This is a genomic window from Aestuariivivens sediminicola (genome assembly GCF_022662015.1).
GTDB classification, from domain to species: Bacteria; Bacteroidota; Bacteroidia; order Flavobacteriales; family Flavobacteriaceae; genus Aestuariivivens; species Aestuariivivens sediminicola.
The window spans coordinates 230,687-334,459 of sequence record NZ_JAKMCM010000005.1 but is presented as its reverse complement, the minus strand read 5'-3'; the positions used below and the strand labels follow the sequence as shown (position 1 = coordinate 334,459).

76 protein-coding genes (1 of these 76 running past the window's edge) are annotated in these 103,773 nt (G+C 42.7%); 36 read left to right on the top strand and 40 right to left on the bottom strand.

Features of this window, described 5'->3' with window-relative positions; all coding sequences use genetic code 11:
- Positions 1–373: 373 nt before the first annotated feature.
- The 4 genes from MR041_RS12905 to MR041_RS12890 all read right to left on the bottom strand — a co-directional run bounded on the left by MR041_RS12905 (position 374) and on the right by MR041_RS12890 (position 6,295).
- Positions 374–1,759 carry a CehA/McbA family metallohydrolase domain-containing protein gene (locus MR041_RS12905; RefSeq protein WP_242094573.1) on the bottom strand — a complete coding sequence of 462 codons (1,386 nt, stop codon included), beginning with the start codon at positions 1,757–1,759 and terminating at the stop codon, positions 374–376.
- 233 nt (positions 1,760–1,992) lie between these two features.
- The gene (locus MR041_RS12900; protein ID WP_242094571.1) at positions 1,993–4,164 is read right to left on the bottom strand and encodes a xanthine dehydrogenase family protein molybdopterin-binding subunit; all 2,172 of its coding nucleotides are present in this window, start codon (positions 4,162–4,164) and stop codon (positions 1,993–1,995) included.
- Positions 4,165–4,166: 2 nt separating this feature from the next.
- The gene (locus tag MR041_RS12895; RefSeq protein WP_242094569.1) at positions 4,167–4,625 is read right to left on the bottom strand and encodes a (2Fe-2S)-binding protein; all 459 of its coding nucleotides are present in this window, start codon (positions 4,623–4,625) and stop codon (positions 4,167–4,169) included.
- A gap of 845 nt (positions 4,626–5,470) precedes the next feature.
- Positions 5,471–6,295, bottom strand: a complete 825-nt coding sequence (locus MR041_RS12890) for a hypothetical protein (RefSeq protein ID WP_242094567.1) — start codon at positions 6,293–6,295, stop codon at positions 5,471–5,473.
- Positions 6,296–6,701: 406 nt separating this feature from the next.
- Between MR041_RS12890 and MR041_RS12885 the strand changes: the two genes are divergently transcribed.
- Positions 6,702–7,682: a family 43 glycosylhydrolase gene (locus MR041_RS12885; RefSeq protein WP_242094565.1), complete on the top strand. Its 981-nt coding sequence runs from the start codon at positions 6,702–6,704 to the stop codon at positions 7,680–7,682.
- 227 nt (positions 7,683–7,909) lie between these two features.
- Here MR041_RS12885 and MR041_RS12880 read toward each other — a convergent pair whose 3' ends face one another.
- Together MR041_RS12880 and MR041_RS12875 are read right to left on the bottom strand one after the other, a co-directional pair.
- Complete coding sequence (locus MR041_RS12880) at positions 7,910–8,176, bottom strand: hypothetical protein (RefSeq protein ID WP_242094563.1); 267 nt, start codon at positions 8,174–8,176, stop codon at positions 7,910–7,912.
- 6 nt (positions 8,177–8,182) lie between these two features.
- Positions 8,183–8,959: a DUF1295 domain-containing protein gene (locus tag MR041_RS12875; protein ID WP_242094561.1), complete on the bottom strand. Its 777-nt coding sequence runs from the start codon at positions 8,957–8,959 to the stop codon at positions 8,183–8,185.
- Positions 8,960–9,179: 220 nt separating this feature from the next.
- On the opposite strand from MR041_RS12875, the gene MR041_RS12870 reads away from it, so the two are divergent.
- Positions 9,180–10,343 carry an alpha/beta hydrolase family protein gene (locus tag MR041_RS12870; protein ID WP_242094559.1) on the top strand — a complete coding sequence of 388 codons (1,164 nt, stop codon included), beginning with the start codon at positions 9,180–9,182 and terminating at the stop codon, positions 10,341–10,343.
- A gap of 226 nt (positions 10,344–10,569) precedes the next feature.
- On the opposite strand, the gene MR041_RS12865 is transcribed toward MR041_RS12870, so the two are convergent.
- Positions 10,570–11,364, bottom strand: coding sequence for a glycerophosphodiester phosphodiesterase (locus MR041_RS12865; RefSeq protein WP_242094557.1), 795 nt, complete (start codon positions 11,362–11,364; stop codon positions 10,570–10,572).
- Positions 11,365–11,710: 346 nt separating this feature from the next.
- On the opposite strand from MR041_RS12865, the gene MR041_RS12860 reads away from it, so the two are divergent.
- Positions 11,711–12,499: a gluzincin family metallopeptidase gene (locus MR041_RS12860; protein WP_242094555.1), complete on the top strand. Its 789-nt coding sequence runs from the start codon at positions 11,711–11,713 to the stop codon at positions 12,497–12,499.
- 149 nt (positions 12,500–12,648) lie between these two features.
- On the opposite strand, the gene MR041_RS12855 is transcribed toward MR041_RS12860, so the two are convergent.
- Both MR041_RS12855 and MR041_RS12850 read right to left on the bottom strand, forming a co-directional pair.
- Positions 12,649–13,059, bottom strand: coding sequence for a hypothetical protein (locus tag MR041_RS12855; protein ID WP_242094554.1), 411 nt, complete (start codon positions 13,057–13,059; stop codon positions 12,649–12,651).
- A 13-nt stretch (positions 13,060–13,072) separates the two neighbouring features.
- Positions 13,073–13,927, bottom strand: a complete 855-nt coding sequence (locus tag MR041_RS12850) for a universal stress protein (protein WP_242094552.1) — start codon at positions 13,925–13,927, stop codon at positions 13,073–13,075.
- A gap of 229 nt (positions 13,928–14,156) precedes the next feature.
- On the opposite strand from MR041_RS12850, the gene MR041_RS12845 reads away from it, so the two are divergent.
- A complete protein-coding gene (locus tag MR041_RS12845) occupies positions 14,157–15,113 on the top strand; it encodes an alpha/beta hydrolase family protein (protein WP_242094550.1) in 957 nt (318 codons plus the stop codon).
- Between the two features lie 30 nt (positions 15,114–15,143).
- On the opposite strand, the gene MR041_RS12840 is transcribed toward MR041_RS12845, so the two are convergent.
- The 8 genes from MR041_RS12840 to MR041_RS12805 all read right to left on the bottom strand — a co-directional run bounded on the left by MR041_RS12840 (position 15,144) and on the right by MR041_RS12805 (position 26,105).
- A complete protein-coding gene (locus tag MR041_RS12840; RefSeq protein ID WP_242094548.1) occupies positions 15,144–15,683 on the bottom strand; it encodes a hypothetical protein in 540 nt (179 codons plus the stop codon).
- A 183-nt stretch (positions 15,684–15,866) separates the two neighbouring features.
- The gene (locus MR041_RS12835; RefSeq protein ID WP_242094547.1) at positions 15,867–16,763 is read right to left on the bottom strand and encodes an endonuclease/exonuclease/phosphatase family protein; all 897 of its coding nucleotides are present in this window, start codon (positions 16,761–16,763) and stop codon (positions 15,867–15,869) included.
- Between the two features lie 3 nt (positions 16,764–16,766).
- A complete protein-coding gene (locus tag MR041_RS12830; protein WP_242094545.1) occupies positions 16,767–17,219 on the bottom strand; it encodes a nuclear transport factor 2 family protein in 453 nt (150 codons plus the stop codon).
- A gap of 94 nt (positions 17,220–17,313) precedes the next feature.
- A complete protein-coding gene (locus tag MR041_RS12825) occupies positions 17,314–17,871 on the bottom strand; it encodes an SRPBCC family protein (RefSeq protein ID WP_242094543.1) in 558 nt (185 codons plus the stop codon).
- 115 nt (positions 17,872–17,986) lie between these two features.
- Entirely contained in the window at positions 17,987–23,329 is a 5,343-nt protein-coding gene (locus tag MR041_RS12820; RefSeq protein WP_242094542.1) for a BspA family leucine-rich repeat surface protein, read from the bottom strand.
- Between the two features lie 630 nt (positions 23,330–23,959).
- Positions 23,960–24,676: a hypothetical protein gene (locus MR041_RS12815; protein ID WP_242094540.1), complete on the bottom strand. Its 717-nt coding sequence runs from the start codon at positions 24,674–24,676 to the stop codon at positions 23,960–23,962.
- Between the two features lie 148 nt (positions 24,677–24,824).
- Positions 24,825–25,703: a hypothetical protein gene (locus MR041_RS12810; RefSeq protein WP_242094538.1), complete on the bottom strand. Its 879-nt coding sequence runs from the start codon at positions 25,701–25,703 to the stop codon at positions 24,825–24,827.
- Positions 25,704–25,709: 6 nt separating this feature from the next.
- A complete protein-coding gene (locus MR041_RS12805) occupies positions 25,710–26,105 on the bottom strand; it encodes a DUF7670 domain-containing protein (protein WP_242094536.1) in 396 nt (131 codons plus the stop codon).
- A 586-nt stretch (positions 26,106–26,691) separates the two neighbouring features.
- On the opposite strand from MR041_RS12805, the gene MR041_RS12800 reads away from it, so the two are divergent.
- The 6 genes from MR041_RS12800 to MR041_RS12775 all read left to right on the top strand — a co-directional run bounded on the left by MR041_RS12800 (position 26,692) and on the right by MR041_RS12775 (position 38,931).
- Entirely contained in the window at positions 26,692–28,497 is a 1,806-nt protein-coding gene (locus MR041_RS12800; RefSeq protein ID WP_242094534.1) for a M61 family metallopeptidase, read from the top strand.
- A 452-nt stretch (positions 28,498–28,949) separates the two neighbouring features.
- On the top strand, positions 28,950–30,833 hold the full coding sequence (locus MR041_RS12795; RefSeq protein ID WP_242094532.1) for a right-handed parallel beta-helix repeat-containing protein: 1,884 nt from the start codon (positions 28,950–28,952) through the stop codon (positions 30,831–30,833).
- Between the two features lie 37 nt (positions 30,834–30,870).
- The gene (locus MR041_RS12790) at positions 30,871–33,984 is read left to right on the top strand and encodes a SusC/RagA family TonB-linked outer membrane protein (RefSeq protein ID WP_242094530.1); all 3,114 of its coding nucleotides are present in this window, start codon (positions 30,871–30,873) and stop codon (positions 33,982–33,984) included.
- An 11-nt stretch (positions 33,985–33,995) separates the two neighbouring features.
- On the top strand, positions 33,996–35,639 hold the full coding sequence (locus tag MR041_RS12785) for a RagB/SusD family nutrient uptake outer membrane protein (protein ID WP_242094528.1): 1,644 nt from the start codon (positions 33,996–33,998) through the stop codon (positions 35,637–35,639).
- Between the two features lie 148 nt (positions 35,640–35,787).
- Complete coding sequence (locus MR041_RS12780) at positions 35,788–37,074, top strand: sulfatase (RefSeq protein ID WP_242094526.1); 1,287 nt, start codon at positions 35,788–35,790, stop codon at positions 37,072–37,074.
- Positions 37,075–37,143: 69 nt separating this feature from the next.
- Positions 37,144–38,931: a right-handed parallel beta-helix repeat-containing protein gene (locus MR041_RS12775; protein WP_242094524.1), complete on the top strand. Its 1,788-nt coding sequence runs from the start codon at positions 37,144–37,146 to the stop codon at positions 38,929–38,931.
- A gap of 20 nt (positions 38,932–38,951) precedes the next feature.
- Here the strand turns inward: MR041_RS12775 and MR041_RS12770 are convergent, their stop codons facing one another.
- Positions 38,952–42,914 carry a hybrid sensor histidine kinase/response regulator transcription factor gene (locus MR041_RS12770; RefSeq protein WP_242094522.1) on the bottom strand — a complete coding sequence of 1,321 codons (3,963 nt, stop codon included), beginning with the start codon at positions 42,912–42,914 and terminating at the stop codon, positions 38,952–38,954.
- 723 nt (positions 42,915–43,637) lie between these two features.
- Here MR041_RS12770 and MR041_RS12765 point away from each other — a divergent pair.
- The 7 genes from MR041_RS12765 to MR041_RS12735 all read left to right on the top strand — a co-directional run bounded on the left by MR041_RS12765 (position 43,638) and on the right by MR041_RS12735 (position 57,658).
- A complete protein-coding gene (locus MR041_RS12765) occupies positions 43,638–46,640 on the top strand; it encodes a SusC/RagA family TonB-linked outer membrane protein (protein WP_242094520.1) in 3,003 nt (1,000 codons plus the stop codon).
- Positions 46,641–46,658: 18 nt separating this feature from the next.
- Entirely contained in the window at positions 46,659–48,176 is a 1,518-nt protein-coding gene (locus MR041_RS12760) for a RagB/SusD family nutrient uptake outer membrane protein (RefSeq protein ID WP_242094519.1), read from the top strand.
- Between the two features lie 274 nt (positions 48,177–48,450).
- Complete coding sequence (locus MR041_RS12755) at positions 48,451–50,025, top strand: sulfatase family protein (RefSeq protein WP_242094517.1); 1,575 nt, start codon at positions 48,451–48,453, stop codon at positions 50,023–50,025.
- A 207-nt stretch (positions 50,026–50,232) separates the two neighbouring features.
- Entirely contained in the window at positions 50,233–51,543 is a 1,311-nt protein-coding gene (locus tag MR041_RS12750) for a T9SS type A sorting domain-containing protein (RefSeq protein WP_242094515.1), read from the top strand.
- Between the two features lie 18 nt (positions 51,544–51,561).
- A complete protein-coding gene (locus MR041_RS12745; RefSeq protein ID WP_242094513.1) occupies positions 51,562–54,243 on the top strand; it encodes a right-handed parallel beta-helix repeat-containing protein in 2,682 nt (893 codons plus the stop codon).
- Complete coding sequence (locus MR041_RS12740; protein WP_242094511.1) at positions 54,240–55,994, top strand: right-handed parallel beta-helix repeat-containing protein; 1,755 nt, start codon at positions 54,240–54,242, stop codon at positions 55,992–55,994. The genes MR041_RS12745 and MR041_RS12740 overlap by 4 nt, the downstream gene beginning before the upstream one ends.
- A gap of 77 nt (positions 55,995–56,071) precedes the next feature.
- Complete coding sequence (locus tag MR041_RS12735) at positions 56,072–57,658, top strand: sulfatase family protein (protein WP_242094509.1); 1,587 nt, start codon at positions 56,072–56,074, stop codon at positions 57,656–57,658.
- A gap of 119 nt (positions 57,659–57,777) precedes the next feature.
- Here the strand turns inward: MR041_RS12735 and MR041_RS12730 are convergent, their stop codons facing one another.
- Positions 57,778–58,554, bottom strand: a complete 777-nt coding sequence (locus MR041_RS12730) for a hypothetical protein (RefSeq protein ID WP_242094507.1) — start codon at positions 58,552–58,554, stop codon at positions 57,778–57,780.
- Positions 58,555–58,637: 83 nt separating this feature from the next.
- The gene (locus MR041_RS12725; protein WP_242094505.1) at positions 58,638–59,105 is read right to left on the bottom strand and encodes a hypothetical protein; all 468 of its coding nucleotides are present in this window, start codon (positions 59,103–59,105) and stop codon (positions 58,638–58,640) included.
- A gap of 369 nt (positions 59,106–59,474) precedes the next feature.
- On the opposite strand from MR041_RS12725, the gene MR041_RS12720 reads away from it, so the two are divergent.
- The 9 genes from MR041_RS12720 to MR041_RS12680 all read left to right on the top strand — a co-directional run bounded on the left by MR041_RS12720 (position 59,475) and on the right by MR041_RS12680 (position 73,772).
- The gene (locus MR041_RS12720; RefSeq protein WP_242094503.1) at positions 59,475–61,013 is read left to right on the top strand and encodes a sulfatase-like hydrolase/transferase; all 1,539 of its coding nucleotides are present in this window, start codon (positions 59,475–59,477) and stop codon (positions 61,011–61,013) included.
- A gap of 91 nt (positions 61,014–61,104) precedes the next feature.
- Positions 61,105–62,568 carry a sulfatase gene (locus MR041_RS12715; protein WP_242094501.1) on the top strand — a complete coding sequence of 488 codons (1,464 nt, stop codon included), beginning with the start codon at positions 61,105–61,107 and terminating at the stop codon, positions 62,566–62,568.
- A 151-nt stretch (positions 62,569–62,719) separates the two neighbouring features.
- Entirely contained in the window at positions 62,720–64,258 is a 1,539-nt protein-coding gene (locus MR041_RS12710) for a T9SS type A sorting domain-containing protein (protein WP_242094499.1), read from the top strand.
- Positions 64,259–64,288: 30 nt separating this feature from the next.
- Positions 64,289–65,776 (top strand): sulfatase family protein, encoded by a 1,488-nt coding sequence (locus MR041_RS12705; protein WP_242094497.1) that lies wholly within the window; start codon positions 64,289–64,291, stop codon positions 65,774–65,776.
- Between the two features lie 239 nt (positions 65,777–66,015).
- Positions 66,016–67,356 (top strand): glucuronyl esterase domain-containing protein, encoded by a 1,341-nt coding sequence (locus MR041_RS12700; protein ID WP_242094494.1) that lies wholly within the window; start codon positions 66,016–66,018, stop codon positions 67,354–67,356.
- 30 nt (positions 67,357–67,386) lie between these two features.
- Complete coding sequence (locus tag MR041_RS12695) at positions 67,387–68,712, top strand: sulfatase family protein (protein WP_242094492.1); 1,326 nt, start codon at positions 67,387–67,389, stop codon at positions 68,710–68,712.
- Positions 68,713–68,721: 9 nt separating this feature from the next.
- The gene (locus MR041_RS12690; RefSeq protein ID WP_242094491.1) at positions 68,722–70,818 is read left to right on the top strand and encodes a hypothetical protein; all 2,097 of its coding nucleotides are present in this window, start codon (positions 68,722–68,724) and stop codon (positions 70,816–70,818) included.
- Between the two features lie 73 nt (positions 70,819–70,891).
- Positions 70,892–72,298, top strand: a complete 1,407-nt coding sequence (locus MR041_RS12685; RefSeq protein WP_242094489.1) for a sialate O-acetylesterase — start codon at positions 70,892–70,894, stop codon at positions 72,296–72,298.
- A gap of 19 nt (positions 72,299–72,317) precedes the next feature.
- Positions 72,318–73,772, top strand: a complete 1,455-nt coding sequence (locus tag MR041_RS12680) for a sulfatase (protein ID WP_242094487.1) — start codon at positions 72,318–72,320, stop codon at positions 73,770–73,772.
- 53 nt (positions 73,773–73,825) lie between these two features.
- Here the strand turns inward: MR041_RS12680 and MR041_RS12675 are convergent, their stop codons facing one another.
- Positions 73,826–75,073, bottom strand: coding sequence for an NAD(P)/FAD-dependent oxidoreductase (locus MR041_RS12675; RefSeq protein ID WP_242094485.1), 1,248 nt, complete (start codon positions 75,071–75,073; stop codon positions 73,826–73,828).
- Between the two features lie 60 nt (positions 75,074–75,133).
- The gene (locus MR041_RS12670; RefSeq protein WP_242094483.1) at positions 75,134–75,928 is read right to left on the bottom strand and encodes an endonuclease/exonuclease/phosphatase family protein; all 795 of its coding nucleotides are present in this window, start codon (positions 75,926–75,928) and stop codon (positions 75,134–75,136) included.
- A gap of 178 nt (positions 75,929–76,106) precedes the next feature.
- Here MR041_RS12670 and MR041_RS12665 point away from each other — a divergent pair, with 178 nt between their 5' ends.
- From MR041_RS12665 to nadD, 3 genes are read left to right on the top strand one after another with little or no spacing between them, the layout of a single operon-like run.
- Positions 76,107–76,964: a YicC/YloC family endoribonuclease gene (locus MR041_RS12665; protein WP_242094481.1), complete on the top strand. Its 858-nt coding sequence runs from the start codon at positions 76,107–76,109 to the stop codon at positions 76,962–76,964.
- A 35-nt stretch (positions 76,965–76,999) separates the two neighbouring features.
- A complete protein-coding gene (gene gmk / locus MR041_RS12660; RefSeq protein ID WP_242094479.1) occupies positions 77,000–77,587 on the top strand; it encodes a guanylate kinase in 588 nt (195 codons plus the stop codon).
- Between the two features lie 11 nt (positions 77,588–77,598).
- Positions 77,599–78,177, top strand: a complete 579-nt coding sequence (gene nadD / locus MR041_RS12655) for a nicotinate (nicotinamide) nucleotide adenylyltransferase (RefSeq protein WP_242094477.1) — start codon at positions 77,599–77,601, stop codon at positions 78,175–78,177.
- Positions 78,178–78,332: 155 nt separating this feature from the next.
- Here the strand turns inward: nadD and MR041_RS12650 are convergent, their stop codons facing one another.
- Entirely contained in the window at positions 78,333–79,268 is a 936-nt protein-coding gene (locus MR041_RS12650; protein ID WP_242094475.1) for a nicotinic acid mononucleotide adenyltransferase, read from the bottom strand.
- Between the two features lie 133 nt (positions 79,269–79,401).
- Between MR041_RS12650 and MR041_RS12645 the strand changes: the two genes are divergently transcribed.
- Entirely contained in the window at positions 79,402–80,403 is a 1,002-nt protein-coding gene (locus tag MR041_RS12645; protein WP_242094579.1) for an NAD(P)H-dependent glycerol-3-phosphate dehydrogenase, read from the top strand.
- A gap of 56 nt (positions 80,404–80,459) precedes the next feature.
- On the opposite strand, the gene MR041_RS12640 is transcribed toward MR041_RS12645, so the two are convergent.
- Positions 80,460–80,855, bottom strand: coding sequence for a hypothetical protein (locus MR041_RS12640; RefSeq protein ID WP_242094473.1), 396 nt, complete (start codon positions 80,853–80,855; stop codon positions 80,460–80,462).
- 82 nt (positions 80,856–80,937) lie between these two features.
- Between MR041_RS12640 and MR041_RS12635 the strand changes: the two genes are divergently transcribed.
- Entirely contained in the window at positions 80,938–81,936 is a 999-nt protein-coding gene (locus tag MR041_RS12635; protein WP_242094471.1) for a serine/threonine dehydratase, read from the top strand.
- Between the two features lie 6 nt (positions 81,937–81,942).
- Here MR041_RS12635 and pheS read toward each other — a convergent pair whose 3' ends face one another.
- Both pheS and MR041_RS12625 read right to left on the bottom strand, forming a co-directional pair.
- Positions 81,943–82,962, bottom strand: coding sequence for a phenylalanine--tRNA ligase subunit alpha (gene pheS / locus MR041_RS12630; protein ID WP_242094469.1), 1,020 nt, complete (start codon positions 82,960–82,962; stop codon positions 81,943–81,945).
- Positions 82,963–83,102: 140 nt separating this feature from the next.
- Complete coding sequence (locus MR041_RS12625; RefSeq protein WP_242094467.1) at positions 83,103–83,459, bottom strand: hypothetical protein; 357 nt, start codon at positions 83,457–83,459, stop codon at positions 83,103–83,105.
- A gap of 78 nt (positions 83,460–83,537) precedes the next feature.
- Here MR041_RS12625 and MR041_RS12620 point away from each other — a divergent pair, with 78 nt between their 5' ends.
- Complete coding sequence (locus MR041_RS12620; RefSeq protein WP_242094465.1) at positions 83,538–84,056, top strand: CvpA family protein; 519 nt, start codon at positions 83,538–83,540, stop codon at positions 84,054–84,056.
- Here the strand turns inward: MR041_RS12620 and MR041_RS12615 are convergent.
- The 9 genes from MR041_RS12615 to MR041_RS12575 all read right to left on the bottom strand — a co-directional run bounded on the left by MR041_RS12615 (position 84,049) and on the right by MR041_RS12575 (position 94,643).
- The gene (locus MR041_RS12615) at positions 84,049–84,801 is read right to left on the bottom strand and encodes an SH3 domain-containing protein (protein ID WP_242094463.1); all 753 of its coding nucleotides are present in this window, start codon (positions 84,799–84,801) and stop codon (positions 84,049–84,051) included. The genes MR041_RS12620 and MR041_RS12615 overlap by 8 nt on opposite strands.
- Position 84,802: 1 nt before the next feature.
- Positions 84,803–86,575, bottom strand: a complete 1,773-nt coding sequence (locus tag MR041_RS12610) for a BatD family protein (RefSeq protein WP_242094461.1) — start codon at positions 86,573–86,575, stop codon at positions 84,803–84,805.
- Between the two features lie 116 nt (positions 86,576–86,691).
- Positions 86,692–87,570 (bottom strand): tetratricopeptide repeat protein, encoded by an 879-nt coding sequence (locus MR041_RS12605; RefSeq protein ID WP_242094459.1) that lies wholly within the window; start codon positions 87,568–87,570, stop codon positions 86,692–86,694.
- Between the two features lie 98 nt (positions 87,571–87,668).
- Positions 87,669–88,703: a VWA domain-containing protein gene (locus MR041_RS12600; RefSeq protein ID WP_242094457.1), complete on the bottom strand. Its 1,035-nt coding sequence runs from the start codon at positions 88,701–88,703 to the stop codon at positions 87,669–87,671.
- A 48-nt stretch (positions 88,704–88,751) separates the two neighbouring features.
- Complete coding sequence (locus tag MR041_RS12595) at positions 88,752–89,756, bottom strand: vWA domain-containing protein (protein WP_242094455.1); 1,005 nt, start codon at positions 89,754–89,756, stop codon at positions 88,752–88,754.
- Positions 89,756–91,417, bottom strand: coding sequence for a BatD family protein (locus tag MR041_RS12590; protein ID WP_242094453.1), 1,662 nt, complete (start codon positions 91,415–91,417; stop codon positions 89,756–89,758). Before MR041_RS12590 ends, MR041_RS12595 begins: the two co-directional genes overlap by 1 nt.
- 9 nt (positions 91,418–91,426) lie before the next feature.
- Complete coding sequence (locus MR041_RS12585; RefSeq protein ID WP_242094451.1) at positions 91,427–92,293, bottom strand: DUF58 domain-containing protein; 867 nt, start codon at positions 92,291–92,293, stop codon at positions 91,427–91,429.
- A 75-nt stretch (positions 92,294–92,368) separates the two neighbouring features.
- On the bottom strand, positions 92,369–93,370 hold the full coding sequence (locus tag MR041_RS12580; protein WP_394800489.1) for an AAA family ATPase: 1,002 nt from the start codon (positions 93,368–93,370) through the stop codon (positions 92,369–92,371).
- A gap of 184 nt (positions 93,371–93,554) precedes the next feature.
- Positions 93,555–94,643, bottom strand: a complete 1,089-nt coding sequence (locus tag MR041_RS12575) for a DUF4382 domain-containing protein (protein ID WP_242094448.1) — start codon at positions 94,641–94,643, stop codon at positions 93,555–93,557.
- Positions 94,644–94,886: 243 nt separating this feature from the next.
- Between MR041_RS12575 and MR041_RS12570 the strand changes: the two genes are divergently transcribed.
- Positions 94,887–96,020: an ATP-binding protein gene (locus tag MR041_RS12570; RefSeq protein WP_242094446.1), complete on the top strand. Its 1,134-nt coding sequence runs from the start codon at positions 94,887–94,889 to the stop codon at positions 96,018–96,020.
- A 131-nt stretch (positions 96,021–96,151) separates the two neighbouring features.
- On the opposite strand, the gene amaB is transcribed toward MR041_RS12570, so the two are convergent.
- Positions 96,152–97,705 (bottom strand): L-piperidine-6-carboxylate dehydrogenase, encoded by a 1,554-nt coding sequence (gene amaB / locus MR041_RS12565; protein ID WP_242094577.1) that lies wholly within the window; start codon positions 97,703–97,705, stop codon positions 96,152–96,154.
- A gap of 124 nt (positions 97,706–97,829) precedes the next feature.
- On the opposite strand from amaB, the gene MR041_RS12560 reads away from it, so the two are divergent.
- Positions 97,830–98,909, top strand: a complete 1,080-nt coding sequence (locus tag MR041_RS12560) for an isoaspartyl peptidase/L-asparaginase family protein (protein ID WP_242094444.1) — start codon at positions 97,830–97,832, stop codon at positions 98,907–98,909.
- 61 nt (positions 98,910–98,970) lie between these two features.
- Here the strand turns inward: MR041_RS12560 and MR041_RS12555 are convergent, their stop codons facing one another.
- Positions 98,971–100,803 carry a T9SS type B sorting domain-containing protein gene (locus MR041_RS12555; RefSeq protein WP_242094442.1) on the bottom strand — a complete coding sequence of 611 codons (1,833 nt, stop codon included), beginning with the start codon at positions 100,801–100,803 and terminating at the stop codon, positions 98,971–98,973.
- A gap of 102 nt (positions 100,804–100,905) precedes the next feature.
- Here MR041_RS12555 and MR041_RS12550 point away from each other — a divergent pair, with 102 nt between their 5' ends.
- Entirely contained in the window at positions 100,906–101,223 is a 318-nt protein-coding gene (locus MR041_RS12550) for an antibiotic biosynthesis monooxygenase family protein (protein WP_242094440.1), read from the top strand.
- Between the two features lie 22 nt (positions 101,224–101,245).
- Here MR041_RS12550 and MR041_RS12545 read toward each other — a convergent pair whose 3' ends face one another.
- Both MR041_RS12545 and MR041_RS12540 read right to left on the bottom strand, forming a co-directional pair.
- Positions 101,246–101,803 (bottom strand): YciI family protein, encoded by a 558-nt coding sequence (locus MR041_RS12545; protein ID WP_242094438.1) that lies wholly within the window; start codon positions 101,801–101,803, stop codon positions 101,246–101,248.
- Complete coding sequence (locus MR041_RS12540; protein ID WP_242094436.1) at positions 101,794–102,267, bottom strand: CYTH domain-containing protein; 474 nt, start codon at positions 102,265–102,267, stop codon at positions 101,794–101,796. Before MR041_RS12540 ends, MR041_RS12545 begins: the two co-directional genes overlap by 10 nt.
- A 60-nt stretch (positions 102,268–102,327) precedes the next feature.
- Between MR041_RS12540 and dinB the strand changes: the two genes are divergently transcribed.
- On the top strand, positions 102,328–103,425 hold the full coding sequence (dinB, locus tag MR041_RS12535; protein ID WP_242094434.1) for a DNA polymerase IV: 1,098 nt from the start codon (positions 102,328–102,330) through the stop codon (positions 103,423–103,425).
- 49 nt (positions 103,426–103,474) lie between these two features.
- Here the strand turns inward: dinB and pyk are convergent, their stop codons facing one another.
- On the bottom strand, positions 103,475–103,773 hold the final stretch of the coding sequence (gene pyk, locus MR041_RS12530) for a pyruvate kinase (protein ID WP_242094431.1). It continues 1,144 nt past the right edge of the window; only the last 299 of its 1,443 coding nucleotides appear in the window; the start codon falls outside the window, past its right edge; its stop codon occupies positions 103,475–103,477.

The window sequence follows — 103,773 nt, the reverse complement described above, 5'->3', positions numbered from 1 at the left end:
GTTTTATGGCATGAGCGAGGTTTACCTCTGCGAATAGAATAAAATAAAAAAGGCACTGCGTCAGCAGGCTTTTTTCACCACGGGCCGGTGGGAACTGTCAAAGGCAAATCCCACCTTGAGTACAGATCAAAAGCCGGAATGAAACATTTCGGCTTTTTTGTTTTATGGCATGAGCGAGGTTTACCTCTGCGAATAGAATAAAATAAAAAAGGCACTGCGTCAGCAGGCTTTTTTCACCACGGGCCGGTGGGAACTGTCAAAGGCAAATCCCACCTTGAGTACAGATAAAAAGCCGAAATGAATCATTTCGGCTTTTTATTTTAATTTATGTACGATTAAATTTGCTTTACACAATGATATACTCCTGCGTCAATCAGTCTACATCAATAAATATAGGATTAGAGTAGAACCATAATTCATCCCACGGACTTTCGCCGACCTCATCTTCTTGAGGTTCCAGTTCATTACTGTTGGTGCCTCTGATACGGATATAACTGTCTTTAGCCAGATCCGAAATCGTGTATGTGATCTCCTTGTACGCACCATTGACAGTCCAGTCAGACTCTGTAAAACGCCCAATAACCTGTGTGGTAGGATTGCTGTCGCTATCTCGATCGGTAACCGGCCCTCTTAATTCTCCCATGATCAGATCAACACGGGTGACTTCAGGGTTTTGATTCCAAGAATTCAGAGTGTCAGGGTCTTTAAAGCGAATGCTAACCGCTACATCTTCACCTTGGGTCATATGGATTGCACCTCCGATATCAGCAGTATGATGCCCTCCTTCTACACGAACATAAAGCTCTGAGATTAAATCTCCCAGAGTCACAAAAACGCGGCCCTTTCGAATGCCATCTATAATATCGTCATGATTTTTTTTGGCAAAGACATAGGTTTTGGAATATTCGCCGGGCCAGAAATCGCTACCCCCTTCCCGCCAGTGAACATGTGAGTCGGAGTTTGCGGTTATCCACCAACGGCGACCTTCGCCCAACATTGAATCCCAAAAACCGCCCAGTTTAGCCGTCATCTGATCAAACCCTCCCATAGTAGGAAACTGTCCGTATCCTCCCCGGGAACGTTCACGAAAAGTACTGTCCGCATTGATTGTAGCGGCTTGGTGACCGGGTGCTCCTGCCATACCTACGGCAATCTCAGGGGCTGTATCATTCCAGTCCCGAAGTTCGGCGGGATCATCTTTTCCATACACGCCCAAATCTGATGCAGATCGGGACGGGTGATTGGCAATAACCACCGGTTTTGTGGCCATTTTATTCATGAATGCCAATGCTTCAAGCATTCTTGGTTCGGTATCCCAACTCGGATCCGATGGGTAGGGTTCTCTTTTATTGAATTGAGATTCTATACTGTGTAAGTGGGTGGATTCATCGTGCGAATGCGGGATAATTAAACTGGAGTGATCGGCTCCGGGCGTATCGAATTCCATCCCATAAAACTGAATCACTTCGGGTACAGCTTTTCTGGAATACAACAATTCGGGATAAGCCATTTCCAGATTTACTTTACTGTGATTGGGGCCACCATGATCGGTGGTCACCATCCACGAAAGACCATAATACTTAGCCATCAAGGCATTCATGGGGGTTGGATAAATGGCGTCGCCTCCTTTAATTGGGGTAGGAGGATCGACTTCCCAATTCCAGCCTACACTATATCTGGAATGAATATGATGATCTCCCGCCAGCCATGTTCGGCTGGATTCATCTTGTGCCAAAGCTGGATACTGAAACCCAAGCATTAGAAACAGTATGGATAGATAAACAGTGAGTGATTGGAACGGAGTTGAGAATAGATGACGCATGAGGTGAATAAACTAAAAACTTGAATTTATTATGCCCTAAAGATAGTATTTTGTTAACGGTAATACGGTGAACCATCGTATAAATTTCTATGATGAATGTCATCAATTAACAATACTACAAAAACGGTCAATACATATGTTATGGTTTTTTCTTTAAATTATTGTATGATTTAAGCTAATGCAGATTTTACTTTATCAGGTGTAAATGGTATATGCTTCAATCGTTTCCCTGTTAAAGTGGCAAAAGCATTAGCAATAGCACCTCCTATTATGGGAACACCGGACTCTCCAATTCCGGTTGGACGTTCTTCTGAATCAATAATTTTCACTTCCAGAACATCAGGTATTTCATCCGCCCTTAATATTTGATAATCATCGAAATTTGATTGCTCAACCATCCCATCCACGAAGGTGACACGCTCCTTTAAAACACTACTCATTCCCATGAGTATACCACCTTCCATCTGGGCAATGGCATTATCGGGCTGCACGACAATTCCCGCGTCTAATGTTGCCCAAATCTTATGCACAATAATACGTCCATTTGATCTATCAACTGCCAGTTCACACACACATGCGGATAAGGAGCCACTGCGCTCAGCAAAAGCTATTCCTTTAGCCATTCCTGCCGGGCTTGGCGTATTCCAATCTGCCATTTCCGCAACTGTTTTGAGCACTTTTTGTGCTCTGGGAAATTCTTTCATCAGGTTTAATCTGAAATCAAGAGGATCCATACTTAAATCGGTGGCTATTTCATCAATAAAGGATTCTATGGCAAATTTATTCGGACCATGACCAACAGCCCTCCAATGTTTGGTTCGCACACCATGATCAATATTTCTGACCTCTATATGTTGATTTGGTATTGCATAATATGGTGTTGCCGATCCTGTTCCCATTAAGCGGTCGCCTGTTCCGACGATAATATGCTTCCAGCCTATTATATTATTGGAACTATCAACACTTGCTTCCATTCTCTGTAATGATTGTGGTCTGAACATACCATACTTAAGATCGTCCTCCCTTGTCCAAAGCAGTTTTACGGGTTTTCTAATAGCTTTAGCTAAATGAGCAGCTTCTGTGACCCAATCTGAAGTCGCCTTTCTTCCAAAACCTCCACCCACATAAGTTCTGTGAAAGTTTACTTTGGACGCATCAATCCCCAATACATTCGCTATCGCGCTTCTGTTGCTTCCAGGTGCCTGAGTACCAACCCATGCTTCCGCACTTTTACCGTCCTCTGAAAAAGACACTATGGCGTTCATTGGTTCTTGTTGTGCGTGATAAACAAAATCGTTCTTATAATCGCTCTTATATGATTTTACACCTGATTTTAAAGCATTGATCACATCGCCATTTGATATTGGTTTATCTGCTTCCTCCGGATAGGACTCAAAAGCCTTTACACTATTAAAATTATCTGCTGTATTTCCTTTACTCCACTCTATTTGAAGCTTTGGTTGCGTGTTAATCGCAAGTTCAATTGTCTCCGTAATTAAACCTATTCCATGATTTAATTCAACAATGTCAACAACTCCGGGTGTATTCCTAATCTGTGATGCATTGGTAAGCCTTGGCTTAGCCCCGTAAACAGGGGATCTGGCTATAATAGCATAGACCATGTTGGGTACTTGAACATCTAAAGCATACTGGGCACTTCCATCACACTTCGAAGGCACATCGAATCGGTGACCGAACTTTCCGATTAACCTAAAGTCTTTAGGATGCTTCAGTTGCTCCTGAGGAATCTCTGGAACAGTATTCATTGGTTTTACAAGTTTGGCAAGTTCGCCATAACGCATTGCTCTGCCTGATGCTTTATGAATCACCTTATTAGGTTCGGTAGAAAGTTCGTTAACCGGCACACCTAAACGTTCTGCTGCGGTATGCAATAATACAAATCTTGCCTGAGCACCAGCTTGTCTTAAATTAGTATAATAGCTCATCACTGTTCTGCTGCCAACAGTAATCATGCTGCCTCTTCCACGTCCACCCCATCCGACGCCATAAATATCTGGTTCCGCCGGTGATTGCACAACGGTTACTTTCGACCAATCCGCATCCAATTCTTCAGCAATGATTACTGCCAAGGCCGTCATACTGCCCTGTCCCATTTCGGAAGACGGATTGTAAATTGTTATCCAATCGTCTTCATGTATCTGGACCCATACAGAAACGTTTTGACCTTCAAAATCCGAACCTGTTTTTACGGGTGTTCCCTGGTGGTCTGAAAACAGGTCTGGTGCAAGTTTCCAAGCTCCAACAACAAAAATAACGCCACCTCCAATAGTTCCAATGAATCTTCTACGTGATAATCCTTTGAATTTGCCTTGATTTCCCATAACTATGATTCTTTAGCTGCTATTTCCACTGCCTTAATAATGCGCATATAAGCAGCACATCTACAAAGGTTGCCACTCATATAGGACTTAATCTCTTCTCTGTTGGGGTTTGCATTGTTCCTTAACAAGGAAACCGCACTCATAATCTGCCCTGATTGGCAGTACCCGCACTGTGGAACCTGAGCTTCTATCCAAGCCTTTTGCACGGGGTGATCACAATTCTCCGATAGGCCTTCAATAGTTGTGATTTCTCCGCCTATACATGCTGAAACCGGTGTAACACATGCTCTAATTGGAGTTCCATTTAAGTGAATCGTACAGCTACCACAAATAGCCTTACCACAGCCATACTTCGTACCTGTAAGTCCTAAATACACTCTTAGCACCCATAGCACAGGTGTCATAGGGTCAACATTTACAGTCTTACGCTGCCCATTAACATTAATTGTTACACTACGCATGATTTCATTTTTTAAAATTAAACACCTGAATTTCTGCTTACTTCTTTACAACAGGTTTCACCAATGGGAATTCTGGTGTCATCTGTATGTCTTCAACACAAGTTGAACTTTTTAGAAAAAAAAGTACGTGAACTAACAAATTTAGATAATTTATCTCGTACTGTTTTTTCTGTCTCCCAAGGTTGAGTTCTTAATCCATTTTCTTTATTTCAATTTCTTTGTCCAGTTCCATAATACCCTTGTGTAAGTGTTAAGTTGTTCAGGGACATGTCTTTCCTGTTTTACGCTTCAACTCGTATATCAATGAACCGGTGTCTTGTTGTTATCCTCATCGTTTAGATTTTAAAGGTTACTAAATATATTAAAACGCTATATTCGATTTAACCCTTTAAAAGTTCGGTTTTTGTTGACACCAAACATTTTAAATACTCCAGAGATAACTTAGAACTTTTCAATATTAAAAGAACACATGATCTCTTTGCAGCTATGACACGTGTAAACCAATAAATTCCGTATCTTATGTGGAAATCATCAGATCACCGTGATAATACTCCGATTATTAAATAGTTATCTCCAGTTACCACCGGGTACGCGAAACCCGGACGACAATAAACCATTGGACTTTACAGATCCCTTTAATGTCATTATGTATATTGTCCTGCCAATCGTTGCGGTGGTTTTCTATTTTGTTTGGCGAAAACAAAAGAATAAGGATAGGGCGTCCTGAAATAATCTCATTTTAAGAGACCCTGGAAATCGAACCATCTACCAGGAACATGTCTTTCTTCAAAACCCTGACGTGTTTTCCCTAAAAGGTTTGAGCCTTAAAATTCGTAAACCCAGGCTTAATAATAGTCTATTTCTCTTTCTACAAGAAGAACCGCATTAGGCGATACATCGCTGTTCTCCTCAATCAAATGTCCAAGTTCATTATAGGTATTTTGCGAGCCATTTGAAAACATGATCTTCTTGATCCAGTTACCAGTGTCATTAGCTTCAAATTCATATGTAAAACTATATACCGGATCAATAACCTTGCCCTCTTCATCATAACTTTTAGCTTCAATCATATGGTTGTCTTCATCGTATCTCTGCGTAAATTTAGTATCAAGATTGCCCTTCGAATCATATAATATCCCTTCTGTATTATTGCCCTTATCATCATACTTATAAGTGGATTTTGATTGTAAATAGTCATCAGAACCATAGGTACTCTCTTCAATCATAAGACCCATATCGTCATAGGTATAGACAACTTTTCCCTTTAAGTCGCCATAACGATACATATGCTTTTCACTTTTATTCCCCTTGGCGTCATAGGTATACCTGTTCTCCTCTTTTAGATCACCCCGCTCATTATACTTTTGATCCGCTACCAGATGACCCATGGCGTCATATGCATACTTGATTTCAAAGTAAAAATTACCGCCACTGTAGAATTTCATATCAATCTGATTGCCATTTTCATCAAATGAACTTATAAATGATTGGTTTGGCGTTTCACTTGCTCTTGTAATGGTTCCGGATTCTACAACCGGATCATACCAAAACTCTTTTAATGTTTTTACATCGCCTTTCAGATTCAGTTCTTCAAGGCTGTTTTTCTTATCTGTTCCGGGCGCACAAATAAAGACCAGGGCAATTAAGGATAAAATAATTTTTAAATTCATAAGCTGTTAATAATGAGAATGTCAAGGTGATGCGTTCTTTACAAACTTAAGGGTTTTTGAGACTTACCCTGATCTAAATTTAGAAAATAATTCATTAAGCCATTGAAACACCAGTATTAAGTTGAATTTTTATTGATATAAAGTTCCAACTCAATGCATTCAAAAAAGGATTGCTCAAATAAATTAATACGGGTTCATACAGGGGATACGGAGCTTCGCATCAGCGGCACGGTGTTTTATGAGTCTTCATTGAAAATACCATAAACCTATTTATTCTGTTTATTTTCACTCAACATACAAGCGAAATTGTTAACTTAGGTCATTTGGCACTTCATTTCGAACTTACAGCCATTGACCGGGCTTAACGATGAATGTGAATGCACTCTTAGGTTAAATACAATACAGAATGAATCAAAAATCAATTTACAATTTTACTGTGATCCTAATAATGGTGGTCATACTGTTTGGTTGCCAACAAAAAAGGACCACGATCGTCATTAATAATCCAGTTGCAGATGGCCACTTTGCAGATCCATCTATTGTAAAGCATCAAGGTGTGTTTTATATGTATGCAACAAAGGACCCCTGGGGAGGTGAAGATCTGGCGGTCATGCAATCTTCCGATTTTAAAAACTGGGAGCAGGGGCGTATACAATGGCCTACAAAAACATTATGTACGAGTCCAACATCGAATGAGAGCAGGGTTTGGGCTCCATCGGTCATTCAGGCTGCAGATCAGAAATTTTACATGTATGTGTCGGTGGGAAGCGAGATCTGGGTTGGGGTAAGTAAGCATCCTTTGGGGCCATGGAAAAATGCAAAACCAGATAATACGCCTTTAATCAAGGGCAATATGTTTCCTGAATACCACATGATTGATGCCGAAGTGTTTATAGATGACGATGGTCAGGTGTATTTATATTGGGGTTCCGGGTTAAATTGGGTCAATGGTCATTGTTTTGTTGTAAAATTAAAGGAAGACATGATCAGCTTCAACGAAGAAGACATTAGGGACATAACACCGCCTAATTTTTTTGAGGCGCCGTTTATGCTAAAGAAAAACAACCGATATTATCTCATGTATTCTGATGGTAAGTGTACTACCGAAACGTATAAAGTTCGATATGCCATTGGAGAAGGCCCTTATGGCCCATGGGTGGAGGGTGATAACAGTCCCATTTTAACTACCTCAGAGGATAAAACCACAAGAGGACCCGGGCATCACACTGTATTTGAAGAAAACGGCCAATATTATATTTTATACCATCGTATAAAAGATAATACTGCAGCGCTTTACAGGGAATTGGCTGTTGACAGTCTGAATTTCAGTGATGATGGAATGATGAACAAAGTTAAGCCTTCCGGTGTCGTACTATCCTTAAAGTGATGCCATTTCAGGCCAAAGAAGACCAGTCCGATCTGTTACATTCTTAATTTAAAGGAACCCGATTCTAAAGGCCTGCATAAGAATCCTTTTTCTGGTGTCTCAAGGCAATCTAAACAAACCCAACTTAATCGATATCCCAAGAGAGGCCCGGGCTGTTGAAAATGCTCATTTAAAAATTTAAACTCAATTCGTCATGGCTGTTGTGATTTCCTTAAACCTTGGAAATCCTAATCAAAAATGAGATAGGCGATAAACAATAAGGCATATACCGTCAGGTAGAACCGGTAGAAGTTTCTGAACTTTTTGTATTTGTGATTATCAGGAAAGATGTTCCCGAAAAGCCCTTTGAGTTCTTTCCAAAACAGAGGTTTGATGTTTATGAGCCAACTATCGGTCTGATATACGATTTTCCGGAATTTACTTCTGTAGTAGCCTAATGGCAGTCCCCAGGCGACAAAAAGAATAAACCAAATATGCTTAGTTATAAAATCCATCCCAATTTATTTTTTAGGAAACCAGGGAAAAAAGGCATTTGTTTTTTGGATGTAATCGCTGTATTGCGGTTTTGTTTCTTTTAAAGTTCTTTCAAGTAAGCTCACCCCTGATATCTTAATAATCAAATAGGTCATCACAATCGACCCTATGATCAGCCAGTAACTTCCTGCTGCAATGCTCAAAATAGCATAGGCCCACCACACCATGGCGTCACCAAAATAATTCGGATGCCTGGTGTATTTCCAAAAACCCGTATTTAAAACCTTTCCTTTATTTTTCAAATTACGTTTAAAACGCGCCAATTGAAAATCGCCGCCGGCCTCAAAGGCAAACCCAACAAGCCAGACTGAAATCCCTATATAATCCAATACATTAAGGGCTCCGCTGCTTTGACCTGAACTGATGCCTAGAAGGGGTAAGGAGACCACCATAATCAAGGCGCCTTGTAATAAAAAAACCTGGAAAAAGCTAAACCACCAATAGCGTTTGGGGCCATAACTTCTTCTGAATTCCTGATATCTGAAATCCTCGCCTTTGCCGATGTTTCTGTAAGCGAGATAAATGGCAAGCCGAAGTCCCCAAACGGTCACCAGAGTCAGAATCACTATTTTTCTGGCATGCAGTTCGCCAGACATGAATACGTAGAACGCATTCACAACCACAAATCCAAAGCCCCAAAAAATATCTACAATACTTACATTTTTTATAAAAACACTCCATACCCATAACAGGGTCACTAAAATGAAAATAATCAAGGCCGCTTGAGAGAACAGATCTATCATTGGTTAGGGTTTCTTATTCTAAAGCACTACGCTCGAGATGATCGATAAGGCGCTTTATCCCGTATAGAACGAATTTAAAAAATTAAAGCCTATTGTGTAAGCGAAACCCGTTCAAATATTTACAATTTTGCTATCTTGTTTGCAGAACCATAAATTTCCGATGGCTTGTACACCTCAAGGTGTTCGTATCCCCTTGGCAAATTTGTCCTAATAAAATGTAATGCAACTTTTTATACGTATCGTTTTAACCGCATGTTTTAGCATAGGTGTATTCGGTCAGGATGCCATGTTATGCATGGGACATTATTGGACGGAGGATGAAGCCAATGTAATGATGAAAAGGTTTAAATCCGAATGGGATGATCTGCCAACCTGGGAAAAACGAGCGGATCAAATTAAACAGGGCATTATTGAGGGCATGCAACTTTCCAAAATGCCTGAACTGTCCGGCAACTTCAATGCCATTATTCGGGATAAGAAGGTAATGGACGGTTATAGCGTTGAAAATATTGCCATTGAAAGCTTTCCCGGATTCTATATTACCGGTAACATCTACAGACCCACGGATCAAAAGGATAAACACCCGGCCCTGTTATGCCCCCACGGGCATTGGGAGAATGGTCGTATGCGAGAAGATATGCAAATTCGATCTGCGGTTCTTGCGCGAATGGGAGCCATTGTTTTCGCATACGATATGGTTGGATTCGGCGAATCCAAACAGGTAGATCATGATATTCCAATAGCCTTGCTGCTACAGACATGGAATAGTAAAAGGGTGCTCGATTATCTTATCTCCCGTCCGGATGTTGATAACACCAGGATTGGTATTACCGGTGCTTCGGGAGGAGGAACCCAATCCTTTATTTTAACTGCAATCGACGACAGGATCAAGGTGTCTGCGCCAGTCGTTCAGGTATCTGCCCACTTTTTCGGTGGATGCGTCTGTGAAAGCGGCATGCCCATACATCGCAGTGAGGGACACCAAACGAATAATGTGGAAATCGCGGCCCTCTGCGCACCACGACCTTTAATGCTCATCTCCGATGGTGCCGACTGGACAAGGAACACGCCGCAGATTGAATACCCCTATATCAGAAGGGTTTATGAACGCTATCAGGCAGAACATAAGCTGGAGCACGTTCATTTTCCTACGGAACAGCATGATTATGGCTATTCCAAAAGGACAGCGGTATACAATTTCATGGCCCATCACCTAAAATTGAACAGCAAGGCCATCCCGTATGATAAGGGTTATAACGAAGATTTTGTTACCGTACTCCCCCGTGAGGAATTGCTATTATTCAACAGTAGAAATCCAAGACCTGAGAACCTGTGGCAGGGGAACGATGCCGTTATGACCTATCTTGGATTTAATGGCAACTGAAGACCCTGATGGCTTTACTCCATTTGTCGATTTCGAGGGTTTGCATCCATTACTTTGCAAGCCTAAGGCACTATAAAAATGCTAACCATCAGTAAAAATGGTTCTTCCTGTTTGCTTTCGGTTGTTTAATTTAAGTGATGTGTTGTACTCACCATGTTCGTGCCTCTAACACGATAAAGACAGCATTGTTTCAATGGTTTTAGTAAACACTATTCCTACTTAAGATTTACCTCCTGATAGCCTTAGATTTTTTTAATGCCCTATCCGGAAAATCAGTGATTAACCCATCTAATCCAAGATCAATTAATTGTTGCATTTCAAGATCTTCATTGACTGTCCATTTCCACACTTCAATCCCATTAGTATGCGCAAAATCGAGAAACGCTTTTGTAACGGTAGTGTTATTACCAACTCCAATAGCATCTGATTTAATAGTCTTAGCATAATCTATGGTCTTTTCATCTGCCTTATTTATCAGAAAAAGAATGGGAATAGTCTTGTCAAGTTGCCTTACCCTGTCTAATACCTGGTAATAAAAAGAAAATAATATGACCTCATCTTTTACGCCAAGGTCATTTATAATGTTAAGAATCTCCTCTTCAACCCCAAAAACTTTTATTTCAATGCAGACCTTAATTTTACCCTTAGCCAATTGAAGCGCTTCCCTTAAGGTTGGAATCTTTTCATTTTCGTAGGTATTGCCAAATTTCTCACTATAACCAACTTTAACCGTTGCTAAATCGCTATAGTCCATTTTTGCAACGGTACCCGTCCTGTTATTGGAACTGGTTCTGTCAACGGAGGCATCGTGAATGACAACAATGGAATCATTCTTGGTTTTATGAACATCCAACTCAAAGTATTCGGCCTTGCAATCTATCGCCTTTTGAAAAGCAACAAGCGTATTTTCAGGAGCTATACTTGAAAATCCGCGATGCGCAATTATTTTTGTTTGGGCATGAGCTGCTGTAAAACTTAAAACCAATACTGCGGTCAATAGAAATCTGGTTGTTAAATTCATATGTCGTTGTTTAATTCCAAAATAAATATAAGCAAAACGTATTCAAGGACTCCCAATAACAAATCAACTGTTGACCTAAAGTTATTAATACTCTGTTAGCTCAATTTATCCTTGAACACTTTTTTCTCGCAATACCATCATTATGAATTACAGAAATAAAGAACAGTTCCTAAATGATACTAAAGAACAGAGTTGAAATTAAATAAAGGGTAAAAAGATCCCACAAACTCCTAAAGCATTCCAATCAGCTCCTATTCCATTTTTTATTATATTCAACTAACAAATGAATTACGCAAACAACCATACACGAACCGCTAGCCCCGGGCAAAAAAGGACAGAATTGACAATGCACATAAAATTAAAAACCATCTGTATATTATTTTTAGGGCTGTTATTCCTGAGCTGTCACAGTCAGAGGGATATATGGAACACTTATGAGCAGGGTGGATATCATGTGTCTTATACCCTTTTGGACCAACACAATATTAAGGAATATGAAACCTATTTTACCAAGGGAAAAAGGAGGGTTGAGGCGTTTTTCCAGAGTCCATTTAAAGATCATTTTTATATCAATATTCACCCCTCCCGTGTATCATTGGACAGCACGTGGCAGCAGGACTGGGGCATGCCTGATTTTAAGTCTCAATGTTGGATGGTTGCCAGTGGTACTGCCGCAAAACTCGATATCATCTCACCAAAACAATGGGACAGCCTTGCCTGTGAACATTCCTATTCGAATCCTATCCATACCCAAAGACTGATAACCCACGAATTAGTACATGTTTTTCATGGGCAACGAAATGTGAGCCCTGATTTCAGTGACCTAACCGGAATGGATTGGTTTGTGGAGGGCCTGGCTACATATGCTTCCGGTCAATGCGACGCGACCAGAGTTTCCGAAGTAAAAAATGCGCTTTTGAGAAATGAAATTCCAGATACCTTGAGTACATTTTGGTCAGGGAAATTAAGATATGGGCTTTCAGGGACGGTGGTCATGTATCTGGATGCCAGATTCGGAAGGGAAAAATTGTCAAGCCTATTGAGATACAACAACCTTAAAGATCTCCTCCATGCACTGGAAGTGACCGAATCAGAACTACTACGCGATTGGAGGGACTATATAAATGCACTTTAAGGCACCAGCTCATACTGTTCTATAGACGGCTTCCATCACAACGGACCACACCGTGTTCTGTCGTTCCACAGCCCTTTTATATCCATTGGAAAATCAATGCTACCAATAGATTATTCCCGCCTCCAGGCCCATAAATAGCATTGCATGGCCTAATGCCTGTGGCTCTTGAAGAAAGATTTCACCCAGGCTATCATCTGGTTTTCAGTCATACTATCGGCCCTGGCCACCTCAGCAACTTTAGCTGCCAAAAGAGGATGGTTCAATTCCATTTCTTTGTGTAGCTTTTGACCCATTTCTGAAGGACCAAAAATTACAATGGCATCGGCACTTTCGATATCCTGAATAACGGCATCAAAATATCTTTTTGTCTGATGTTTCTCGCGTTCCAGATATTTGCGATCCTGAACAACATCCTGTGGCCCTCCTTTGAGGCGCGTACCGGAACCACCATGTACATTAAAGAATTCTATCTCGGAGCTTATGGTGTTTAATCGTACGTCCTCATGGTTAAGGGACACTATAATGGCTTCTTTCTTATCAATCCAAATTCCTGTTTTCATATGTCTATACTATTTAATTTCTCAAGTCGTGCATTATCAAAAGCGGCACTTTAGTATCGTATCCTATCTCCTTTACCAGTGGATGTGTGAGGATGCTCCCAAAAAAAGCATGCTTTTTGTTAATAAAGGCCACCATATCGCTTGCTCTGCTTTCAACAAAACAATTCGTGGCGGTTGGAACATCGGTATGACTCAGCCTGTGATAGCTATGTGGAATATCTTGAAAGTAGTCTTCCAAAAGCGCTTTGTTGCTTTGTTGTGTATCACTCAAATGATCCGTTTTAGCCATATGTAATATGCGAACTGCGGCATCACATGTCTTGGCTATAGCGATCAAATATTGAAGCTCCCTTCTTTTATAGTGTGTCTTATAACTGGTCGGAAAGACGATTTCCTTCGGCAAAACATGTTTTGCGGTTTCGGGGACTACAAGTACAGGACAGTTTCTTACCTTTTCCATGACATCTATTGAGACGCTCCCCAGGATCTTTGATTTTGATGCAGATGTTCCCTTGCTGCCCATAATTACCATATCGATATCCTTTTCCTCGACAACATTTTTTATGACTTCGACCACGGTGCCAAATCTACAGAGGTACTCAAAATGATGTTTTGGATTGTGATACTCTTTCAATGCGAGCTTATCGGCTAACTTCGCCAAACTGTCCTGAGCCTCCAACTTAGCCGTTTCATAGGCCTCGCTACCCGGCTCCATGGCTATGAGACGCTTTATGGGATCCCCTTTTAAAGAGAATACATGAAGTATATAAAAATCGCAATACGCCTTTTGATATAATTCCAATGCATAAAGTAATGCCTGCCATGCATTTTTTGAAAAATCGGTAGCAAATAACAGTTTACGTCTCATGATACTATGTGCTTATGGTATAAATTTAATTTTAAAAGATTTGGAAGGCAATGATAAATATCAGCACATGCCCATAGTATTGGATCCTATGATGCTGGGGTGCGTTCCATGCATTCAATCCATTTATTCCCGTGTATATACATTTCCTATTTTGAAGGTTTTAGTAATCATCACATTTCGCATTCCAGCTTTTAAAAGATGACATCTAAATTTGTATCTTGAGGTCCTCATGACATTAAAAGCATTGTGTTCCGCAGGTATTTTGGTAGCTGTTCTGAGTTGTTCTGACCATCAGGATGCCCCCAGCCAGGGTATACCGATTGAACCGGAGCCCATTGGGGTGTTTTTAGATGATTGGACCTATAGCGTAAGACCGACTATAGAAGATAATTTCGAGGTTGCGGAGTTCAGATTATGGATTCCGGAAGCGGCAGAAAACCTGAAAGCGCTTTTGGTGGTACTCCGCGGGTCGAATACAAGTTCATTAGGCATTCCCAATGATTCTGAATGGCAGGACTACGCCGTTTCAGAGCGACTTGGTATAGTGGGCATAAATTTCAAGCATTATGGCAATGCCGAAGGGCATTATGCCGATGCGACCAACGGCAGTGGCGACGCCATGCTCAAAGCGATCGATACCATTATGCAGCGCCATCGTTTGAATGCATTGCGGAACTTACCTATGCTCATGACGGGATTTTCCGCCGGAGGCGTCTACTCTTATTATTTTGCGCAGTATAAGCCGGAGCGCGTTATTGGATTCACCAATATCAGAGGGGGCGCCGTTGGTGGTAACAATCAAATATATGTGGACGTCCCCGGGTTAATGCTGATTGGAAATAATGATTTAGAGTCGCGCAAGGAACATATGATCGAGGCCGTTCTAAAGAACAGGGCCTTGAATGGTAACTGGGGCTATGCTATTGAGCCGGAAGCCGATCATTTCTGGTCGCTTGACAACTCCTTCGATTTGACCAGGGCCTATTTTTCAACCCTCATGCCATTGCGACTGCAGGCAGATGGCGTCACGTTGTCAAAACTCAAAATTGAAGACGGCTGGCTTGGCGACAATGACACCAAACTGATCCATGCCTTCTTCGAGTATCCCAAGGATAAGCATACGGCGTCATGGATTGTCAACGCGGATTTCGGCAACTCCTGGAGGGATTATCAATTGACTGACTAGTGCGCTCTTTTTTTTTGTTTACACCTCATTTTATTCATTAGCATTTGACTTCAAGGAATAGCTTTGAATGATTTTCAACCAACGCAGATAATTATTTAAATTACCATTTACAGGAATCAATTCCCTTTTTGTTCCGGTTAAGGCGCCTATTCCCGTACCTAAGGGCACCAATACAATCCCTGCTATTGCGGCTGACTCCTCTCTTGTAAAAAAATTATCGTCATCCGTTGTAGCTCCTATTAACACACTTGCTCCGATACCCGATAGACCGCCTATCAAAGCGCCTTTTCCCACTTTACCCTTTCTTCTAATCTTAATTACATCAATAGTGCCGACATGAATTGCCGTTACATTTGATTCGTCCAAAGTGTTAGCTTTTGATATTTTAAGGAACTCCTCATCGGCCGAATAGAGCATACCTTTTTCTTCCGAACCATCTAACATTGTAATCCAAACTTTATAGGTTTTTATTTTTTTGGTTTTGGTCTGTGCATTCATAACGATGGGGAATAATAGCATCCCCAAAATTATAATTGCCAGTGTTGTGGGAGGTGTTTTAATCGTTTTCATAATAATTGGATTTTAAACTTTCATTAAATTAATGGAAGACTTTTATGATGATTGTCCCAAACTATCTTTTAAAGATAAAACTGGATATATTCTCCGTCTTTTAAGATTTATAACTATGGGTCCAAGTTTTACCTGTATTCATAAATTGTCTTGATCTGTTCATGGACAGGTAGGTGATGCTCTTTATTCTGATGTATTGGCTTTCTCAATTTCAAATACGCCCTCTATAGGATAATGGTCAGAAATAAAATCGGTGGCTTCATAGTTATGTATGGTGACGCCTTTACACTTTAAGCTCATCTCCGGGCTGGTGAGTATGTAATCGATGCGTTCGGGGGTGCGGCCAATGTTCCCCGCGGTGCGCCAGACACCAATGAGAATCGGACTTGGAAATGTTTTTCGATTATACCATGGTACGAAGCGCTCGGTAACATCAATTAAAGGAAAAGAATAGAAAGCAGACATCACACTGTAATCGGGATAATCCCCCGCCAGATTCGGACTGGAATTATGCTGAGCACCCTTCTTATATTTTTCGATTAACTCGGGATGTTGTTTGTACAGTTCGGCATCGAAAGGGGAATGCGCATTGAAATCCCCCAACAGCACGTAACGGTCCGTTGTTTGCTTTACAGAATCGACAATGCCCTTAATACGTTCAGCTTCCCTCCTGCGATACCTCCATTCGGCCGGGCTGAGATGCACCACAAAAAAATCAATGCCATAGGTCCTGCAATGCAAAAGCCCGTGCCAGAAACCCTCTTTATAGGTTTTTATAACTTCTATGGGTGCTTTGGACGTCAGCCCGATCGGACCAGCCTTGGCGTAATAGGGATGCCCCCATGCTTTGGCATCGGCAGCCAATTGTGCTTCACTTCTATACAGTTCCTGCAGCGCAATCACTTCCGCCTTTTGTTCGCTGAGCCAGTTGACACAACGCTCATGCCGGCCTTCGCCATAGCTTTCCGCATTCCCAAGACCCTCCAACACGTTATAGCTCATGACCTTGATTTTCTCCTGAGCCCAAAGAGGAGCAGAGAAAAGCAGTGTTAGAAGCATGACAGCCCGTAGTGTTTTCATAGGTTAATCACAGTTTTCTGTTTCGACAGTATAGGCCATACTTATAATCTTCCATTCTCCTTCGACTTCAAAGAGGGTGACGGCATCGGTCCCACAATGTGAAAATGCATCTTCTATCCAAAACCGATAAGGCACCCAGGCCATGGCAATACCATTCCCGACTAAAATTTCAAAGCTCAGGGGCACTTCTCTCAGTTTGGGATATGAGGGCATTTCCCGGAGATCATCTTTTCGAAAGCGCATGTCGATCTCTACAGGCGCTTTGTTATTCCGCCGGCGCCAGATTTGGGCATCAGCCATGGTCGTTTGTTTCATGAGCAAGGTGTCCCTGGTTTCCAAAGCCTTAAAAAACTCGTGAATCACCTGTTCAATCTTTTGCTCATCAGTAAGCTTGGAGCCCTGAGCAAAGCCGTTGAAGGTGAAGATCAATAGTAGGAGATAGCACAGTTTTTTCATGTCAGCGATTTTTATAATGATTCCCATTAAGCGGCGGTTCATGGTCTGATTCAAGCAGCATTTGCAAGGCCATAGCTATCCAGTTACTCTGGTTTTAGTCTTCTTCCCTTTCCAGGTAGACTATTAAATTCATGAGTGTCTTTTCATTTGCCGGAATGAAATAATTCATGAGTGCCAGGTATTTCGGGGTATTCTTATAGCCAATTCCAAATGACTTAATATGGGTGTCTCCATTGTCCAGGGCATCAAAGTAGATGACGTTGTAAAAGTCCTCAGCGTCTTCTTTCATAAATTCCGGGAAATTGTCAGTAATCTCCGCCTGCAGGGTCAGCAGTCTATTAGGAACATAGTTAATGATATGGGTCACAATGGTGGTGCTGTCCCCAATTTTCCCATTTTTATTATAATTTGATCTGATACGGCCGCCTACTTTTAAATCCACTTCCGCCAATGGCACGGCCCAGCTTTCCCATCCCTGCTTCGTGGTGTAGGCCTTCCAAACAGCATCGACAGGTGCTTTAACGGTCAGTTCCTGAATGAGCACCAATTCAGGCGTTTGGGTTGAATCAATTGTAGACACCACTCTTCGTTCCTGTCCAAAGGCGATTGAAGTGAGCAGGATCACAATGAGAACACTTAAGGGTTTTTTCATACTGAAACTCTATCTGTACGATGCGCTGCACATGCAGCACTTCGCATAAGTTGCTATCAAGATAAATCTTTATTCGGAGAATTCAGCCCTTATTGCACAGAAATGATACCTGATCTTATTGTCTAACCAGACTGAAATGCCCTCTTAAAACACGGCCATCATGATATTGAATAACATACCAGTAATCGCTTTCAGGTAATGGGGCATTTTTGTAAGTGCCATCCCAACCCAACTGGAGATTGAACAATTGCTTCAACAATTTTCCGTACCTGTCGAATATCTGAATTGCGGAAATTTCATTGAAACGATCCGGCACCACCCAGGTATCGTTGAAACCGTCGTTATTAGGCGTAAAAAAACGCGGTGGTGTTTGGACGCCCTCCGTGGTAAAATAGTACTCCGGACACCCCATGGCTATTTGCCTGTCGTTATAGGGTACAATGCTTACAAATAGCTCCTGGTCGTAAGGTAAGTCCTCAGGCAAATCATAACGCAGCACATTGCCAACATCAAGTGCATTTAAAATATCGGTGTTTCCGGGACTGGTCCCCACAGAGAGGACATAGCCCGTGGCATCCGGCACCGCATTCCAGGTCAAATCCGTGTCTATAAACACATCGGAATCGCCATCAAACGGGCCATTTAGCGTGGTACAGCCTAGTAGCTCAATAATAATCAGCTCAAAGCTTTCCTCTGAGAAGCAGCCCGAAGACGCATAGCTGTCATAGATATAAAGGGTTACCGGATAGGCTGGAAAGTCGTCAAAAGCAATGGTATCCCCTTGTGTATAAGCAGTCCCTGTTCCTCCCGGGCCGGTGTAATAGGCTTCATTGCCGGATAAAAAGTCACCCATTATGGCCGGCAGGGTATAACTTCCTACCACATCCTGATCAGCCAGGTCCTGAACCATGGGTTCTTCGATAATCCCATCGCAGTTATCGTCCATACCATTGCAGAGTTCAGCGGCCCCCGGATGCACCAGGGCATTCGTATCGTCGCAGTCGCCATTGTTATCGACCGTACCCGTGGGCTGTGTACAGCTTGTCACCCCCGTATCGTTCACATCGCCATAGCCATCCGCATCCGCATCGACATACCATACCGTGCCGCCGGATTCATCGACCTGTCCGTTACAGTCATTGTCTACCCCATCACAGACTTCGGTCGCCCCTGGGAAAACGCTTGCGTTGGTATCATCACAGTCCGTATTGTCAGCAACGTAACCTGTCGGCGGGTCACAGGCTAAAACACTGTTGGCCGGATCACCAAAGCCGTCAGCGTCACTGTCCAGATACCATAAGCTTTGATCGACAATATCAGGGTCGGCATCATCTATCAGGCCGTCACAGTCGTCATCGATCCCGTTACATAGCTCTTCTGCACCGGGATGTATCGCCGCATTGCTGTCATCACAGTCCGTGTTGTCAGCAACATAACCTGTGGGTTGATTGCAGGACAGCATGCTGCTGGCGGGGTCACCAAAACCATCAGCATCGCTATCCAGATACCAGGTACTTTGCCCGCTGATATCCGGATCGTCATCGTCTATCAGACCGTCGCAATCGTCATCAATGCCATTACATATTTCAGGAGCCCCGGGATACACCAGGGCATTGGTATCGTCGCAGTCGCCATTGTTATCCACCGTACCGGTGGGCTGTGTACAGCTTGTCACTCCCGTGTCATTGACGTCCCCATAGCCATCCGCATCCGCATCGACATACCATACCGTGCCGCCGGATTCATCAATCTGGCCGTTACAGTCATTGTCTACCCCATCACAGACTTCGGTCGCCCCGGGGAAAACATTTGCGTTGGTATCATCACAGTCTGTATTGTCATCCACATAACCCGTAGGTTGGTCACAGGCCAAAACACTGTTGGCCGGATCACCAAAGCCATCAGCGTCACTGTCCAGATACCAGGTACTTTGCCCGCTGATGTCCGGATCGGCATCGTCTATCAGACCGTCGCAATCGTCATCAATGCCGTTACAGATCTCTGTTGCGTCGGAATTCACATCGGGATTACTGTCGTCGCAGTCGGTATTATCAGTTACATAGCCCGTAGGTGCGGTGCAAGCCTCTATCGCAGTATTAGCATCACCGAAGCCGTCTCCATCGGTATCAGCATAATAGGTGGTGGTCACCCCTTCATCGATCAGACCATCCCCATCGTTATCAAGACCATCACACTCCTCGGTATCCACACAGTCGGCAATACCATCACCATCGGTATCGCTGAACCCCTCATCGATCAGACCATCCCCGTCATTATCCACCCCGTCACAGGTTTCCGAATCAAGGCAATCGGGAGTGCCGTCCCCATCCGTATCGGGAAAGGCTTCATCAACGACACCATCACCATCATTGTCCACACCGTCACATTCCTCGGTATCCATGCAGTCCGCAATACCATCGCCATCGGTATCAGAAAAGCCTTCATCCACCGTACCGTCCCCGTCATTGTCCAGGCCATCGCAGGTTTCGGTATCAAGACAATCCGGCGTGCCATCGCCATCGGTATCGGCAAAGCCTTCATCGACCTCGCCGTCACAATCGTTATCAACACCATCACAGAGCTCAGTGGCTCCTGAATTGATACTGGCATTGGCATCGTTACAGTCCAAATTGTTATCGACCGTGCCTACGGGTTGCGCACAACTGCTGATGCCCATGTCGTTCGCATCGCCAAAGCCATCCCCATCGGCATCGACATACCAGAGTGTGCTGCAGGTGATGGTCAGTAAAAAGTCCTGTTCTGAACTACAGCCCAGATAGGCGCTGTCATATATATATAATGTCACGGGATAGGCCGGAAATTCCGTATAGCTAATAACGTCTCCCACGTTATACATGGTTCCTGTGCCTCCCGGGTCGATATAGTAGGCCGCGGAGCCCGTCAGGTTGGTTCCGGTTATGGCAGGAAAGGTAAAACTGTCCACCGCCGTCTGATCCGCAAGATCATCAAGGGTTCCACCGGCAAAACCACCGTCTGTGATCCCCCATCCATCGGATGCTATCATATTAGCTCTGGCGGCTTCGCCGGCACAATACTGACTGTTACCACCATGAAAGGTTACATTGGGGTTCAATGTTTGCGCATTCCAGCCAATCAGTAAACTATCGTAGTTGGCCACAGAGAGCTGGGCCCCTCTGAACATATTGATCGCATTGATCAGGCTGGTCACATTCCAGCCTCCAATATTCTGATCGAATGCAGTAGCACCTTCAAACATGGAGGCCATCGTCGTTACATTGCTCACATCCCATGCCCCGATGTCCTGGTTAAATGCCCGGGCCAGATAAAACATGCCTCCCATTGCGGTTACGTTGGCAGTATTCCAGGCACCAATGTCCTGATTAAAAACTGTTGCTCCCCAAAACATCCCATTCATATCCGTAACATTGCCAGTATTCCATGCACCTATAATACCGTTAAAGTTTGCAGCATGGATAAACATTCTACCCATATTCGTCACCTTGCTGACATCCCAAAGGTTAAGGTTTTGATTAAATGCTGAGGCCCAAGAAAACATCTGGTACATATCGATCACACTGCTGGTGTCCCATCCACCGATGTCCTGATTAAACGAGGACGCTTGGGAAAAGGTATTGTTCATAGTGGTCACCTTGCCCGTATTCCAAGCCCCGATGTTTTGATTGAAAGCGGTGGCATTGGCAAAGGTCTGCCACATAGTTGTTACATTGCCTGTATCCCAAAGCCCTATATCTTGATTGAAGCTTGCGGCACCAGCAAACATAATGGCCATATTGGTCACATTACTCGTATTCCATGAACCGATGTCCTTATTAAAATTGGTAGCATTCCAGAACATGGCCTGCATGTTGGTTACCGTGCTTGTATCCCAATTCCAGTTCCCGGTACCGGCACCCAGTGCCGTTGCCGCCATAAACATGTTGTTTAGCGTCGTTAGATTACTTAAGTTAGGGGTATCGGTGGCATTCACCAGCAGATTACCGCAACCCATGAAAGCACTGCTCATGGTTTCCCACGGATTACAGCCCCACTGGTCTATAGAAATTATTTTATCGGCTAAACCGGGACCCAAACCACCAAAAACGATTCTTGGAAAACTCCCGGTGATCGTCACCTGATAGGTATCCGCCGCTGCGTAGGTATGCACGGCATTTCCTGTTTCCCCGGTGGTAACAGTCCCATCGCCCCAATCCACATTGTAATTCGTAGTGGCACCACCGGATATGGGTACTGTAATCGACTCATTGGCCGTGGTGGTTTGCCAGGTGGTAATAAAAGCGCTTGGTTCCTGGGGTATGGATTCGTTTAAATATAAACTGCTTAGCGCCCCTGAAGCAAATCCTGTCGTACTGCCTGTTATCAACACATCCAAATCGCCATCACCTTCGACATCTGCGAGGGCCACATCACTACGAAGTACATCCGTAAAAGGCAGGCCTAATATTTCTGTAAATACGCCATTACAATCACTTGAAAAAATTGTTGCCAACGGACCTCTACCCGTGATTATAACATCTAAGTTGCCATCTCCATCGGCCTCCATAAACAGTACCGAGCCCTGGTCGACAGGTGTCAAAGCAGAACTTTGTGGATCCAATGTAAATTGACCCGTACCATCGTTTAAATATATGTTGTTTGCAAAAGGTCCTCCTGTATTACCGAATACCAAAGCGTCCAGATCACCGTCACTATCCACATCGCCAAAGTCAACAGAACCCTCTTGAACTCCCGACAAATTCGATAAAAATGTGTAATTCCCACTGCCATCGTTTTGATACAAATAAGCTACATTCTGAGTAGACGTGACATATCCGGTTATCAGAATATCCATATCATTATCACCATCAATATCCGCAAATTGGCAATCGCTCCTGTCGACCCCTATAAAAGGTGTTCCCATAACTTCGCTAAACACCCCGTTACCATCATTCTCATAGAGCCTTGCGATGTAACTGGGTGAACCCGGATAGCCTGTAATGATAACATCCAAATCACCATCACCATCGATGTCTGCAAAATCGCTGGCTCCGCGGGCGGTACCCACAAATGGGGTACCCGTTACCAAAGTAAAGGTGCCGGTGCCGTCGTTTTCGTATAAATGCGCTATATAGCTATTAAGTATACTATATCCAACGATGAGAACATCCAAGTCCCCGTCACTGTCAACATCAGCAAAATTTACAGAACTTTGTTGTACCCCTAAAAAAGGTGCTGTAGCATCAATGGTAAAATTCCCTGCGCCATCATTTAAATATAAGTCTGCTTTTCTAACACTCGAAGCATTGATACCCGTGATGAGAACATCTGCATCACCATCGCCATCAACATCACCAAACGCCGAATCTCCATAAAACACGTCATCGAAGGGCACTGTCGTATCCTCAACAAATGCGATCTGGGCATCTAAGCTTAAAATGAAACAAAAAAACAGTGTGAAACTTAGGATAATGTATTTCAATGGCATTGGCGGTTCGTGTAAAAGAAGAGTGGTCTAAAATTGGCTACTTTGGTCTAATAGGGTATTAAGGGTTAAAATGAGATAGGCTGCATCGACCTTATTATTAAACAATTGAATTTTTCTAATATTAAAATTTCAGAAAAAAAATGCAATACTCAATTTGAGTATTTTTTGAAAATAACCAGTCCCTCAAAAGAAGTTCAGGTTTAATGTTCAGGAAAGTAAAATAGATAAAAGTGTATAAAATGCCCTAAAATAATAGACCACAGGATTAAAATCCCCTATAAACTGATTCGCAGTATTCTAAAGGTTCCTGTTGTGGAAAGGATAGACTTCAGTGTTAAGGAAAAAAATTGATAATGTAACTGTTTTACACTTGGCCGGGTTAATCTGCTTTGTAAGGCCGACGTAACTTCAAGACGCGTACCGTTGAACCCATTGAAAACCCCAGTGTTTACAAGGCCTAAAAAACATGCGGAAGAAATGTTCATTTCTTCCGCATGTTTTCCTTGATTCATGCTGATGTTTTCTCAAATCCATGCGCATGAAATTTGCAATCCCCAGGCAGGTCTTTAGGCAGCCCTAAAGCGCCTCGTTGTAAATTCATTAAAATGGTTTTGAACTATCTGATCACAGCACGATGGTGCTGTTCAGCCAGCGTTGTAGAAGGCGATCATTGTTCGAGATCGCAACGATATGAAATTTTGTGAAGCTGTTAAAAACCCGTGAGGTTTCCAGAGGTTCCATGCACACCAATCCCGGCGCAAAGTAGTTGGAATGGATGAGAAACAAGCGGCCGTCGCGTTTTAGCAAATAACCCACATGCCCCTTGTCGAAACCAATAAAAGAGAGGCCTTCCGATGTCAGCCCGTCAATGGCCTCCATAGCTGCTTCAGGATTATCCTTATCAACACTGTGAATGGTCGTCCCACAGCTAATCACCCGGGCCTCGTCAATAGGCGATTTTTGTGCCAGCTTATAGCGGTTTAGCCGGATCCCCATGTCGCGGAGGGTGGTCGAAATAAAATACCCACAGGCAACCTTACCCTGGTTGGGTACCGCAGTATGCCCTTCGAAACTCCAGGGCGTGCCATACCAATGTGGAATAATTCGATCCACCAGGTGATCGGTGAAGACCGCCTTTATATGGTCAAAGGAAATGTCGCCCGTTCTGAGTCCCTCACTTAACGCTGTTCGAAGCAGCCCTATATCGGCCTTGGTAGCGGCATAGGATCTGGCGTTCGGATCCGTCTTACTAAAGGAGGTTAGCGCTTCGTCCTTAGCCTTAACGCTTTCTTTCACAATGCCATGTTCCGGAACCATTCCCATTGTGGGAGGCCAGGTCATATTGAAACTAAAAAGCAAAAGAAGTGAAACTAATAACATCGTCCTTTATAATAGTTGAATCTCTTTCTTCAATCTCCATAACGCAAAAATTGAAGGCAAATTTCATCTGGACTGTTAAAATTTTACGGAATCAGGGCCTGTAATGCCATTAAATACTCAGGTTGACCCCCCACCATACCTCATAATCATTGGGGTTTAGCGGTCTATAGCTCTGAAATCCCTGATCGGCTATGCGCAGGCCTTTAATGGCATTATTTTCATCACGCACGTAGCCCATAAAAATGAAGGAGTGCCCGTAGGGATCAAAATCCTTATCGTTTGTCCCCTGTACCACAAGCTCATAATCCGATCGGTAGCGCCATACCTGTAGCATCGCACCCGGACGGAGCTGACCGCCCCATATGCCCAGGCTGTCCACCAGAGTCCCCATACCGGCATAGACTATGGCACCGGCATTGCCCCTGCCCCGATATTCTATGGGCAGGCTTTGCCACCCGATATGGGTGCCGGAGGCTGAATAATAAAGAAAATCGAATACCTCTTTCGGCGTGTAATAGGGGGTGGCAATCCGCTCGGGAAGATCCCTGTAGACCGAATGCCCATAGACCTCCCGGTAGGCTCTATCGAAGCGCCTTTTACTTACCCTGAGGCAATGGCCTCCAGGCATCTTGTTGTCACTGTTTATATAATTCTCTACCATCCTTTGGGCAACCGGGCTTATAGGCACCATATTTTCCAGGGGCTCTGAGTCGTTGTTATGGGTCACCTGTGATGATCCATAATCTTCACCAATTACATTATCGGTCTCAGATAGCGCGTCTCCTGAATGGCCTGAAGCCTGTGGATTGCTTTCCGGTCCTCCTGAATTCCCATCACGTGCACGCGAAGAGGAAGCATCGGTTTCCGTGCTGTGAACCAATTGATGCCTTTCCGCATGCTTCCCTGTTTTGGCATTCCGGTTTAGCCTGGATGCACAGCCCATTAGAAGCAGGCTTAATAGGAATACAAATTGATATCTGAGGTACATTTTAATCTAATCTTGTTGATTATTCCTTGCTTTTTTTCTCTTGAAATGACTGATCATAAAAAGAATACCAACGACAGCAAAAGGAATGGTAATGCTAAAAATAATACCCAGACTCATAAAAATAGAATGGTTCATTCTATAATTGTGTGAAAACACAATCGGGCTTAAGGACAGACCAATGATCAAAAATACGATCCCCCCGATCAATTCCTTTTTCCAGGCCAGAATGAGCAGGGCAATTAAAATAAATGAGGGTATGAGATGCATTAGAAATCCACCAATCTGTTGCCAGAAGGACAATTCGGGTGAAAAGGCATCCAAAGCAAATAAGCTTATAAATAAAATAGCCAGGATACAGAGCAAACGGGGCGTCCAATACCAGAATTTCAAATTCGTTTTCACACGTTTAAATTTTAGTAATTATTTGATTTCATATTAAATATAAAATTGAGAACGTGTGCAACCGCTACGCTCTCACATTAAAAATTTTAAACATCCCCTTATGTGAAGAAATTTTTAAAGTTTTTAATGTTCGTTTCATGATGACCTATTATTTTGAAAAACAAATATAATACTATCAGCATCATTCTCCCATGAGAGATATCAGTTAATCCGTGTACTTAGAACAAATTGATCCATCCGGAGGGGTAACCAAACCATGCCATGATCATTAATGAACCGTTTCTTAAGGCCTTACCCATTTCATTATCCCGGGGGTCTCAACGAACAACAGGACCGTGAAGGCATTTCCATGTCCAATCAAAAGATGCGTGTAACGTTTCCGGCTCCAGTGTCGTCTTTTATCTATACGAACCACAAAACCAATGATCGATTTACAATTTAAGGAAAAACCCGAACACCTCAGGAGCAAGAGCATATCATTGTAATCTACTGAAGTCGCTCCCCTCTGCGTATATCCCTGTTTTTTTCCTTATCTTATAAATTCTGGTTAAAATCAAGTTCACCATGAACAGAAAAGAAATACATTATGATGCTTAGACTCTTTATCCTATCCCTATGGTCCCTGAGCCTGTTTGCTCAGGACGGCCCAATCGTTTATGAAGTTGACCTTACCAGGCAAAACGATGCGTTTAATGTTACCGTAACAGTACCTCAATTATCTGAGAATGATGCTGTTTTCAGTTTTGTATCCTATGCGCCCGGTGTGCATCAACCATTGGATTTTGGACGCTTTGTAAAATTGTTTAAAGTCTACGACGAGCTGGGGAACGAACTCCTAACAAATAAAATCGCCACCAATGATTTTGAAATCCTGGAACCTGCTAAGGTCTCTAAAATTGTCTATGAAATAGATGATACCTTCGATATGGATACACAGTATCACCCCATATATCCCATGAGCGGAACAGGGATCTGCGAGGACTATACGATTCTGAATTCTCACGGTGTTTTCGGCTATTTTAAGGGGTTGAAGGATCGCCCGATTAAGTTGAAACTTGAGCTAAATGGATCTCAGACCATTGGTACGGCATTGAACCTTGGTGAGGACGGATATTATGAGGTGGCATCCTATTATCATCTAACAGATTCTCCCATTCTAATAGGACGGCAATTGTCCTATGCCTCCACAGATGTCGGAGATATTCAGGTTGAAGCCTATGTCCATTCGCCATCCGGTAACATATCTGCCGACATGGTTCTGGAGCAGGCCTCGGACATACTGCACGCTGCCCATGCCTATATCGGGTATTCCCCGGTAAAGCGATACACCTTCCTGATGTATTTCTCCTCTCATGAGGATATGCAGGCCATGCCTGTATTTCGAAACAGCGGGGCTTTGGAACATGCCTTGAGTTCAACCTATGCACTACCCGATATGCCTCAATATTTGCCCTTGTTAAAAAATGTCATTGCCCATGAGTTCATGCATATTCTAAGTCCATTACACCTTCACAGTGAGGTACTGGCCCATTTTGATTATTCCAGACCGGTCTCCGAAGATCATCATGTCTGGCTTTACGAGGGCGTAACCGAATGGGTGTCTTACATCATGCAGGTGAAGTCCGGAATTAAGACAGCGGAAGACTACCTCAAGTACCTGTCAGAGAAGGTCAATCACAGTCAGGAATACAATGCCGATTACAGTCTCACACGAATAAGTCATGAGTGGTCCACCGATGAAGGAAATAAGCAATACGGAAATATTTATCAGTTGGGTGCGCTCACTGCAGCCATGCTGGACATTAAATTGCTGCAACTTTCAAACGGGAAGCAAGGCTTAAGGGAGGTCTATCTCGCATTAATTCAAAAATATGGAAAGGACAATCCGTTTGACAACGCCACTTTCTTTGATACACTTGTAGAAATGACCTATCCGGAGATCTCTGATTTTATCGACAATCATATTAAAAACAACAGGCCTTTCGATTTCGAAACGGAAATGGCACCTCTCGGTATTCGCTATTATGAAAGAAGACCGCATCCGGATCAATTGCCAACCATGGGACTGGTTATAAGACCCAACACCAAGGGCCAACCCGAGGTCGTTAGCCTGTCGTCAGACTACCAGGGGACCAAAGTGACTGTTGGAGATATTATTACCCATATTGACGGTACGGCATTGAATCAGTCAACCTACCGTGATCTTACGGCAAGCATAAAAAAAATGAAGGTTGGTGATGCGTATCGATTGGACATCCTAAGAGAAGGCAAAGAGATGACCATTGATGAAGAGTTATACGCCAAGTACGATAATCATGTGTTTGAGTTTGATCCTGGTGCCTCAGCGGACGCTATAAGACTGAGACAAAAGGTCACTCAGAACAAGGACTAGTCTTCTAAACTAACAAGCAAAGTATTACTAACAAAATAGAAAATTCATGGTTGTTCGGTTATTCATATTATGGTTTAAACCGAACGATGACTTCCATGAAGTTTAACAGGACGGATACTGGGAAATCCTGATATCGGAAACCAGTCAGATTTTGATATGACCATGGAAATAATAAAAAAAATCGCTCGGGAAATACAAATCTAACTGTTTGCTCTTCCTCATCTTATTTCATCCAATCCCAAGGAAATTATTGAGCGCATGTCAGCGATCCCGAACTATTTCGAACCCTCTCCCGGAATTTAATTGTCCATTTCGTAACATATTCCTTCCATTTTGTAACATTCTGTAATTTGTTACAAAAGCGTAGGGCAATGTTACAGCATTTTTCGTTTCCATCGCATCTAAATCCTACTTTTAAGTAGCATATAACATGCCTTGTTAAACGTTCATCTATGAAGCAAACCATTTATAAAGTCATTGTATCGACATTCGTATTTGCCGTATTCTTTTGGGGATGTGAGTCCACTTCCAAAAACACCGAACAAGATCATTCCGAGAGCTATTACGACCTGAGTGACTCCGACCTCAGTGAGGCCGACGACGTCACACCCATCGTCGTCGAGGCTTTGGAAAAATGCAAAGAAGGGGGTTACAAGGGGATACGATTTCCCAAAGGCACCTATCACTTTTACCCCACCTATGCGCCGGATGTCTATGCAGCCATCACAAATAATGATAACGGTCTGAAGCGTACCCCTTTTCCCATAATCAATTTTAAGGATTTTCACATCGATGGGGGCGGCTCAGAATTTATATTTCACGGTAAAATGGTCCCCTTCATCATTGAAGAAAGTACCAACATTAAGGTCTCCGGTTTCAATGTGGACTGGGAGGTGCCCTTTTTTGCTCAGGGTACCATTGTTGCCAATAATTCCAATGCAAAGACCTTCGATGTCCGAATGGAAACCCCTTTCCTCGTTGATGAGAACCGCATTTATCTGACCCTCGAGAGAGAGGATTCGCCTTACGAACAAAAATTTGGCCATCGGTACGCCAAACAGGAAAAGTACCATCAAAGGCTCGGTCAGAATATCATATGGGACCGATCGACCAAAGCACCGCTCTATAACCATGTATTATACAGTGGTTTTGATAACAGTTATTTCTTCGGGGCGGAAGCCTTAAATGACAGTACGGTTCGCCTGACCTCCAAATACAGGAAGGTGCCCCCGGTAGGGTCCGTATTCATTTCCAAAGGAGAGTATCTCTACAACAGGCAAAACCCCGGATTTCGGGTGTTCAAATCGAAAGACCTCTTGTTTCAGAACATCAATGTGTATCATGCAGGGGCCATGGGTCTCATCGCAGAGCGCTCTGCCGATATTACGCTAGACAGCTTTAACGTCGTATTAAGGGAAGGCAGTAACCGGTTGGTGACCACCATTGCCGATGCGACACACTTCTGTAACTGCAAAGGCCTAATCACCATTAAGAACTGCACCTTTGAAAATATGCTGGACGATGCGACCAATGTACACGGCACCTATGCCAGGGTTAAAAAAATCATCGCGGACAACCAGGTGGCCTATGAGACCTATCATCCGCACCAAAAGGATTATTTCTTTGGGGCCAAAGGTGATAGCGTCCGTATTATAGACCATCATACCCTGCTTCCCAAATCCGACATATTGATCATCGAGGATGTGAAGCGTATCAATGAAAAGGTATCGATCCTAAGCTTTAACACCTCCGTAAAGGACATTGCACAGGAGTTCGATGGGATCGATAATGTCTCCTGGCATGCTTCCGCAACCATTGAAAACAATACGATAAGAAATAACAGGGCCCGGGGTTTTCTTATTTCAACAACGCGCAAAGTGGCGATCCGCAATAATTACATCTCCTCCCAAATGGCAGCCATGCGGATGTCCGGCGATCTCCAATTATGGAATGAGTCCGGACCATGCGATAGCCTCCTTATCGAAAACAACAAGTTTGTAAACAATCTTCATGGCGGAAATAAACAAGCCGTACTGCTTATCGATCCGGAGCAGGAAGTGGTGGAGGACAAGGATAAAGGCTTTTATCATAAGGATATCATCATCCGAAATAATGAGTTTTACACCTTTGATGCACCCATCCTGAGGGCAGAGTCGGTTGACGGATTGGTGTTCGAGTCCAATAAGGTCATTCAAACAGATGCCTACGAACCCCTATTCCCCAATGAGCCCAACCTAAAAATCAAACATTGTAAGAACGTAACTTTAAAAGACAATACCTATACTTTATTATCGGGAGCTAATGCCGATCTAACGATAGATTCAGATCTGGAATAACATGACTATACTAAATAACTTAAATTAAACTACAATTATGAGAATTAAATCATTACTTTTTTTGCTGTTTATACTGACTGCGGCCATGGATGTCGTGGCTCAGGTGGATGTGAGTGGCGTTGTACGGGATAACGAAACAGGGGATCCCCTGTTAGGTGCGACGGTGCTTATTAAAGGAACCAACAATGGAACCATAACCGACATGGACGGTGCGTTTCAGCTGTCTGTGGACAACCAGAATGCTGTGCTCGTCATTTCGTATACAGGTTATAAAACCATGGAAGTTAAAGCGGGCAGCAATCTGCAGATCAATTTAAATGTTGATATTGGTAAATTGGACGAAGTGGTCATCATTGGTTACGGTACCCAAAAGCGAAGCGATCTGACCGGCTCCTTAGCGGGGGTAAAATCAGAGACCCTTATGGAATCGCAAACCACCGATGTCTTCTCGGCAATGCAGGGTAGAATGGCCGGTGTTCAGGTATCTTCAGATTCGGGACAGCCCGGCGGGGGTACCAATTTGGTCATTAGAGGACAGACCTCCATCAACGGTACCTCATCGCCACTATTTGTGATAGACGGGGTTCAGATTGATGTCAATTACGATGAAGTCGCTACAACGGGCTCTTCACAGTCCAGAATCAATCCCTTAACTGGTATCAATCCCGGTGATATCGAGTCCATTGAAGTCTTGAAAGATGCCTCGGCCACCGCTATCTATGGGTCAAGAGGTGCCAACGGGGTTATTATTGTGACTACGAAAAAGGGATCGGATGGCCGATTAAACGTGGATTACACCTATAATTTAGGCGTTTCCAATGCCATTAGGAGAATGCCGGTATTATCAGCTCAGGATTACATCACCTACCAGGAGGAACGTGGCAACACGCAATTCTTAAACGAGGACACCAATAACGATGGCGTTTTTGAGACGCCAAGAAATTTTGATGAATTGGAATCCTACGACTGGCAGGATGAGGTCTTACGATCCGCCATTACCCAACAGCATCAGCTATCCATCAGAGGCGGTAATAAAACAACAAATTATTCCGCCGGACTGGGTGTGCTTGACCAGGAGGGTATTATCACCAATAATGAATACGACCAGTACAATCTAAGATTAAGGATTAATAGCAATGCCAGTGAACGACTGTCACTGGGCTTTAGCTCCAATGCCTCCTATTCGGTTCTGGGCGGAGTTGCCAATAGTGGCGGACCCACGAGCTTCACCGGAGTTACCCAGCAAATTCTTATGGGGAACCCCTGGGAAATTAGATCGAATGATATAGATGTTACGGACGATGCCTGGGTAAGTCCCCTGGCACTGATTAAGGAATCTGATAAATCAACCAGTGTCCTAAGGATCTTTTCCAGCTTTAATTTGGATTACAAGATTTCGGATGCCTTTAAATATACAGCGGTCACGGGAGCCAACATCAGTCACTCCAAGGTAAAGGAGTTTTACAACTCGCAAACCTCATGGGGTCGGCTACAGAATGGCCGGGCTAGGGTGAAGGAAGTCAATACCTATTCCTATAACCATTCTTCCCAGTTGCATTTCAACAAGACCTTCGGGTCCGATCACCGCATCGATGCGATGGCGGCATTCGAAATTTATCATTACAATTTTGAAGACTTCGAGAACGAGGTCACCGGTTTTGAGAACCAGACCACCGGTGTCAATAACATAAGCGTAGGAACTTCGGTAAGTAACTATACCACCCAAAGATGGAATACCAACAGGCTTTCTTATCTTGGCAGGGTTAATTACGCCCTCTTTGACAGGTATCTCATCACGGCCAGTATCCGGGCTGACGGATCCGATAAATTTGGTGAAGGCAACCGTTGGGGATACTTCCCATCCGGGGCTATAGGCTGGAAGGTCTCTGATGAAGGCTTTATGCAGAACATTACGGCCATTTCCAACCTCAAACTGAGATTGAGCTATGGAGAGACCGGGAATGAGCGTATTCCTGCATACACCTACCTGGCCCAGTTGGATCCGACCTTCTACGCCAGTAATGATAACCTTATCTTTGGTCTTGCACCATCCTCCATTCCCAACCCGGACCTGAAGTGGGAGACCACCAATCAATATAATGCGGGTATGGACCTCGGGCTTTTTGGAGGCAGCTTGACCTTAAGCGCAGACTTTTACAAAAAGATCACTGAAGACCTCTTGTTGAATGCACCCATTCCGTCACAAAGTGGATTTAACTCCCAGTGGCAAAACATAGGTCGCATTGATAATGAAGGTTTAGAACTGCAATTGACTTCGTTTAATATCAGTAAAAATAATTTCACATGGCGAACCGATTTCAACATTTCCTTCAACCGCAATGAGGTGAGGGATCTGGGAGGTGCGGAATTTATCCCCGTGTCTACCGGCGGCGGTTGGCAATCCAATGTAGGTAGAATCATTGTTGGGCAACCCATAGGTACCATGTTTGGATATGAATTTGACGGTATCTATCAGATAGACGATTTCACCTGGGATAACAACAGTGACCCGAACATTCCTCACGACGACAGAACCTATGTCCTGAAGGAAGGCCTCCCCGTGTACTCAGGGACAGCCCTTCCGGGTAGAATGAAATATGTAGACACCAATGGCGATGGCTTTATCAATGACGACGACAGGAAAGTGATTGGTGACAGTAACCCGGATCATTTTGGCGGTATCAACAACACCTTCACTTATAAGAACTGGGATCTGTCCGTATTCTTCCAGTGGTCCTATGGCAACGACCTCTACAATGCGACCAAGGTAAGACTGAATGGGGTGACACCTTGGATGAACATTGATCAGGACTATTTTGAGAATCACTGGACCCCTAATAATCCCAACAATTCCTACCCGGCTTACGGGTCAATCGATCAGGCCATTGCCTCGTCGTATTACGTAGAGGATGGGTCCTATCTCAGACTGCGAACCGTTTCCTTAGGTTATAAACTCCCCAAGGAAATTACCGATAAGTTAGGTGTAAATTCCGTGAAGTTCAACCTGATTGGAAATAATTTAGCCACCTGGACCAAGTATAACGGGTGGGATCCTGAAGTTAATTTTAACAATCCATTGCTTTCAGGATTCGATCGAATTGCTTATCCTAGAGCCAGGAATTTTACCTTAAGTCTTAAAGCAACATTTTAAAAATATTCACTATGAAAAATTATATTAAATACCTATCATTTTTAGTGTTGTTTCTTTCAGTCCTATCCTGTGAGGATACGCTGGAACCAACACCATATTCGTTCACGGCACCCGAGAATTTCTATCAGTCTGCACAGGATGCGGAAATCGCCCTTGTGGGAGTTTACAATACGCTGACCGCAGGTAGTATTCAGGGCGCAGGTAATGCCTCCTCATTCAGAAGAGATCTCTTTGAGATGCTGGTAGGAGGAACAGGTGAAGGCGTTGTACCCGGAAGATTTGCCAACAGAAGAGGTGGAGAATGGGGAACAGGTGCGTTCACCAGCCAGGATCCAGAACTCAATAACGCCTGGTTCTTTCTCTATGCAGGGGTGGGTCGTGCCAACAGTTTACTTGAAAACTTACCCAATATCCCGGATGCGGAATTTTCGAATACAAGGAAAGCCGAAATTGAAGGTGAAGCGAAACTGCTGAGGGGCTACTACCATATGATGCTCACCATGATGCATGGAGCGATCCCGGTTTATACGAAATTGGATGACGATCCCCTAATGGGCAGAAAACCGGTACAGGAGGTTTATGCCGCGATCCTTTCAGATCTTGAATTCGCTTATCAAAACCTCCAGGACAGGGGGCCACGGGCCGGTGCTGTCGATAAATGGACTGCAGCAGGCTTACTGGTTAAAGCGCATACCTACCTGGCCAGTATGAAAACCAACGGGCTGAGTGATTTTGGTTATACACCCAATAGTTTCGACTGGGTTAACGCTACGGACAGTTACACCAAGGCAGCCACCATATCGGCCGACATCGTAGCGAACAGCGGGTATACCCTGACGGCTAACTATGATCGTTTGTTCAGGGCATCCACCAAAACGGCACAGTCTGAGGAGGTGATGCTGTCTGCGGAAGGCTCATCCGACGCCTCTCAACAGGTCATCACTATCGTAGTGAACAACTTCTTACCACAGGGTAACGCGCGAACCGTAGGTGGTGGATCGGGGTGGACCCGTCCGACAGGGGAACTCTATGATTTGTATCATCCATCCGATTTCCGCTTCAGTCATAATGTCTCCGGAAATTTGGGAGGTAATCCGAACATACTTGACGTGCTTGAAATTGACGGCGTCCGGTATTACCAGCCCAGAACCCTTCCCGGTAAAAATGCCGGTATCATGAGTGTCGGTAAGTACCGAGAAAAAGATCCCGCACAGAAGAGCTATGCCCCCTGGGCAACGAGCCTCTCCTTCCCCCTCTTAAGGTATGGCGATATTCTGCTTCTGCGTGCTGAGGCCCTCTATTATACCGGAGATGAACCCGGTGCAAGGGCCATGTTAACACAATTGCGTCAGCGCTCTGTTATCGCCCCTGCAACAGTGGATGATCTTAACGCGGCCTATTTCAACTCGGATTTTGTCAAGGAACTACAGGAAGAGCGTTCAAGAGAACTCTGTTTCGAAATCTGGAGACGAATAGACCTGGCGCGATTCAATATCTATGATGAGACCGTAAACGGATTGGATCCGAACAACGGATTCTATAATAGCAGTGTAACCCTGTTACAGCAAAACTGGAAATCTGAAAAGGTGTGGTTCCCCATACCACTTCAGCAAATTGATTTGAATTCAAATCTTGTCCAGAATCCGGGATACTAGTTAATAGTTTGAGTTAGTTAAGATAAAGAGCTATGCGCGAGTAGATCATTTGATTCGGCATAGCTCTTTCTAATTTTGAGACAGCGACATGAAGCACAGCCTTTTAATCTTAATCTCAGTTCTCTATATACTGCTATACCTACTGCTTATGCCGAAAGTCACAGGGCAGTCGCAACCCCATGTGGTACTGCTCTTTGTGGATGACTGGGGCTGGTCGGATGTCGGTTTCAGAAATGACCGCTTTCTCACTCCGCATATCGATCAGTTAAAGCAGGAAGGAATGGAATTTACGAGGGCCTATATCCCCACACCCACCTGCAGTCCGAGCAGGGCCAGTTTGCTCACCGGAAAGGAGGCCATTCGCCTGGAAATGCCGCGACACATCGAACAGAAAAACAAGGATGGGACGAACGATGAGAAATACAATTACTGGAAAACCGATCCCGCGCAAATGCCTTCCATCAATTGGTTGCCGCTTGAAGAGCAAACCTATGCCGAGGTCTTAAAAGAACAGGGGTATTACAACATGTTTATTGGGAAATGGCATCTGGGTCATGAACCCTACTATCCGATCTATCAGGGCTTTGATGCCATGTTCGGCACCGGCAACTGGGGACATCCAAAAAGTTACTACCCTGACTTCTTTAAAGACGACCTGCTGGAAGACTACTCCGATGCCTACCTGACTGATGTATTGACGGATAAAGCCGTTGAATTTATCAGCGATTACGATAAGGACGTCCCTTTTATGATGTCGCTTTGGTACTATAATGTGCACTCACCCCATGTGGGCCGTAAGGACCTGGTGGAACAGTTCCTGGAAAAGGGGTATAGCGACAAGGAAGCGACCTATGCGGCCATGGTGGCCAGTATGGACACCTCCGTAGGACGGGTAAGAAGGGCCTTAAAGGATAAAGGAATCGATAAAAATACGGTGGTCCTGTTGATCTCCGATCAGGGTGGTTTCTTCAGCAATGCCCCCTTATCCGGTGGTAAAATCGGGGGGAACACCTTGGGAGAGGGCGGGGCCAGAGTGCCATTCCTGGTATATTATCCCGGGGTGACCACTCCAGGCGCTGTATCCGATACCCCCATCCAAACCATCGATGTGTTCCCTACACTGGCTGAGATCGCCTCCGGAAACAGGTATAACTCAGATGACATTCAGGGGGTAAGCCTCATGCCTGAATTGAAAGGGAAAAAGCTGAAGTCCCGAGACCTGTTCTTTTATAGAAGTTATGAGGACCAGTATGCGGCCATCCTCTCAGGGGCATGGAAGCTGATTAAATACAGAAGCGGCACATATGAACTGTTCAATGTGGCCGATGATATTTCGGAGCACACGAATCAGATCGGTACCGGTCTTCCCATCGAGAAGACATTGAAAAGTAAGCTCAGAAAATGGGAAAATCGAGCCGTTCCAACATATGAATGATAACATGTTCTGATCAGTAAAACAGGACGCTTTAACAACAAACCGATAGCGATGAGAAAACTAATACTGATGTTAACTATACTTGCGGTGTCCACCAGTCTTGGTATGGCTGAAACAGGTGATCCCATAATCATAAAGCCGGTTGATGGCGATATGACACCGGTCATCAATCAACTGCTTGAGGAAACAGAAACGAAGGACATCCACCTCGTATTCGAAAAGGGCATATACCGATTTATGCCGGACTATGCCACTGGGAAATACCTGGACATTACGAATCACGGGAATGGATATAAGCGCATCATCTTTAACTTCAGTACATTTCGCTCAGTCACCATTGAGGGTAATGGGGCCGAATTCATCTTTCACGGTCAGGCCATGCCCTTTCTGTTCGAAGCTTGTGAACGCATTTCCATAAGTGATCTCGTTATAGACTGGGACATTCCGTTTACCTTTCTCGGTGAAGTTATTGCGGTCAATGAGAAGGAGGGGTGGCGCGACATTAAGCCGTTCAGGGACGGATTCTCCTGGAAGATTCGAAATGGCAAACTGGAATTTCCGGATATTGACGGTTTCAGTTACACCTATCCGGGAAGTACGCTGGCATTTGATCCTGCAGCAAAACGACCGGTTCATGGGGCCTGGGATGTTCACAGTCATCCGCGATGGGTGGAAAAATTACCAAATGGGAATTTGAGGTTCCATGAATTCCTCAAGCACTATCCTCCGGTTGGTGCCTTGCTGAGTTCCAAAGGGGATCGGGAGCATGACCGCTATGCGCCGGCATTCGATTTCAAGACCTCCTCAAATATCGAGCTCGATGGTGTCATCATTCACCATGCACTGGGAATGGGCTTCCTCTTTGAGCGTTCCGAGGATATTCGACTGATCAATTCAGGTGTTTATCTCCGAGAGGGTACGAACCGGGTGATCTCCAGCACGGCAGATGCCACCCATTTCTGTAATTGCAGAGGTGCAATAGTCATAGAGAACTGTCGGTTCGAGAACATGCTGGACGATGGTACCAACGTTCATGGCACCTATGTTGAAGTCGATGAGGTGCTCGACCAGCATACGCTTCGCACCCGATTAATGCATTTTGAACAGCGTGGATTTCAATTTGCAGCTCCGGGAGACGCGGTCTGGTTCATCAGACAACCCTCTCCTCAGCGTGCCGACACTGCAGTGGTTCGGAATGTGAAGTACATTAACGATACCTTTATGGACATAAGTTTTGAGACGCCCCTGCCCTCAGGCTTGCAACCCGGTGATATTCTGGAAAATAAAACATGGAATCCTGAATTCACCATGCGCGGTTGTACGATAAGGAATCACAGGGCCAGGAATGTGGTTCTTAAAACACCGCTCAAGACCATCATTGAAAACAATCGCTTCTCATCCATGATGTCGACCATTTTTTTCAGAGGGGAGACCTTCTTCTGGTTCGAGTCTGGTGCGGTAGACGATGTCCTGATACAAAATAACAGCTTTGATTACTGTGCCTACAGTGGTTCGGAACATGCGGTACTCAATATCACACCGCGGTTGGGAAAATCCTTTGATCCATCCATTCGCTATGACCGAAATATCCGTTTTGTAAACAACACCATCCGCACTTTTGGTAACAGGATTGTCATGGCGGACCGCGTCGATGGGTTGACCGTAAAGGATAATACGATCGTAAAAACCGATGGTATGCCGGAACTCTACCCCGGTACACCGCTCATCGAACTGACCAACTGTCAGAATACGGTGATCAGCGGGAACCGCTATGAAGGCGATTGTAAAACTGCCATTCAAGCAGACGAACAGAGCAACCGGACCTTATCCGTAGGGCGGAATAAAGGATTTAAGTAATAGGATCTGCTGAGTATGCCTTAAACAGAACTGCTCTTTTCCTTGAGATTGGCTATGTATTCTTTAGGCGTTACTTTGGTGATCTTCTTAAAGTTACTGTTAAAAATACCATAGTTGGTTATGCCCACGGCATTCATCGCCTCCTGTACGCGGTCGCACCCATGATCGAACATGTCTATGGCATATTTCATTTTTACACTGGTGATGATGCTTTTTCCGGTTTCACCAACCAGTGTCTTTAATTTGCGATGCAAATGCATCCTGCTCAACCCGACCTCTGAGGCAAGATCGTTCACCGTGAAGTTAGGATTGTTAATATTACGCTCAATGACCTGGTTAATGCTTTTGATGAGCTTCTGGTCATAGGAGGTGTAGTGTGTTTTGATTTCCACATTAATGTTATGATCCATGAGATAGGTCTTGAACTTGTTTCTTGTCTCAAGGATATTAGCCACTTTTCTGCGCAAGACCTCAGAGTTAAAAGGTTTGGTTATAAAATCCCAGGCTCCTGCTGAAAGACCTTTTTTCTGAAATTCAGCATCTGTTTTTGCCGTGAGAAAAATAACCGGGATATGGGATGTTTCATTATCGGATTTTAATTTCTCACACATGTCGATACCATCCATTAAAGGCATCATGATGTCACTGATAACGATATCCGGAAGATGTTCCCGGGCGAGAAACAATCCCTGTTCCCCATTATTGGCCTCTAAAACAGTATAATCATTCTGAAGACTGATCTTAAGGTAATTCCTCAAGTCATGATCATCCTCAACAATGAGAATGGTCTCCCCTTTCTCAACGACTTCCTCATCAAACACACTGGCATCATGAGCACTTGTCTGCACCTGATCCATTGCATTTTGGTCTTCCTCTTTGATGGAATAATACTGTCCTGATATCGGTAACCTGATCTTAAACATGGTTCCGTTCAAGTCGCTGTCTTCAACAGATATGCTGCCGCCATGGGCCTGAATAAGACTTTTGGCCAGATGCAGTCCAATGCCTGATGAGGCCCTGTCCTTGCCGTGATAAAAGCGTTCAAAAATAAGATCCTTCTGGTGATCAGGAACACCGGGGCCGCTGTCACTGACCGTAATAATGGCATAGTCAAGACCTGCTTCATCTTCAACCTTCAATGAAATATCAATGACACCTCCGGTTGGGGTATATTTAAAGGCGTTCGACAAAATATTGTAAAATCCCTTTTCCAACACATTGCGGTCAAAATAGCCTTCACATTTATCGAGATTTAAACGCAGATCGATTTCCTCACGCTGCACCTGCCATTGAAACGCTTTGGTGTATTCTCTTATGGCCTGACGGAGATCCATCTTGGTAACCCTCACCAGGTTTTCTCCTTCCGATATTTTTCCAAAGTCCAGCAACTGATTCACCAGAAAATTCATGCGCTGGATATTACGAGATACGATTTCCCTGCACATCTCTTTTTGTTCCCGGCTCAGGGTTTGGTTCATTAAATCATTGAAGGGGGCAAGAATCAGAGACAGCGGTGTTTTAAATTCATGACCCACATCAACGAAAAACCGCAACTGTTTCTCTCTAAGTTCTTTATCCTGGTTGATTTTGATTTTATCGAGTTCAATCTGATGGTCAAGACGCTGTTTGTTGAACCAAAAGTAAATGAAGCCGGAGATAATCAGACTCAGTATGATACCATAAATCACATAGGCAAAGTTGGTTTTCCATGGCGATGGGATGATGGAGAGGGGGAGGATAATTTCATTCGTGTTCCAGTTGCCTTCAATATCTTCGAGCTGTAACTGAAAGGTATAATCTCCAGGGTCCAGATTTGAATAGGATACCACAGGGTTAGTCAAGGTATAGACCCACTTATCATCATAACCCTCAAGACGATACCGGAATTTATTTCTTAAATTGTTGGTGTAATTGGTTCCGGAGAACTCAATTGACAGGTCGTTTTGTAAGTGATTCAAGGTCAGCTGCTCCGTTGAATTGATGTTTGCGTTTAATATCACCGATCCGAACAATTCGACACCGGGCTTTACCAATTCATTGTTTACCCTGAGGTTAGACAGCAGCAATTGCGAATGATAGGGATTGGGCGCAATCTCAAGTGGATTAAAATAGTTCACCCCGTTTGTAGTCCCTATGAAGAGATTGTCCTTATAGTACCCGAATGCTTCAGTCAAACTACTCGATAGGAGACCATTGTCATAGTTATAGACCCTTACCTTATTTTGATCTGTCCGGTATTGAATCAGACCATGCGTGTTGGAAAGCCATAGATGATGATTTGAATCTTCAGCAATACTCATGATTTTTTTATCCAATACGCCTTCCACATCAATCTGTTCGAAGACCTCAGCGCCCGGGGTCCTTTTAAACAGGCCGATATCGGTACCCACCCAAATCGTTTGATCCGCAGCCCGATGGAAACACCATACAGAGGTATTGGTGATGGGATGCCCATGAACATCCCTAAGCCCTTCCCTGTCCAACCGTCCCAGGTGACTCTTTTTATCGAGCTCAATCATTATCAATCCCTGGGATACGGTGCCTACCAATAACTGATTGGTCTCCGCCTGGAAGAACATAGAGAAAATGTCATACTGGCTTAAATTCTGAAAAAGGGGATAATCCTCCCAAAGCCATTTGATGTCATCATTCTCCTTTTTAAGTACCCCCTGAGAATTCCCCACGAACAGACGACCATAATCATCCTGGGTGATACATCGAAAATTTATGAGATCTCTTGCATCTTTATATACTATCTCGAGTTGCTCATCATTTGTTAAACGGTGCAATCCCTTGTTAGAGCATACATAGATCGTATTGTCAAATTTTTTAATCGCATTGATGTAATTGGCATCCAGACTCTTTATTTTATTCAACCGATGCGTTTGGAGATCATATTTAAAAAGACCTTCATTGTTGATCCCGAGAAGGAGCCGATCGCCATCGACCAGCATGGATCTGACATTGGGTCGGTTAATCCGTTCCAGGTCTATAGCATGAAAACCGGTATCGTACAGATTGGTATAGCACAATCCGTTTCGGTTGCCTACCCAGATATTATTGAATCGGTCATAATACACCTTAATAACCGTATTGCTCAGTAAGCCTCTTGGTTTATTCTTTGAACCGGTCATCTGGTTGACAAATTCCAATGCACTGTTCAGTTGTATGAGTCCATTACTTCGGGTTCCGATCCAGATGTTTCCAATGTGGTCTCTGGTCATGGACATAATGGACATCTCGGGAAGATCGGGATGATCCAATTTTATGGGCCCCTGAAGTCTGTCAATCGTATAAAGCCCTCTGTTCCCACCTACCAAAACAGCATAATTGGTATAGGCCAGACTGGTGAAGGCAATATTTTCAGATTGTGGCAGTCTTACCATTGTGTTCCCCTTTAAATGGAAGACCCCGCTATTCCCCGCAAAATAGATATCGCCCTCCGGCAACTGAATGCCATCTCTGATGTGCACCATACTCAAGTTGGGAACATATTCAAAACCGGGTTCAACCCCTTCATTCAACTTCAGGACTCCTGTTGAGGTTATGGCATATAGCGTATCATCTCGGGTCAAAAGAAAATTCGTTATAATACCTACATTATCCGGGGACTTCACTCTGATGAACCTTTCTTTTAACAGTGAATAATACGAAAAGAGGCCGGCCCCGGTACCGATCCATAAACGCTTCTTCTGGTCTTCCAATAGCGCGCTGACACGATTGTCCGGCAGACTTGAAGGATTGGCGGTTTCTCTGCGAAAGGTGATTAAATTTCTTCCATCCAAACGATTGAGACCATCATAGGTGCCGATCCACATGAAACCGTAACTGTCCTGTACGATGGAGTTGACATCATTTTGCGACAAGCCATCCTCGACCGTTAAATTTTTAAAATACAGCTCCTGAGCAGGTATCGGATCCATCAGTACTAAAAGGAAAACAAAAAGATACCCCAACAGTTTATACGGTTTAACAGCACCCATCCTAAGGTTCATTTTAAATTTAATTGAAAAGATACTTATTTTTAGTGGAACATGCATTGGATTCAATTGAAAGTATTCATCCACATCATACCATATGCTTCGGGATCTTCACTCCTTCTCCTTATGATATGATCCTTTCAGCCATCCCTGCCTCCAGACCCGGTTCACAGAATTGGAAATCCGTCTTTTTGCCGACCAGTTCTTCCTTATCACTCACAATTCATTGATCAGGCAAAGATTATTTCCTTTACAATTCATCCATCCCAAACCTAATAAAGTTAGACCAGGTCGAAGACTAAAAAAAATAAAATCCCCGTTGAATACCCAGGATGTTACAAATAAGAAGCTTTATGTTACAAATCCATATAAACGGAGCCTCGCAAATTTAGCGTTCGTTTTAGACCAAAGGTAAACAGCACAATGGCAGAACCAATGATGTTACAAATCCATTTCATTGTGTTACTCGTTGTGATATGAAAATTCAAAATTCCGTAGTACCTTGCTTATAAGATTTCATCAGACTTGTATACCTTATATGCACTTGTATGAAAACAAAGGGCGACATCTTAAAGGGGGTGACTTGAAATAACCGATTTAAATTGAAAGATCTGAGATTTAAAGTGATTGACCTAAAAACCCCTTTAAATTGGTCTGAATTAAAACCTGAGTGAATTAAAATATCACGACATTTATTCGTCATAAACTAACTAAATCAATTAACATATGAAACAACAACTAAACGCTAGAATCAAACGAACAGTGTTTTCAGGCATTATGCTGTTTGCCGTGTTCGTCCTGTATGGGCAGAATCCTGTTCAGGGAACCGTTACATCTGCTTCGGATGGAGCCCCCATTCCAGGGGTCAATGTGATTATCAAAGGGACCGCTCAGGGAACGGCTACCGATTTCGATGGCAATTTTACCATCAATGCAAGTCCTGATAATGTCCTGGTCTTTAGCTTTCTGGGCTATAAAACCCTGGAACAAACGGTAGGTAATCAAACCACTATGACCATTGTGTTGGAGGAAGACGCAGCCGCACTCGACGAGGTCGTTGTTGTAGGTTACGGTACTGCACGACGCAGCGATTTAACGGGGGCACTTACCTCTGTAAGCTCAAGAGACTTTGACAAACAACCATTAAACGATGTAAGCCAGGCCTTACAGGGTCGAGCTGCAGGAGTGCAGGTCACCCAAACTTCCGGTGCACCGGGCGGAAACTTTAAAATTAGGATCCGAGGTGCCAACTCCATTACAGGCAGTAATGAACCGCTGTATGTCATCGACGGACAATTTGCGAGCATTAACACCATTAACGTTAACGACATCCAGTCCATGGAAGTGCTTAAGGATGCCTCCTCCACGGCCATTTATGGGACCAGGGGTGCCAATGGAGTTATTTTAATTACTACAAAGACAGGGCGTTCCGGAAAACCAAAATTTGACGTGGACCTGTTTACAGGAATTTCTAATATTACTCAAAAATTGGATTTGATGAATGCGGCCGAATTTGCTGAGGGCGTTAACTTTTCGGATGGCACGGAGGTATTTACCGCACAGGAAATAGCGGATCTCAGAGCCAATGGCGGAGAGGACTGGCAGGAACTTCTGTTTCAGACCGCCCACTTTAACAATATCCAGCTTTCAGCCAGTGGTGGCAGTGATGCTGTGGATTATTATATTTCCGGTAATTATTATGATGCCGGTGGTACCGTGGTCGACCATCAGATGTTCCGACGACTGAATCTAAGAACCAATCTCAATGCCAAATTATCCGACAAAATAAAAGTGGGTCTCAATTTCAATGTGGGTCAAACAAAAGCAACCGGCATCCGAGCCGATCTGGGCGTGGGCTTGTCATTCGATCCAACCACGCCGGCATTCGATGACAATGGTGACTACAACTTTAATTCCATTAAGAATTTAGCCACCTCTCAAACCAATCCTTTGGTGGCTGCCGAGAACAATGTTCGTAGAAACATTAACGATCGCATCAGCATCAACGGGAACTTCAACTGGGACATTTTAGATAATCTGGTGTTCAATACCTCAGGAGGTCTTGTTAAGACGGACATCCACAACAATGCCTATGCCCCATTAATTTCGAGTGGCAGCGGCAGGGCAGATGTTGATAATATTTACAGAACCAATCTATATAACACCAACCGATTGACCTATACCCCCGATATTGGAGAGGACCACAGTCTGAAGATAGATGCCATCCATGAATTGGTGATCGACAGATCCAACAGCGTATTCATTACAGCGACTGACTTTTTCACGGATCTGGTCACCTACAAGGATTTAAGTGCGGCCAATGTTCAAACTGTGGCTAACAATGAGAGCAAAAGAGAATTGGAATCCTTCCTGGGACGGGTCAATTATGCCTTTATGAATAAGTATTTATTGACTGCATCGTTCAGGGCTGATGGCTCGAGCGTATTCCAAAAGGACAAATGGGGTTATTTCCCTTCAGGATCCCTGGCATGGAAGATTTCAGAGGAAGACTTTTTAAAAAACAATGAAACGCTTAACAACCTGAAACTGCGGTTGAGTTACGGTGAGGTTGGTAATCAGGGGATCAATGTTTTTGGAACACGATCTCGTGCTGTACTCGGTTTAGCGGTAAATTATCCGTTTGATGGCACTGATGTAACGGGTGTGGCTCCATCCAACCGAATTTCGAATCCGGATTTGACCTGGGAAAAAACGAAACAAATTAACATAGGTTTGGATTTGGGATTGTTCAACTCGGTCGTGGACCTTTCCTTTGACTATTACAAGAAAAATACAACCGATCTGTTGCTGGATACACAATTACCACCCTTTGTAGGGCCGACCAATAAATTTGTAAATGCCGGTGAAGTGGAAAACAAGGGTTTTGAAATTACCCTGGATGCCAGAATCCTGCAGAACGATAAATGGAATGTGACATCAACACTAAGTATCACCGGTAATAAGAACAAGGTGTTATCGCTTAACGATGATGTCCAGTTTTTGGTGGTGGGTGATGTGATTCGCGCCAATACCTTTCCTGTAAATCCCACGAGGGTTGAAGTTGGATTACCTATAAGTTCATTCAGAGGCTATGTTTTTGAAGGGGTGTATCAGTTGGGCGAAGAAACCGAAGCGGCCCAGTTCAATAAGGCGCCCGGTGATGCAAAATACAGAGACGTAAACGGTGATGGGTTGATTACAACAGACGATATCGTTACTGTGGGCGATGGAAACCCGGATTTCATATGGGGATGGAACTGGGACATCAGTTATAAAAACTGGAATTTGAACTTCCTGTTAACCGGATCACAGGGCAATGACATCTATAATCTGCAACGCGGCAGACTCATGGCCCTGGGTGCACAGCAGTTCCATGCCGTGCATGGGGATTACAGGAACCGATGGACCTCCACCAACCCAAGCAATATTCCATCAGGAAGGGATGGCACTGAAATCCTGTCCTCTCAATTTATTGAGGACGGTTCCTATATGACCATGAAAAATATTGCACTGAGTTATAATGTAGATCCTGATGTTCTGGACAAGTTCGGTCTGGATGGCCTAAGACTCTACGCAAGCGCAGAGAATCTATTCATTCTTACCGACTATACGGGATTTGACCCCGAGGCTACGGCATCGGTAAGCAATGAAGATGCGGATATTGGAATTGATTACAATACCTACCCGATAAATCGTTCTTTTACCTTTGGTATTAATGTTAAATTTTAATCTAAAAAAAATAATACTATGAATCGTATATATAACATATTGTTTTTGTTTGGGATGGTGATGCTTGTTAATGTCTCCTGCCTGGACCTGGAAGAGGATACGAGCAGTTTGCTGCAGGTGGGCCAAATTGCCAGTGAAGCCGATATTGAGGCTAATATTTCACCCATTTATATTTCTGTGCGTAGAACCAATAACGATCCACATTTTTTAAGGACCGCCACCTATGGGGCCGACGACATCACCACCTGGATTGCCGGGAATAAGGCCCCGTTGAGGGTGTTCGACAGATTTGATTATGGCAGTGGGGAGAATTCCGATATCAATTGGTTGCCCGTGGCATGGGATAACTATTGGAGAACCATCTATTACTGTAACACACTGATAGAGGGATTAAAAACCGCTACGGCGTCTGAGGCCCTTGTAAAACTGGCCGATGCCGAAGCACGGGTGTTTAGAGCCCATGCCTATCTTAATCTTGTAAAGATATACGGTAATGTGCCATTGATCCTGGATGGCTATTTACCCACCGGGGAGGAGCAGCGTGCCACCGTATTGGAAAACTACCAGCAGATTGAAAGTGACCTGCTGATTGCGGAAGTGTCCTTACCAACTCCCGGATCGGAAAGCACGGGACGTGCCTCTGCAGGTTTTGCCAAGACAGTTTTGGCCGATCTGTATCTCACATGGGCCGGTTGGCCGGTCAAGGATAATTCAAAATATGCCATGGCCGCAGCAAAGGCCAAGGAAGTTATTGATTACAACCATTACACCCTTCTGCCTATTGAAGAATTATGGACCTTTGAGGGTGCCATGAGTACGGAAACGGTATTCTCTGTTCGATATCCGGCCGATGAAAGTCGATGGGGTTCACAGGGCACTGCCTTTACATTTCACCAGGGTCGCGGTTTTTCAGACTGCTTCCCGGAGTTACGCTTTTTCAATGATTTCCCGGAGGGTCCGAGAAAAGATTACACCTTCCTCTTGGACATTCCCAACAGAAATGCCCCCGGAGGTGTGATCACACCCAGAAATCCTCCTACCATCCCCTGGGAGGACTCCGATCGAGGACACCCCATGTACAGGAAATATGTTTTTGCCGAGGACCTGACGGTGATCAGCAGACCGGTAAATTTCAGGCCTTATGATCTGTATCGCTATGCCGAGGTGCTGTTGATCTATGCGGAAGCTCAAGCCAGAGTTGGTGAAAATGCAAGCTCCATCGAAGCCCTTAATCAGGTGAAAAGAAGGGCTGCAGGTTTACCTTATTCGGTACCGAACGCTACGGTTGATGTGGCAACAGCAACGCCGAACGAGATCGTTGATGAAAAGGGCTGGGAACTGGCTGCCGAGAACAAACGCTGGTTTGATTTGGTGCGCACAGAGCGTGTGGCCGAAATGGCAGCTAAGAGAGATCCTTCTGAGCCCGTAACCCTGGTAAGGATGCCCACATCGGCGCAGTATATTGCACCAATTCCTTTTGAGTCCATTTCTCTGAGCAAATTGGTTCAGAACCCGGAAGGATTCAAGATACAATAACGGTCTGTCCCGAAGACAATAGATCGTTAAAATTTAGAAGCACAATCGTTATAGATAATTTGAGTTAGTTTAATCATGTATTAGTTTGGTGTTTGTCAATTGGATGTCGTTTTGGCGTCCGGTTGACAAACTTTATTAAGGGGTCCTGACAGCACTCATGCCTTGGCTCATCAGGAGTTCTTTGATCCACCTGTTCAATGTCGTTACTGCATACGACGCCTACATGAAAAGACACACTTGAGTGGAGATTTATTTGAACATAAAATACATAAACATGAACCTGAAATTTTACACCGTATGTCTGTGTCTCTTATTCATTTTTACCAATTGCAGGCAAAAACAGGACACCTTGGCACAACATCCTGATGTTAGTACTACCCCTGATAACACAAAGAAACCAAACATCGTGATCATCTATCTTGACGATCTGGGCTATGGCGATCTGGGATGCTATGGCGCTCCCACTTTAAAAACACCGCATATTGACGCCCTGGCCAATGGCGGCGTAAAATTTACCAATGGATATGCAACCTCAGCGACCTGTACACCAAGCCGCTACGGCCTTTTAACCGGGGTCTACCCCTGGAAAAACAAACAGGCCAAAATCCTGCCCGGAACAGCCCCGCTCATTATTGACACCACACAGTTAACCCTGCCTAAGCTTTTGAAAAAAGAGGGTTACCATACGGGTATTGTAGGCAAATGGCATCTCGGGCTCGGCATTGGTCAGGTGGATTGGAACACAACCGTTGCTCCCGGACCGAACCAGGTGGGCTTCGATTACGCCTATATCATGGCAGCGACCCAGGACAGGGTTCCGACGGTTTATATTGAGAATGGTCAGGTCGTGGGTCTGGATCCCAACGATCCGATTCAAGTGGATTATGCAAGCAATTTTGAAGGCGAGCCAACCGCCATTAGCCATCCGGAACGTTTAACCATGAAATGGCATCACGGCCATAACAACAGCATTGTAAACGGTATTCCCAGGATTGGTTACATGAAAGGTGGAGAGGCCGCCAAATGGAGCGATATCGACATGGCCGATCATTTTCTGAAAGGGGCGCAGGATTATGTGAAAAAACATAAAAATGAACCCTTCTTTTTGTACTATGCCATGCAGCAACCCCATGTGCCCAGAACCCCCCATCCTCGATTTGTGGGAAGCTCCGGCATGGGACCGCGAGGCGACGTGATCGTAGAAGCCGACTGGGCGGTTGGTGAATTTGTAAAAACACTGGAAAAAGAAGGGCTGTTGGAGAACACCCTCATTATCCTGTCCAGCGACAATGGCCCGGTTTTAAACGATGGTTATTACGATGATGCCGTCGAAAAATTAGGAGCACATGACCCCAACGGGGGCTTACGCGGCGGTAAATACAGTCTGTTCGAAGCCGGGACACGGGTACCGTTCATTACCTATTACAAAGGCACCATCACCCCTAAGGTCTCCGATGCCATTGTCTGCCAGCTGGATGTGCTGGCCTCTGTTGCACAGCTCATAGATACACCGGTAACCGATTTGGACAGTATGGCTATACTGGACACCTTTTTAGGGCACAGTGATGAAGGTCGGGAGGACCTTATTATTGAGGCCACCACGAGAACGGCCTTAAGGTCCGGTGACTGGTTAATGATACCGCCCTATGAGGGAAAGACCTACGAAGAACAAGTAGGGATCGAGACAGGGAGTTCCAACGCCTATCAGCTGTACAATCTAAAAAACGATAAGGGCCAGAAATACAACCTGGCAGCTTCATATCCTAAAATACTGGAGTCGTTGACCGCTAAATTTGAAGCCTTAAGGGGAACAGATTACAACACTATTGAGCAGCTCGAATTAAAATAGTTTTAAAAAGCGTACCAAACCATTCCTTTTATACTGATACAACATGATTTTCTTTTAATATCATGTAAATGTTACATTTTAATAGGCTTCTGTTACATTAAAATTCAGCGCCTGTTGAAATGAATTCTATTTTTGAATATCACTTTTAAAACTTCACAAAAAACAAACTTGTTTTGAGTGAAGGGCATTAACTAAAATTCAAAAACTATGAAAAACATTTACTTTGCATTACTATTTACCCTATGCCCGATTGTTCTGATGGGTCAAAATAACGATTTCACCAATGGTGGCGGAGATCTGCTTTGGTCTAATCCTGCAAATTGGTCTTTAAATGTTGTCCCAAACACTACTAATACAGGTATTGTTCGCTTGCCTTTAACCGTAGAGTCTCAGGTTGATTTAGATGTTACCATTAAAAAAATTCAGCCAACCTTTAGCACGCCAGGTGATTTTGCAATTGCCGGTAATAACACCTTATCAATCGATCCAGGGGCAAATGCTGTTTTAGGAATTGAAAACCTTTCAGGTAATGATGTAAGCATGACATTTAAAGGCAATGTAACCATCAACAATTCTACTACAGCTGGTATTAAAAATACACTGATGAAAAACTCAAATGGGAGTGGCAATACCATTATTTTCGATAATGGCTCTGTTTTAACACTTGAAACGCCTTTAGAAGTACGTTCAGGCTCTAATAATAATTTCAGTTTTAATGGCACTCTTGCCGGTACTGGTCCCCTCCGATTTAATGCTAATACCATTAGTACATTTGGTTCCACTTCAGATAATACCGGTCAAGGAGGAGATTTTGTTTGGGTTGGAGCAAATGCCTCAGTTATTGTAAATTCAGCAGATAACAATGTCTTCTTACCAAGTGGTAGAAAAATACAGATCAATGCAATTAATGGTTCCATTGAAGTAAATGGAGCAAATGTTTTTCAAGGAAATATCTCTATAAATGGCTCTAACACCTTTACATTCAACGTCGATAACAATCAGAACAACATGGGCATTATTACATTTGCCGGTGGAACAGCAGATGGTACTCTTATTTTAGACATTGATAATAGTGTAACAGAACTTTCATTTGCCGATACCTCAGGAGCTGCCTGGAATTCAGGGACAGTGAACATTACCAACTTTTCGGATGGTGTGCTACGATTCGGCACTGGCAATGGAGGTCTTACAACTCAACAATTAGCACAAATCGTCGTGAATGGCGGCAGTGAGCCTGTTGCCTTAGATTCGAACGGGTATTTGGTCCTTGAAAGTTCACTATCGACCAGCGATTTGGAATCCGATGCCGTGAAACGCATTTCCTATCCCTCTGTGGCCATTTCAAAGCTCACCTTCACAAAGCCTCAAGGGGATGTAAAAGTTTATGATCTCAGCGGCAGGTTGGCGATTCAAGATCAATCGAAGGGTCAAATGGAACTCCAGGTGAACACCTTAAACAAAGGCCTTTACCTTATCGTCTTTGATGATATAGTTGTTGAAAAGTTTATCAAAAAATAAACTGTAAATACGGTCACGATGATGCGGTTCTGTGGTGTTGTTCTCTTATTGATGAGTTTAAGTTTTAACGGCTATTCACAGTTTGAGCCGGCGCCTTCCTTTTTTAGAACAGCACGGGCAGCACCGCTTGTGGAGCTCAATACGACACAGACCATAGTCGTTTCAGATTACGGTGCCAACGCGGATGACGGTATGGACGATATTGCAGGTATTACGGCAGCTGTTAATGCTGCCGTAAGTCTTGCCACCTTGCAAAACCCGGTTCGCCTGGTTTTCGAGAACGGAACCTATGATCTCATGCCGGCCGGCGGCACCCATGCCCTCAGCATGACCGATGCTCAAGGGGTTTTATGGGATGGTCAGGGTGCCTTGTTTCTAATACACAATCCGGTTGTGGGATTTTTAAGTTTGCTGCGTTGCACCAATACAATCATACAAGATCTATCCGTCGATTATGCGACCCTTCCTTTTACTCAGGGAAAAATCACCAATATCGATACCGCCAATGGGTTTTTTGATTTTGTGGTGGATGAGGGTTTCCCCTTACCTGTGGAAAGTCATTTTACTAATGCCCCTCAGCGATGGGGCATGTTTAAAAACAGCAAAGGGGGTATTAAAGAAGGGACCAGGAATTTAATTCCTCATAACCGTTACTTCGAATTGATCGCCCCCAGAACCTACCGCTATGGAAATCAAAGCAGTACGAACTTGAGCAATGCCGAAGTTGGTGATTATTTTGTTCACATTGCCAGATACAACGGTTCTACCCTTATTCTCAATGATGGAGGGAAAAATCTCACCTATCTGAATGTTACCGGGTATACCAGTCCCGCAGGATGCTTTAATGCACGAAACAGTGAAGAATGGCATATCATTAATTGTAACATCATGCTCAAAGCAGGCAGGGTGAACTCCAGCAATGCAGATGCCATTCACGTCAATGGTGGTAAGATCGGCCCCTGGGTTGAAAACAGCCTTTTTGAGGGCTTTGCTGACGATTGCATGAACCTTAAATACCACAAAAGACAGATCTTGGAAGTACACTCATCCACAGAAATTACGGTTCGGTTTCTCACCGAAGTCAACGATATAATGGAATTCTTTAATCCCAGGGATGGGGTCTTTTTAGGCAGTGCAACAGTAACTCATGTACAGAACTTAGGCAGTAACCAATACAGGCTTACCTTATCTTCACCCATAAATATTACCAATGTGGATGCTTCAGACCATCAGCTAACCGATAAGGCCTATATCGAGACCAAATCGAATGAGTCGTTTATTTTCAGAAATAACATAGTAAGGAACTCGAGAAGATATGGGATTTTAATACAGAGTAAATATGCATTAATTGAAAATAATCTGTTTCAGAATTTAAGCAGTTCAGGTATAAGAATTGAAAATGGTGTTGACTGGGGCGAAGGCTTCAGGGCGGACAACATTGAGATAAAAAACAACCGATTTGAAAATTGTGGCTATGACACAAGTTTTATTTCCGGTAATAACGCTGCGGCCATAGCGGTAGACTTTGCCAAATTGGGAACCCCCTGCAGTTTAAGCAGTATATGGTGCGGTACCGAGACCACGGATTGGCGGGCACACAGCAATATTAGAATAATGGATAATACCATATTATACAACAAAAGGGGGCTCTATCTTAAAAACATTGAAGGATTAACCCTAACCAATAACTTCATATGCCATAGAGATGAGGATATCACCCTGGGGACTACAGAAACCCCGGAACCTCAAACCATTTTAAACTGTGGCAACATTTATACTGAGGATTATCAATACACCTTGCCGGAGCCCAGCATTCATTTTTGGCTAAACGAAGACCCCGATGCGGAGGAGGTGACTAATTCAGGTACCGATACCGGTATAACTATGGCCATTAACACCAACGGAGGAGAAATCATTCAGGGCTTTGTCGATGATGACATCGGGTACGCCTTTAAAATCAATACGGATAACAATGGGGCATTAAGCCTTACCAACACCAATGACGGTTCACCGTTCCCCGGGCCGGTTCAGGGTGCTGCAAGAACCTATTCCTTCTGGGTTAAACCGGAACAATTATTATTTCAAACCTTGCTTTACAGCGGCGGCCCAACCGCAGGAGAAGTGTTTAGCCTTCAAATGCAAACTAATGGTATTTTAAGGCTGGTAGACAATAATCAGAATATTGTCAGAATGGAGGATATGCCGCTTGATATTGGCGAATGGAATCATATTGCCGTAACCGTGCCTGAGAACAACACCCTGTTCAGTGCACAATTCTACAAAAATGGGATCCCCTCAGATGAAACCTATTCCGGTAATGATATGCTGATAAATACTGCAGACAACAGAGTCGATTTTTTCCCGCGATTCAATGGATTAGTGAGTGATATACGGTATTTCGATTATAAACTTTGCGGTTCGGATGTAGAACGTATCTATAACGACAGACAGACCACACTCTCGACCTATCAAACAGAGCAACGTAAGTCAAAAGACATCATCGTCTATCCGACATTTGTATCGGACATCCTCTATTTCAATAAACCAATTCATTCCATAAAACTATTCGATCTTCTTGGTAAAATGTTACTTTCAAAACAAAGTTCTCATTTTACGGAACTTCGTGTATCTCAGCTGCCTGCAGGTTTTTACATGGTTCAAATAAATAACATGCAAACGGAAAAAATCTATAAGAAATGAAAACATACACCCTTACCATCATATGCCTTATCTGTTCTCTTGTTCAGGCACAGTACCAGTTTACCCTTCCCGATCACTTCAGGACACAAAGGAACCTCCCCCTGATTGATATGCCCACCGTGATCATGGTAAATCTGGCAGAATTTGGTGGCCTCCCCAATGATGGTAAAGATGATGGCCCCGCCATCATCAAAGCTTTAAACTTTTGTAAAAAAGTATCGAAGAACGGAACAGGATCTAAATTAATCTTTAGTAAAGGCACCTATGATCTGTTTTCAAACGACAACAAGTCGCATTTGATAGAACTCAGAGATGCCAATCAGATCCTGATTGAAGGTAATGGTGCGGAAATCATCATCCATGACCCGCTCAAAGGGTTTCTTTCTGTTTTTAAAAGCAAGAATATCATCGTAAAGGATCTGTTTATTGACTACGACCCGCTGCCTTTCACACAGGGCAAAATTGTTGCTGTTGATTTGAAGAACAGAAGCTTCGATCTGGAGATAGACAACGGATTCCCGACCTTAGACCACGACATGTTTCAACAGGCGACGCGCGTATGGGGCATGGTCATGGATCGCGATACACCCGGGAAGCTCAAGGACGGTGCACCCAATCTCTACGCTTCGAAAGAATTTGAGGAACTGTCGCCTCGTGTTTTCAGAATCAAAATCAATGCACTGCCATTATTAAAACATTTAGAGGTTGGCGACCCCTATGTCCACCTGGCACGCACCAATGGGAGACCTATTTTTATGTCTCAAGTGAGTAAGAACATCACCTATTTAAATATTACCAACTATTCAAGTCCCGGCGGCAGCTATGGCGCACACAGCATGGAGGAGTGGAACATTATAGGCTGTAAGCTGCAACTTAAGGAAGGCCGAATACACAGTGCCAATGCCGATTGTGTACATGCCAATGGCGGTCCTTTCGGTCCATGGATCGAGAATTGTCTTTTTGAAGGTTACAGCGACGATGCCATTAACTTAAAATCGACGAAGAGACATATTATAAAACAAATGTCATCTACCAGGTTGGTTGTAAAATATCATACGGTGAAAGGGGATATCCTCAGAATCTACAATCCCAGGGAAGGAAAGTTTCTCGGCACATACGAGGTGGTGGAAAATAAGTATTTGGGGAATAACAGGATGCAAATCACATTGGATAAGCCGCTCGAGGAAAAATTACGAGTGGGCGAGACAAAAAAAGACGATATTGCCTATTTGGATTCGCAGTCTAACGAATCCTTTGTCATTAGAAACAATACCTTCCGGAACGCAAGACGATACGGCATTTTGTTACAGAGTGCCTATGGGGTCATCGAGCGAAATGTCTTTAAGAATCTCAGTCAGTGCGCCATCTCTATGAACAATGGCGTCGATTGGGGAGAGGGGTTCATTTCCCACGACATAAAAATTGACAGAAACATCTTCGATAATTGTGGTTATGACAGCACCTATTTCACAGATTATAACGCGGCGGCCGTACGATTACGCGTCACCAAGTTAAAAAATCCGGAAGCCAAGGGAAAATGGTCCGGCGTCGCCACTGCAGACTGGCAGGGATTAGAAAATATTTCAATTACCAATAATACCTTCCTGTATAATAAAAGAGCATTGTCAATAGAGTGTTCCGTGAATACTGTGGTAAGGGGAAATCAATTTATACGGAATTCCAAAGACCTTTCCGAGGATCATGAAATTCTGTTAGAAGACAATAACACCAACCTGGTTTTTGAGAACTGAGTGACATGAGCTGATCGATTTAACAAAAACCCACAGGACAACAGGATTTCTTGGGGTAAACACAACATTTTTATTCTATGAAAAATACACGCATCACACTTATAGCCCTAACGGGGGTCATAGCCGGCAGCATCTTATATGCCTGTCAGTTCAAAGCATCAGAACCTGATAAAAAACCCAATATTCTATTTTGTCTTGCAGATGATGCCACCTGGAAGCACATGAGTGCTTACGGAACAGAATGGATTGCCACACCCGCCTTCGATAAGGTTGCAGATCAGGGTCTCCTATTCAGCAATACCTATACGCCAAATGCCAAATGCGGCCCTTCCCGTTCCATTATACTAACAGGTAGAAACACCTGGCAACTTGAAGAAGCAGCCAATCATCTGGCCTATTTTCCAACGAAATTCAAGACCTACCATGAGGCACTTGCAGAACAAGGGTACCACGTGGGGTATACAGGTAAAGGATGGGCTCCGGGTACAGCCTTGAATGAAGACGGAAGCAAACGAGAACTTCTGGTTAAGGCCTATAACAGCATAAAGACGAAAGCGCCTACCACCGGCATCTCAAATAACGACTATCTCGCCAATTTTAAACGCTTCCTGGAGGAGAAAACATCAGATGCCCCCTTTTGCTTTTGGTACGGTGGCCATGAACCGCACAGAGACTACGAGTATGGGACCGGCGTACGTTTAGGAAACAAAAAACTAGCGCAACTGGATTCGGTTTTTCCGTATTGGCCGCAATCCGAAGTGGTGAAAAATGATGTTTTGGATTATGCCTATGAGTTAGAGTACTTCGACAAACAACTTGGTGGTATGCTTGCCTTACTGGAGGAGCGGGGCGAACTGGAGCATACCATTATCGTGGTGACCTCCGATAACGGAATGCCTTTCCCACGTGTTAAAGGTCAGAGTTATGAGCATTCCAATCATTTGCCATTGGCCATTATGTGGAAAAATGGGATAAAGCATCCGGGGCGAACCATAACGGATTACGTGAGCTTTGCTGATTTTGCAGCCACCTTTTTAGATATAACGGGATATCATGCCGAAGATCTGGGCATGCACCCCGTTCAGGGTAAGAGTTTAGCCCCCATTTTCAACTCCGATAAGGAGGACGTTATTGCGCCCGAGCAGGACTATGTGCTTCTGGGTCAGGAAAGACATGATGTGGGTCGGCCGAATGATGTCGGGTACCCCATCAGAGGGATTGTCAAAGATGGATTTCTCTATTTGTTGAATTACGAAAATGACCGATGGCCGGCAGGAAATCCGGAAACAGGATATACCAATACCGATGGTAGTCCTACAAAAACTGAGATATTGGAGCTGAATAGAAGCGGTGAGAACCACAGCTACTGGGATTTAAATTTCGGAAAACACCCGAAAGAGGAATTATTCCAATTGAGCACAGATGAGAACTGCCTTCACAATTTGGCAGAACATAGCGATTTTCAAAGGGTCAAAGGGGACCTAAAACAGTTACTGGAGTCTGAATTAAAAGCCCAAAAGGATCCGAGGATGTTCGGTAACGGTGCCGTATTCGATAATTACACTCCCGACAGAAATGCCCGCTTCTATGAGCGCTATATGAACGGTGAAACAGTGAAGGCAGGATGGATCAATCTCACTGATTTCGAAAAGGATCAGGACTAAGTTCCAGGGACATATATCAGTCGTGGATTCAAAGACAACCTACGTCTTTAAATCATTTATTTCGTTCACAATTTTCACATTCCCTGTACTTTGCTATAAACCAAAAGGGTATAATTTTTTTAATCCAAGAACTTCCATCCGAAGTGAATGGTTACAGAGTGAAAATTACCTGTTAGGTCTGTAATAATTTTTCTCGAATTATAATCAACAATATTGTAGCGATATCGGATGCCTAAATAATTTTTTCTGCTGAGATAGTATCTATACATCAGACCAAAATTAATATTTGGAGAAAAAATATTTTTTGACTCCTCGTCAACAATCCGTTCAGATGTTTCATAGTCCAATAATAAAACTTCCAAGAAGCTTGAATCACGATAAGTATAAGTAGCAGGTTCAAATTCAAATAAATCCATTCCGAATCCACCCGTTAATAAAAGTTGATTTTTGTTGTTTCTCCAAATGTCCCTTAAAATATCAATACCAACGTATCCCCCTAAATAATGATCTGTCATGTCTGAATTTATTGGCTGATATTCTTCTTTTGTTCGGCCAAATCTTGTCGCTATAGTGAGGTCATAGGTCATTTGGTTTTGTATGATCCCAAAGGATATTACAAATGTTGGTTTAGGGCCAATGAGTTTAGCCTTATCTGTAGGTATGAAACTTCCTAATCCAAGATCAACATGTAAGATGGTCCTTTTTATAGAATCTTTTACCGCCTTGCCCTGAAGTGATTGTGAGGCCCTACTTGATGTTTTAAAAAATAAATCTCCTGTTGTTGCAATTCTTTCTGAAACATTGTAATTCGATCCCATCCCTTTAAAATGTTCTTCCTGTGCGAAACCCATTAAGGAAATCAATAGACTAATCATAAAATATGCTGCCTTCTTCATAGTTGGCATTTCTTAAAACTTAGAATCAAATAGAGTCTTTTATTCAAACTATACTGAAAAATGCACTTTATAAGAACCTAATATTAATAGTCACATATAGGCAAACTGTCGACATCCATTGACACCTTTGCCAAATACTCGGAATAGGTTTCATTCAATACACCATCCTCATAATATGTATAGCTCATTTCCAAATTATTACCGGAAACGGAAATTGTTATGATGAGCATGAACTCCATACCGCCATCAGTGTCGACGGCTTCTAACTCGAAGATGTTATTCGAATTTTTCGTGATGTCGACCACCGAATAGAAATCTTCATCCAGGATTTCTAAATAATAATCGTAACAATCTCCGGATTCCTCCCAATATTCAAAGGGATGATTGAGGTTGTCAATGATTCTCATATAGGTCTTTTCACCATAATCCGTGTAAAACCAGACGGTACCGGCATATTTCTCCAGGAAGGTTTTGTCCGCTTCAGGGTTGTCATCCTTACTACAATTAAAAACGAACAGCAGCAGTGTTAAAAGGTAAATTATATGTTTCATAACGGTATTGCTTTAGAATGTTTCTAAAATTAACAGAGGCCAACAGGATTGATGTCCGAAATCATTGATGAAGCATAAATCCGGACCACTTTGGAATGTAGCATGCAAGCTTCTGACGTTCACTAATGTAGTGCTCTCAGGCTTAAAAGGAAATGATGGATATCAGTTTAGAATACCGGATGAAACGGTTTGAAACCGTCTTACCATCCGACAGATTCCCAATATCTGCCTGATGCCGGTAGGGACCTGCTTGAATACATAGCATTTAATTCATCCGTACAGTGCAGGTATTCGAGCGGATTACTTAATTTAGTACACATCATGAATAATGACCTCCATAAGGTTAAAAAATAAAATGATCCGCATCAAATGACAAGGTATCTCAAATTTAAATCAGGGGTTTCCGTCCTTACACTACTCGTTCTGTTTTGGATGACCTCGTGTGCTTCCCGGGAACAAGAAAATACATCTCCAAACATCATCGTATTTCTCGTGGACGATATGGGTCTCATGGACACCTCGGTTCCCTTTCTTACCGATGCTGACGGTACTGCCGTTAAACATCCCCTGAATGCCTTTTACATCACACCCCATATGCAAGAACTTTCGGAAAAAGGGATTCGCTTTACCAATTTTTATGCCCATTCGGTCTGTTCGCCCACGCGGACTACCATCATGTCAGGACAGAACTCTGCCCGACACGGGGTGACCAATTGGATCAGATCCGAAAATAACAACCGTGGCGATTATGGCCCACCCCAGTGGAACTGGAACGGACTAACCAGGGCTTCGATAACTCTGCCAGGGCTCTTACAGCAGGCAGGGTATAAGACGATACATGTGGGTAAGGCACATTTCGGACCATTTAACAGTGAGGGGGAAGACCCCCGGAATTTGGGATTTGATGTCAATATTGCCGGAAGTTCCATTGGCCAACCCGGAAGCTATCTGGGGACAGAAAGCTTCGGTCATACAGGAGGTAACAAGAACAGGGCCGTACCCGGATTGGAAAAATACTATGGCCAGGACATCTTTTTGACTGAAGCCCTGACTTTGGAAGCCAATACCGCCATGTCCAGGGCCAAAGAAGAAGGCAAACCCTTCTTCCTCTATATGGCGCACTACGCCGTCCACGCTCCGTTCTATTCAGATCCGCGATTCGAAGCACACTATCAGGATTCGGATAAGCCGGAAAAAGCTAAGGCCTATGCCACGCTGATAGAGGGTATTGACAAATCATTGGGTGATATCATGCGACATGTGGAGGATCTCGGATTGGGCGACAACACGCTTCTCTTTTTCCTCGGAGACAACGGCTCTGATGCACCCCTCCCCGTTGTGAACGGGTACAGCAGTGCAGCACCACTAAAGGGTAAAAAAGGGATGCACTGGGAAGGTGGGATGCGGGTGCCGTTTATCGCTTCATGGGTGACCCCGGATAAGAACGCAGTAGCACAACAAAAATGGCCCGTTGCAGCAGATGCGATACAGGAACAGATGGGTACCATTATGGACCTGTTCCCCACAATATGTCGGGTGGCTCATGTGACATGGCCTGAATCCTATGTCCTGGATGGTTTTAGTCTGCAAGATCAGCTGAAAGGGAAACGCCATCGACAGCGACATGAGGTGTTTCTTAATCATTATCCGCATAACCATCGTACCGATTATTTTACCAGTCTGGTGGATTCGAACTGGAAAATTGTTTACCATTACCAGATCGATGGCCCAGCACGGTACGAACTGTTCAACCTCAAGGATGATCCATTTGAAACTATCAATTTAGCTGATAAGAATCCGAAGCAACTTAAACGGATGATGCGTACATTAATTCAGGACATGAAAGACAAAGGTGCCCTATACCCTGAAAAGGATGGAAAGGTGCTGAAACTGTTGATGCCCTCTTAACCCGAGATGTATTTCGGTAGTTAATATTCGAATAGATTCCATTTAAAACGATCTGTCCTCCGATTCAAAACACTTGTAATAACACAACAACATGAGAACCGTTAAAATTCATTATCTGACATGCGTTCTACTCACGCTAAGTGCATCCCTGTTTGGTCAGGAAAAACCAAATGTCCTGTTCATTGCCATTGATGACTTGAACGATTATGTGAATTGTATGCATGGCGCTATTCAGGTCCCAACACCCAACATCGATCGATTGGCCGAACAGGGCGCCTTGTTTACCAATGCCCATTGTCAGGCGCCCATATGTGGTCCTTCAAGGGCAAGTATCATGACCGGACTTTATCCATCTACAAGTGGGAATTACCTGCAACTCAGAGACGATGACATAAGAAAGTCAAATGCCCTGACCAGTAAAGCCATTTTTATGCCCGATTATTTTGAGCAATACGGTTATAAAACCATGGCCGTTGGAAAAATTTATCACAATGGTGACGGGGCCAAAACATTTGATGAATACGGGGGGACACTTGGCAAATTTGGACCCAAACCAAAAGAACGATTTAAATACGATCCCTCTAAAATAAAAGGTAAGGTTGGCTCTACCCAAACCGATTGGGGACCTTATCCGGATAAGGATGAACTCATGCCCGACTTTAAAAGCGCGAAATGGGCTGTAAATAAATTGGAACAGGAACACGAAAAACCGTTTTTCCTGGCCGTGGGTTTTGTAAGACCACATGTGCCCTGGTACGTCCCGAAAAAATGGTTCGACTTGTTTCCAGTCGATCATATTAAAACACCACCTTATAAAGAAGACGACTATGACGACATACCGGATTTTGGTAAGCAGGTTACCCATGCTCCCATGATGCCGACAACAGAGGAGCTCATCGCCTCCAATGAATGGAAATATGCCGTACAGGCCTATATGGCCTGCACCGCCTTTGTTGATGCACAGGTGGGAAAAGTACTCGATGCATTGGCCAAATCGAAATACGCCAATAATACGATTGTCGTATTGTGGTCTGATCATGGCTATCATATGGGGGAAAAGAACCGGTTTGCCAAACAGGCTCTTTGGGAACGGGATACCAGGACAGTTCTGATTTTTAAGGATATCCATGCTCGTGGCGGACAGACCATCGGGCACGCGGTTCAGCTTCTGGATATATACCCAACGCTGCTCGAATTATGTCATCTCACTCCAAATACCTTAAATGAGGGCCATTCCCTCGCCGGATTGATACAGAAACCGGATATGGATTGGCCTTATCCGGCCATCTCAAACTATGGTAAGGGAAATATTGCAATCAGAACTGCCCAATACCGCTTGATCCAATATGAAGACGGCTCCCAAGAATTGTATGACATGGAACAGGATCCGAATGAGTGGGATAATCTGGCAAGCAGTGAAGCACATCAGGGTATCATCCGCGGATTACAGCAATTTATCCCAAAAAAATGGGCCGATGTATCCGCATTTAATCATTACCCTTTCAACGCCTATTTTAAAGGAAGAATGACCTCCGGGATGATACAAAACAAATAGGTGCTTCATTTATGTTACAATCCTTGCATTTATTGTTACAATATCGCAATCCCGTTTTAGATGCTTATTGATACCTTTGGTAATAGGCCATTCAGCAACCTTTTTTGAACTTGGAGATACAAGGTTGCGCGGCTTAATTGATTCAGAAGTCATGAAGAAAAGCTTAGTATATTTTATCGCCTCATTAATTTATATTCAGGCAGAGGCTGCAGAGATCATATGGAATTTAAACACAATCTACGGAGTTACCCAGACGGGGTTCGCCAGTATCATCTCAGACGCCAAAACCCATTTTTTAAACAGCCCGAACGACACCATCATCGTCACCATTGATGCCGGAACCTACACCATTGGCGGGAATAACAGCCATGGCATAGACCTGAGGTCCGGGTTTGCACCCGGTCCGAATGGCAGACTCATTTTTAAGGGTGCCGGTATGAATTTAACCACCCTTATATTTACCGATACGAGACAGGACATGATAAATGGACTGGATGTATACAGGATCACATTCCGTGATATGCACATGGGTCGATCGGGCTATACCGTTACTCAGGGTGTGGTGGTAAGTGTTGCAGCCGGAGAACTTGTGCTCGACATCCAAAACGGGTTTCCCAGTCCATTGGAATTATATAACGAATGGTCTCAGGGGCGTTATTTCAGGAGGTATACCAATAGCACAACCGATCCTCAGGTCATACAGACAGATAACCAACAAGTGCCATGGGGCTATAGAGATGGTGCTTACCTGTATCCGGAATTGATTAGTGGAACCACCTGGAAGTTTTATTTAAACAATCCGAACCAAAACTTATCAAACTATAACATCGGGGACCTGGTTGGCGTAAAATCCAAACATGAAGGGGAAACCTATTGGATTAATCGCGGTGGCGATGTTGTTTTTGAGAACGTCAAGTGGACAGGGAGCTCCAGGGGCCTTGTTAGAGGTGGGTTTTCTCAGCTTATCTTAAGGGGCTGCAGAATAGAACGAGGTGCCCCTGTTAATGGACAGATGCCCTGTTTGTCTACCCCCTCAGGAGGTCCGCAAATGAATCAACCAGCGGATACCGTATCAACCGATATGATCGTTGAGAATTGCTATATCGACTCGCCCGGTGACGACTGTGTGGCCTTTTTTAATGTGGACTGCGGAAAGGTCATGAATAGCACCTTGAGAAACTCCTTTGCCAGAGGGTTTCTGGTTACCCCTGAAGCCAGTGCCATATGCGGCGCAAACAATAGTATGGAGAATAATCCCTATCAGATCGACAATGGCCAGCCCCTTTCGGAACTTACGGATTGTGGCACAGAGACCCTGAACATAACGGCTACCGAAAGCTACACTGCAAACACTGGAACAGTATATACAGCATCGGCCTTTTTCGCAGATGTTTATGAGGATCCGGTTTGCGATGCCGTAAAATACATCAACCTGACCATCGAAGCCCTATCTGTATATGATAATGAGCAGCGTAACCACAAAAGGATTTCCTTTCCCTCTGTTACTGAAGACCGTGTCCATTTTTCAAAACCAGTATCCCACATTAATCTCTTTGATATCCGCGGTATTAAGGTCTATGAAGCGTCGCTTGACGCCGACCCGGGATATATCGACCTCACTCCTTTCCGTTCCGGACTTTATGTATTACAGCTTAATGGTGCGACGACTGAAAAAATTATAAAAAAGTAACATCTCATGGATTACCAAGCATAATAAAAAATGAATAAGACCATAACAATTATTGCCGTACTGATGCTAATGATAAGTGCTGAGGTACTGTGTGCACAACATCGCAATGACAGACCCAACATCCTGTTTGTGATCAGCGATCAGTGGCGGAGACAAGCATTGGGTTTTACCAATCAGGACCCGGTAATAACACCTCATCTGGACCGTTTTGCCCAAGAGGCGGTGTATTTTGAACACGCCGTCACCAACCGACCCATTTGTGCCCCCAGCAGAGCCACAATTTTCACCGGACAGTATCCGCAGACACATGGTGTTTTTGGCAATAAGGTTAGATTATCCACCCAGTCTCTAACATTGGGAGATATCGCTAAAGCCGAAGGCTATCATACGGCCTATATCGGAAAACTGCATCTGGATGGTCAGGATGAAAGGTTTGTGCCCAAAGAACGCAGACATGGTTTTGATTACTGGATCACATCGCGTCACCACGTCCCCTTTAATCAGGGCTATTACATTCAGAATAGAACGGAGGCCCAGGTCATTAAAGACACCTGGGAACCGGATTGGATTACCGATCAATCCATTCATTATCTTGACTCCATTAAAGGGGAACCATTCTGTATGGTCGTGTCCTACGGTCCACCCCACACGGGAGGGGGTAAAGGCTTTGAGGACAGGAACCAACCCGGGAAGCGCTTTAAGGGAAAAATAAAGTATGGCTATGGTTATGCCGCTCCTGAGAAATGGGAAAAGCTGTATCCAAATCCAAAAAATTTACATCGCAGAGAAAATGTAAGACCGGTAGGGAAAGTCAAAGATGAAAGCTGGCCCATATTGCCCGGGTACTTCGGTGCGATCTCCTCCATTGATGAAAATTTTGGACGTATGGTTTCCTTCCTCAAGGCACATGACCTATTCGACAATACCATTATTATTTTTACCTCTGACCACGGTGAAATGTTAGGGTCCCATGGCAGAATGACCAAAGGCATATGGTACGAGGAGTCCTTAGGCATTCCCTGTTTAATTTCATATAAAGATAAAGTGCAGTCGGGGGTTATTTCCAATCCATTTGCCACCGTCGATATGACTCCTACCCTTTTAGGTTTGGCGGGAATCGAGATACCGGCTTCTATGGATGGCGGTAATTTTGCCCCGGCACTCATGGGTAAAGCACAGGAACTGCCTGATACCGCCTTTTGCTCCTTCGATCAGGGCACCCCCTCGGAAAGGGATCGCGCATGGCGTGCGGTTTATACAGCACGGTATACCTATGTGTTGGCCAAAGAACTCTACAAAGCAGATAAGGTGATTAATGGTGCTGTGCTTTATGACAGGCAAAAGGATCCATATCAACTCAGTCCAATATATACAGGAATGGGTTACGATGCGGAAATTAAAGAATTACACCAGGCTTTGTTAAATCACCTCGAAGACACCAATGACCCCTTTATTGATTTGCAATGGAAAACGGATAACAAACCCAAGTATACCTACTCCGATGTGCTCATGAAATAAGTATGGCTTGAAAGCAAGAAGAACAAATTCGAGATCAATCTGAAATTAGGGTTTAGAACCGAATGATCTTTTGTTGGATGAGGTCAAAAAAAGGACACATTGGTATCTGAATGTTAAGGAGGTTTATCGTATTTTTAAAAATCTGCGCCATTTAAAGGATGCGGGGACGATATACCGAGGGAACAAAGTGTATTGCTCGACACACGATTCTTAGGTTTGAATTTGAAACTAACAGATATATGAAAACGCTTAGTACCCTATTGTTTAGAAACAGGTCATATCGGTATCAGGATATACCTCAACTCATTTATATAATTACCGTATTGAGTATTTTCCATGTCGGCTATAGTTTCGGACAACCTGAACTATTCAACGTGGATGAACGTCTGGTTGAACCTTACGACCTACCGGAACTTTTAATCCTTGCCAATGGGCAAAAGGTTCAAAATGTGGCGGACTGGGAACATATCAGACGACATGAGATACTGGATATATTCCTTGAGGAAGTCTATGGAAAACTGCCTTTAAAGGACTTACAGCACACCATTGAAGTTGTTGATCGCAATGAGACTGCTTTAAATAATACCGCAATAAGGCAGCAATGGAAACTGACCTTTGAGAGCCATGGCAAACAACTTGACATTGAGGTTCTTGCCTATTTACCAAAATCCGTCACATCGCCCCCGGTATTTCTTGTCCCTAATTTTAGAGGAAACCAGACTATTATCAATGATCCCAATATCGTGATAACATCCTCCTGGGTGAGAATGAGAAAAAACTCTGATACTTCGGGTGTGGTAGATCATAAAGCCACCGAGGCATCACGAGGTACGAGCAGTTCCAGGTTTCCATTGGAGAAGATTATTGCCAACGGCTTTGGACTTTACACCTTTTATTATGGTGATGTAGACCCTGATTTCAACGATTTTTCAAACGGCATTCATCCTCTCTTTTACGAACAGGGGGAAGATAAACCCAAAAGTGATGCATGGGGGGCCATATCAGCCTGGGCATGGGGCATTACCAAGGTTATTGATGTTATCGAATATAATCCGCTAAGCACCGATTCGAAAATCATTGTCATGGGACATTCCAGATTGGGTAAAGCTGCACTATGGTCCGGCGTCATCGATGACAGAATTGATATGGCCATTTCGAATAACTCCGGTTGCATGGGGGCCGCTATATTAAGAAGAAGGTTTGGTGAAACTGTAAAAATTATCAATACACGGTTCCCACATTGGTTTGCAGATAATTTTAAAAAATACAACGATAACGAAAAGGAGTTACCTGTAGATCAACATATGCTCATCGCCCTGATGGCACCACGCCCGGTTTACATTGCCAGTGCCGAAGAAGACAGATGGGCCGACCCCAAAGGAGAATACCTTGCGGGTTATTATGCCTCACCGGCCTATAAACTTTACGGAGAAAAGGGGTTGTCAAACCCGGAGCCTCCTGCAGTCAACGTGCCCATTCACCAAACCATAGGCTATCATATGCGAACGGGAAAGCATGATGTGACGGATTACGACTGGGAGCAATACATGAAATTCGCCAGAACCCACTTCGATAAATGACAGTAACCTATTATCTATAATGATTTTAACATGATGATATCATCCAAAATGTATCGAATTTTTATTATCACCATTGCCCTGGTGTGTCCTCTCGCACTAAGTGCTCAAACCAAACAACCCAATATTGTATTGATCATGGCCGATGATCTGGGATTTGAGTGCATCTCCGCCAATGGGGGGACCTCCTATAAAACACCAAATATTGATGCCCTGGCATCAGAAGGCATGCGATTTGAGAACTGTCATTCTCAACCCTTGTGCACACCATCCAGGGTCCAAATAATGACCGGCCAGTACAATGTCCGCAACTACACAAAGTTTGGTGAGCTGGACCGAAGCCAAAAGACCTTTGGAAACTATTTCAAGAATGCCGGTTATAAAACTGCTGTTGCCGGTAAATGGCAATTAGGCTCGGAAGAAGATGCTCCACAGCATTTCGGTTTTGATACCTCCTGTCTATGGCAGCATACGACCAGTGGAAGAGTACCTGGAGAAGGAAAAGCGCAGATTGACAAGCGCTACTCGAATCCCATGTTGGAGATTAATGGATCCATCAAATATTTTAACAATGGAGAATATGCGCCTGATATTATGAGTGATTTCATATGTGACTTTATTGAGAAGAATAAGGACGAACCGTTCTTTGCTTACTATCCGATGATTCTCACGCATTGTCCCTTTACCCCTACACCAGCATCTCAGGACTGGGACCCTGAAGACCCGGGCTCTCTTACTTACAAGGGCAATCCGGATTATTTCCCTGAAATGATGTCTTATATGGATAAGCTAGTGGGGAAAATCATTGCCAAGATTGATGCCCTGGGTCTAAGCGAAAACACCCTGATCATCTTTACCGGTGATAATGGTACCGACAAACCCGTTGTGTCGAATTTCAGAGGTATGACCTACCCGGGGGGTAAAAGGGAGACCACGGAAAACGGCACACATGTGCCGCTCATGGTACGATGGACCGGGACCATAGACGCCTCTAAAACATGTTATGATATGGTAGATTTCAGTGACTTTCTGCCGACGATCTGTGCGGCGGCCAATATCGACATCCCCACAGAAACCATCATGGATGGCCAAAGTTTTTTGCCGCAGCTGCTTGGTAAACAGGGGACCCCGAGGGAATGGATTTACAGCTGGTATTCACGGAGTGGTAAAGAAGCTAACCTTAAAGAATGGGCCAGAAACACAGAATACAAACTCTATAAAACTGGTGCGTTTTATAATGTAAACACAGATTTTTATGAAAAAACACCAATCACTATGGACAACATGAGTTCAGAAGAGAAACGAATATATCGGGACCTGTTGAAGGTACTCCGATTTTATGAAGATAAACGCAATTAAAAAGACATCATGAAAGTCATCCCAAGAATTTTAATCCTCCTGTTGTTGGGCGCATTTGAGACTTTCTCGGCTCAAAACACACCCAATGACACCTTTGGTGAAAAAGAAGTATTTTCCGAAACCTTTCCAAAAACCTTATCGTTTCGCAATGACCGTCTCGGTGTCCGTGATCACTACGATTATTGGGAGCAGGCCCATTTGAACTTTAATAGCATTACCAAAAAATACCTTCAGGAAGAAGTGGATATGCCCCCGATAATTGCCAAATGGGCGAATACCTATGCCCAAAGGCATCCTGAAAAGTTGATGCTTATCCATTTAAACGGTGAAGGCCGTTCGGTTAACGACCCGGATATGCAAAAACTGTATTTCCCGGGCCACTGGGTTTATGAAGAAGGGACTGTCCCTCTAACGGATATCGCTAAAAACCAAATCACCATAGCGCTGAAAGACGCCCGTCCCTTTTCAGAAAAAGCCTATGTGGTTCACGGAAGAAATGCCAATGGGGAAAGATTACCTCATGATGTCATTATAGTGGCATTGGACGACCAGGGACAACGCCTGTGGGATACCCATGAATATGCCACCATTGAAAAAGTAGACTATCAAAACAATAGCATAACCATAAAAAGAGGTCAGTACAACAGCTCAAAACGATCTTTTAAAAAAGACCGTACCTACATCGCGCCAATTGCAGGCGATTTTTGGGGAGGCAATCTCATGTGGTATTACAACTTGTCAACGACCTGTCCCCTGAATGACAAGGGGCAATCGGCAGCGGATGTTTTTGTCGGTGAAATGAAAACCTGGTTTGGCAAGAACGGCGTTCTTGAACATATTGATGGTATCGGATTTGACGTCAATTATTTTGAAACCGACCACGATACCTGGGACTGCAACAACGATGGTGTAGCAGATAGGGGATTCATAGAAGGCAAAAATATATGGCGTATTGGTGACATTGCTTTTTTGAGAAAAATACGAGCGGCCTTTGGTGATGACTTTATCATTACTGCCGATGGCTGGCGTGATGAAATGCAACGTGCGGTCGGCATTTTAAACGGCATGGAAACCGAGGGTCTTTGTCGCTGGAACGATGGGTACCGGCAGATATCGCGCACCATAAACCAACACGTGTATTGGAACAGGCATAATACGACTAAATACCAATACAGTTACATCACCTCGAAATTGCGACATCCCGAAGATGCGAAAATTTCCACCCAGCTGCGTCGTATGGGAATGGCCCTGTCCTCATGTTTGGGGGTGGCCTATGCCTATAGTGCCCCACGATTTATTCCTGAAGCGGTGGGTGGTGATCTGAACACGATCAATTGGCTCGGGAAACCACTTGAGCCTATGGGCTATACGTTCACCAATTCAAAGGATCTGCTGAATGGATCGGGGGTGACATTTGATGCCGATTTGTTAGCTACATTCGACTTGGATCAGATCGATTACCACATAACTGAAAACGCCTTGCATCTCAAAGGAACACATGAGTATGTCTATCAAAATACAGTGGTTGCCGGACCTGAAATTGATCTTCCTGAAGGGGATCTGATCGTTTGCTTCGAGGCAAAGGCCATACAAGGATTCAGGGATTTAGGAAATGATGGCCTTTTCCCGCGAAAAATAAATGTACGGTTGGATGGTCTCCCCGATTTTCCAGCCGAACCCATGAATACGCAGCGGCTCTACAACGACCTGGCCGGCTTTATGGGGACCTCAGATTTTACACCACAACTATTTTATTTCAGAAATGCTGGAGGCTCCGGTAAACCTCTAAAAATATTTTTTGAGGCCGAGGAACAAGGTGAGTTCGCTATACGCAACCTCAAGGTATACAACGCCCCCTGTGGCATTTACAGAGCATTTGAAAATGGTATGGCACTGGTTAATCCCTCCCTGACGCCCATAACATTCGATTTAAATGACATGTCCAATAAAGAAGATAGATACAGGCGCTTAAAGGTGGTTCCCCCCATTGAGGGCGACTTAGAAGGCGACCTGAAGGAGGTGATGGAATACAACAATGGCGAATGGATTAAAAACAATGAGGTCACCGTACCCGGATTGAATGCCTTATTTTTAATAAAATCCTAAATTGTGGCTGTAAATGGTTCGACATATACCCTTTTCATTACCTTTAATCCCACACACATAAATTATTTTTAACATGATGACCCTTAGAACTCTAACACTTGTAGTACTGTTTCATACCGCCCTCTTTGCGCAACTGGAACTGCCCCCACTTTTTAATGACCATATGGTCCTGCAACAAAAAGAGATGGTTTCCATTTGGGGAACCGACCATCCAAACACTGCGATTACTGTTGTGGGAAGCTGGAACGAAAGTGCAACAACCACGGCAGACGCAAACGGCAAATGGAAGGTAAAATTAAAAACAACCGAAGCCGGCGGCCCATATACCCTAACCGTCCAGGGGAGCAGTGAAGTTGTTTTTAATGATATTCTTATGGGCGACGTCTGGATATGTTCAGGACAATCGAATATGGAAATGCCCTTAAAGGGTTTTCGGAGTCAGCCCGTTACCGGAAGCAACGAAGCCATTTTAAACTCAACCAATAACAAGATCAGGTTATTTACAGTCAAACGAAACCCCAGTTTGGTCCCTGTGGACACTGTCAGCGGGGCATGGTTAAAATCGCATCCTTTAACCTCCAAGGAATTTAGTGCCGTGGCTTATTTTTTCGGTAGAAAACTAAATGATGTCTTGGATATCCCTATCGGACTGATTGGGGTATCCTGGGGTGGTTCCAGCATTGAGACCTGGATGGACAAAGAAACACTTTCCCAGTATAAGACCGTAGACCTTGCGGAAGCCATTCCGGACAGTCCGCAACGTGCCCATACCTTATTGTACAATGGGATGATACATCCCATTCAGGATTACACCAACAAAGGCTTTTTATGGTACCAGGGGGAATCGAACAGAATGAACAGCGACGACTATTTAGACCTGTTCCCTGCTATGATTCGACAATGGCGAACCCAATGGGGTCAGGAAAATTTACCATTTTACTACGTGCAGATAGCACCTTTCGGTTACCGGGGTAAAAATGCGGCCTATATCAGGGAAGCCCAGTTAAAAGCCATGAACGCCGTTAAACATGTCGGTATGGCCGTAACACTCGATATCGGTGATTGTCAATATATTCATCCTCCTGAAAAGCGCGTGGTGGGTGAACGCCTGGCGTATTGGGCCTTGGCAAAAGACTATGGTATGGACGGAATTGCGTATTCAGGACCGGTATATGAAAAGATGGAAAAAACGGATGACGGCAAAATCAATTTGTTTTTTAGTTACAGCGACAATGGCTTAATCAGTTTTGATAAAGCATTGGCCGGTTTTACAATTGCTGGTGAAGATCGCATATTTTATCCGGCTACGGCCATTGTAAACAGAACCGGTGCAGTTACCGTATCTTCTGAAATGGTCCCCAATCCGGTTGCTGTGCGTTACGCCTTTGAAAGTTGCCCCGAGGCCACACTTTTTAATATAGAAGGACTCCCCGCCTCGTCTTTTAGAACGGATGATTGGGAACATGAGGAAAACAACTAAATACGCACAGCAATTTTATATGAAAGCATTCTGTATTAATTTGCAAGGACATTATGTATTTCCTATTGGAATAGTAATGGCGGTCCTTTTTTTCTCATGTGCCCAAGAGCCGGTAGTACCAAACATTCTATTTATTGCTACAGATGACCTAAACACCGATCTTGGATGCTATGGCAACAGTCAGGTGATTACACCCAACATCGATAAGCTTGCCCAAATGGGTGTTCGGTTTGACAATGCCTACTGCCAATTTCCCCTGTGTGGTCCAAGCAGGGCCAGTATAATGACGGGATTACGTCCAAACACCACCAAATTTCTTGGGAATAGAGATAGTATTCGAAAATTAAAGCCTGACGTAGAAACAATGGGACAGTTCTTTCAAAAAAAAGGGTATTACGTTGGGCGCGTTGGGAAAATCTATCATTACAACAATCCGAGTGCCATAGGTACGGACGGACATGACGACACACTGAGTTGGCATGAGCGTTTCAATCCGAAAGGCATCGATAAAATACACGAGGACCGCATTATCAGATTCCCCGGAGGAACAACGGGCAGAAAGGGAGGTTTAGGTATTTCCATGGCCTATTGGGATCCCGTGAGTGAAGACAGTGAACACACTGATGGTATGGTGGCCGACAGAGCAGTTGAAATGATTGAGCGCAACAAAGATCAACCGTTTTTCATAGCCGCAGGATTTTTTAACCCGCATTGCCCCTATGTCGCACCCAAAAAATACTTTGATCTCTACCCTCTCGAGGATATTGCCATGCCTTCTCTTGATGAAGCGAAAGAGGATTTGGAAGATGTACCTGCTATGGCCATGACACGTCATGGTAGACTCCGCTGGCCTTACTATTTTGATGGAATAACCATGGACGAGGCCAGAAGATGCAAACAAGCGTATTACGCTTCCGTGTCCTTTATCGATGCCCAGGTAGGAAAGTTAATAGCGGCTCTTGAAAACAATAACCTTCTTGAAAACACGATTATTGTATTTTGGTCCGATCATGGTTATTTTTTAGGTGAAAAAGGCTTATGGTATAAGGCTAAAAACTTTGAACGCTCGGTTAAAGTGCCCTTAATAATATCAGGCTATGGTGTGGATCAAAAAAATAAGGTGATAAAAGATCCGGTAGAATTAATAGATCTATTCCCTACTTTAGTTCAAGGTTCGGGTAACACCATAAATAAAGAACTAGAGGGCAGCAGTTTGATTCCATTTTTAAAAAACACCTCATACACCTGGGATAAACCTGCTGTTTCACAGGTGTTTTATCCTGATAGGCAAGGGTACTCCATACGTACAGGCCGCTGGCGATATACCGAATGGATGGGTGGGGAAGCCGGAAGGGAACTATATGACCATGAAAACGACCCAGAGGAAATAACGAATTTAGCCAATCACCCGGAGTATCAATACATTGTGAACGACTTAAGTGCACAACTCGAACCTTATTCCATCTATTATTAGGAAGGATGATAAGAGTGTAAAACGTTAGGGCAATTATCCTGTTACACGTGTTATTAAAACCTTCTGTCAGGACTGAAAGGTTCCAAAGCTAATGTGGTGTTCTGATGTGTTATGATCTCTGAGACCAACTTACCAGTGGCAGGCCCCAAACTCCAGCCCATCATGGCGTGGCCAGTGGCAATTGTGAGGTTCTTGCATCGGGCAGATTTACCAATAAATGGGAGTCCATCAGGTGTTATGGGCCGCAGACCGCATTGTGCTGCGCTCTTATTTTCAGGTCCTATCCTAACCTTCTGATAATAGCTTTCCACGGCATTGGCTATGGCCTCCACCCGTTCTGGATGAATGCTGTGGTTGATACCACTTAACTCCATAGTGCCGGCAAAACGCGTAAACCCATCCATTGGTGTAATGGCCACCTTGGCCTCACTTAAAATAGCCGGATATTGAATCCCCGTGGGTTCATGAACGTCAATACGATACCCCTTACCTGCCTGAACGGGAAGCTTAAGGCCCAACTTTTTCATAATTGATGGGCTCCAGCTTCCGGCAGCCATCACCACTTCATCCGCAGAAAACGATTGCTTTTCTGTCAGCACTTCATGAATGGTCCCATGGCTCACATGGATATCGATAACCCTTTCATTTTTATAGAAAAGGACCCCTATCGATTCCAAATAGGACTTCATCTCGCTCATAAAGTTATTGGGGGTCATGTGGGCATCGCAATCATAATACACAGCACCCTTCACATCCAACTGAGCATGTGGTTCCATGGCCAGCACCTCCTCGCGATTCAAATGCCTTACACCAAGGCCTTCCTGGATACCCCGCTGACCAACCTTCCATTCCGCTTCACCCGCCTTATCGGATTTGTAACACATCAGCAATCCCTTCCGTTCATAATGAAAATCAAACTGCTGTGAGGCCTTTAACTCCTCGTACAAGGCCCTGCCCAATAAATTAATATCCTTAATAACGGCGATGGATCGCTCAACCTTGGCTTTGTTGGCCGACCTTTTGAAGGCAAGGCACCACTTTAAAAATTCCGGATCCCATCTGGGCTTTATATACAACGGACTGGAGGGGTTGAACATGAATTTTATCCCCTTTGAAATGATCTGTGGAGAGGCCAAGGAAATAAAATGACTGGGTGAAATATAGCCCGCATTTACATAGGAGGCCCCGCCATCCATATTCGATTGGTCTATGACCGTGACCTCACAGCCCTCCTTTTTGAGATAATAGGCTGAGCATAAGCCCATAATTCCTCCCCCAATAATAATGACCTGTTTACTCATATTCTTTAATAAGGTTTAACATTACAAAAAGTGACCATAAAACTTAAAAACTTATTGTCTTCATCTCAATTCCAAAACACTTAAAACAGGCCTGTGATCCGATGCCAGAGGCTCATCAATGACTTTCGATTCCAATACCCGCCATCTGTGAGCAGGTCTGAATAAAATATAATCGATCGTTATCTCGGGATCCGAGGCCGGATAGGTTGGCACATGATCGGTAAAGGCGGAGGACCAGAGTTCAAATAAAGATTGCATGGTCCTGCTGTCCGGCTTTGCGTTTAAATCGCCCGCTAATATGGTGGGTAGGTCCGACCCGGCAAACAGCGCATTTAATTCCGAGGCCTGAAGCCATCGGTCCGTCTCGTCTTCGGTATGGTCGAGGTGGGTCCCTACAAATCGTATCGTATCACCACTTTTCAAGACCATTTGAGCCTCCAGAGCTGCCCTTGGTTCCTTCCCCGGGCGTGCCGGCAAACTATGGTTTTCGGTTCTGAGGAAGGTATACTTCGACAAGAGGCCCTCGCCGTAGGCTCCGCCATCAAAATCCATTGCCTTTCCGAATAGGGGCGCCATTTTAGTCCGTAAGCCCAATTCGGTAACCAAATCGTAATTCCGCGATCGATTTGTTTTAAAATCAACCTCCTGTAAGGCGACCAGATCCGGTTGTGTGTCACTTATGACCTTTGCCAGTAGATCCAGATCAAAGGGTTTGGCAGCGCCGACGGTTTCACCGTGATAAATGTTATAGGTGAGCACGCGAACCACAGCTGTGGCGTTCTCATGGCCTTGCGCAATTAAAAAAACAGGCTGAAGCCATAGCAGAAAGAGTAGTCTGATATAAGGTGTCTGCATTTTGTTACACTAGTTTACAATTGATTTCAAACAGGTCATCCCATGCTTTTGAATGCCCCTTTTCGTTTGATAAATGTAATTATAATTAGCTTATGGGATTAAAAATTTTAACAACAGGATTGGAATGCCCGTTACTCTTGAGTTTTAATTACCTTTGCATAACTTAAATTCACGGTTTATGATACATTCCATGACTGGTTACGGAAAATCTGTATTGCAATTGCCCACCAAAAAATTAACCATTGAGCTGAAATCGCTGAACAGTAAAAACCTGGATATCAACTCCAGAATGCCTTCCATATACAGGGAAAAAGAGTTGGCTATCCGGAAATTGCTCGCCAATACTTTGATGCGTGGTAAAATAGATTTTTCCATTTATGTTGAAACTACGGCAGAGGACACCTCTACTCAAATAAACGTTCCCGTTGTCGAACAATACATGCAGCAGTTGAAGCAGGTGGTTAATGCCGAAGAGACCGAACTTCTGAAAATGGCCGTTCGCTTTCCTGACGCTTTAAATACCGTTCGTGAAGAAATTGATGATTCGGAATGGCAGCTAATTCAAACCAATATTAATCAAGCGATAGCCGCTTTAACGGATCACCGTTTGGATGAAGGCAAGGTCCTGGAAACTGACTTTAGAAAACGGGTTGCGAATATTGAAATCCTACTTGATAAGGTGGTCGAAATGGATCCCGAACGTGTTGAAGGGATTCGCGAGCGTCTAGTGAAAGGTGTTGAGGAGTTAAAGGAAAAGTTTGACGAAAATCGATTTGAACAGGAACTCATCTATTACATTGAAAAACTGGATATCACTGAAGAAAAGGTACGGTTGAAAAATCACCTCAGCTACTTCCTGGAATGTCTCGGTTCTAAAGATTCCAACGGTAAGAAATTAGGATTTATAAGTCAGGAAATGGGTAGGGAAATCAACACCATTGGATCCAAGAGTAATTTTGCCCCAATGCAGCAGCTCGTCGTACAAATGAAAGACGAACTTGAAAAAATAAAAGAGCAGCTCCTTAATGTCCTATAAGCTTACAGCCTTAAACCCAAAAATCGTTTAAAACAGTGACGAAGAACAACTCTAAAACAGGTAAACTCATCGTGTTTTCAGCGCCATCGGGCTCGGGAAAAACAACTATAGTAAAACATCTTTTAGGCCTTCCCCGTTTGAATCTCGAATTTTCCATTTCGGCAACCTCGAGAGCACAACGCGGTAATGAAATTGATGGTAAGGATTACTATTTCATGTCTGCAAAGGACTTTAAAACCAATATAAAGAATGAGGCCTTTCTTGAATGGGAAGAGGTGTATCGCGATAATTTTTATGGAACCTTAAAAAGTGAGGTTGAGCGCATATGGGCTCATGGCAAACACGTTATTTTCGATATCGACGTGTCCGGAGGATTGCGCATAAAACGTAAATTCCCTGAGCAGACGCTTGCCGTTTTTGTAAAACCACCCAGTATTGACGAACTTAAGATACGATTGAAAAAACGCAAAACAGAAAGTGAAGATAAAATAAATATGCGCGTGGCTAAAGCATCGGCAGAGTTGGCGACCGCTCCTCTATTTGATGTGGTTATAAAAAACGATCATTTAGAAACAGCCCTTAAGCAAGCGGAAACCGTAGTGGACCGCTTTGTGAATTCTTAATCCCCTCTTGAATGAAGGTTGGCTTATTTTTTGGTTCTTATAACCCCATACATGTGGGACATTTAATCATTGCCAACCATTTGGCAGAACACAGCGATTTGGACCAGGTATGGTTCGTAGTGACCCCTCATAGCCCCTTTAAGAAGAAAAGCAGCCTGTTGGACAATTACCAGCGTCTGGAAATGGTCTATCGCGCCACAGAAGCCTATACCAAATTAAGACCCAGCGATATCGAATTTCATTTACCACAACCCAACTACACGATTAACACCCTGGTGTATTTACAGGAAAAATATCCGAATCATAACTTTGCCTTGATTATGGGTGAGGATAATTTAAAAAGTTTCCATAAATGGAAAAACTTTGAAGGTATTCTCGAACACCATCATGTATACGTTTATCCCAGAATATCGAAAGGTCCTATTGAAACGCCATTCCACAAACACAAAAAAGTGCATTTTATAGATGCACCTGTTATGGAAATTTCATCAACTGCTATCCGTAAATCCATAAAAGAAGGGAAAAATGTAAGGCCCATGCTGCCCGAACCGGTCTGGGCGTATTTGGATGAAATGAATTTCTACAAATAAAAAAACCGCTTAAAACAAGCTGTTTTAAACGGCTTTTTACAACTAAATAACCAACTAAAATTAAGTCTGTTCAGCTTGAGGACATCTCATGCTACTCTTCTGTATCATCCCTTTTTACGGATTAGAAATCGCGTATTGATGTCCTTTGCATGATGTTATGCCCTTGTGTTTTCTCTTGGGTTTGGCACTTTATCTTTTCTATGTTTACGCATTTTGTCCGTGGTTCCGGCAGCACCATCCCCTTTTGACTTCGATGTTTTCAAATACTGAATATACCCTCGACCTTCAAATTCGTATATGGTTTCGGAGGACGGATGAAACAACTCGATCTTTCCATCATTAATAACACTCAACTCGAAATATTCATTGTCAAAATAATCATAATCTAATGTTAAGGTTTTTAAGTACATATTCCCGTTGACATCTCCAACGCCATAGATCCCCGTATAATCCCAAATCAGGTTAGCCGGATTCATACCCAATTCGTCTTGAGAACTTTGAAATGTAGAGTCATTACCCCCAGCCAAAAACTGTAGGTAGTTTTCATTATCAAATTCATTTATGGCACCAAAATCACTGGTATAGGTCTTTTCCCAGGCTTCGTATTCCTGAAGGAAATAATGAATGTTATCGTAGAATACAAAATCGTAATCAAAATTACCACGCTGATACCCATCTAAAAAATAGGAGGTGTCATTATAAGGATTATAAAGCTCTATGGTATTCCCATCGATCTGATAAACATCAAAGGTTTCAAACCCATCAATATCATGATAGACATCTAAAATCATATCATAGGCCTCATATTCGCCTATATCGATACCGAAGCCATTACCGGTATCACCGATTCCTACAATATTGTTGTTCGCATATACCACACCGTTTCTAAAAGAGATGGTGAATGCCTTTTGCAGAAATGGTGTTTCTCCATAACCCACCGTACTATTGATATCGACATACCACAGTTCATGAGACGTTAATAATTGATGTATTGATATTCCGGGATCGTCTTCAACGACGACCTCTGTATAACAGGATGTGAACAAAGTCGCTAGTAACGAAAAGCCTAAAAGTAATTTTATTGTCTTCATAATCAAGTACGTTTTTGGGTTTCTGAATAAGGGAATCCAAAACGCGTGCCAAAAATGAATTCAACTATAAAATGATACCTCCTGCAGCATTAATATTTTACTTATTTTTGAAAATATGAACGACAATACTTTTATGCTAAGTCCTTTAAAATATGCAGTTTTTGGAGCGGGCAGCTGGGCCACGGCCATTGTAAAAATGCTATGCGAAAATTTAGATGAAGTGGGTTGGTACATGCGCAGTGTGTACACGAAGGAGCATCTTTTAAAAGAACAGCACAACCCGAATTATTTAAGTTCGGTTGAATTTCATTTGGAGCAATTAAAATTGAGTAACGACATCAATGAGACAGCTACTTATGCCGATGTCTTGATTTTTGTCATTCCCTCAGCATTCATTTTCAGTGAGCTGAAAAAGCTCAATGTCGATATCTCCAAAAAAATAGTCGTTTCTGCTGTTAAAGGCATTGTCCCGGAAACCGGACTCTTGGTGGGCGAACACTTTCATGAGACCTACCATATCCCCTTCGAGAATATTGCTGTCATAGCCGGACCCTGTCACGCTGAAGAGGTTGCTTTGGAGCGGCTCTCTTATTTAACCATCTCCTGTGCCGATGCAGACAAGGCAAAGGCTATCGCGAAAAACCTATCGAGTGATTATATAAAAACCAAAATCAGTGATGACATTATCGGTGTAGAATATGCCGTTATGCTGAAGAACATTTATGCCATAGCAGCAGGAATTGCTCACGGTTTAGGCTATGGCGACAATTTTCAAAGCGTGCTGATGAGTAATTCCATCAGAGAAATGAAGCGGTTCATAAAAAAAATGCACAGAATGAAACGCAACATCAATAACTCGGCCTATCTAGGAGATTTGCTGGTCACCGGATACTCTACATTTTCACGCAACCGCATGTTCGGTAACATGATTGGAAAGGGATACACGGTAAAAAGTGCCATGATGGAAATGAATATGGTGGCCGAAGGGTATTACGCTACGAAAAGCGCACAGCTGTTAAACGAAAAAAATCTAAAGAAAACGCAGCTTCCCATAATCAACGCGGTTTACGCGATTCTTTACGAGAATAAAAATCCCAAAAAAATATTTAAAAAGTTAACCGAGAAATTGGATTGACTTTAACTTTGGAGCACCAAAGATACCTCCTAGTTAAAAAAACCCTTTATACCGAATTATTTCGCAAGGACCCCCTTAACATCCATTAAAGGTACGTTACGCAATGCTCCCGTATGTATTGTATTCTTAATAAAGACAAAGGTTTTGTCATATAGTTTATCCTCCTGAAAAAACGACACCTTAAAGGTATTGTTCAGGGCGAATAAATCTTCATGTATCAATTCAATTTTAGCATAGCTCTTTCTGGGTAAGCTATCGATGCGCTTCCTAAACACCGAGGTCGTTTTTTTATCTGAATACCCACTGCTCACAATAAGGACCATTTCCAAATCCACATTCGTGTCGTTAATAATATAGACATTCCAGTCCCTACTCTTATAGATTGCGTTATATTCATGGACAACTGCAATATATATACCTTCAACTTTAGGGATTTGGATATCTTTTTTCACCGTATACCAATTAAGGTTTCAAAATTAATTCATTTCACTTTTATAAAGGCTATATTTATAGTATTGATTTGAACGCTTATTTATGAATAGCGCCTTAAAACTGAAGGATATATTAGACGCGCAGTCCCGAATAGATGGCCTGATGAACAGGACACCTGTTCTCAAGTCTTCACAATTGAATACATGGTTGGGGCATACCATTTACTTTAAGGCTGAAGGTTTTCAAAAGATAGGGGCCTTCAAAGCACGTGGTGCGAGTAATGCGATAGCCTGGCTATTAGAACAGCACTACGAGCCCAAACATTTTGTAGCCAATAGTTCAGGTAACCATGCTCAGGCAGTGGCATGGGCCGCAAAACGGTTCAATATTTCCTCAACCATATACATGCCTGAATACGCCTCTGAAATTAAAATTCAGGCTACAAAAGCATATGGTGCAGAGGTCGTTTTGTGCGACACACGTCAGCAGGCAGATGCTCTGGTAAAACAAGCATCGGAAGTACAGAATACCTTTTGGATTCCGCCTTACAATCATGAGCAGGTCATTTGTGGTCAGGGTACTGCAGCCTTGGAGGCCTTGCACACCACAGGGCTTGTGGATGCCGTGTTTGCCCCATGTGGTGGTGGTGGGCTTTTGTCCGGTACGCTAGTCGCTACTCGAGGGATATCAACAACCACACAGGTGATTGGAGCAGAGCCCTTATTGGGAAATGATGCCGCTGAATCGCTCAGAAAAAATGCTATTCAACGGTTGACCGAAGCTCCAAAGACCCTTGCTGATGGTGCTATGACTTTATCCGTTGGCCCTATAACTTTTAATTATTTAAAGCAGCTTGATGACTTTTATGAAATAACGGAAGAGGACATGGTGTATTGGACACAGTGGCTGACTCATCTCCTTAAAATTCGTGTTGAACCCACCAGTGCTTTGGCCATGGCCGGGGCGTATCAATGGTTAAAAAAGCAAAAGAAAAAGACTTCGGTTCTCATCATACTCTCGGGTGCCAATATCGATCAGAAAACCACTCGAAAAATTTGGGAGACAGATTACTTAAGGGAAGCACCGACATTAAGCTCATAGGACCCACTATAACGCACTTTTGAATTGTTCCAAAAAGCGTACGTCATTTTCACTTAAGAGTCGGATATCACTGATCTGATGTAACAACAAGGCAATACGATCAATTCCCATTCCAAAGGCAAAACCTGAATATTCCTTTGAATCGATATTACAGTTCTCCAACACATTCGGATCTACCATACCGCATCCCATTATTTCCAACCAGCCTGTTCCCTTGGTCATTCTATAATCCGTTTCGGTTTCCAGACCCCAATACACATCTACTTCAGCACTAGGTTCTGTGAATGGGAAATAGGATGGACGCAGTCGAATTTTGCTTTTTCCGAACATCTCTGTAGTAAAATGCTGCAGTGTTTGTTTGAGATCGGCAAAACTAACATCCTTGTCAATATAAAGCCCTTCCACCTGATGAAAAAAACAGTGTGAACGTGCCGAAATGGCCTCATTCCTGTAAACTCTACCGGGTGAAATGGTTCGGATAGGGGGTTTATGGTTTTCCATATAGCGGACCTGTACCGAACTGGTATGCGTGCGTAATAATATGTCCGGATCGGTTTGAATGAAAAAGGTATCCTGCATATCACGAGCCGGATGGTATTCCGGCAGGTTTAAGGCCGTAAAATTATGCCAGTCATCTTCGATTTCCGGTCCTTCACTTACGTTAAAACCAATTCGGGAAAAAATATCAATAATCTGGTTTTTCACAATAGAAATGGGATGCCGCGCTCCCAGGGCTATCGGCTCTCCCGGACGCGTCAGATCGCCATAAACACCTTTGACCTCTTCCTTGTTTTCTAACTCAGTCTTAAGTGCAATTACCTTTTCTTCTGCAGTTTTTTTGAGCTGGTTCACCGCCTGACCAAACTCCTTCTTTTGTTCGTTAGCCACATTCTTAAATTCGGCAAAAAAGGAATTAAGCACCCCTTTCTTTCCAAGGTACTTTATTCTAAAGGCCTCAACCTCCTCAATAGATTGGGCCTTGAATGATTCGGCGTCGGAAATGAGTTCTTTTATCTTCTCTATCATACGATCTTACTTGTGCTATACCAAATACGTTTTCTCGTATTCCGTATTCAAAAACTGAGGGCAAATTTAAGGAAAATATTGGTATTCCTGATTACCATAGACTAAGTTATCCGAAGTGTAGAGACGAATAGGGATTAAATCTATTCTATGAAATCGGTTTCCAAAAAATAGTTAACTATGGCCTCTTTCATTAAAACAGCCTGTTCTCCTGCTTTTAATTGGGGTAATTGTGAAATGACCTTATAATGAGGCCACCCTTCGTCATCAACAAAGTCAAGTTCGTAATACCCATAAGGCACCAAAAGTTTACAAATGGCAATATGCATTAAATCAATTTTCTGTTCCTTTTTAAAGGTCCTGTGTAATTGTCCTAACTCCTGGATACCTATTAAATAAATTATGGCATCGAGGTCCAATGGCTCCCCTTCGGCAAATTGATCGGATAGCTTTTTAACTACCAATTCCCAGCGCTCTTTTAAAAGTTGGTCTCTTGACATGTTTTGATTGAAAGTTCAAAGTTAAGAAAGCTCTTGTTCTATAAGCACTAAAAAAGGAATTATCTCTATATTTACAGCATGAGTGTTATAGACATCATATTAGGTAGTCTGCTTTTAATTGGAATTGTTCGGGGTTTTATAAAAGGTCTGTTTGTTGAGGTGGCATCGATCGTTGCACTCATTGCCGGTGTATATGGGGCTATTCATTTTAGCAATTATGCAGCCTCCTTTTTAATTGAAAAAGTGGATTGGAAAGAAAACACCATAAATATTACCGCATTTATCATCACCTTCGTCGTTATCGTTTTGGCTATTGCTCTTGCCGGTAAAGCTTTGACAAAACTCGCCGATTTCGCGGCTTTAGGTTTGGTAAATCGTCTGCTAGGAGCCGTATTTGGAGGACTCAAGTATGCATTAATATTAAGCGTTGTCTTGATTATCTTTGAAAAAATGAATCTGACCATGTCCTTTATTGATGAGGACGACTATAACGAGTCCCGCCTTTATACACCTATAAAATCATTTATTCCAATGATACTGCCTTCAATTATAACATCGGAAGAGGAGGACAAAACGACTGAGGACAACATTATTTGAGTGCTTTAACATCATTATTGACGACCCACCCAGTTTTACCATCAGAAAGCTTAATTTTTTTCCAGTTATTAATGGTGTCCAATAGCTGAACCTTCGTTCCTTCATGCAATCGGAAGAGCTCTTCACTTCTGGAATTGGGTTCGCTTTTTACTTTGCTTTCCGTTGCAAAAATGATAGCGGGTCTATCCATTTCCTCCAGGTTGTATTTGTGAAATGCCAGCGCCAAGGTGATACAACAAAGCATCAGGGACCCCATACTTGAAATAAACGCCAGTCGCTTCTTAAATGAACTGTAGGCAAAATAATAGATTAAAAAAAGCAATACAAAGCATCCCGCAAATGCAACTGCCATCCTGGCCCAATTGTCAAAGCTCAGATAATGCGTAAGTGCATTCAAAAACCGGGCTAAGCCTGTTTCCGGAATGATATCAATATCGTCGATAGTCATGTTTTGGGCAAACGCCAGATTGTTCTTGACATCCTCATCATTGGGGGACAATTGCAATGCTTTCTCATAAAAATAAATGCTGGGTGCAATATTATTTAATTTATAATGTGCATTCCCCAGGTTAAAATAGAGTTCCGTTGAATGCTTCCCTGAGTTTAAGATCTCATTGTAAATATCAATGGCCTCTGCGTATTGCCCTTCATTGTAGAGTGCATTGGCCTCTTCGAATAAGGATTCATTCTGAGCGAAAGCATATAAGCCTATCAAAACCACTACTATGTTTAAATATCGTTTCATCCTAACGTGCCTGTTTATCGATTAGCGCAATTGTTCGAGCTGCCTTATCGTAATCTTCTTTCATAGTAACACTTGTTATTGGGGTATATCTTGCCAGTTCACAACTCTCCAGAATGGTTATAAAATTAGAATTAACCTCATCTTCTACGCCTTTGTCCTTTAATAAGGTCTTAATTCGTTCCTTGCTGAATTCACTGGTTTCAATATGCAATTTGGCCTTTAAGTAATTGTGCAATGCTTTCTCTAAAGCGATATAGAAGGCTTCTTTCTTACCTAACTCCCTCTTGGCCTTGCTCAAATATTTTCGAGCCAACTTATCTGCTTTTCTAATTCTATTTCCATGAACATCAGCTGCTCTGTTCAAATTCTTTTTTCGAATGAGCATAGCTACAGGAATTGCCAGGAACGGGAGTAGCAATAAGGACCAGAATAGGTTTGTTTTAAAGAAATGTGGCGCTTGTATGACTGAAAAATCAGTTTTCGTTTTTATGAACCTAAACTGATCATTATTCAAAACTATACGTTGCTTGACCCCTCCCGAAACCATATTGTCATTGGCATCAGCCGCATTCACAGGACCATCCAGGACATCGATGACAATCTCAGCGGATGACAAGCGTTTATAACTTTTTGTTTCTAAATCGAAATAAGAAAACGAAATACTTGGTATTGGATATTTCCCTTTGTATTGCGGCACAATGGTATAGGTGTCCGAAATACTGCCTTGCATACCATCTAAATTGGTTCTCACGCTTTCTGTATGTTCCGGTTCATAGACTTCTAAAGAACTGGGCAATGATATCTTTGGCAGATTAAATAGTTTGAGATTCCCTTTACCACCAACTTCAACCTTTGCCTGTAAGGATTCTGTTGCGTCTAATTGGGTTTTTGATGTGGTTACATTGAATGAAAATTTACCAACCGCCCCCGTAAAGTCAACGGGCTTTCCGGTTTCCGGTAATGGTTTTACATTTATAGCCCGGTTACTGCTTGAAATGGTTCTGTTGATGCGGGTCATGATTCGGCTCCCAAATATATCACGCCGATTGGTTGGCACTGCCGCAGTAACATTTAAACTCAATGGCTCAATATTAAGCTTGCCTGTTTTCTGCGGGTACAAAACAACCTTTTTATACACCACATAATTATAATCTTCATTGTTATAAGAACCGTTCTCAAGTTTAAGTTCCTTTAACTTAATTTCCTGGTTCCAAAAATCATTAAACTTGGGGTTGTCCAATACGTCAATATCATAAAGGCTAATACTCGGTGATACGTAGAGTTTGTAAATTACTGTTATGGCTTCATTTAGATAGGGACTTGTCTTGGATATTTCCGTAACCAGGTGAATGTTTTCCGAAACAATATAATCGGGATCGTTCGGGTCCTTTGGTTTATCGACCGCAGCGGTTACTGTAATTTTTATAGGAATGGTTTTATAGGTTTCCCCTTCAATATTTATGGAGGCCTGGTCTATAACAAACGCACCTCGTTTTTTCGGAGCCAAAAAATAACTATAGGTTTTTTTATAGGTTCTTTTACCATTAATCCATGAGTTACTAACGGATTGGTTGGGGCCTCCAACCACCACAAATCCCTCAAAACTTGGAGGATTAAAATTGTCGCCGTCCTGGTTCATTTCAAAATCGACACGCAGGCGTTCGTTTACCCCAAGTTCTTTCTTGCTCACCTTGGCTTCAAACTTCACCTGTGAAAAAGCAAAGCTTGTTAAGAAGAGTAATACAACAATAGATATGTGTTTATTTAATTTCATTTCTCGCTTCAAAATAGATTCCCGACATTAATTAATATAGGCTTAGCATACGTGAGAGAGTGCCTTAATTAATGTGGCAAGCACCATTATTTCCTTCCTTTAACATAGATCCTTTTCTACCAATCCTTATCTGTTTTTACCTTTATGCCCTTTTGTTTTTCAGCATTAATTTTATCCTGAACTTTTTGCTCTTGGTTGTTCATGGCCTCCAATAAACTCTTTACTTGTTGAGGCGACAATTGACCTGGCTTCGGTTTAGGCTGCTGCTCCTGCTTCTCCTTATCGCCTTCCTTACCCGGTTCCTGTTTATCATCCTTAGGCTTACCCTCTTCGTCTTTTTGCTCATCCCCCTCCTTTTTGTCCTGGTCGCCCTCCTTATCTTTCTCATCTTCCTTATTGTCGCCTTCCTGATCTTTCTTGTCCTGTTGATCCTCCTGTTGATTGTCTTTATTATCTTCCTTCTTGTCTTTGTTTTCGTCGTCCTTATTTTCCTCCTGCTGATCTTTCTGTTGTTCAGCACAAATTTTGGCTAAGCCAAGATTGTATCTGGTCTCATCATCTGTTGGATCATTCCTTAAGGCATTTTTGAAGGCTTCAACCGCTTCCTGGCATTTTTTATTTTGCATTAGAATATTTCCAATATTATGATATGCCCGATGTTTATCCAATTTAGAGGTAGCGTGTTTTAAGGCCTGTTGCTGACGAAACAGGGCTTCATCATAGTTCCCTTTTTCATAATATGAATTCCCCAAGTTATAGTTTCCAACAACCAAGGAGGGCTGTTCGGAAATGGCTTTTCTGTACGCCATTTCGGCCTCTATAAAATCATCATTAAACAGCTTGTTACCTTCATAAACATAGTTATTGGCCTTTCTTAAGGCCAACTCCTCAGCTTTATCCTTCTTTTCCTGGGCATTTAAGCTGAGCATACCAAACAGCAAGCACAGATAAAAGTCCATCTTCATGCGTCTAAAAAGTATAAGTATTCGATTCATAATAAATAAGCCTTATAAGCAATATATAAAACCCTTGTTTTTTTAATAGTTAAAAATTTGATAAAAAATATTTAGAATTCCCCTCAATGTCAAAAGGCCTAAAGGTTTTCATTAAATAAATTCAACTTTTTTAACCACGCTGTCTTTCGTTCCAAAAGAAATATATCCAATACCAAAAAGAAAATCGCAAATCCCAGAAACCATTGAAACTGCGCTTTAAAATCGGAAAACTGTTTCGCTTCGAACTCTGTTTTATCCATAGTATTCAATATCTCTCTAATGGTCTCAACAACATCATCGGTACTTTTACCATTAATATAGGCCCCATTGGCTTCATTGGCAATATTTTGCAGGGTCTCTTCATTTAATTTTGTTATTACTGTTTCGCCTTCACTATTCTTTTTATAATTTACCACCACACCATTTTTTTTCTCCGGAATCGGCCCGCCCTTAAGGTCTCCAACGCCAATTGTGAAAATGCGAATCCCTTCGTCATAGGCCTCCTCTGCAACTGAGGCCGCTTCATCGCTATGATCCTCACCATCGGAAATTATGATTAAAACACGATTGGTCTGTTCTTCATCATCATAATAGGTCTTTGCCAGATTAATGGCCTCATTTATTGCTGTCCCCTGTGATGATAACATGTCGGTATTCATATTCTGCAAAAACATCTTTGCAGCAGCGTAATCTGTGGTAATGGGTAACTGAGGAAAGGCCTTACCGGCATAGGCTATGATTCCAATGCGGTCACTGGCAAGATTATTAATGATCTGTGTTACTAATTGCTTGGCTTTCTCCAGTCGGTTAGGCGCTATGTCCTCGGCCAACATACTTTTTGACACATCAACCGCAAAAACAATATCTACACCTTCGCGTTTTACAGTTTCAAGTTTCGTCCCGACCTTGGGGTTGACCAAGGCGATAGACAGGCAGGCAAAAACCATACAAAGCATGGCTAATTTTAAAACTGATTTAAAAAGTGACTTATTAGGGCTTAATCTTTTGATCAGGTTCCTATCGGCAAATCTCTTTTGGGCTTTATGCCGCCAAATTTGTAAAACTAAAAAGAACAGGACCAATACAGGAATTACCCCCAAAATCCAAAACCATATTTTTTCTTCTAATTGCATGTTCTTATAATTCCAACATTTATCCCTATTTCCTCAACTATATTCTCACTAAACGAAGGTTCTGAACACCGTATAGCGCAGTACCAATTCCATGAATAACAATAATCCTGCGATAAGCACCAGTGGTCTGAACTTTTCTTCGTAATTGTAAAACTTGAATTCCTCTATCTCTGTTTTTTCAAGTTTATTAATCTCATCATAAATCGCTTCTAATTTCCTGTTGTTTGTCGCCCGAAAATACCTTCCGCCCGTAACCGATGCTATTTCTTTTAGCAGGTCCTCATCTATCTCGACCTGAATTCTTCTGTATTGAAAGTCGCCGTTGGGAAGTCGTGCCACAGGCGAAAGTGCCATTCCATTGGTTCCAAGCCCGATAGTATAGGTCTTAATTCCGTATTCAACCGCCAGCTCACTTGCTATTCTCGGATCTATGAAACCCGAGTTATTCACACCATCGGTAAGTAAAATGATAACTTTGCTTTTTGCTTTACTGTCCTTGAGCCTGTTAACTGCAGTGGCCAAGCCCATGCCAATAGCGGTCCCATCTTCTATAACATTATTGTATTTAATACTACTCAAAGACCTAAGTACAATGGCCTTATCACTTGTAATCGGTGTTTTTGTGTAACTCTCGCCGGCATATTCGACCAAACCGATTCTGTCATTTGGCCTGTTCTTAATAAAGTTGGCCGCAACTTTTTTTAAGGCCTCCAATCGGTTTGGCGATAAATCTTTAGCTAACATACTTCCCGATACATCAATAGCCATAACGATATCTATTCCGCGTGTTGTTTTTGTCTTGGTTGAAACATCAACCGTTTGAGGTCTTGCCAATGCCGTGATTAAAAGAACCAAAGCCAAAAGCCTTAACATAAATAACCCGTGCTTCATTTTTGGTAACCATGAGTTGGTTACCTTAAACCCTTTTAGGCTTGATATTTTAAGCTCAGAGGTCTGTTTATGACGTTTTATGATATACCATAGAATAACGATTGGCAGCACGAGCAACAACCAAAAGAACTCCTTATTAACAAACTCAATATGCTCTAACATTATTCAGACGCGGGTTTTAGTTCAACTGAATTCAAAATCCGATCGATTATCTTTTCGGCGTAAGTATCGTTTGTCGGATAGGACAACATCATTTGCTGCAATACGTTTTCGGATGTAAAATGCAGCATGATGTAATTTACTTCAACAGAGCGGCCTGTGTTGGAAACATCAAATCTCAGTGTTCCATAGGTTTTAACCCCCTCCGCTCCATTTGGAGTGGTAAACTTCTCATTTAGTGTCACAATATCCTTAGCACCTTGATCCTCGAGGCCGTTTAAACTTTCCTCAATTATTTTTTCAATGTTGATGCCTCCTTCCGGAACCTGATTAAAGAAGGTGGTATTCACGGTAATACTGAAGTCATCCTTTAAGGCCCCATAACTAAAAGAGGTCATATTCAATGATGCATTGTTGTCCTCCGGGACCGGCAGCTCCATCCGTTTTAAGACCTTGGGAGTTGAAATGGTCACAGGAGGAAATCCGTATTGACTGCTCACCCAGTTCCCTTCCAACAATTCCTTACTGTCATGACCCATGAGGGTATCCACCACATAATTGAATCCATATTTTATCGAAAAACCTGCAAAAGTCATTATCAATAGTAAAACACTAATTACCGTCGTAGTTATTATTTTGCGTCGTTTTTTCTTTTTTGCCAGTGCTTCCCGATATTTTTCATCCATCAACTTTTCTTCCTCAGTGGGTTCCGGCAATACTTCCCGAACATGATCTATTTCAGCGTCAATGGTTTTACGATCCAATTCGGCCAAAGCTGTATCTGGAGCAGATCTCGCAAACTTCACTAAATCAGCTCGCTTTAAAATGTTCTCAATATTTTTAATGGTCTCCTGACTTAATTCTATCTGGTTGCCCTCTTTAAGTAAGTTTAACCTTGCTATCAATTCATCCGTTGTGCTTTCCAAAGAATGATCATATACCTTTTCATCGAGATATTTTCGAATAATCAGGGTTAATTCAGAATAATAAGCCTTAAGCTCAGACTGTTCCAGGTAATGGCTTTCATCCAGTTGCTTTAAGGCTAATTTGGCCCTGTCGTAGGGTGGAAGTAGCGCGATTTTCTCTTCTTCCGTTAATGGCTTCTGTCTCCAAATAAACCAATACATTAAAAATCCAACCAATCCAATTATAAAGAGCGTCAGCAGCAGGTATTTCCACCAATCACCTGACTTTTTCTGAACCTCAACAATAGGTTTAATATCATAAAGCCCCTGTTTCGTGGTGTCGACAGCCACATTTTTAACTTCAACCCTGACGGAATCCGTTAAAAACGTTTGATCCCCGATTAATACTTTTTGTCTTGGAATCGTATATACGCCCGAATCGAATTGCGTTAAGCCATAAGTTTTAATGAGCTGATATCGGTCTTCACTTTTAGTCGTGTCAATATCAAGAGAAGCAATCATTTCAAGGGGCGAAAACGTTTGTCCCTCTGAAAAAACAACAAGATTGGTCGTATCGGTCTCAACCTGTATTTTATAAGTGATTTGTTCTCCTATTTTTATCAGAGTGGTATCTACGGAAGAAGTAACCTGAGAAAATGAAAAAAAAGAGCACAACAACAGGCCTATGGAAAAAGACCGCTTTAGGCGGAGACCCAGATCTGAAATGTTTACACTTATCATTTTAAAATCGTACCTCATAAGTCTTTCTTATCCTCTTTGCTTAAAATAGCCCAACAGTTTTTTCACGTAGCTTTCATCTACCCTGCAATCAATTGTCCCTGCTCCCGAACGTGAAAAACAGTCCTTAAAATAACTGACTTTTTCCCTATGAAACTTTTCGTAATTACGTCTAACTTTTTTCGAAGCTGTATTTACCAGCATAAGTTCACCTGTCTCTTCATCCTCCATTTGAACGACCCCCAAATTTGGCACCGATTCTTCTCTTCTATCATAGACGCGAATTCCAGTTACATCATGTTTGCCAGATACAATTTTCATAGTGTGCTCATAGTCATCAACAATAAAATCGGACAATATAAAAACGATAGCCTTTTTCTTCATGACATTGCTCAGAAACTTAAGCGCTTCGGCCAAATTGGTCTTTTTGCTATCAGGCTGAAATTCTATCAGTTCACGAATGATTCGTAAAACATGTGATCGGCCTTTCTTAGGAGGAATATATAGTTCCACATGGTCAGAAAACAGGATAAGACCAATTTTATCGTTGTTCTGAGTAGCCGAAAAAGCCAGGGTTGCTGCAATTTCAGTTACCACCTCATTCTTAAACTGCTCCGTCGTTCCAAATAACTCCGAACCCGATACATCAACCATGAGCATCATAGTAAGTTCGCGTTCTTCCTCAAATACTTTTACAAAAGGTTCATTATAACGTGCGGTAACATTCCAATCTATATTTCTTACATCATCACCATAGTAATATTGTCTTACTTCACTAAAGGTCATACCCCGACCCTTAAAGGTAGAGTGGTACTCACCTCCAAAGATGTGATCGGACAAGCGTCTTGTCTTAATCTCAATTTTTCGTACTTTCTTTAGTAATTCCTTAGTGTCCATTATAATTGTTCAAGGTTTAAGGTTTAAGGTTCAGGGTTTATTAACTCTGAACTTGAATCTTGGAACCTGAAACTATTAAGGTACCTCTATTTCGTTTACGATTTTATTAATGATGTCTTCTGAAGTTACATTTTCAGCTTCTGCTTCGTAAGTAATCCCAATTCTGTGTCGTAACACATCGTGGACCACAGCCCGAACATCTTCTGGTATAACATAACCCCGACGTTTAATAAAGGCATAACATTTAGCAGCAGTAGCCAAATTAATACTTCCCCGCGGTGATGCTCCAAATGAAATTAGCGGTTTTAAATCGGCAAGTTTATATTTCTCCGGATATCTGGTGGCGAATATAATATCCAGAATGTATTTTTCAATTTTTTCATCCATGTAGACCTCTCTGACCACATTTTGAGCATTCAAAATCTGTTTTAGGGATACCACCGGGTTTACTTTATCCCAGGCGCCCTTCAGATTGGCCCTGATTATGAGTTGTTCTTCGTCTAATTTAGGATAATCGATGACCGTTTTCAACATAAAACGATCTACCTGGGCTTCTGGTAACGGATAGGTTCCCTCCTGCTCAACAGGGTTTTGAGTGGCCATTACTAAAAAGGGTTTATCCAAAACAAATGTTTCATCACCAATGGTGACTTGCTTCTCCTGCATGGCTTCCAATAAGGCCGATTGTACCTTCGCGGGTGCCCTGTTTATCTCATCTGCCAAAACAAAATTCGCAAAAATGGGTCCTTTTTTTATGGAGAAATCATTAGCCTTGATGTTGTAAATCAGTGTACCAGTCACATCGGCAGGGAGTAAATCCGGAGTAAACTGTATCCTGCTAAAACTACCATCAACGGCCTGAGCCAAAGTATTTATGGCCAAAGTCTTTGCCAAACCAGGGACCCCTTCCAACAAGATATGTCCCTGTCCCAATAAACCAATTAGCAGACGTTCTACCATATGCTTCTGACCCACTATAACCTTGTTCATTTCTAAGGTGAGTAAATCCACGAAAGCACTTTCCTTTTCAATTTTCTCGTTAATCGCCTTAATATCAATTGTACCTGTATCTTCCATCATTTTTAAATTTTAAAAGCCCGAATATAGTATGCTTATTTGAGCATTGCAAATTGTTAAAATATTTAATTAATTGCTGTTAACAATTGGTTAAAAGTTTATTACAAATTTTATCTCCCTATTTTAGAAAAAAAAAGAGCAATACGCTTTGTATTGCTCTTTAATAGTTTTGTTTATTGGACTCTTAAGATTCTGCGACCAGTTCGGCATCGACAACTTCATCTTCATCAGGGTCCAAGGTGATATCAAACTCCTGAGTCACATAGCCTTCAGCTGAAATGGTTACCTTATAATTTCCAGGGGAAATGTTTTCAATAAGATAGTTACCATCGGTGTCTGCCTCTACACTGGTTCCATCTGCATCATCTAACGCAATGGTTATGGTAATGCCTTCCGCTACTCCTGAAACCGTACCACTAATCGTTCCCGGCTTCAGCATTAACACTATAGGATCTGCAATTGTTGTAATCTCTCCATTCACAACAACCACATTTGAAGCCATACCATCAGCGTAATCGGAGTTGGTCGACGCAACCATAACCTCATAGGTTCCCGCCGGGACACCCCATAAAGCAAAGGCCCCGTTCTCATCAGTTATGGCCGAAATCTCAAATTCATCTGCAGTTCCTTCAAAGGCGATAACATGCACATTTGCAGGCAGCGCTTCCATTGGTTCAACAACGCCTTCGATAATGCCCGAACTCGCTTCCGCACTCGCATATAAGACAGGTTTTAAGATAATATTTCCAGAGTTTCCAGCATGAACAATTGATTTTTCAACATCAAAATCTAAAATATAATCATAGGTAAACCCTTCTTCAATTAGTGCATTTATTTTAACCTTCAAACCCGATTGCTGTCCACTGGGTGTCTTTAAATCGTATTCTACGTCCTCATCATTTTCATTTTTCATCACAATAGTGTTACCATCACCTAAAACAAGTCTCATTTGACTTAATGTTCCTGGTGGAATTGGAAATCTATCAACAAGCACTTTACTAATACCTCCGGTAAAATCCAGGAGATTTACAATTTCATTATTCGCTTCGAGTGACATCCAGCCCTCCTCATCATCGCTGTCGTCATCCATCTTAATTTTTACATCCACAATTTCAACATTCACCGCTTCATAATCGCCGGGAGCATCAACTAACCTCACCGTTATTGTCGGTGCCGCCTTATTGGCTCCATCCGAATTGGAATCGTTACAAGAAAATAAAAAAGGTAAAAGAAATAAAGGAAGAACAAATTTAAAGATCTTTAAATTTTTCATAGAATTACTATTTTTTTAGATTATAGGGTTATTTACGTATATAAAAGTGAATTTGGACTATTCCATTTCATTTTATAACAATATTACAATAATAACAGTCCCTAACAAATATTAGTATACGAAAGACCAAGAAATATCGATAACGGTTGGAAACATCTGTAAACAGCACGATTTTTTCGCTGAAAAATTAGTAAGCGAGTAACATAAAAATTAACTTTATAGCTTAAAGCCCTCTTTATTTTTATGATTAACAAACGCTTACTTATTAAACATCTCTTAGCCCACAATGATGAAAACAGTTTTTATGATAAAAAGCGTAAGATCGATATTAGTTATAAAGAAGGGAAAGCCAAATTTTTAAAACATATCTGCGCACTTTCCAATAGTAATCCGAACAACAATTCCTATATTGTTATAGGTGTGGAAGATGAGGATAACAGGATCGTTGGTGTCGATTTTTTTGATGACAGCAAAATTCAGAACCTAATAAACGCCTATTTAAATAATCCTCCTATCGTTCAATATGAAAATATTCCCTTTCCACATTTATCAGATAACCGGGTAGTTGGACTGGTTACCATTAGACCCAACAATAAAATTACTTCCCTCAGAAAGAACATTTGGAAATATTATGGTGGCTCTGTATTCTTTAGGGAAGGCAGTATGAGCATGCCCAAAGTCTTCGATATCGAAATAAAAGATATCAATTCTAAGATTGTTTTCGCAATAGAAAAACATGCTCAGAACAACATCGAGCACACCTTGGATGGTGTCATTGATTTCATGAACAAGCGTGTAGATTACGAGCCAAAGTACAAGGTGTTTAAGGAATATTTTGTAGTCTGTTGGGCAGGTCAAAAAAAGATTGTGAAGAATGAAACATTCTATTCGAGAGTAGACATCGAACTCATAAATGAACAGGTTAAACTATTCTTTTCCATTTTGGATGAAGTTTCGATAATGCTCGATGATAACACGTTTAAAATAATAGAATATGTAAATCTTGGACTCCAAAATACAAATAAGTATTACAAACTAGAGGAGACCATAATACGTTTTGAGGATCATGCCAACTACACCATAGATACCCAATTATTGTTTGAGCCTCCACAGTTTGACAAAAAAATGCTCTTCCATATCTACAATAGCAACAACAGCATATTGGAAAAACTTAAAAAAGGCATGACCTTAACAAAGTATGAAGAAAATGATTTAAAAAACCTACCGGTCACCTATTTGATCTGTCATTTCAATGCCTTTCCAGAAGCCGTTAACAAGCTTCACGAATCAAAACCTTTTTTAAAGTCGCACAGTCCGGAGTATTACAATCTTTATAAAGAATCGCAGCGCATTTTAAGAAAAGTGCAATACAGTTAAATTAACTAATTGTTTGCATTAAATTAACATTTGTTAATTTATTTTTCCTAGATTTGCTTTGCTATTAATCTTTTATGATATAAGCCCCGTCTCTTGCGATGACCTCGTATTTGAAGCGGGGCTTTTAATTTTTACAAATCGAACTTAATCCCCTGAGCCAAGGGCAATTCAGTGGTATAATTAATAGTATTTGTTTGTCGACGCATATAGATTTTCCAGGCATCTGACCCTGATTCGCGACCTCCACCTGTTTCTTTCTCACCTCCAAAAGCACCACCAATTTCCGCACCTGAAGTCCCGATATTGACATTCGCGATACCGCAATCCGATCCCTCAACAGATAAAAAGCGTTCAGCCTCTCGTAAATTATTCGTCATAATTGCAGATGACAATCCCTGGACCACGTTATTTTGAATTGCTATGGCGCTCTCAACAGAACCGGAATATTTTAACAAATACAAAATGGGTGCAAAGGTTTCATGCTGAACGATTTCAAAATCAGGTTGGGCCTCAACAATAGTCGGTTTAACATAACAGCCACTTTCATAGCCTTCCCCTACAAGGACGCCTCCATTTACAATAACCTGACCCCCTTCATCCTTGACTTTCGACAGGGCTTTTTTATACATGTCTACCGCATCAACATCAATTAAAGGTCCGACATGGTTAGTCTCATCCAAGGGGTTTCCAATGCGCAATTGTTTATACGCATCTACCAGGGCCTTTTTAACTTTTTCGTAAACAGCCTCATGAATTATCAGACGTCTTGTACTTGTACAACGCTGACCTGCGGTTCCTACCGCTCCAAAAACAGCACCAATGACCGTCATTTTGATATCGGCATCGGGAGTTACAATTATGGCATTATTCCCTCCCAATTCCAACAAAGTTTTACCTAATCGACCCGCAACTTCCTGAGCTACAATTTTACCCATTCTGGTAGAGCCGGTAGCTGAAATTAATGGAATTCTGGTGTCTCTGGTCATGAACTCACCAACTCTGTAATCGCCATTGATTAAACATGAAATTCCTTCTGGGAGGTTGTTCTCAGCGAGCACCTCAGCTATGATATTCTGACAGGCAATACCGCACAAAGGTGTTTTTTCACTGGGCTTCCAAATGCAAACATCGCCACAAACCCATGCCAAGGCTGTATTCCAGGACCAAACAGCCACAGGAAAATTGAATGCCGAAATTACACCTACTACCCCCAAAGGGTGATATTGCTCATACATACGATGTCCCGGACGTTCACTGTGCATTGTTAACCCATGAAGCTGTCTTGAAAGTCCAACGGCAAAATCGCATATATCAATCATCTCCTGAACCTCACCCAAGCCTTCCTGATAGCTCTTCCCCATTTCATAGGACACCAATTTACCTAAGGCCTCTTTATTTTTTCGTAGCCTATCACCAAATTGCCGGACGATATCCCCTCGTCGCGGTGCCGGCATAACCCGCCAAAGTTTAAATGCCTCCGTTGCAGCGGTCATTACCCTTTCATAATCGGTTTTTGTAGTTGTTTTCACTTTACCAATCAATTGACCGTCAACAGGGGAATAGCTTTCTAAAATTTCTCCAGTGGAAAAAGCATTGGAGCCCGTGGAGGAACCCTCATTTAAAATACCAACGCCGAGTTGTTCTAAAGCTTCTTTTATTCCGAAATCCGCAGCAATAGCCTCCATTTTCATCTTTAATTTAATTTTTAATAATTAATGCACGAATATAGTGATAAATTAACATTTTTGTTTCCGAATCGAGTTTTAAAAAATACCTTAACTTTAAAAGGGATTTTTAAATTTATACATAATGAAAAAAGTCTATTTCCTACTCGTCCTTTTATCCATTGCTTTGGGCTGCAAGAAAAACGACCCTGCTTCTTCGACAAAGGAGATTACCAAGACCAATGAAAATTACCATCCTAATGAGGATTCATCGAGATTTTCCATCGTCATTCACGGTGGTGCAGGTACGATATTGAAAGCCCATATGACGCCGGAATTGGAAGCTGCATATCGTCAAAAGTTAGAAGAAGCTATAAGAACCGGCCACTCCATTTTAAAAGGTGGTGGCAGCAGTTTGGATGCCGTACAAAAAGCAATTAATATACTCGAAGACGCTCCCTTGTTTAATGCCGGTAAAGGTGCTGTTTTTACCAGTGAAGGCACAAACGAACACGATGCCTCAATTATGGACGGCAGAACCTTAAATGCAGGGGCCTCTGCCGGCACAAGCTCAGTAAAGAACCCCATAAATTTAGCCCGTGCCATTATGGAAGCATCGCCTCATGTCATGCTCTCCGGAAAAGGAGCAGAGCAATTTGCAAAAGAACAGGGGTTGGAACTAGTTGATCCCGGTTATTTTTATACTGAAAACCGTTTTAAATCCCTCCAAAAAATAAAAGAGAACGAACAATCGGAATTAGATCAAAACAAGAAAATATCGCAGAATGACCGCTATTCTCATGATTCAAAATTTGGTACGGTAGGCTGTGTCGCCCTGGACAGACATGGTAATTTAGCTTCAGGCACCTCAACAGGGGGTATGACCAACAAGCGATGGGGTCGCATCGGAGATTCGCCTATCATAGGTGCCGGAACCTATTCCAATAATAATACCTGTGCCGTGTCCTCTACCGGTTGGGGAGAATTCTTTATCAGAGGAGTGGTAGCATATGATATTTCGGCTTTAATAGAATATAAAGGACTCACTTTAGCAGAAGCGGCCAGAGAAGTTGTTCAAAATAAATTAAATGCTATGGGAGGTTCAGGAGGCATAATAGCCATTGACAGACAAGGCCATATGGTCATGGAGTTTAACACCCCGGGTATGTTTCGGGCAAGTATGAACGATAAGGAGGAACTTTACATCGGAATTTATGAGGAATGAGCCTTTGTACATTTTTATTATTCCAAAGACCTAAGTTTGTATTTAAAGGATGACTGGCCGCTCATCGTTTAAGCGTAAAATGCCCCGTAAATGTTTGTCCATCTATAATAATGACATACCAATAATCGTCCGTAGGTAAGCCTTCCCCCACATATGTGCCATCCCATTCGAAAGGAGAATTGACGGTGTTTTTTAAGAGCTTTCCGTAACGATTAAAGATGGAAACACTTGAAGTACCATAATACTCTATCCCCGCAAGCTTAAAGGTATCATTCACACCGTCATTATTAGGGGTGAAAAACTTCGGAATATAAAAATGCAAATAGGCCGTGGTAATCACTTCAGCACAATTCCGTTCTTTAACATATATGGTATACAGCCCCCCTTCAATATTAAAAAACGTATTTTCAGATTGATAGTTAATTCCATCTATGGCATAGAGAAAGTCTCCTGTATTAATTGTCGTAACAACAATATCATTTCCATTTGAACGTACACTATCAATAATGGGGTTGTCAATCTGTCTTAGCTCTATGGTTTTGGTAACTTCACAGGTAACATTGCTAACATCCACAGTATATAATCCCGGTTCCTGGACTGTTATTTCCTCCGAAGTTTCTCCAGTATTCCATACATAGGTTGCTGTGGTAATATTTGTATTCGCATGAATGGTTATGCTCGTGTTTTCACAAAATTCTAAAATTTCATCGGTGACCTGGGGTACCTCAAGGTACGCAATTTGTAACGCAGTTCGTGTATTGGACAAACACCGACCTAAACGACTTTCAGCCTCTGCATAGTAGGTTCCGGAAATACCATTAGGATAAAAGGTTGTGCTATCTGATTGAAGCAAATTACCCCCAAGGGGAGCATCATACCAATGGACTGTGATATCGGATGGTACTGATACTGAAAGTGGTGTTGTATCGTTTGCACATATTACCAAATCGCCATTACTTAACGGTGGATCTAGCGGAGGAACGACATTCATTATATACATTTCAGAAGACGAATTACATAACGGATTTGTTAAGTTTACAGGGTCCTCAGAAACCAATACCCTGTAAAATGTGTTCGAATCAAGTGGTGGTGTTATATAGTTTTGATTCGTTGCGCCCGCTAAATCAGCCCATATTATCCCATCACTGCTGGATTGCCATTGATAAAAATGAGTGGAGAAAATAGAGAAATCGGGGACTGCGACTAATTCGGTAGAGAAAGGGAGATCGACTTCACAAATATTAACACTGGTGTTTTTATTCACATCCTCAATAATTACGGTATCACCACAAGACTTAAAAACGATATCGTCAAGGGCCAAATCATTGCCGCAACCTCCCGAACCATTATTAAGCATCTTTAAAATTACCGAAGTCTGGGCAGGCAATGTCTGAAAAACCAAACCGTATTGCCGCCATTCAGGGCTCACTGTTCCATTAATACTTCCGGTATCACCTCTGGCTAACAAATTGGTATCTGTACTATCCCAAATCTCAAACCTGACATTAATCGGAATTCCCGATCCTCCGCATCCTATACTGGGCAGTAAATTAATCATCCATGAAGAAAACTCGTAACTGGTGTTTTCACACAATCCATTTATCGTGGTCCTGTAAAATTCCCCTGCTACGAAATCGGCATTAATAATGAGCATTCTTCCATCCGTGTCATTCGGGGTATGATCGGGAATATCGAACCAATCGAAATAGGCCGAATTACTTGATACAGTATAAAATCCGTCGCCAGGAGTTGCTGTTACAAAAGTATAGGATGTCGTTCCGGCCGGTAATGCAACATTGGTTGTTCCTGTACCAAAAGTTTCGGTAAATATAGGATCTCCCGAGTTTCCAGTACAAAAACCCAATTGAGCCTGCACCTCCATCAGCGTAACCAAAAATATAAAGGTAATACGTATTGAATTCTTGATAATTTTTAGATTAAATTACACCCTATTTGAAGCGCTATATTAGTAAAAAAGATTTTATAAACCTGAAAAATGAAACGAACACCCTATTATGCCGTTATATTCACTTCCATCCAAAGACAAGCGATACAGGGTTATTCCGAAATGTCCATTAAAATGAACACGCTAGCCGAGCAGATGCCAGGGTATTTGGGCATGGATAACGCGAGGAGCGCAGTTGGAATTACGGTGAGCTATTGGGAATCTTTAGAGGCCATAAAACATTGGAAACAGCAAGCGGATCATCGGCTAGCCCAAAAAAGGGGACGTGAAGATTGGTACAGTTGGTACAATGTGAAAATTTGTAAAGTTGAACATGAGTATGAATTCAACAGCACAAAACGAACATAAGCCGCAGATCTCCTGAAGCAGGCTACCGAAGTGAGAATCCTTTTGCCGCCCACCAGGGATGCACTTCAATAGCCAAGCGCCCTGCCTTAACCATTGGATCTGCCTTGGCTAAACTATCGGCCATTTTTAAGGTAGGGACATTATAGATAGTAATGCCGCGAATAGCGCCATCATCAACAAAAGGTCCTGAAATATCGGCATAGCCTAACTCGTACATTTTACTTAAATGGGCCAAATGGGCCTTTTGCAAATCTTCCGTCTCTTCCTCGTTCTGACCACGTATAGGCCCCTTTTTCAAGAAGGCAATAAAATATTGTTGCATCAAAATGGTATCCTGAGTTTTTTCATCAAAATAAGTAAAGGTTTTAAAGCCCTTAGCCGTTAGATCCTCCTCAAGTTGTTTAGTAGTTTTTTTAACCGGAATATCTATGGTATCTAATATGGTGTCTTTTACCGTTTCAATCGTTTCCTCTGGAGTTTCTATTGATGTATTCGCTTTATCCCTACATGACGATATTAGGAAGGTTAATACGACGCAAACACAGATGTTTTTGATATATCTTAAGATTTTTATCGCCATTGCTTAAACGGTTTTATACTCAATTGAGAGTTATAGTACTTCAAATTACCGGTAACTTCCTCTCCCAGCCATTCTGGTTTCATAACTACTTCAGATTCTTGTTTCAATTCGACTTCAGCAATCACAAGTCCTTCATTCTCTGAGAGAAATTCATCTATTTCAAATATATGGCTTCCAACCTGAACTTCATAACGTATTTTATCAATAATCGTCGGTTCACATAAATCGAGTAAGGACTCCGCTTCATGCTTTGAAATTTCCTTCTCCCATTCAAAGCGGGATAACCCATCATCTGAGGATATGCCTTTTACAGTGATAAAACCGTTCTCTTCCTTTATTCTTACCCTTACGGTGCGATCTTTATGTGTACACAAAAAGCCCTGTATAATGTGTGCTTTTTTAAAAGCCTCCTTTTTATACGCGTCTGATGTGACTAAAAATTTCCGTTCTATTTCAATTACCATAATCAAAGATTGAAAAATTGAACGACTTAGAGAAACTTTATATTGTAAATTTGATCGTGTATGACATATCCTTTTCCCATACGTAAAATTATACATGTCGATATGGATGCCTTTTATGCCTCAGTCGAACAAATGGATCGTCCCGAGCTTAGGGGAAAACCCATTGCCGTAGGTGGTGGAGGAAAACGCGGTGTTGTAAGTGCCGCCAGTTATGAAGCACGGGCCTTTGGTGTTAAAAGTGCCATGACGGGTACCCTTGCCTCAAAGCTATGTCCGGAAATACGATTTGTTAGACCCAATTTTGAGCGTTATAAGGAGGTTTCAAAACACATACACCAAATTTTTTATGATTATACCAATTTGGTGGAACCCCTATCACTTGATGAGGCCTATCTCGATGTCACCGAAAATAAAACGGGAAACCCGAGTGCATCATTAATTGCTCAAGAAATCAGGGTTCGTATACATCAAGAAATAGGATTAACCGCCTCCGCAGGTATCTCAATTAATAAATTTATTGCTAAAATAGCGAGCGACTACAATAAACCAAATGGGCAAAAGACGGTCAATCCAGAGGAAGTCATCTCCTTTTTGGAGCAATTAGATATCAGAAAATTTTATGGTGTAGGTAAGGTTACTGCTGAAAGAATGTACCAACTTGGCATTTTTACCGGAATGGATTTAAAACAGAAGTCACTTGATTATTTGGACACACATTTTGGGAAAGCCGGTCGGTACTACTACGAGGTGGTTCGCGGCATTCATAAAAGTGAGGTGAAACCCAATCGTACTAGAAAAAGTTTGGCGGCAGAGCGAACTTTTAGTAAAAACCTGTCCAGTGAAGTATTTTTAGTTGATAAGCTAAACCATATTGCTGATGAAGTGTCACGTCGTTTACTCAAAGGTAAAGTCTCTGGAAAAACCATTACTCTTAAAATAAAGTATAGCGATTTCACCTTACAGACGCGCAGTAAAACCTTGCCTTATTTTGTAAAGGATAAGAACACTATTCTAGAACTTTCTAAAGCTTTATTATATCAGGAAAAATTGAGCAATTCCGTACGATTGTTAGGGGTTTCAATATCCAATCTTAAGTTAGAATCCGATAAAAAAGACGAGAAACAACGTGTTAGCGTACAATTAAAATTTGATTTTTAACACCAATTGACCACTGGAATGTCAACTCTCTGCGCGTATTAAAAGGGTATTAAAAATTACATGATTTAATCTCTGTAACACGCAATGTATTTACCATGCCTTTATCTTGAATAGGCATAGCCGCAAGACTAATCAACATATCTCCAACCCCCAAATAGCCTTTTTTACAGGCAATAGCATTAACATCTTCTATGGTCTCATCGGTACTGACAAACTTATCGTAGTAAAACGCGCGTACCCCCCAAAGCAAACTCAATCGGGTGAGGATGTTCTTATTGGAGGTAAATACCAATATATGACAAGAGGGGCGCCATGCCGAAATTTGAAAAGCAGTATACCCACTATTTG

Bases quoted from the DNA above. Each gene is read 5' to 3' on its own strand.
- MR041_RS12905 (WP_242094573.1), bottom strand. From the start codon at position 1,759: ATGCTTGGGTTTCAGTATCCAGCTTTGGCACAAGATGAATCCAGCCGA.
- MR041_RS12900 (WP_242094571.1), bottom strand. From the start codon at position 4,164: ATGGGAAATCAAGGCAAATTCAAAGGATTATCACGTAGAAGATTCATT.
- MR041_RS12895 (WP_242094569.1), bottom strand. From the start codon at position 4,625: ATGCGTAGTGTAACAATTAATGTTAATGGGCAGCGTAAGACTGTAAAT.
- MR041_RS12890 (WP_242094567.1), bottom strand. From the start codon at position 6,295: ATGAATTTAAAAATTATTTTATCCTTAATTGCCCTGGTCTTTATTTGT.
- MR041_RS12885 (WP_242094565.1), top strand. From the start codon at position 6,702: ATGAATCAAAAATCAATTTACAATTTTACTGTGATCCTAATAATGGTG.
- MR041_RS12880 (WP_242094563.1), bottom strand. From the start codon at position 8,176: ATGGATTTTATAACTAAGCATATTTGGTTTATTCTTTTTGTCGCCTGG.
- MR041_RS12875 (WP_242094561.1), bottom strand. From the start codon at position 8,959: ATGATAGATCTGTTCTCTCAAGCGGCCTTGATTATTTTCATTTTAGTG.
- MR041_RS12870 (WP_242094559.1), top strand. From the start codon at position 9,180: ATGCAACTTTTTATACGTATCGTTTTAACCGCATGTTTTAGCATAGGT.
- MR041_RS12865 (WP_242094557.1), bottom strand. From the start codon at position 11,364: ATGAATTTAACAACCAGATTTCTATTGACCGCAGTATTGGTTTTAAGT.
- MR041_RS12860 (WP_242094555.1), top strand. From the start codon at position 11,711: ATGCACATAAAATTAAAAACCATCTGTATATTATTTTTAGGGCTGTTA.
- MR041_RS12855 (WP_242094554.1), bottom strand. From the start codon at position 13,059: ATGAAAACAGGAATTTGGATTGATAAGAAAGAAGCCATTATAGTGTCC.
- MR041_RS12850 (WP_242094552.1), bottom strand. From the start codon at position 13,927: ATGAGACGTAAACTGTTATTTGCTACCGATTTTTCAAAAAATGCATGG.
- MR041_RS12845 (WP_242094550.1), top strand. From the start codon at position 14,157: ATGACATTAAAAGCATTGTGTTCCGCAGGTATTTTGGTAGCTGTTCTG.
- MR041_RS12840 (WP_242094548.1), bottom strand. From the start codon at position 15,683: ATGAAAACGATTAAAACACCTCCCACAACACTGGCAATTATAATTTTG.
- MR041_RS12835 (WP_242094547.1), bottom strand. From the start codon at position 16,763: ATGAAAACACTACGGGCTGTCATGCTTCTAACACTGCTTTTCTCTGCT.
- MR041_RS12830 (WP_242094545.1), bottom strand. From the start codon at position 17,219: ATGAAAAAACTGTGCTATCTCCTACTATTGATCTTCACCTTCAACGGC.
- MR041_RS12825 (WP_242094543.1), bottom strand. From the start codon at position 17,871: ATGAAAAAACCCTTAAGTGTTCTCATTGTGATCCTGCTCACTTCAATC.
- MR041_RS12815 (WP_242094540.1), bottom strand. From the start codon at position 24,676: ATGACCTGGCCTCCCACAATGGGAATGGTTCCGGAACATGGCATTGTG.
- MR041_RS12810 (WP_242094538.1), bottom strand. From the start codon at position 25,703: ATGTACCTCAGATATCAATTTGTATTCCTATTAAGCCTGCTTCTAATG.
- MR041_RS12800 (WP_242094534.1), top strand. From the start codon at position 26,692: ATGATGCTTAGACTCTTTATCCTATCCCTATGGTCCCTGAGCCTGTTT.
- MR041_RS12795 (WP_242094532.1), top strand. From the start codon at position 28,950: ATGAAGCAAACCATTTATAAAGTCATTGTATCGACATTCGTATTTGCC.
- MR041_RS12790 (WP_242094530.1), top strand. From the start codon at position 30,871: ATGAGAATTAAATCATTACTTTTTTTGCTGTTTATACTGACTGCGGCC.
- MR041_RS12785 (WP_242094528.1), top strand. From the start codon at position 33,996: ATGAAAAATTATATTAAATACCTATCATTTTTAGTGTTGTTTCTTTCA.
- MR041_RS12780 (WP_242094526.1), top strand. From the start codon at position 35,788: ATGCCGAAAGTCACAGGGCAGTCGCAACCCCATGTGGTACTGCTCTTT.
- MR041_RS12775 (WP_242094524.1), top strand. From the start codon at position 37,144: ATGTTAACTATACTTGCGGTGTCCACCAGTCTTGGTATGGCTGAAACA.
- MR041_RS12770 (WP_242094522.1), bottom strand. From the start codon at position 42,914: ATGGGTGCTGTTAAACCGTATAAACTGTTGGGGTATCTTTTTGTTTTC.
- MR041_RS12765 (WP_242094520.1), top strand. From the start codon at position 43,638: ATGAAACAACAACTAAACGCTAGAATCAAACGAACAGTGTTTTCAGGC.
- MR041_RS12760 (WP_242094519.1), top strand. From the start codon at position 46,659: ATGAATCGTATATATAACATATTGTTTTTGTTTGGGATGGTGATGCTT.
- MR041_RS12755 (WP_242094517.1), top strand. From the start codon at position 48,451: ATGAACCTGAAATTTTACACCGTATGTCTGTGTCTCTTATTCATTTTT.
- MR041_RS12750 (WP_242094515.1), top strand. From the start codon at position 50,233: ATGAAAAACATTTACTTTGCATTACTATTTACCCTATGCCCGATTGTT.
- MR041_RS12745 (WP_242094513.1), top strand. From the start codon at position 51,562: ATGATGCGGTTCTGTGGTGTTGTTCTCTTATTGATGAGTTTAAGTTTT.
- MR041_RS12740 (WP_242094511.1), top strand. From the start codon at position 54,240: ATGAAAACATACACCCTTACCATCATATGCCTTATCTGTTCTCTTGTT.
- MR041_RS12735 (WP_242094509.1), top strand. From the start codon at position 56,072: ATGAAAAATACACGCATCACACTTATAGCCCTAACGGGGGTCATAGCC.
- MR041_RS12730 (WP_242094507.1), bottom strand. From the start codon at position 58,554: ATGAAGAAGGCAGCATATTTTATGATTAGTCTATTGATTTCCTTAATG.
- MR041_RS12725 (WP_242094505.1), bottom strand. From the start codon at position 59,105: ATGAAACATATAATTTACCTTTTAACACTGCTGCTGTTCGTTTTTAAT.
- MR041_RS12720 (WP_242094503.1), top strand. From the start codon at position 59,475: ATGACAAGGTATCTCAAATTTAAATCAGGGGTTTCCGTCCTTACACTA.
- MR041_RS12715 (WP_242094501.1), top strand. From the start codon at position 61,105: ATGAGAACCGTTAAAATTCATTATCTGACATGCGTTCTACTCACGCTA.
- MR041_RS12710 (WP_242094499.1), top strand. From the start codon at position 62,720: ATGAAGAAAAGCTTAGTATATTTTATCGCCTCATTAATTTATATTCAG.
- MR041_RS12705 (WP_242094497.1), top strand. From the start codon at position 64,289: ATGAATAAGACCATAACAATTATTGCCGTACTGATGCTAATGATAAGT.
- MR041_RS12700 (WP_242094494.1), top strand. From the start codon at position 66,016: ATGAAAACGCTTAGTACCCTATTGTTTAGAAACAGGTCATATCGGTAT.
- MR041_RS12695 (WP_242094492.1), top strand. From the start codon at position 67,387: ATGATGATATCATCCAAAATGTATCGAATTTTTATTATCACCATTGCC.
- MR041_RS12690 (WP_242094491.1), top strand. From the start codon at position 68,722: ATGAAAGTCATCCCAAGAATTTTAATCCTCCTGTTGTTGGGCGCATTT.
- MR041_RS12685 (WP_242094489.1), top strand. From the start codon at position 70,892: ATGATGACCCTTAGAACTCTAACACTTGTAGTACTGTTTCATACCGCC.
- MR041_RS12680 (WP_242094487.1), top strand. From the start codon at position 72,318: ATGAAAGCATTCTGTATTAATTTGCAAGGACATTATGTATTTCCTATT.
- MR041_RS12675 (WP_242094485.1), bottom strand. From the start codon at position 75,073: ATGAGTAAACAGGTCATTATTATTGGGGGAGGAATTATGGGCTTATGC.
- MR041_RS12670 (WP_242094483.1), bottom strand. From the start codon at position 75,928: ATGCAGACACCTTATATCAGACTACTCTTTCTGCTATGGCTTCAGCCT.
- MR041_RS12665 (WP_242094481.1), top strand. From the start codon at position 76,107: ATGATACATTCCATGACTGGTTACGGAAAATCTGTATTGCAATTGCCC.
- nadD (WP_242094477.1), top strand. From the start codon at position 77,599: ATGAAGGTTGGCTTATTTTTTGGTTCTTATAACCCCATACATGTGGGA.
- MR041_RS12650 (WP_242094475.1), bottom strand. From the start codon at position 79,268: ATGAAGACAATAAAATTACTTTTAGGCTTTTCGTTACTAGCGACTTTG.
- MR041_RS12645 (WP_242094579.1), top strand. From the start codon at position 79,402: ATGCTAAGTCCTTTAAAATATGCAGTTTTTGGAGCGGGCAGCTGGGCC.
- MR041_RS12635 (WP_242094471.1), top strand. From the start codon at position 80,938: ATGAATAGCGCCTTAAAACTGAAGGATATATTAGACGCGCAGTCCCGA.
- pheS (WP_242094469.1), bottom strand. From the start codon at position 82,962: ATGATAGAGAAGATAAAAGAACTCATTTCCGACGCCGAATCATTCAAG.
- MR041_RS12625 (WP_242094467.1), bottom strand. From the start codon at position 83,459: ATGTCAAGAGACCAACTTTTAAAAGAGCGCTGGGAATTGGTAGTTAAA.
- MR041_RS12620 (WP_242094465.1), top strand. From the start codon at position 83,538: ATGAGTGTTATAGACATCATATTAGGTAGTCTGCTTTTAATTGGAATT.
- MR041_RS12615 (WP_242094463.1), bottom strand. From the start codon at position 84,801: ATGAAACGATATTTAAACATAGTAGTGGTTTTGATAGGCTTATATGCT.
- MR041_RS12610 (WP_242094461.1), bottom strand. From the start codon at position 86,575: ATGAAATTAAATAAACACATATCTATTGTTGTATTACTCTTCTTAACA.
- MR041_RS12605 (WP_242094459.1), bottom strand. From the start codon at position 87,570: ATGAATCGAATACTTATACTTTTTAGACGCATGAAGATGGACTTTTAT.
- MR041_RS12600 (WP_242094457.1), bottom strand. From the start codon at position 88,703: ATGCAATTAGAAGAAAAAATATGGTTTTGGATTTTGGGGGTAATTCCT.
- MR041_RS12595 (WP_242094455.1), bottom strand. From the start codon at position 89,756: ATGTTAGAGCATATTGAGTTTGTTAATAAGGAGTTCTTTTGGTTGTTG.
- MR041_RS12590 (WP_242094453.1), bottom strand. From the start codon at position 91,417: ATGAGGTACGATTTTAAAATGATAAGTGTAAACATTTCAGATCTGGGT.
- MR041_RS12585 (WP_242094451.1), bottom strand. From the start codon at position 92,293: ATGGACACTAAGGAATTACTAAAGAAAGTACGAAAAATTGAGATTAAG.
- MR041_RS12580 (WP_394800489.1), bottom strand. From the start codon at position 93,370: ATGGAAGATACAGGTACAATTGATATTAAGGCGATTAACGAGAAAATT.
- MR041_RS12575 (WP_242094448.1), bottom strand. From the start codon at position 94,643: ATGAAAAATTTAAAGATCTTTAAATTTGTTCTTCCTTTATTTCTTTTA.
- MR041_RS12570 (WP_242094446.1), top strand. From the start codon at position 94,887: ATGATTAACAAACGCTTACTTATTAAACATCTCTTAGCCCACAATGAT.
- amaB (WP_242094577.1), bottom strand. From the start codon at position 97,705: ATGGAGGCTATTGCTGCGGATTTCGGAATAAAAGAAGCTTTAGAACAA.
- MR041_RS12560 (WP_242094444.1), top strand. From the start codon at position 97,830: ATGAAAAAAGTCTATTTCCTACTCGTCCTTTTATCCATTGCTTTGGGC.
- MR041_RS12550 (WP_242094440.1), top strand. From the start codon at position 100,906: ATGAAACGAACACCCTATTATGCCGTTATATTCACTTCCATCCAAAGA.
- MR041_RS12545 (WP_242094438.1), bottom strand. From the start codon at position 101,803: ATGGCGATAAAAATCTTAAGATATATCAAAAACATCTGTGTTTGCGTC.
- MR041_RS12540 (WP_242094436.1), bottom strand. From the start codon at position 102,267: ATGGTAATTGAAATAGAACGGAAATTTTTAGTCACATCAGACGCGTAT.
- dinB (WP_242094434.1), top strand. From the start codon at position 102,328: ATGACATATCCTTTTCCCATACGTAAAATTATACATGTCGATATGGAT.